We start from the raw sequence: 115,343 nt of genomic DNA on the forward strand, positions 1-115,343 counted from the left end.
CAAGGTGTATATGAAGGCATTATGCAGTTTGATGAGAACGGTCAATTCATTGGTTATGTAGGAACTAACAAGGTTGAACGGGATTATGGCGAATATATCTGGCGTATGTTTTCAACTAAAGCTCAGCGGGCTCAGATGGTTCTCTTTGTACCTACCGAGTTCTCGAATGCAGATATCGACCATAAAGGCTTCGTATACGCCACCAACATTGATCCAGGTTCGAACGAGCCGATCAAGCGGTTGAATCCGTCGGGCGAGGATGTACTTAAACGATTCGGTTACTACGATGTCAAAGGGGACATCCGCTTCCGAAATAGTACCGGGCCATCCAAGTTAATTGATGTGAAGGTGTTAGGCAACGGCATGTACAGTGTGTTGGACGCCACGCAGAACCGAGTATTCACTTATGATGATGAAGGTCATCTGCTGTATATCTACGGGGGCAAGGGTAACCAGGTCGGTACACTCAAGACTCCTGTTGCCATTGAGCAATCCGGTGATCATTCGTTAGTGCTGGATCGAGGCAAAAGCAATTTAGTGGTCTATGAGCCTACACGATTCGGTTCAACGGTGAATCAGGCTGTTGCCCTGCACTATCAGGGCGAGGACACGGAGGCGGTGCATCTCTGGAAAGAGGTTCTTAAGCTGAACGCTAACTATGATATTGCTTATATCGGCATTGGTAAGTCATTGCTGATGGAGAAGAAAAACGAAGAGGCTCTTGGTTACTTTGAGCTGGGCATGGATCGCAAGAGTTATTCTGTCGCATTCAAACGACATCGGAGAGAGGTCATGAAAGAGAATTTTGGCACATTTCTAACGGTTGCTATTGTGGCGGTCTTTGTTCTGATCCTTGTTCGATTGGCGGTTAAATGGAAACGGAGGAGGCAGATCGATCGTGAAGCAGGATTACATTAAGTTTCCGTTGCACCTCATTTTTCACCCCATTGATGCATTTTGGGATCTGAAGTCAGATAACCGGGGTAGGTTAGCTGTTGCTTTTAGTGCACTTGTGCTGACGATTATCATTATGATTTTGCAAAAACAGTACGCAGGTTTTCTGGTCAACTATTCGGATCCGCGGACACTGAATAGCATTCAGGAGATCTTAACGATTGTTGTACCGTTCTTTCTCTGGTGTACAGCCAATTGGGCCATCACAACCCTGATGGAGGGTGAAGGTAAGTTCAAGGAAATTGTGCTGGCGACAGGTTACTCGCTTATCCCACTTATTTTGATTTATGCACCGATGATTGTGATTAGTCGGTTTATGGTTCAGGAAGAAACGGCTTTTTATTATCTAGCAACGACGATAGCTTTTATCTGGTTTGTGCTCTTGTTGTTCATTGGTACAATGACGGTTCATCAGTACACTGTTATCAAAACCGTTATTACGATGGTGCTGACCGTTATTGTTATGGGGATCATCATTTTCCTTGGAGCGCTAGTGTTTAGCATGCTTCAGCAATTATTCGAATTTGGCTACAACATCTATCGTGAATTGATCTTTCGGACATAAAGGAGGCGGCATCGGTGAACAAAAAGCAACGACTATACACGGTGCTGGCCGGCGGTGTAGCTGTGGTGATCATTGCAGCCGGGCTGTTGTATATCAATAACCGGGGCATTCCTGCTGTTGAAGTTGCAGCTTATGCCCAAACAACAACAGAAGCGCAGCCAACCGAGGTGGATGCACTTCGTTTCTTGACAGACGCATCTGAGGGTGTGCCGGGTATGAAGCTGGTGGCCGAGGATACGGGGCTTGCGCTCTACTACAATGAAGAGACGACCGAAATAGCGGTTCGTGACGGAAACAGCGGACAGATCTGGTATAGCAATCCGGAAGCGCGGAATGAGGATGGTCTGGCTTCGGGATATGAGAAAGAGGTGTTGTCCTCTCAGCTCAACGTTTCCTTCCGAGACGCAATCGGTACGTTGGAGAATTACCCCAATTTTAGTTCCAGTATTAGTAACAAACAATTTGTCGCATCTAATATTGAACAGGGAGTTCGTGTGAACTATACCCTTGGGGATACTTCGCTTGGCATTAATGCGTTGCCTAAACTGATCAGTAAACAGCGGCTGGAAGAAAAGGTCCTCTCTAAGCTGGATGAAACCGCAGCCCGGTATACATCTGCTCGTTATTATCCGAGTAAAGCGAATCCGGATGTGTTGGAAAGACTAGATGGACAGATATCTAAACAGCTTGTTCTGAACAAGATGTTGGATGCATTTGAGACCGCAGGATACAGTGAAGAAGATCTAGCCTATGACAATCAGGAGAATGGTGTCGAGGGTGGAGGCGCATCGGAGAAGCCTAGTTTCGAAATTCCTGTGGAGTATCGGTTAGAGGAAGGAACACTTCTTGTAACTGTACCGCTGAGTCAGGTAAAAGAGAGTGGGCAATACCGTATTCGTAATATTGATCTGCTTGCTTATTTTGGAGCTGCCGATGCTGAAGAAGAGGGATATATGTTTGTACCTGATGGTTCGGGCAGCCTGATTCATCTGAATAATGGAAAGATTAAGGAAGAGCAGTATGTACAACGTGTCTATGGTATGGACCCCAACGATAATTCTCTTAATCGGCCGCAAGTGAGTGAGTCTGCTCATATGCCTGTCTTTGGACTGAAGAGCGGTGATCGTGCTTGGTTTGCCATCATTGAGAAGGGTGATGCAATGGCTAGCATTGCCGCAGATATCGGTGGCAGACAGAATAGCTACAACCATGTATATAGCAGCTTCTCCTTGCGCGGTGAGGATGAATTGGAGATGTATACGTCGCAGAAAATGCAGGAGATCCAGTTACTTAGTGAAGAACCGTTTCGCGGAGATATTCAAGTGCGCTATCAATTCCTTCAGGGGAATGATGCCAGTTATTCCGGGATGGCTAGGTTATATCAGCAGCAGCTAATGAATCAAGATGTATTGAAACCATTGGTTGATCAAGAGGATATTCCTTTCTATGTGAACGTGCTTGGTGCGGTGGACAAAAGGGCTTCTTTCCTAGGGGTGCCTTATCGTACTACATTAGCGATGACCACTTACGAGCAAGCGGGCACCATTGCAGAAGAACTTCAGCAAAAGGGTCTGAAGCACGTGCAAATGCGATATCAGGGATGGTTTGGTGGGGGATTCAGTCATCATACGCCAACACGAGTGAAGCTGGATTCGGAAGTGGGGAGTTCATCGGAGTTGAAGCAGCTCTCTGAGCAATTGCGTGAATCAGGTGGCGCGTTGTTCCCGGATGTAGCCTTCCAGCATATCTATCACAACGATTCTCGTTTTGCACCTTCCGCAGATGCAGCGCGTTTCGTTACCAAGGAGACCGCTCAGCTGTATCCTTACAATCCTGCCTTGAACCGAATGGATCAGAGTAGAAACGACTACTATCTGCTCTCCGCAGCCAAACTCCCATATGTAGTCAGTGAGTTCGCTGAGAAGGTAGGCAAGTTAGAGCTACAAGGGTTATCCCTGCGTGATCTCGGTCAGGTGCTAAGCTCGGATTATCGGGATAGTCGTGTCATTCATAGGGAGACGGCGAAGAACATTGTGCAAGAACAGCTTGAAAAGTTACAGCAGACTTACCCGAATATGATGCTTTCATCAGCTAATGCATATGCCTGGGGTTACGCGCAGCATATTGTGGATGTGCCAGGAAGCTCAAGCCGGTTTAATATCACCGATGAGGAAGTACCGTTTTACGAGATGGTCATTCATGGATACAAAGACTACGCAGGTTCACCTATGAATACCTCAGGAGATCAAGATTTGCGCAAACAATTGCTGCGTAGTCTGGAGCTCGGAGCAGCACCTCAATTTCAATGGACCTATGAGCCATCATCGCTCCTGAAGCTGACGAACTACGATTCGGCGTATGCTACGGACTATGCGTACTGGGTGGATGAAGCTGTAGAGCTATATCAGGAAGCCAATGAAGTACTCCGTGGTTTGAGAACCCAAACAATCGTAGATCATAAGCGGATACAGGACGGGGTTGTGCAGGTCAATTACAGTGGTGGTGCACAGATCCTCGTTAACTATACCTCAGAGCCGGTTACGGTGGATAACATCGTTGTGGGTGCGGCGGACTACGCACTGAAAGGAGTTAACCGATGAGAACGATTCGATTATCGCTAAAATCACGGAGAGCGTTGCTTGGCCTTGCATTTATCTCACCATGGCTGCTAGGCTTCATCTTTCTCTTCGTAACACCGTTGCTGCAATCGATTCGGTTCAGTTTCAGTAATTTATCGGTTGCTCCTGGCGGATATGTACTGGATTTTGTTGGGTTGAAGAACTTCAAGGACGCGATCCTAGTCGATGCAACCTTTAACCGTATTTTGTTAGATTCAGTCGGCGCGATGCTGCTGAATGTCCCGATGATCCTGTTTTTTAGTTTGTTCACGGCGACATTATTGAACCAGAAGTTTAAGGGAAGAACGATGGCACGTGCAATTTTCTTTCTTCCCGTCATTCTGGCTTCAAGTGCAGTAGCAGCGGCTGAGTCTGCGGGGTTGATCAATATGATGGGAGATGTCTCTGCTGTCGATTCGTCCGTGGACGGAGGCGCGTCCTTTAACGTTGTATCTATTGTGCGCATGCTCTCTGACGTGGGATTGCCTATGGCTTATGTTGACTATATTGTGGAAGCTATTATGCGTATTTACGAGATCGTCAGCAGTTCAGGTGTGCAGATTCTGATCTTTCTTGCCGCACTGCAGTCTGTGCCTGGTTCAATGTACGAGGTAGCCAAGATTGAAGGCGCGACAGCTTATGAGTCGTTCTGGAAAATTACATTCCCCATGGTCAGCCCGCTGATTCTGACGAATGTCATCTATACCATTATCGATTCATTTGCTGGAAGTCCGGTCACGGAGGCTATTTATCAGACGGCATTCAAAACCCAAAACTTCGGTCTCAGCTCGGCGATGTCCTGGCTATACACGATCGTCATTGGACTCGTGCTTGTTGTTGTCGGCTGGGTGTTGTCCCGGCGCGTTCATTATAACTAACAGACCATTTAGATTACGCCTGAAGGAGGCATTAGACTATGGCTGCGTCCGGAACAGATCGCATGGTAGTCGTCCCCAAAGAAAATGTTCATATGCACAGGGTGCGAAACAAAACATCGGACCTGCTCTATTCCATCTTCCGATATGCACTGGTCATTGGGATATCGTTTATTATCCTATATCCATTGTTTCTCAAAATTTCGGTTACCTTCAAGGATAAGCAGGATATTTATAATCCAACGATCTATATGATTCCGCAACATTTCACGTTGGATAATATTAAGCTTGCGGCGCAGGTGATGGATTACCTGCCTTTGCTTGCAAATACACTCTTATTTGTAACCATCACCACCATACTCACGGCAATATCTTGTGCTCTTGCTGGATATGGGTTTGCACGTTTTTCTTTTCCGGGTAGTAATGTGCTATTTGTACTTGTCATTCTTACGATTTTGGTGCCGACCAGCACCTTGATGGTGCCGATGTATCTGCACTTCCGTAGCTTTGACTTTATGGGTATTATTCAATTGTTTACCGGGCGAGACGGGATTAATTTGCTCAATACGTACTGGCCGTCCATTATTACAGCAGCAACGGCGGGCGGGCTAAAGGCAGGTTTGTTCATTTATATTTTCCGTCAGTTCTTCAAAGGCATGCCTAAAGAGATCGAAGAAGCCGCATTGATCGACGGTGCGGGTGGATTTCGAACATTTGCTAGAATTATGTTACCCAATGCCATATCACCGCTGATTACAGTTATTCTGTTTTCATTTGTATGGCAGTATAACGATACATTCTACTCGGCATTGTTCATGAGTGAGAGCCCACTTATCTCACTTAAGGTCGCTTCATTACCTGCACAGGCGAACCAATTGATTCCGCAACTCATGGGCTTTGGTTCCAACTCGGGTATGAAGGCAGACCCGAACTATGTTGCGATGATTGTAGACACAGGCATTTTGCTCGCTATTGCCCCGTTAATTATTTTGTATTTGTTTGTACAGCGGTATTTCGTTGAGAGTATCGAGCGTTCTGGAATCGTTGGTTAAATCAGCAGGACTCAAGTTCTTCATTAAGAACTTGGGTCTGTTGTTTGTTATGCTGGTATCTAACCTAGGGAACACGTACTATATAGTGTCGTAGGGAATCAATGTAAAATAAATCGTTCTTTCGTTCAACTCCTATACAGGATAAGTCCCGTTGTTTAACGAATACAATAGAGAAACGAGCTTTCCTAATCCAATGACTAGAGGGGTTAAAATTCATGAATCTATTTGAGCAATGTTCAGGTCAAACGTTATCCTCCAATTTGCAATGGTTAAATGAGCCAGCAGAGTGGTTCATTCAGGATGGAAATGTCACGATTACCGTTCCACCGGTAAGTGATTTTTTCATTGATCCAGCAGGTGCGGCGGTAAAGGCTTCTGCACCATACCTACATACAGTGATTAAGGGTGATTTCAGTATTGTTGCAAGAATAGAGGTGGATATGAGAGAGCAGTATGATTCGGGTTGTCTGATGATTATGGCAGATGATGTACACTGGGCTAAAGTATGTTTCGAATTTTTCGAAGGTCAGCCTTCTATTCTGAGTGTTGTGACACGGGGGAATTCCGATGATTGCGTATCATCCCCTGTAGACGTGAACAGGCCATATTTGCGCATTGCTCGCGCGGGTAACAGCTTTGCGTTTCATTACTCACAGGATGGCGAGAAGTGGAAGCTGGTTCGATATTTTGGCATGGAATGTCCTGAAGAGATTAAGGTGGGTATTGTCGCCCAATCTCCTGTCGGACAGGGAAGCAAGTCAACATTTACAGAGGTACAGCTTCAGTATGGGGTAGACACAGATATTCGCCGCGTGAAGTGACGGAGATCTGTGTCTACAAGCTATTTCACGCGAATCAATAATCCGCACAAGCCCAGTACAGCAAAAGTCAGAAACGCAATCGTATTGGAGAACGTTTCAATGGTGTATCCTGCCATGGAAGAGCCTAAGAATTGTCCAACGCCGAGCGCGAGGAAGGCAAGGCTAATCCCAATGGATACATTTGGAGTGAAGAGTCTTGTCGCCCAAACGATAAATACACTAGTTAGGAATATATATGTGCTGCCAAACATGATCGCTGAAGTCAGACTAGCAGTCATTGAAGGCAGTAGGATAACTCCAAGTGAGAGGGATAATAACAGAATACCTAGACGGTAAGACCGGCGAATTTCAATGCGTTCAATAATACGTCCGGCACATCCACCGAGTATGCCCATTACCCCCATAACGATCCAGAAAAGGACGGCTTCCGAATCGGAGGCTCCTTTTTCGTCTGTAAGGAAGTTTCGGGCAAACGTCCAATAGATTGCAGAACTAAAACCTGTTAACAGACAAGCCATCAGTAACGCAGCACCAGGCCGGGTTGGCTTCATACATGCCCAGATCGATTTGGTACATGGGAGTGTTTTGGTCGCTGGGATGACACGTCTATTCCATAACAGAACGACAATGCCGATCGCGGCAAATATGATGTAGGTTAAACGCCAGTAATCGGTCAACAGCCAATAGAGCGGGCCAGAGACAACGATTCCGAAGCTGGTTCCTGTATTGATCCAACTGTTGCCTCTCGCTTGCAAATGAGGTGCAAGTTCGGCATTAATGGTATTACCGAGAGCAGGGGAAGCCCAGCCTGTGCTTAGACCAGCGAGAAAGACGCTGAATGCAAGCACCCACGCATTCTGAGATAGAGCTATGCCTAGTAATCCAAGCACAGCACTGATTCCAGCCAATTGAAGCACATAATGATGCCCTTTGTGATTAATGATCAATGGAGCAGTCAGAAGGGACAGACAGTATGCAATGTAGGTTCCTGAGTTAATCGCACCCGAAGCAGCCTCGTTTAATTGCAGCGCTTCTGAAATTTCCGGCATAAACAGCCCATAACTGAAACGCCCAAAGGCGTAACATACAGCGATAAGTGCAATGCCTGGAAAGATAATTTTTTTCATTTGCTTCACCGCCTTTTAGATAGAACGATCATTATATTTCTTGCGAAATAAAAAAGTGAGTTGAATTACTAACTCACCCTGTGTACTAGGATTTGAAACTTTTTTCCGTCATGTGAATCAGTTCTCTGCAGACGTTATGTACATCTTCTGTTTCGGCAAGTGCAGTCGAGCCCTCCAGTAGCAGGATAAACTGTAACAGCTCTCGGTCGCTCAGCGAGGGATTTAATTTTTTGATCAGGGTCATTACATGTTTTTTATGTGCATTTACCGTTTGTACGATGATATGATTGGCATCCCCTCCGAACTCCTCCTTAGCACGCAAAAACAAACATCCTCTGTTCTCATGTTCCATGAGCCAGCGTGCATGACCTTCAGCTAAATTAAGGAAGATGGGTTTCGATTGGTTGTCCGCATATTGCCGCAGTTGTTCGAGATAGCGCTGCTCCCGTCGCAGTAGGACTTCGACAATGAGATCATCCTTGGATTCGAAGTGGTTGTATAATGTCATAATCGCGATTTCTGCATCTGTAATAATACGCTTTAAGCCGATGGCATGAAATCCATGGAGATAGAACAACTTTTCAGCTACATTTAACAGCATTTCCTTTTTGCTGCTCATCATCAATCATACTCCTTTCACTAGAAGATAGAACGATCATTATATCTAGTATGTTATATCCGTTCAATTAAATTGTCAATTTATGTGAATGTATCAGGATATCTTTATTCTCCGCTGTAGTTACTACTATTGAGTCACCTAATTTTAAAAATATTATAAATAGCGGTATATGAGATCTTACGTATGAAATTGAATTTTGGATCAATGCATTGAGAAACTCGTCTATTTTATTGAGCCTATATAAACATGGTATAGTGAAAATGAATGTTTTTGAGTGAAGTGATTGTGTAGTCAAATAAAAAGAGTCAGGGAAGCAAGGAGAGGATTCATATCCTGCACGAAGAGAGATGCATTCAGACCATTAAACATCATAAGATAATGTTGCAAGATTTACAGCATGTCCGCAGTCTTCATCTGCCACAGTGCTACATCGGAGCAGGATATGTCCGTAACTATATTTGGGATGAACTGCATGGATACGAACATCGTGAACTACATGACGATATTGATGTGGTCTATTATGATGCAGAAGATATAAGCGAGGATCGGGATACGATGCTGGAAAAAGAGCTTCAACAGGTTACTGGGAATCCCAAATGGTCTGTGAAAAATCAGGCAAGGATGCATCTGCGTAATCATACCAAGCCTTATAAGTCGACAGAGGATGCCCTTCGGTATTGGCCTGAGATCGTAACGGCTATAGCTGTACAGCTTGATGAGCAAGATAACATTCGCATCTGTGCCCCACATGGGCTGGAGGATCTGTATCGGTTGATCGTACGTAAAAGCCCGTTCTTCATGGATGCAGATTATTATAATCAGCGGGTGGAGAAGAAGTGCTGGCAACAACGGTGGCCTAAGCTCAACATAATCATTGCACAGGGAGGGAAAGCATGAGGAAGATCACGACATTTTTACGAGAGAAAGGCCTCATCATTGATATTATTTTACTCGTATGTTTAGTTATTTTTCTAATGATCTGGGGTAGGGATTTTGCAGTCACGTTTTTTGGTGCGATCAGTGTGGCATTTATGGTATTACGGCGTATCGATTACGAGAAGCATGTTGTGCTGAAACGTATTATCCTGACTGGATTGGGCATTGTGGCGGTTTCGTTTATCATTATTGAAGCTCTTGTATTTACCCAATTGGGAGCAAATGATCAGGAAGAAGCGGATTATGTCATCATATTAGGATCGGGCATTAAAGGTACAGAGCTGTCGCTTACGCTCAAACAACGATTGGATGCCAGCCTGGATTATATTCAAGCCCATCCGCAGATTCCCGTCATCGTTTCCGGAGGGCAGGGGCCAGGAGAAGACATCACAGAAGCCCTTGCCATGAAAACATATCTGTTGACTCAGGGGATTAACGCTAACCGAATTATCATGGAGGATCGCTCCACATCGACAAAAGAGAACTTAGTTTTCTCCAAGAAAATAATAGATCAAGCTGGGGTGATGAACCCTGAGATCATGATTGTAACGAGTGATTTTCATATGTTCCGTGCGAAGTATTTGGCGGTTAAAAGTGGATACTCTGCCGATTATGGTATCTCAGCTTCATCGCCAGTACACCTCAAACCGATCTATATGATTCGTGAATATCTAGCCGTGATCAAGGCGTTGATTTAGATTTACAGCCATGGAGTGCCAAATGCGCTCTGTGGCTGTTTTTATTAGAAGAACAGAAATATGTAGTACAATAGGATATAGTTGGAAGAACGTGGAGGAAGGAAGGAATCGGATACGATGAAGACACACATCTTGTTGTTTGAAGGTTATGTTTCGTTTGAAATTATGTTAGCAAGTTATTTCATGAAAACCCAAGGTGACGTGATTACAGTGGCTTTGGATGAAGGAGCTCTTCGTTCATATGAGGGGTTATCCGTTAATCCAGATCTAATGATGAATCAGATTGATCCGTCTACGGTGGAACTGTTAATCATCCCAGGAGGGGATGTGACCTCACTGCTTAAGCGAGAAGAATTGATGGACTGGCTGCGCATACTGAATGGACAAATGACTCCAATTGCAGCCATCTGTTCAGGAACCTTATTGCTTGGTCAAGCGCAAATTCTGGAGGATAAATCCTTTACGACTAACGCAGAGGCACAGATGAGAGACATCACTACCCAAGGGGTGTATATGAATACCAATGTTGTCGTTGATGGGCATATTATAACAGCTAAGGCCAATGCGTATGTCGATTTTGGTATTGAGGTTGGTAAGGTCATGAATATCTATTCGAGCACGGAGGATCTGGAAGAAACGATTGAAGTGTTCAAATATTTCAAAGCTAAACCATGATATAATATGTGGCGTTAATATAGAAGAACGAGATATAGGAGTGAATGATCATTACTGCATTTAAATTAGCTTCTTTATACGAACAGAAGCAGATCACAACAAACGATATGGAAGAGATTGTACGGATACTGGCACAGGCGCCATTATTATATGATGACGGACAGACCATTCAAGTTCAGGATTTCGTAAATAGCTTGGAGATTACGCTGCAACCGAGTGCTCGTCCTGCAGTAATTGAGCTGTATGAACTCGCTGTACAGGCTTGCCGCCAATATGCGGATAACTCGACATATGAACAGTTTCAGGATGCATTAGGGTTACAGGCTGAGTTGTGGCAGGAAGAAGTGCTGACACTGGCGATGTGGATGAACTGGTTGAAGCAGATCGCTGAGGGACATCGAACTTTACCAGAGTATCATTTTGAAGCTATGCTCGGGGCGTTACCGGATGGGTTCATGATCCATGATTTTTATGATGAGCTACGATATCAATTGGAGCAGAATCCTTCCAATGATTGGGCGATGCAAGAGCGTGATCGATTGTATGCTGCTATGGGAGCAAAATAAAGGTTCATTCGATTATGAAACTAGCTGATGCTGTGTTATGCCGTATGTAAAAGGTTGCTTGTTAAGTCCGTTGTGAACGTACCCTACGTTAATCGTCTTATACCCAAATGGAAATGAGGGGATGGAATGAATAAGGTCGTTTTGGCAGGTGGAACTGGATTTGTAGGTCAGGATTTTGCTAGGCGGTTTAAGCAGCTAGGTTATGAGGTGGGTATTATCTCACGCCAATCTGGTCATATAGCCTGGGAGGATCGAGAAGGCATCATTCAAGCGCTGGAAGGTGCCGAGTTATTAATTAATCTGGCTGGCAAATCTGTGAACTGTAGATACACAGAAGAAAACCGCAGGATCATTCTGGAGTCCCGCACACAAACCACGCGTATTCTTGGGGAGAGTGTCTTGTCCTGTAAAAACCCTCCTAAACTATGGATTAACTCAAGCACAGCTACCATATATCGACATGCTGAGGATCGACCTATGACGGAACAGGACGGGGAGATCGGTACAGGCTTCTCGGTAGATGTAGCTACAGCATGGGAGCAAGCTTTTTTTGAATTCAGTTTGCCTTCTACCCGGCAGATTGCACTACGAATTGCCATTGTGCTGGGGAACGGCGGGGTCATGGAGCCTTTAACGAATTTGGTTCGTTTTAGGTTAGGTGGTTCTCAGGGTTCTGGAAGGCAGCAGTTCAGTTGGATTCATATCGAGGATCTGTTTCGGATGGTGATCTATTTACAGGAGCATCCTCAGTTGGAAGGTGTATTCAACGCCTCCTCACCTCATCCTGTTACCAATCGTCATTTGATGGCAGCGCTGAGACAACAAATGGGTGTGGGATGGGGACTCTCTTCACCGCGCTGGATGTTAGAATTCGGTGCTCGTATCATTCGAACGGAGACAGAACTCGTGCTGAAGAGTCGTTGGGTCATTCCCGCGAGATTAGAGCATGAAGGCTTCGTATTCACATATAATACACTGGATACAGCGCTCGCTGAGATCCTCAAGCAGAAGAATTAATCTATACGGCTATTCAGCCTCAGAAAGAAAGGTTGTTCTGAAGAAGATGTAACTTACCTATATAGCAACACGATGAGAAGGGCAGCGGCGACTGTCCTTCTGTTATTCTCTTTGCACGTCTTGGCATGAGGTATAGAGAACGTAGAGATTGCTTGGCAAACGCAGTGAGGAAGAAGGTGAATTTATTGACGAATGGAAAAAAGAAGACGGACAATGCACCGGTGGTCTTAATAACCGGCACATCTAGTGGATTTGGGATGCTGACAGCGATTAGTTTGGCGAAACGAGGTTATCTGGTTGTAGCAACGATGCGTGATCTCAGTCGTAAGGAAGCGCTGGTGAGGCTAGCCGCAGAAGCGGGAATCTCGGATCAGATACGATACATACGCTTGGACGTCACTGATCCCCATTCCGTTACGGAGGCGATGGATGAGATCCTGCGGCATTATCACCGTATTGATATGTTGGTGAATAATGCAGGCTTTGCGGTCGGAGGATTTATTGAGGAAGTACCCATGGCGGATTGGCGTAGGCAAATGGAGACCAATCTGTTTGGACTAATTGAGGTAACACGTGCTGTTCTGCCAGTGATGCGTAAGCAACGAAGTGGATTCATTATTAATCTTTCTAGTGTTAGTGGACTATCGGGCTTTCCGGGATATGCACCTTATGCTACCTCTAAGTTTGCGGTGGAAGGTTTCACAGAAAGCTTACGCCATGAGATGGCTCCATTTGGTATAAAGGCTGTATTGATAGAGCCCGGTGCGTATCGTACCCCTATATGGAACAAGGGCTTAGGTGAGATTCGTGAACGGGAGCAGTCGCCTTACAATAAGCAGCTGGATGCAGTGCTCCGGTATTCACGTCGTACAGGCGAAACCGCGCCTGATCCGCAAGAAGTGGCCGACCTAATTGTTCGGATCGGACAGATGCGCTACCCACGACTTCGTTATGCGCTCGGCAAAGGCTCTCGTTTACTGATTATCGGTAAGGCTCTCTTGCCTTGGAAGTGGTTCGAGTGGATTATTGCCCGTGGATTGAAATGAAAGTAAAGGATGGACAGCTAGCTGAGCAAATGTGAAGTAGATTTTCAGGGGAGGTGCTTGAGCTGTTTGAATTCATTGTAATCGTTCTATTGCTGATGATTGTTACTCTTCTTCTACGAATCAATAGTAAATTGCCTAAACGAGATCCAGTGAAAGAAGCGATGGAGCGTGACGCTGCTTGCAAGCAGAAGTTAACCCATCTCCAGTCCACTATAGAGCAGGAAGAGTAGTCTATCCATGAATCTCTATAGTATTAACTGTTGTGCGATATATGTCATGCGAGGTTATTAATATATGAGCCTATGAAACTGCAAGGAGTGAAAAGGTATGCGCAATGATTCCCTCAACGAGTCTATTTCGATTCGTAATATTGTACGTGATGATGCAGAGCACTACTGGCCTTTTCGGTTAGAAGCGCTCAAAAATCATCCTGAAGCGTTCGGTGCTTCGTTTGAAATTTCAGTACAGCTCCCCATGATTGAGGTGCAAGACCGCATACATAATGAGCCGGATGATTACATTCTTGGAGCATACGCACAGGATGGTTCTCTTGCAGGGATGATGGGGTTTAAGCGAGAATATGGGCTGAAGTTAAGGCACAAAGGCATGATCTGGGGAGTCTATGTGTCTCCTGTCTATCGTGGGTGTGGAGTGGCTTCTCGTCTACTTCAGGAAGTGCTGGATCGAGGAAGACAGCTAGAGGGATTGAAACAAATTAATCTATGCGTTGTTACAACGAACGAATCAGCAAAGCGTTTATATGAGCAAGCGGGCTTTGAGACATACGGAATCGAAAAAAATGCTTTGGAAGTGTACGGTCAGGGATATGATGAAGCTCATATGACTTACTTTTATCCGAATCAATAGCAGGTAGTCGAGTTGGTTGCTACAGAATGCTCATTCGTAATTACGCAATCTCAATTCGTATCTCGTATGAATATACCGTATAATGGAAAATGATTGGGAGAATAGATGGATATGCAGGTATGCTCGATCTGGGTCTTATACATGTCTTATGTGAACAGAACAGAGGTGTGTCATCAGCAATGATCCGAACTTTTGAACAAAAGGACTTACAATATGTCATTGAAGCTCATATCCGTATCTATCGAAATGAGTATAATTATGATCATAGCTTTGCTATTTTCATAGAGGAATCTGTTCAAGAGTTCAGTCGTACTTGTCGTCCCGAGAAGGAAATGATCTGGATTGTTGATCTGGACGGAGTTGCCTCAGGTTGCATTGGGCTCGTTGAATTGAATGAACACACCGCTCAATTGCGTTGGTTTCTCATTGAACCTGAAGCTCGCAACGAAGGCTGGGGTCGTCAGCTTGTTGAGCGTGCTATCCAGTTTGCTAGAGAACAAGACTATGCCTTGATCCTATTATGGACTAATCAAGATTTAACAGGAGCACGCAGACTATATCAATCCTTTGGTTTTCATGTGGCGGAAACGAAGCGGCAGTTCTTATCGGGGCAGGAGCTTACGGAGGAGAAGTGGGTGCTTCCCCTGACCTAGGTTGTTAGGGTGAGGACAATGCTCTGAAGGAATGAAGCGCAGCATAGGCAAGTAATGAGTAGCATAGGAAGAACATATGGCGGAGCATTGGAACAGTGGCAAAGACTAGCTCATGCAGTATAAAATGAAGGAAGAATCAACATACCTCACCTCCAGTCATCATGAGCAGGCATACCGGGTTCCATGGAACCTGAAAGAATACGTTATAGAGGTGAAACCTTTGAACAAGAAAATTGCATTTTTTGACTCAGGCATTGGTGGTTTAACCGTGTTACATCGAGCATTGCAGCAATTTCCTGAAGAACAGTTTATATATTACGCAGATACATTACATGTTCCCTACGGACCCAAAACAGCGGATGAGGTAAGAGGACATATTTTTGACGCTGTAGAAGCGATCCTGCGCGAAAATGTAAAAGCCATCGTCATTGCTTGCAATACAGCAACCAGTCTGTCAGTGAAGGAGTTGCGTTCCCGAATCGACATTCCAGTCATCGGCATGGAGCCGGCGGTAAAGCCAGCAGTGGAGATGAATCGTGAGAGTGGAAAAAGAGTGCTTGTTTTTGCCACGGCATTGACCCTGAGCCAAGCTAAATATAATGAGTTGGTATCTCGCGTAGATGACCATAACACGGTGGATTCCATCCCACTTCCTGAACTTGTGGAGTGGTGCGAGCAATTGGATTTTGATGAGGATAAGATCACCGATTATTTCCGGATGAAAATGGCGGATCTAGATCTGAACAAGTATGGAACCGTGGTGCTTGGTTGCACGCATTATCCATATTACACTGCCATGCTTCGCAAGGTTCTCCCAGCACATGTGCGAATCATTGATGGAAGTACGGGTACTGTTAATCATCTGCAACAACTCCTTGGATTGTCAGAGCAACATGGGATGTGGACAGAGGATCAGATTACTTTTCTCAGTTCCTCTGGGAAATCGGAAGATCAGGACAATATGAAACACGCCTTACAATACCTTCAAATGAGCAACTTGTGATCTCGTATAACAGGAGGATCAGATATGAAGTCCATTTATCTCATTCGACATGCCCAAGCGACGGGGCAGGAACCCGAGTCTGAACTTACAGTAGAAGGATTGCAACAAGCTGAGAAGCTTGCAAGGGTGCTTGCACAACACTCAATAACCTATATTGTTTCAAGTCCTTGGAAACGGGCGCTGCAGACGGTGGTGCCGCTTAGCGTAGCCTTATCCCAGCAGGTACATACGGATGAACGTCTTCAGGAAAGGGTGTTAAGCACCCTGCATCTGGAACACTGGATGGATTCGCTAAGACGCACATACACGGATGAAGACTGGACGGAAGAAGGGGGAGAGTCTTCTCGCACGGCAACGGCACGTGGCATGAGTGTGTTGGAAGAGTTATGGAACCGATCTGAATCAAGCGCTGCAGTGGTGACCCACGGGAATTTGTTATCCTTGATCATCCGCCAGTACGATGCATCCTTCGGATTCGAAGCGTGGAGATCCCTCACGAATCCAGATGTATATGTGCTAGAGCGCACAGCGGATGGGTTAACTCCTTCGATTCGTCGATTCTGGACGGATTGAACAGCAAAAAAAGAGTGCTTTAGCTAACCTCTAGAACACTCTTTTTCTTGTATTGAATTTTTTATCGTGAGAATTACAGAGCTGCGATCAGTAATGTTACCCATCCAGCGAGAAATGCAACCCCGCCTAATGGGGTGATGGCACCAAGCTTACGTACACCTGTAATACTAAGTACATAAAGGCTGCCTGAGAACAGGATAATGCCAGCGAATAAAAGCCATCCTGCGAGTAATACTAGCGAAGTTTGCTCTAAGCGATCCGCCAACAGTCCCATGATAATGAGTCCAAGTCCATGAATGAGGTGATATTGTACACCCGTCTCATAAATTTTGATCATATCAGCGGACAATTTGCGTTTCAGTGCATGTGCTCCAAATGCACCCAAAGCTACGGCCAGAAACATCATAATGCTGCCTAATATGATTAACGTTTGCATAGGGATATCTCCTTCAAATAGTAGTATTCGGAAATGTGGAGTCTCCGAACCCGTCCACTACAGTTTGCGCAATTGAATACGTTGGATGGAGTGATCGGCTTCCTTTTTCAGAATAAGTCTAGCTCTTCCCTTCGTTGGCAAAATGTTCTCGTGCAGATTTTTGGCATTAATATCTTGCCAAATCTGACTAGCCGTTTGCACAGCTTCTTCCTCGCCAATATTGGCAAAGCGGCTGTGGAAGAAGGATTCTGTATTCTGAAAAGCGGTGTTACGTAGAAGCTTGAATCGCTCAATGTACCAGTGGCGTATATGTTGTTCTTCTGCATCAATGTAGATGGAGAAATCAAAAAAGTCGCTCACGAGTAACGGTGTTTCTTTCTTAATTTGAAGTACGTTAATGCCTTCAATGATCAAGATGTCAGGCTGGCTGATCGTTTTTTCCTCGCCTGGAATCACATCATAGGCAAGATGGGAATAGACTGGAGCTTTGACTTCGGGCTTACCGGATTTCACATCACCCATGAATTGAATGAGTGACTTGATATCGTAGCTCTCAGGGAAACCCTTTCGATTCATTATGCCCTTTTCTTCCAGTACGGCGTTGGGATATAAGAATCCATCTGTCGTAACGAGATCGACTTTGGGATTGTTTTTGCCTCTGGCTAGCAGAGCTTGTAGCAGGCGAGCAGCAGTACTTTTGCCTACGGCAACACTGCCTCCAATCCCGATAATGTAGGGCACAGGGCCAGCTTCTTTTTTTAAGTAGGAAGCGGTTAATCGATTTAATTCTCTTGAGACACTTGCATATAAGTCAATAAAGTGGGTAAGAGGTAAATAAATATCTTTTACTTCCTGTATAGATACCTCTTCATTTAATCCCTTGAGTTGTTCTAATTCCATTTCCGTCAGCGGAATTGTGGTCTGATGCTCTTGCAGTTCAGCCCATTCCTTGCGGTTGAACTCGATGTAAGGAGAATATAAATTCATGAGATCCCGCTTTCTATATGTAATGTAATCTGTGACACAATCTTTAGTGTACCAAATTTCAGGAAACTGACAACACCTTTACATTTAAAATAGAGTGTTGAGTCGAATTATACCATGCGGAAGGGTGACAGCAAATGATCGTCTATGAGAGAGAGCATGATTTTGTATTGACCGCACAACAAGAACATGGGCAAGTGGCTGGAGAGATGGCTTCTTATTGGAAACAAGAATTGCTCGCTGATGCCAGTCACTTTGAAGAGCTTGTTCTTGCGGCAAGAGAGCATGATCGTGGATGGATTGAACTGGATGCTGCTCCGTTCTGGAATGATTATAGTCAGTCACCGTACTCGTTCCGTGACTTTCCGCTACGTCCGCGCTTTGTATTTTACCAGAAGGGAATCGCTGAAGTCTGTGCAAAAAGCATGTATGCGGGATTGCTATGCAGCATGATGTATACGGAGTTGTTCCAGAATACGCTGGGTGCTAATGCCCATGATGATGAAGATATCAGGGAATATCTGAATACCGAGCGCAAGCAACAATCGGAATGGATTGCACAGCTCGGAGGTGGAGAAGAGTTACAACGTAGATTACAAAGTGATGTGGACATTATGCTTTTTTGTGATCAATTGAGTCTATTTCTCTGTATGGAGGAACCAGGCACACCTGCAGCACGTTATGAGTTTTTTGCTGAAGGGTTAGGCTGTACATTCGATGCTTGTGGGAGACAACCGATTCGGGCGGAGTGGATCTCCAAAGAGAAGGTAGGCTTATCTTATGTACCCTTTACAGAAGAGTTTACGGTAGTTATGCCTTATAAATCTGTGCCAAAAGCCAGCATTCGCAAATTCGGTCTATTACAGGCCTATCGTCGTGCGGAGTGGAAAGAACGTAAAGTTTTAATTACTGCATTGAATCAAGATAGTCATTAATCATGAACGACGAATAGGTTTAACTAAACAGACTCCGAGACTCTTCGGGGTCTTTCTTGTGCATGGCTTTTTCTAATCATTATGCATTGATTAGATATTGCTAGAAATTAAGATCAGTCGAAGCAGGAGAAACCAGTGGATTACCAGAACTGTTAATGTACAACGTAGGATTACAGGAGGACATGTATGAGTACACGAATTGAGATTCTAACCATGTGCATGGTGTGGGATAAGTTACATAGCAAGGTGTTACTGATAAATCGTCCGAATCGTAAAGGATTTCCGGGATATATCGCACCTGGAGGCAAGGTAGACTATCCAGAGAGTATTGTAGATGGAGCCATGCGAGAGGTAGAGGAGGAAACTGGGCTTAAGGTTACTGAAATCACGTATAAAGGACTGGATGAGTTCTGTGATCCGGAGCAGGGATTACGTTATATGGTGTTTAACTATCTGGCAACAGCATTTGAGGGAGAACTATTACAGAATCCGCCCGAAGGTGAATTGATATGGATTCCGTTAGAACAGGCACTTGATCTGCCGATGCAGGACTGGTTCGCAGAACGGTTTCCGCGATTTTTCCATGAGGGTACATTCGAACGAAGTGTGATCTGGGATAAATCCACAGGGCAGACGTTGAAGGAAACATTTAAAGTCTATTCCGATAAAGTTCTTCAATAGCTGAGATCATCCATATCTATATAGTAATATCCATATATTATGATACAATGAAATTTACTTTGTTTTGAGATGAGGGTTGGTTGTATGAATGTAACGTTTCGATCCTCCATAGAGGAAATCGATGTGGAGCAGCTATCAGGACATTTTTTCGACGGTTGGCCGAATCCGCCATCTCCCACTACTTTTATGAGGTTATTGGAACAGTCCTATGCTGTAGAACTAGCTATTGATGAAGAGACTAACCAAGTGGTTGGCTTCATCCAAGCCATTTCAGATGGCGTACTTAGTGCATATATCCCGTTATTAGAAGTAGTGCCTTCGCATCAAGGAAAAGGGATTGGGGCTACTCTGTTAGAAAGAATGATTCATCGACTTCAGCACCTCTACATGATTGATCTGTTATGCGATGGAGAAATGCAGAATTTCTATGAAAAGCAAGGAATGATGAAAGCGTCAGGAATGCTGATTCGTAATTATTCCAATCAATCAGGTGCAACAGCTAGTTCATAGTTTGAGTAAAAAGGGTTATTTGGAGCGTGGCTACTATGGTGACATTATATGAAGATTTAGCCGATACATAGGCTTCTGCAAACGGACGTAAATGAATACTGTTTACAAAAAAAAGGTGGGATTATCATGAAATTGTCGTTCCGAATTTTGGATTGGGAAGAAGAAAAGCCTTATGAGCTTCTATTGATGGCTGATCCTTCGAAAGCGATGGTTGACGAATACTTGAGCCGGGGTGTTTGTTTTATCGCTGAGTATGAAGGAGAGATGGTCGGAGAGTTCGTCTTGCTGAAGACCCGGCCGGAAACGGTGGAGATTGTTAACATTGCGGTACAGGAAGAGTTGCAAGGACAAGGTGTAGGCAGACATATGATCAAAGAAGCGATTGAAGCTGCACGTAGATTGGGATGTAAGACGGTGGAGATTGGCACAGGGAATTCAAGTTTTCACCAATTGAAGCTATATCAGCGTTGTGGATTCCGTATTGTTGGAGTGGATCGGGATTTCTTTGTAAGACACTACGAGGAAGAGATTATTGAGGGTGGCATTCGTTGTGTGGATATGATTCGTCTGTCATTGGATCTGGACACCGTTCCGAGGCAGGATGAGAAGTGAACATGTATCGAATGGACTGGGCAGATGGTCGATTAATTACGGCTTTTGACAGTAAGGCAGCTATGATTGCACCTATTCTTCGCAATACTGCGGGGTGCCATGTGGCATTTTTGAAGCTGAATGCTGGTGGAAATGTTGGGCTTCATCCGGCCGTAGGTGAGCAATTGTTCTTCGTGCTGGAAGGGGAAGGCTGGGTAGAAGGTGGCGATGGAAAACGAGTGATGATTACGTCAGGAGAAGCTGCCTTCTGGTCTAATGGTGAGAATCATCAAACTGGCTCAGACCATGGTCTGACCGCTTTAGTGATTGAAGGAGAAGATTTGGTTGTGCGTATGTCTTTGACCACAGATGAAGCCGAATAAAAGGGAGTGATTCATTTGGAATATATGTGGGTTGCTGTGATCATCGCTGGTTTGGTGGTTACGCCATCACTTTATCAGATGAACAAACGAATACGAAGGTTGGAAGAACAGGTTAGACAGATGTCCGACGATAGGAGGATTCTATAATGGAGCGTTATACACATCTAGGCGTTTACGGTCTAATGGTTTGGGAACAGGAGGTACTGCTGATTCAGAAGGCGCGTGGGCCTTATCAGGGGACATGGGATCTGCCAGGAGGTAGGCTGGAGTTTGGAGAAACACCGGAACTAGCGCTCCATCGCGAGATCGAAGAAGAGACGGGGCTCACAGATGTTCGACTGTCTCTTCGATCCGCGCAATCCAATCTGGTGCAGTGGATGCATGAAGGTAGTCTTGAGGAAGTTCATCACATTGGTATTCTATATGATGTCTATTTGGGATCAGATGGGCAAGCCTATGGTATCAAAAAAGAGGCGGATGGCGAAGATTCACTAGGTGCAGCATGGTTTACCATGGAACAACTTGATTCGCTCGCATTAACGCCGTTTGCGCTGCATATGATTCAGGATAGGATGGAGCTATAAGGAATGACTAACATCGGGGTATAGCGCAGCCTGGTAGCGCGCACCCTTGGGGTGGGTGAGGTCGTGGGTTCAAATCCCGCTACTCCGATTCTAAGCAATCATATGCTAGGTTTAAAGATAAGGTCATAAATCTTCGGATTTATGGCCTTTATTTGTATTCCCGCAAATTTATTAGGTTTACGTAGAACGTAGAAGAAATGCGGATCGGAATGGATGGACATTAATGCGCATGTTGCAGGAATAACGAGTTTCTCACGATCAATGTGTTGTACTTCCGTATACGAATCAAAAATGGCACCTATATTCACCGCATTTTAGTGTAAAACACGTACCATTGGTTAATGTTTAAAGTAACCGTTTGTTTTTTTGCTTTATCGACCACAATTAAAAAGGGGGGAATTCATAACTTTTAGACGCAAGGATTGCACCATTTATTCGATTCATCTAATTTATGCATCAATCGAACTAAAAATAGGAAATGCTCCTGAGCGCAAAAGTTTATAGAATAGATATTAGAACACAGAACTTCAGTTGAAAATATTGGAGAATGTGTAACCTTCGAACGGATCAGGACAGTATTCGACATCTGTGCGACGGTATATACAATCATTCTTTTTCTATGATTTTGAAAACGCAGACAAACCTTGACGGGAGCGTCGGAACAACGTTATTACCACCAACAGCACGATTATTGGACTTCATGAAAAATTTCGCTTAAAATGTTGAACGAACGCAAATTACAGCTTAGTCAATGATTTCCGTCAAAAATACGACTAAATCAAGACGGAGGGAACGTCGATGACGATCGTGGAAGGCAACAAGAAACCCTGGGAAAGTTACTATGGACCCAATTTGGGATATGTACAAGAACAATATGAATTATTTTCCGAAGACCCTGGTGCAGTGACACCAGCTTATCGGGAGTTGTTTGAACAATGGGGTGCACCGCCAATGCCTGGCCGAGATGCACATACAACCACTTTTTCGGGTAATGCTCAAAATAACTCGGGAAGCGTGGATATTCAACTTTTACAGAAAGCGGTTACAGCCGGGAAACTGGTCTGGAATATCCGCACGTATGGTCATCTTGCTGCAGATATTGATCCACTTGGGATTAGTGAAGAAGCAGATACCTCTTTGCTCGAACCGAAGAATTTTGAATTAAATGAAGAAGACCTCAAAGCATTGCCGGCTTCCTTGATCTGGGAGGGCGCTGATGGTCAGACGGCAAATGGTTGGGACGCAATCCAACGTCTACGCCAGATTTACACAGGGCCAATCGCGTATGAGTTCAGCCACGTACACGAAGTGCAAGAACGTGAATGGCTCAATCGTCGTGCGGAATCTCGCACTTCCCCGGCACCACTTAATCAGGAAGAACGCACTGCTCTATTGGAGCGTTTGGTCGAAGTGGAGCAATTCGAAGATTTCCTGCATAAAACTTTTGTGGGACAAAAGCGCTTCTCTATTGAAGGAAACGATGTGCTTGTGCCAATGCTGGATGAAGCTGTGCGGATTATGTCGCATTCGGGCTCAAGCCATATCCTGATGGGGATGGCTCACCGTGGACGCTTAAACGTACTGGCACATGTACTAGGTAAACCATATAGCAAAATATTCTCTGAATTCCATCATGCCCCGAACAAGGATTTGGTTCCATCTGAGGGTTCTACAGGAATCAATTATGGATGGACGGGGGATGTAAAATATCACCTAGGTGCTAATCGCTTTGTAAAAGAAGGCGAAACGGTACAGGCTCGCTTGACATTAGCCAACAACCCAAGTCATCTAGAGTACGTAAACCCTGTTGTACAGGGATTCGCGCGTGCAGCTCAGGATGATCGCCGTGAACCGGGTTACCCGAAACAGGACGTTTCCAAAGCAGCAACGATTCTTATGCATGGTGACGCAGCATTCCCTGGTGAAGGAATTGTAGCCGAAACACTGAATTTCAAAGCTCTGCCTGGTTACCAGAATGGCGGAACGATTCATATTATTGTAAACAATCGCTTGGGCTTCACAACCGATAGTAGTGACTCACGCTCAACGCATTATGCGAGTGACCTTGCGAAGGGGTATGAGATTCCGATTATACACGTTAATGCGGATAATCCGGATGCTTGTATCGCAGCAATTCGGATGGCCGCAGAGTACCGGAATCGGTTTAAAAAAGATTTCTTGATTGACCTCATCGGGTACCGTCGTTACGGTCATAACGAAACGGATGATCCAGAAACAACACAACCGAAAGTGTATGACAAAGTTAAGAATCATCCGACAGTGAGTCATCTGTATCAAGATCAGTTGAAACAGGAATCTATTATTGACGAAGCGGCTATTAATAGCATTCGTGAGGCTGTGACGAACCGGCTAAAAGAAGCCTATGAGCATATGAAGAAAAATGAAGTACATGAATACTATCAACGGAAGACAGATGAGCCTGAAGCAGTGAAGGTGATTCCAACTGCGGTACCGCTTGAGAATCTACGGAGTATCAACGCAGATCTACTGAAATGGCCGGAGAATTTCAATGTGTATCCGAAGTTGCAGCGGATTCTACAGCGCCGTAGCACGTCACTGAATGAAGGCGAAAAAGTTGATTGGAGCCTTGCTGAGACACTTGCATTTGCAACTATTCTTGCAGATGGTAAGCCAATCCGGATCAGTGGTCAGGATGCAGAGCGTGCAACATTTGCTCACCGGAACCTGGTGTTGCATGATTCAGAGAATGGAAGCAAATTCTGCCCTCTGCATCATTTGCCACAGGCACGAGCTTCGTTTGCAATCTACAACAGCCCGTTGTCTGAAGAATCGGTGGTTGGATTCGAATATGGATACAACGTGTATTCGCCAGAGACTCTTGTCATCTGGGAAGCTCAGTTCGGTGATTTTGCTAACTGTGCACAGGTTATTTTTGACCAGTTCGTATCGGCAGGTCGCGCGAAGTGGTCGCAAAAATCAAGTCTGGTTATGCTGCTTCCACACGGTAATGAAGGTCAAGGGCCTGAGCACACAAGTGCACGTCTCGAACGTTTCCTGCAGCTTGCTGCAGAAGACAATATGACCGTTGCTAACTTGACAAGTGCTTCTCAATATTTCCATCTTCTTCGTCGTCAGGCTTCCCTGACTGAAACCGAAGATGCACGTCCACTTGTAATGATGTCACCGAAGAGTCTAATTCGTAATCCACGTGTTGCTTCTCCGGCGATTCAGTTCAGTGAAGGCAAGTTTGAGCCAGTGCTGGAACAAGCTGGGCTTGGCACGAAGCCTGACCGTGTTGAACGGATCATCTTGTGCAGTGGTAAAATTGCAATTGATCTTGAGGATGCTTTTGAAAAAGAAGGCGGAGACTGGTCATGGCTTCACATTATCCGTGTTGAACAATTGTATCCATTCCCTGCAGAAGAGATCCAGCGTGTACTCGCACGTTTCAGCAAGTTGAAAGAGCTGGTATGGGTACAGGAAGAAAACAAAAACATGGGTGCATGGACGTATATGGAACCACGTCTTCGTGAAATTGCACCTAAGGGTACAATCGTTAAGTATGAAGGCCGTCCGGAGCATGCAAGTCCTTCCAGCGGTTATCAGCTTGTGCATAGCATGGAGCAACAACAGATTATTACATCCGCGTTGAAACAAACGACGAAGAATAATATTCCACTTGGGAGGTAACAACTGTGAGCGAAATTAAAGTACCTGCAATGGGTGAGTCGATAACCGAAGGAACGGTATCCAAATGGCTTGTCAAAGAAGGAGATACGGTTAACCAAGGTGATGTCCTTCTAGAACTGGAAACGGATAAAGTTAATATTGAGATCAGTGCTGAAGAAAGTGGCGTATTGGAGAAAATTATCCGTCAAGAAGGGGATACCGTTGAAATCGGTGAGACGATTGGTACCCTTTCCGCGGGTGCAGGGGGAGGAAGTAGCGCGGCTGCTTCCGAGCCGGCTGCATCGGAACAAAAACAAGCGGCTACACCAGCGCCTGAAGCACCAACACCGCCGCCAGCACCTGCTGCTGCAGGTTCTGAATCTTCTGATAATGGAAACAAGACAGCTTCCCCTTCTGCGCGTAAACTAGCGCGTGAGCGGGGCATCGAGCTGGATCAGGTTCAAGGGAAGGATCCGATTGGACGGGTATATCAGGATGATGTGAAGGCTCATAACACACAGGCCACTGCTCCAGCAGCACCTTCTGCGAATAAAGCACCAGCTGCATCCAGTGCTCCAACCGGAGGTTCTACGTATACTAAGCCAGTTGAACGTCAACGTATGTCTCGCCGTCGTGCGACCATTGCCAAGCGTCTGGTTGAAGCTCAACAAACAGCAGCAATGTTGACTACGTTTAATGAAGTTGATATGACTGCCATTATGGATGTTCGTAAACGTCGTAAGGACAAGTTCAAGGAGAAGCATGAGATCAATCTGGGCTTTATGTCCTTCTTCACTAAGGCTGTCGTTGGCGCGTTGAAAAAGTTCCCAACCATTAACGCAGAGATTGATGGCGAAGATGTTGTACTGAAGAAATATTATGATATCGGTATCGCGGTATCTGCCAAAGAAGGTCTGGTTGTACCCGTCGTTCGTGATGCAGATCGTCTAGGCTTTGCTGAGATCGAGAGAAGTATTGCCGATCTGGCTTCAAAAGCTCGTTCCAACACGTTGGCTCTTTCGGATCTGCAAGGTGGAACATTCACGATCACCAATGGTGGAACATTCGGCTCGCTCTTGTCCACGCCAATTCTGAATACACCTCAAGTAGGTATTCTCGGTATGCACAAGATCCAACTTCGTCCTGTAGCCATTGATGCAGAGCGGATGGAGAATCGTCCAATGATGTATATCGCTCTGTCTTATGATCACCGTATCATTGATGGTAGTGAAGCAGTACGTTTCCTCGTAACTGTAAAAGAACTGCTTGAAGATCCAGAATCCTTACTCATCGAAGGATAAGAAGGATTAAGGTATCATTTGATATACTATTCATAAAAATGATCATAAAGAAGCCCCTGAATTATAATGCAGCTCTGGCTAGCATCTTGATTCCGAGGCTTCTTTTTTTGTTGGTGTTGAACGCTCCCAGTTACAATTCATGCGCTAGCCCTAGAAATAGCTACGGAATAACTCCAAAGTAGATAAACAAAGCGCCGCCCCAGTTTTATGGAGCGGCGCTTTGTTTGGGGCAACTACTACTTGCCTAAGCTTAGTAATCGTACACTGATTAGAATCATACCGAATCAGCGATATCTGCATTGACAGTGGTGGGAGCTGTACTAGATAGAACCAGATGGCGATCCAGCCAATCCAACACATCCAGAGCTACGTCTGCCCGATTCGTCTCATGCAGCATCTCATGACGACCACCAGCATACAGACGATACTCAATATGTTGAAGCTGAAGCTGACGATATTGAGTGACTAGGTTATGAACGCCTTTGCCATGTAAACCAACAGGATCTTGCTCCCCTGAGAAGAGGTATACGGGCTTATCCTTTGGAATACGTTTCATGTTGTCTGGCAGATGTATTTCAATTAACAGCTTGAAGAAGTCGCGGAAAAACCCTGCTGTACATATCGCTCCGCACAATGGATCATCAATGAACCGTTTAACTTCATCGGGATCACGAGATAACCAATCAAAAGGGGTGCTCGCCGGGCGGAACGAACGATTGAATCCACCGAACACCAATGCGTTAAGCAGCATACTCGGATGAGTTGCCCCCTGAATCCCACACTGAAGGAAGGCGAGCTTCTCACCAAAACGCAGAAGACCACGCTTGCCGTTCGTTCCAGACAATATAAAGGCGTGATAGCGTTCATGTCCCGCATACATTAGGTGCTGGACAAGGAAAGAGCCCATACTGTGTCCCATTAGAAATAAGGGGATATCAGGATACTCCCTAGATGCCACTTCTCCCAGATTGATCATATCGCTGGCCATCCAGCGAAAGGCATCTGTCCCGGCATTACCTAACAAATTGGGATCTTCGACCGATTTGCCATGACCGCGATGATCATTAGCATAGACCGCATAGCCATGACGGGTAAGGCACTCTGCAAACTCTGCATACCTAGCTGCCGTTTCTCCCATTCCATGTGCAATCTGCACCACACCCCGGACGTTAGTTCCAGGATCAGGAAGCCAGCGGTACACATGAATACGGGTACCTTCATTGCCCACAAGGCCAAAGGTAGATTCCTGCATCTTGTGCCAATCCTCCTTCATTGGTCATTCAAGCCTATTCAAGATAAGACGAAGCTGTTCATTCCATACACCTCAGAAAAGTTAAGGCAGGTAAGAGCGAAGAACAGTGGTATTCCCGTCTAATGTATATGTACCCAGGTTGGCAGGCAATAGATAGCATTGACCTGCTTTTAATTCAATTTTTTCGGACGAGCCGTTGTCCCATGCTAAAGTTCCGTTACCTTCACACACAACTAGAATGGTAAAACTTTCAGCGTTTGTAGTGAGCTGCCAAGGCTTAGATACGACTCCTTTTTCAACGACGAAATATGGGCATTCCGCCAGCTTCAGCCATTCACCTGAGATTGCGTTGTTCGTTTTCATCGTTGTGGCACCAGCGCCTTCATAGGCAGTGACATTAAGGGAGTCCTCAACATGCAACTCGCGAGGTTTACCATCCAGACCTGGGCGGTTATAGTCATAAATTCGGTAAGTTGTATCTGAATTCTGCTGTATTTCAGCCACAACAACACCTGCACACAGCGCGTGAACCGTTCCGGCAGGGATAAAGAAAGTATCTCCTGCTTCTACAGGTACTTGGCGCAATGTGTCCATCACCGTTCCATTTTCAAGCGCTTCTTTAAGGACGTTACGATCAACGCCTTCATTTAATCCATAAATGATATGTGCGCCTGGTTTCGCATCAAGTACATACCACATTTCCGTTTTGCCGAGTTCACCGGGAGGGAGTGCCTCGTAATCATCCGTAGGGTGAACCTGTACAGAGAGATCATCATTACAGTCTAGAAGCTTAATAAGGAGAGGGAAGCGTCCTCCCTTTTCAGATACACCTTTTGTTCCTAACCAAGACGTACCGAGCTGTTCACGCACTTCATCCAGACCTTTGCCAGCAAGTGCACCATTCAATACTTTTGTTGTTCCGTTAGGGTGATCTGCAATCATCCAGCCTTCTCCGATATGACCTTCAGGTGGCGTGAGGCCAAAATTCTCAAGTGCACGGCCGCCCCAGACACGTTCTTTGAATTCAGGTTGAAATTGCAGTGGATATGGATTAGTCATTGTAGTCTCTCCTTTAGTATATGAAATGGTGGAATGAATTAATCAACCTATAACCGGTTCGACACCTACATGTATACGGTTGCAGGTTATGTAGTATAAGCGACCAATGCGAACAGATAACAACGTATTAGTGGGTTTTGAACTCGCACTGATATTGTTGAATTGTGTTCAGCAGATGGTGCTTACAGTATGTCTATCGTAACGTATTTGGACAAGTAAGGAAATTACTTCTTCTCGATTCCGATTAAGAAGGGAGAGGTATCACGTTGTAATTGCCGGTAGAGCATGACTTGTGCTTCCGTGACAGGTAAAGCAGAAGCCCATTTCGTTACAGCCTCAGCCTCTTGGGAGCCACCTTCATGTCCAGGGTACAGCACAACGGTAATAATCCCCTTTGGACGCAGTAATGCTAGAGCAGCCTCTAATGCATTAAGCGTACTCTCGGTTGCCGTAATAATGGAAGCATCTGCACCTTCCGCAGGCAAGTATCCAAGGTTGAACATAACGGCTCCAACTGCACCTTGCCAGTCTTCCGGAACAGCTTCAACCATGCGGTCATGGCTTAGCTGTAATAGTGAAATAGAGCCGAGTTTGGCACCGTCCTCTTGTTTACGAATCCGAGCTTGGGCAAGAGTGAGAGCTTCACTCTGGATGTCGAAACCAATAACTTGACCACGTCTGCCCACCTGTTGTGCGAGGAATAACGTATCTGCGCCTGTCCCTACGGTTGCATCGATGGCGAGGTCTCCAGGTTGCACACGTGCTGTAATCCATTGATGCGCACAGCTTAGAACCGATAGAAACCCCATCTTATGCTCCCCTCCAATACTTGCCTTGCCACGTATCACGTTGTCTCAATTCACGATCAATGGAGTTCAGCACTTCCCATTTATTCAGCGACCACATTGGACCGATGAGCAGGTCTCGCGGTGCATCACCAGTAAGGCGATGAACGATCATTTCTGGCGGTAGAAACTCAAGTGTATCTACAATCAGCTTAATGTACTCATCTTGTTCAAGGAAGCGGAGTAAACCAGCTTCATATTGCTTCACCATCGGTGTTTTGCGCATGAGGTGCAGTAAATGGATCTTGATCCCCTGAACGTCCATATTCGCTACGGCACGACCGGTATCCAGCATCATCTCGTGTGTTTCTTGAGGCAAGCCATAGATGATATGAGTACAGACCCGAATGTTGTGTTTACGCAGCTTCGCCACGGCATCCTCATAACACTTCGTATCATGTGCGCGATTAATAAGAGTAGAAGTGGATTCATGAACTGTTTGCAGCCCCATTTCAATCCACAGGTAGGTTCGTTCATTTAGCTCAGCCAGATACTCAATAACGTCATCTGGTAAGCAATCAGGTCTTGTCGCAATGGACAAACCCACAACACCAGGTTGTTTTAGAATCTCTTCGTAGTACTCCCGAAGTTCTTCAACGGGTGCATATGTGTTGGTATACGCCTGAAAATAACCAATATAATGGGCAGTGGGCCACTTCAAATGCTGTTTATCACGAATGGTATTAAATTGTGTAACCAAGTCGTGGCGACGACTGCCCGCAAAATCGCCAGATCCTCGAGCACTGCAAAATGTGCAGCCACCTTTGGCTATTGAGCCATCACGGTTCGGGCAAGTAAATCCCGCATCCAGCATGACTTTGAACACCTTGTTATCAAATTCATTTCTCATCTCATAATTCCAGGTATGGAATCGTTTATCTCCCCAGGAAAGAGGGCTGGGTAGGGCAGGTGCATTCATCTCTTCAGGAACTCCTTCGGTTGTTCGTTTATTAATGAAACGCATGCCGTAATGCATTCGTGAAAAAGAACAAAAAACGGCAAAATTTGCGTTCTCATGGACTTTTACCATTGTATCAAAAAACGCAAAAAAAAGGGAATGCAGATGCAAAAATAGGCCGGAAAATCGCGGTTTTCTTCTTGCTATAGTTAACACCTTATGTTATATTTAAATCAACGTCAGACACCATCTAATGGGCAGTATTCATCATAGCATTTGAATTAATGTTGACGTCATGGATCATACTATACCGTGAGGTGATATGAATGAATTCCCAAGTTAAAAACAATGATCTTCATCATGTTTCTGTAGAACTGACGGCTGAAGAGGCACTGGCTTTGACAGGTGTTCGTTTTAATGGAAATCCGAAAGTGAAAGCGGCTGCAAGACAAAAAGTTCGCGACGCTTTTGAAAAGACATTTGATTTTTCGCACCAAGATAAGGTAGACTATGAACTATTAAAGTAGTTGGACCCCAATTCCAAATAAATCGAAGAGGGAATCTTTGAAAATTGCCACTAGTGGCAATTCCGAAGATTCCTTTTTCATTGCTCTTTACAATTGGTCCGTTCTTCGGCAAAATGAAGCTGAGACAAGTATGGATAAACGGAGGAATAAAATGCGTTTACGTGGTAGAAAAGGAATCCGAGAAAATCTGGAGGAGCAGGTTGATCTTGTAGTTCTGGAACCCAACCAGCACAAAGGAAAATGGTCTGAACTGTTTGGTAATGACCATCCGATCTTTGTAGAATTCGGTATGGGCAAAGGGCAATTTATTAGCCAAATGAGCTATAAATATCCGGAGTTTAACTTTATCGGAATTGATATGTACGATGAGCTCGTTCGTCGTGCTAGTGAGAAAGCTCGCAATGCGTGGAGCCAGGCAGAAGTGGAGACACCACCTAACCTGAAGCTAGCGCTCGCCAATATTGAACAAATTGAGGATGTATTTGAACCAGAGGAACTGGAACGTATTTATCTAAACTTCAGTGATCCTTGGCCAAAAGCGAAGCATGCACGTCGTCGTTTGACACATCCACGTTTCTTGAAAAAATATAAAGAACTGCTTAATACTAAAGGACAAATTCACTTCAAGACAGATTCGGAGACGTTGTTTGATTTCTCACTCAATGCCATTGCTGACTTTGGCCTGCAAATGACAAATATCTCTTTGAACTTGCACCGTGATGGATTGAATGAGGAACATGTGATGACCGAGTATGAGCAGAAGTTCATGGGCAAAGGTATGAATATTCACCGGGTTGAAGTCGTTGTTGGTGAAGAGGCTTTGCGTGAATATCAGCAAATGCGTTTGGACAAGTATAAAGTTCGTGAAGTTTCAGAAGAGACTGGCGAATCGCAGGAATAATAGATCTGCATCTATCTATAAGTAGCAAAGCGACACAGAGAGCGTTAAAGCCTCAGGTGTCGCTTTTTTGCTTCTTCAGGGCTCCGAATGTAATTCTTTGCGGCGATAATCATTAGGCGTGACTCCATTAAACTTCTTGAACATACGATAAAAATAGGAGCTGTTCGTGAAGCCTGTTTTCTCGGCAATATCAGCAATGGAGTTCTCAGTCTCCATTAATAGAGTTTGAGCTTTCACAATCCGAGTTTCATTAATGACATCAGTTAACCCTTTAAGCGTTAGTTGCTTATAGAGCCTACTTATATAGATTGGAGACATGGTCAGCTCTTCTGCAATAGAAGTCACGCAGAGGTTGGTGTCCGCGTAATCCCGTTCAATAATTCTGTTTATTCGGCGGATCAGCTCATCATGTTTAAGGGTACGTTTCTCCTCCACCTTGGAGCCTAATTCATCGAACAGTTGATAGAAGTGAGCATGTACTTCACTGAGATCCTCGGCCTCATGAAGAGGCAGCATCGTCCCATCCGAGATAGAGTTAAGCGTCAGTTGATTGTTCTTTTTGAGTGTGTTGCGAACGTGGTTTAGTGTCATCGTAAGATGTGAGAGAGCTAGCTGAAAGACATTGAACGGATACGTCACCGTTTCATTTACGATCGTGGTGTACACCTGTTTGGCTTCCTCTGTTTTGCCTGTCATCAAATAATCAATGAGCTGTTTTTCCTTGCCAACAGGGAAGGCATACTCCTTAGCATGATAGGCCATGATGTCTGACGTGTACAATAGACAGCCAGAACCATGAAATAGTCGATGCAGTGAAGCCTCTGCGGATCTTGCATAAGATGCGATGCAATCCTCAAGAGACTTTTCTTCTGGCCCGATGGTGAATGATATGGAGCATTTGAGATGTAGCATGACCGCATCCTGTAGCATTAGCAGCAATTCCTCGATCTTTTGCTCTCCAGCAGTCGTTGAGTGATCCCCCGAATCTTTCTCGTTAAAAATTAGAGTAATCAGATCCCCGCCCATATCTATGGCTTCGGAATGATGGGTAGTTTCAATCGTTTCTGTACATATGTTCATCATCGCGTATTTAACTAACTTAACCTCGTCCCGATAGGTATCACAGAAATCGACAAAGTGATCGATTCGAAGCAAAACAAGTCGAGAGCTACGCTTTACGTCTAAGGATGAACCATAGAATTTCAATCGCTCGGCAAGTACACCACCCGTAAAGGTCTCGCGTCTCTGGAGAGCTCCCCGCAAATAATCTTGTCTGAGAATGTGCAGGCTTCCTCGCCGCTCTGCTTCCATCACACGCATACGCACCAGAACCTTATCAATAGGATGATACAATTTGCGCGATACAAGGTAAGACAAGAGCACACCAGCAACCAATAGACCAAGACAGAATAGGACGGTATGGGTTCTCATCTTCCGGATGTCTGTAGTGATCAGATCGTAAGGTGTGATTCGCACATATCGCCAGCCTAGATTGTCAGGAGAGGTGTAGGTAATTAGTGATTTCTCTCCATCCACTTCTGCGGTAAAGAATGCGGGCTGGGCTTCATTTTGCATAATAGGCTGTATAAACGACTCATTAGAGAGATCCTTCATTAATGCACGTTCACCAAAATCAGACAATAGTTGTCCTTTTTCATTAATAATGAATGTATTGCCAGGCTGATCCTCCGAATTGATGTTGGGACTGAGCCAGTCATCCTTAATGTTTACAATGACAGCATAATTCAGCTTGGCATTGTCGTTGATGGTGTCATAGCACAAATAGGTATAACTGTTAACCTCGGTTTCTTCCGTTGTGCCAACCTGATATGTACGTGGGATGGGGACAAAGGGTTTATAGTCATGGAATTGCCGGAGAATCTCCGTGATTCCGTGATCGTCAATGTCAGAGATGGATTGTTGTCCAGTACGAACGCCATCTGAACTGATGAAGAACTCATTACTTTTGGAGTTGTATACATAGATGGATTCAATAAAAGGAAGGGACATGCGGTAGTTATCGAGCTGCTCCATGGCTGGAGTTATCTCATAAATGCTCGGTTTGGAGTATAAGAGTAGAGCAGAAATCGTGTAATCCTGATAAATCTGATAAGACAATGATTTGGCAGTCTCTGTCATTTTGGAAACTTCACGACTCGCCTGTGTGAGACTATCCATATCGGTACGATAGACTTGGCGAAGAGCAATGCGGTTATAGTTGGCGTATAAAATGACAGAAGCAACTAGCAAGGTAGCGACCGTGCTGATGATAATGCCAACCAGAATTCGTGTAAACACTTTTTGGCTGTCTTCCGACCGTTTACGCACTACTTTTCCCCTCCATTTCTTCTGTATATATGATAGGTGAAGCGTAGTTTTGAACGAGTGAAGTTCCTTCACAGATGTCCATAGTCAGCCAGAGCTGGCAAAATAAATTATATATTATGTATGCGTTTACATCAATGCTATACAAGGAGTTTGACTGTCAATCTAAAACGTAAAGTTCAACTTTCGCTTGATTGTTCACTACGGCTAGCGTATGTACGATATCAACATTTGTGAACGTTCAGCTGTTCATTTCACTGTTCGTTCGAATTGTTCATATTCACTTTAGCAAGATCGTTCATTTTCCGGACAGATGATTCAGTATTCAAGAGCGATAGGGCCCCCTACAATAAAAACCAGAGCTCCACAGCGCACCAGCGCCGTCAAGAAATTCGGGAGGGATCGAGCCATGCTCAAAGAATTGAATAAAAACAAAATGATGTTTCTCATGCTGCTGCCTACACTGATCTTTTTTCTGATTAACTCGTATTTTCCGATGGTCGGCATCTACTATGCGTTTACGAGGTATGACTTTGAAGGTGGTTTGTTTGGTAGCCCATTTGTAGGTTTGGAGAACTTCAAGTTTCTCTGGCAATCAGGAATGCTTCTGAAGCTGACCACTAATACCGTGGGTTACAATCTAGCTTTCATTATATTAGGGAACGGACTCGCTATCTTTTGCGCAATCATGCTCAGTGAGATCAGGGGCAAAGTGTTCAAAAAAGTGACCCAATCCGTTATGTTTTTACCGTATTTCATTTCATTTGTATTATTGAGCGTAATCGCTTACAACATGTTTAACTATGAATCCGGTTTTGTGAATACGGTGCTGAAGCGCTTCGAGGCAGGGCCGGTTGATATCTATAATACGCCATGGATCTGGGTGTTCCTGATCATCATCTTCTATCTATGGAAGAACCTCGGATACAGCATGGTTATCTATTTGGCTGCGATTACAGGCATCAGTGATGAATACTACGAAGCGGCCCGAATGGATGGAGCGAATATCTTTCAACGGATCTGGTACATTACGGTTCCGATGTTGAAACCAACGTTTGTTATTCTGCTGCTCTTCTCATTAGGAAGCATTATGAAGGGGCAATTTGATCTCTTTTACCAACTGATTGGAAACAACGGGGTGCTGTATAATGCCACCGATATTATTGACACTTACGTATATCGCTCGTTGAAGGTGACTTTTGATATTGGCATGGCGACGGCTGCGGGCCTCTATCAATCCCTGTTCGGTTTTATTCTCATCATGACAGTCAATTACATCATCCGCAAAGTGAATGAGGATTACGCATTGTTCTAGAACGCCCAATAGGCAGAAGGGAGACCTACTATGCATACTCGTTCCAGAGATTCGGAATTTACGATGCTCTTTCAAGTGATCGCGTACACCTTTATTTTGTTTCTTTCCATCATCTGTTTGGTGCCATTTCTACTCATTCTGTCTGGTTCATTCAGCAGTAATGAATCCATCGTGAGGGAGGGATACCATCTATTTCCCACTGATTTCTCACTTGAAGGTTACAAAATGGTATTCAAATTCCCTACACAAGTACTCAAAGCCTATGGCGTCACTGTATTTACGACCGTTGTAGGAACAGCGCTTGGACTATTCTTCATCACCATGGCGGGGTTTGTATTACAACGCAAAGATTTTAAATACCGGAATACCTTCTCCTTCTTCATTTATTTTACGACCTTATTCGGTGGAGGACTTGTACCTTGGTACATCATGCTGGCGAATTACTTTAACTTGACCGATACGTACACCGTATTGATCTTCCCCGGGCTCATGACACCGTTTCTCATCATTTTAATGAAAAATTTCATTCGATCCGCTGTTCCTGACGAGCTCATTGAGTCTGCCAAAATTGATGGCGCGAATGACTTCCGCATTTACTTCAGTGTTGTATTGAATTTGGCGATGCCCGGCATTGCCACAGTGGGGCTTTTCCTCGCACTCGGATACTGGAACGACTGGTTTACATCATCGCTATTTATTAACAATCCGGATATGTATCAATTGCAATTCTATCTATACAACACGATGAACACGATTACGTTTATAGATCAGATGGCGATTGGAACAGGGATTACACTGAGTCAGGATGTGCCCACTGAATCAACCAAGATGGCGATGGCGATTATCGTAACTGGACCGATCTTGTTCCTGTATCCGTTTGTTCAACGTTATTTTGTCAGAGGACTGACGATTGGTGCGGTTAAAGGTTAGAACGCGAAACCGATATGGCTTCAGGGTGGTTGCAGTCCGAACTTCCCTGTACTACATCGGATCTGCGCTAACATATACGTTTCAACACAAAAAGGGAGGATGCATATGCGAAACAAAACATTTCTTCGGCACCTGTCTCTAATTATTGCCTTAATGATGTTTGCTGGGGTGCTGGCCGCATGTAACACAGGTTCGGGGGGATCGACACAAGGTAGTCCAGAGGGAGGCTCTTCAACTTCCAAAGGAGACAAAGTAACCTTGCAATTCTACATGCTTGGAGATGCACCGAAAGACCTACCGACCATTGAATCAGAAATTAATAAATTGGCTGAGGCTGAACTGAACGTCAACGTCAAATTCAATTACACCTCCTGGACAGACTGGGATCAAAAATATAAATTGTTGCTCTCCTCGGGGCAACCGATAGACCTTATATTTACGGCGGATTGGACATTCTACCAGTCCTATGCGAAAAAAGGTGCGTTCCTTGCGCTAGATGAAATGCTGCCTAAGGTTGCACCGGCTCTGCAAGCTCATGTACCAGAGGATATGTGGAATGCAGTCAAAATCAATGACAAAATCTATACGGTTCCTTCCACATGGATTGAATATGTAACGGAAGGTATTGCGTACCGTGAAGATTTACGTGAGAAGTATCATTTGCCTAAGCCTGAATCTATGGAGACACTTGAAGCGTATCTTGAGGGAATCAAAGCGAATGAACCGGATATGATACCGATCGCAGACAGCAATGCAAATCATACGCATGGCATTCGTCAATTGAACGCTAAGCTTGTTAATACAGCTGGTCAGCTACCTTATGGTCTGGATATCATGTATGATTCACCGTCCAATGTTGCTTCCTATTGGGGTTCAGCGCAGCACCTGGAAGATCTGAAAACCTACAAGCGCTGGATGGACAAAGGATTTTTCCCGAAAAATGTACTGAATGTGAAAGACACTTCTAATTCATTGCTGCAAAATGGCAAAGCGGCTGTGATTCTCTCAGGAGAGAATCCGAACAAATTCAACGCTGACGTAATTAAGATCCAGTCAACACACCCTGATTGGAAGTTGGGTTATTTCCCATACCCGAATGCGAAAGGGTTTGCACAACCAGTTCATCCGATTCATAACGGTTTCGCAATTCCGCGTAGCAGTAAAAATCCAGAAAGAGCACTCGCATTTTATGAGAAGCTGGTTACGGATAAACGATACAACTGGCTTACTGAGTATGGCGTAGAGGGGAAAAACTTTGAAGTACAGGATGGTTACTACAAAATGATTGGCGATGCTCAGACCAATGGCTTCCCGCGCGAGGGTATGAACGGCTGGGCATGGCGGAATCCAGAATTCATGCTGTATGACAAGTCATTTGACGATGTCCTGAGCATGTTCGAGGAACTCGACAAAATGAAGAAGCCAGATATTTTCACTGGATTTGCAGAGGATTGGACACCTTATCAGGCTGAAAAGGCAGCATTGGAGCAAGTGGAGAAACAGTATCTCTATCCGCTAAACGTAGGCTTAGTAGCCGATGTCGAGACAGGACTGAATACATTTATGGAGAAGGCGCAGCAGGCTGGACTTGAAAAAATCCAAAGTGAATATACGAAGCAGTGGCAAGAATATCTGAAATCGGCTGGGATTCAATGATCAAGTGTTTGATATGGGAATCGTTGGCTCTGCTCCTTTAAACTCATACAAGAAAGGGTACCTTCATAACGAAGATACCCTTTTTCGTATATGAGTTGTTAGAAGCGTTAAACGCTTGACTGATCGGATGGATAAGAACGGATTTCTAATAGATCAATGATGCTCTGCGCACTCTGTGTTGGATGATACTTGGCAATCTGAGCCAAATGGCGTTTACGTTTTCGGACAATATCCGGGTATTTATGTAACAGCCGATTCATCCAGTTCACCACAACATCTAGGGAAGTGATCGCTTCTCCAAGCCCTCTAGAAGTAAAATAATGAACGTTCTCTTCTTCCTGACCTGGAATCGGATTATGAAATAACATCGGAATACCCTTGGCAAGACCCTCACTGCATGTCATTCCACCAGGCTTGGTGATGAGCAGATCGGAAACCTCCATTAGTTTGTCTACCTCATTAGTGTATCCAATGATATGAATGTTTTCTTTTTGATATATAGGATTCTGTTCCATGCTGATTCTTACTTTGTCATTCCGCCCCAAGCAGAAAATGAGCTGAATATCCTTGTGCCAACGGGTAAGCATCTGATTCACAACTTCATCACTGAGCATTCCCCAACCACCACCCATGACTAATACGGTAGGCATATTTTTCAAATTGAACCTGCTCTGGATCTCTTCACGTTCGGGGTGTTCCCAAAAGTTAGGGTGAACGGGTATGCCTGTTACTCGAATTTTGTCTACAGATACACCTCTCAGCATCAGTTTGGACTTTACCTCATCTGTAGAGACGAGGTATAAGTCCACCTCAGGGCTGATCCAGGTACCATGAGCATCATAATCGGTAATTACAGTACACAGTGGCACTTGCACGCCCAATCGTTTCAACCTGGATATCACAGCACTTGGAATGGGATGTGTACAAACGATGACATTTGGACGAAGCTGACGAACAATACTGCGTGTATGAGTATAGAACAGCTTATGTAGTGCCAAAGTAGTCAATCGATTTAGAGACTTTTTATATTGATGTTTGTATACATAGCCGACTAGCTTGGGTTGGTTGGTAACGGTTTTTTTATATGCGGTAATGATCAATGGTGCAACCCGGGGGTTAAGGAAGCTTCCGAGTTCAAGGACTTTGGTCTGCACATCGGTAGAAAGTTTGCGCAAACTGCTGGAAAGGGCGTAAGCCGCTTGAGTGTGTCCTGCACCAAAACCTTCTGATAATAGTAATACTCGTTTTTTCTCCACGCTTGATTCACCTGTTCCTGCTAGGTTTTCCTACGTCTAACATATCGACTTTAAGTCCAGAATGCAACTGTCGCGAGTGCGACCAAAGTACCGATTGTAGCACCAGCAAGGACATCGGAAGGATAATGCAACCCCAAGTATATTCGGGAGAATCCGACAACAAGCGCTACAGGCAATAATACGCTCAGAAGAAATGGATCCATCGTCATAAATGGCACGGTAACCGAAAAGATCGCGGTGGTGTGTCCAGATGGGAATGAATGATCCGTCAAAGGATTACGAAACGTAATCGTGTCTGGTAATGCAAGGTAAGGCCGTATACGAGGATACAGCTTCTTGGCGATCGCCACGGGAATATGGCTAACTGCTAGAGCTACACAGGCTTGAAGTCCTGTTGTATTCCATGGAGCCGGTGCGAGCAACCATATCAACAGTGAAATGGCGATAGATGATGTCGCCCCGCCCAGATGGGTGAAATAATAGAGCCAAAAATTCATAAAACGATTATGAAGTCGACCATTAATCCACATAAACACATTTCGATCATACTCTTGAAACTTAACAAATAAACGGCTCATATTGGCCTCCTGCCAGTCAGGCCGCCCCAGAACGTGTCTCAAAACATGCTGAAGTGCATCTTTTACCGCCCTTTCGCTCCCTGCTGCGTCAATTTCTCTTGACGTGCCTAGGCAAGTCAGCGGAAAACTTCCTTGCTTAGAACGAAAATTCGCCAATATCTGCTTCCTTCGGAGTTCAGACACGCCCTAATCGGCGGCAGTATTTCCGGGTAAGTTCTGGTTCCGGTTTTTGTCCTGATTACTATATAACCGTTTTTAGAGGTAGTTCAAAAAGTCCACTTTTGATTACGAAGGATGCCTAATGGCATCGCAGCATCGAATATGGAATTCAGCCGAAATAAGCGGGATGCTTACGAAGCTTGTTTCCTTCGGAAACATGTAGTTGCTCACGTAGTTTTCCTACGCTCCGCTACTCCATTTCTATCTTCGTCCCATCTTCTCGGTACTGAAAAGCGTCCTTTTTGAACACACACTTTAAGAAACCTAGGTTATTTCAGGGATATGTTTATCATATTTTTAAATGTTGTCCTTTTCAAGAAGAAGACATGTGAAGAAAGTAAAATTCATGTTAAAGAGTGGATGGAAACCCAACTTAACATTTTGACTTGGACGAGCCAAAAAAGATACAATGATTCAATGCTGCTGAAATGAGGTAAGGAATTGTGTGATTTATATTAAACTTTTGTTGAACTTTTTGGGCTTGGTTTGCGTTAATTAGATAAGTAGACTCTGGAGCTATATAGGTATCCTAGAAAAAAAGCAGGGACTATAGAAATAAAAAACAAGCAAACGGCTGAAAATAAGACATAACTGGCATGAATGCAAGTGTACAGTATCGCGGAGTGCCAATTTAGCGTTTAATGTTCACATTTCTGCTTCAGGAAGTGAAATTGCGGTTTTGACAAATGGCTAAAAAGAATCCAAAATCGATAAAGCAGCCATTTAGGTTCTAGCCAAGTTTGAAACATTGTTCAAAGCACTCACGTAGTACTCAAAAGAACAGGGTCATATTCTGCACAACAAAAAAAATAAAGATGCAGAAGCAGGAAGAGAAACGCTTGTAAGTTAGTAAAGGGTTTGAATAAAAGGGGGTAACAGAGAACGATGTTGGACGCTATATTCGTCACGCTGCAGGTGCTACTTGCACTGCTAGCTGTGTACCAATTCACGTTTTCGCTGTTCGGTCTGTATAAAAAAAAGAAAAAGAAAAATTATCCAGCGACAAAGTCATTTGCTGTACTGGTCGCTGCGCACAATGAGGAACAGGTCATTGGTGCATTGATGGAAAACTTGAAAGAACTTGATTATCCAGAAGATCTGTACGATGTATTTGTTATCTGTGACAACTGTACAGATGGAACAGCTCAAATTGTTAGAGACCATGGATTGAACGCATGTGTTCGTACAAATGCGGATCTCAGAGGTAAAGGGTATGCCATTGAGTGGATGCTCAAATATCTGTGGAAATTGCCACGTCAGTACGATGCGGTTGTTATGTTTGACGCGGATAACCTGGTAGATCGTAATTTTTTGCTTGAGATGAACAATGACCTTTGCAACGGAGCGCGCGTGATCCAAGGTTACATTGATACGAAGAATCCAGAAGATTCTTGGATTACAGCAGCTTATGGTGTATCGTACTGGTACATTAACCGTCTGTGGCAGTTGTCTCGTTACAACCTGAACATGGCGAATTTCCTTGGAGGTACAGGGATGTGCTTCGAGACGAATTTGCTAAAAGAAATTGGTTGGGGTGCAACGAGTTTGGTAGAGGATCTAGAGTTTACGATGCGTAGTGTGCAACGTAATGTCTATCCGGTCTTCAACTATGACGCTAAGGTGTTTGATGAGAAACCGTTGACGTTCAAAGCTTCAGCTAGACAACGTCTTCGTTGGATGCAAGGTCACTTTACTGTTGCGCGGAGATATTTCTTCCCGTTGCTGTGGCAAAGTATCAAAGAAAGAAGCTTGGTCAAATTCGACCTTGCTGTATATGGTGCCAACGTATACGTAGTATTGCTAACCTTCTTGCTAACAGCAGTAATGTGGGTAGATACAGCGGTGTTTAATGGCCCGAATATCGCCAATGTCTATGGGTACTTCCCATTATGGGTAGGATTTGTAGCAATCGGTTTGAACATTTTGACGTTCTTGCTGTCCATGGCGCTGGAGAAGGTTACTTTTGCCAAAGTATATCTATACCTGGTGTTGTTCCCGATCTACCTGCTCTCTTGGTACCCAATTACGTTCTATGCGTTCTTTACACAGAACAACAAACAATGGAGCCACACTCAACATACACGTGTTGTACGTTTGGATGAGGTGCAGAGCAAACAAGGGTAATGCATATATCTTATACTTGAGTAGTTAGTGACGGGTTTACAATGGTTTTAAATTAAAATTGTAAAGTTGTTGACAATGACTACGTCAGGTGGTATAGTATTCAAGTGCGTTAAACAAATAGTGATATGGAATCACAAGAAGAAGTCCGACTTCTCACCTGACCAACAATTGTTGGCTGGTCAACGATCCCAATAATTTATGAAGTTGTATACTCATGAAGAATTGTGTTGATTACAGGGATGTCGGTAGTTTAACCGGCATCCCTTTTAATTTTGTATTACAGTATTGAAAATGACCTGGAGGTGGACGGTTATTAGTAAAGATCACATGATTAATGATGAGATTCGGGCGAAGGAAGTACGCCTTGTCGGAGCTGAAGGAGAACAAATTGGGATCAAGCCGATTCGTGAAGCACTACAAATGGCGATTGATCTGAACTTGGATCTGGTCAATGTGGCACCACAGGCTAAACCGCCGGTGTGTCGCATCATGGACTATGGCAAATTCCGCTATGAGCAACAAAAGAAAGACAAAGAAGCCCGTAAGAACCAGAAAATTGTTGACATTAAAGAAGTATGGTTCCGTTCCAATATTGAGGAGCATGATTATCAAACGAAGCTTCGTAATGTAGTTAAGTTTTTGAAAGAGGGCGACAAAGTGAAATGTTCTGTTCGTTATCGCGGACGTGAAATTGCACATGCCGCCATTGGTCAGCGGATTTTGGAGCGTGTTAAGGTGGAAGTTGAAGAACTTTGCACTATTGAACGTCAACCGAAATTGGAAGGCCGCAGTATGATCATGATTCTGGCTCCAAAAGCCTGATAACATTGAAGGAGGAAACACAAAATGCCTAAAATGAAAACACACAGCAGTTTGAAAGGACGCTTCAAAATTACCGGTTCCGGTAAAGTCCTTCGTTACAAAGCTCACAAAAACCACTTGCTTTCCCACAAATCAAAACGTGCTAAGCGCGTTCTGAATGGTAACCCCGTTATGGCTGCAGGTGACGTAAGACGTTTGAAACAAGGTTTGGCTAACCTCAAAGGCTAATTCAGTACAATACATTCCGTATGGGGGATCGGCTACGGCCGTACACATACCACGGATACATTTAATATTTATTTGGGAGGTTCTTTAATATGGCAAGAGTCAAAGGCGGTTTTGTAGTACGTCGTCGTCATAAAAAGGTTTTGAAACTGGCAAGAGGTTATTTCGGTTCCAAACACCGCATTTTTAAAACAGCTAACGAGCAAGTAATGAAATCCCTGGTATACGCATACCGTGACCGTCGCAACACGAAACGTAACTTCCGCAGACTGTGGATCGTTCGTATCAATGCTGCAGCACGTATGAATGGTTTGTCTTACAACAAACTGATCCATGGTTTGAAACTTGCTGGTGTAGATATGAACCGCAAAATGTTGGCTGATCTGGCCGTTAACGACATCAATGCGTTCAACTCTTTGGCTACTGTAGCTAAAGGTAAAATCAACGCCTAAATTATATTTATACAAGCCGCCGTACCTATGGCGGCTTTTTTTACGCCAGATTCTGCGTGAAGAATAGACAACTGTCAGGAAGGGTACACTGAAAATGGCAGTAAAGGGTATGAGAGCATTATGGTAGTACATAAAACCCGAATCATTAAATAATGCAAATAAAAATGACTTATTATTAGCTGATGATCCTCAATATGGAATATATTTGTTATATAACATCACATCGTTGTAACGTTAGCGTGTTAAACTGCTAAATTTTTAAGCGCTTTCAGCAATAAAAGTGCAAAAATAAGTGCTTTTTGGTTATGAAACATCTAGATTTTAACACTGGTTAAATGTATAATCACCTCTAGTAGGCAAGTCCTAAATTTTTCTCTCTAGTCATAATGTTCGGTTTTTCGACAGATGATCCGGTAAAGTTAAGGGTGGAATGTGTTTAATATGTCGAATTAAGCATACATTCCATAACTAAACCGTGCTTGGCATCTGTTCTTCCGAGCAATATGGAACGGAGTAGAAATTAGGTATATATCATTAAGGGGGAACTAAAGAAAATGAAGAAGATGCTCAGCTTGTCTTTGGTCATGTTGCTGGCAGTATCCGTAATGCTCGCAGGTTGCGGAAGCAAACCAAAAGAAGAAACAAATGCCGGAGGAACTACGGGTGGCGAAGCTACTGAAGCGAAATCCGATTTGCAAATTGGTATGGTAACTGACGTAGGTGGCGTTAACGATAAGTCCTTTAACCAATCCGCTTGGGAAGCTCTGCAAGCAACTGAAACTGAAACAGGTGTAGCTGTTAAATACCTGCAAAGTAAATCCGATGAAGAGTACATTCCTAACTTGAACGAATTCGTTAAAGGTGGATATGACCTGACTTGGGGTATCGGTTTCCAATTGGCTGATGCAATCAAAACCGTTGCTGATCAAAACCCAGATTCCAAACTCGCGATCATTGACAGCGTAGTGGATTCTCCGAATGTTAAGTCTGTAACTTTTGCTGAAGAAGAAGGATCTTTCTTGGTTGGTGTTGTTGCAGGTCTGACAACGAAAACAAATAAAATTGGTTTTGTAGGCGGTATGGAGAGCCCACTGATCAAAAAGTTTGAAGTAGGATTCAGAGAAGGCGTAAAAGCAGTTAACCCTGACGCTCAATTCATTTCTAACTACACAGGTGCATTTGATAAACCTGACCTTGGTAAAGCAGCAGCAGCAACACTTTACAACGAAGGCGTAGACATCATTTTCCACGCTTCTGGCGCAACTGGTAACGGTGTGTTTAACGAAGCAAGCGCTCGTAAGAAACAAGGTCAAGAAGTATGGGTTATCGGTGTTGACAAAGACCAATCTCTTGAGTTTGGCGATGAAATCACTTTGACTTCTATGATCAAAAAAGTTGACGAAGCGGTTAAACGCGTAAACCAAGAAGTTGTTGATGGTACATTCGCTGGTGGTTCTGAAAACCTGACACTGAAAGAAAACGGTGTAGGTATCGCGGACACTTCTACTGCTAACGTATCGGCTGATACACTTGCTAAAGTTGAAGAGTACAAAGAAAAAATCATCAACGGCGAAATCAAAGTACCTACTGAGTAATTGATTCAAGCCTAAATAAATGCATAGTCATCGAGGCCGGTCTTGACCGGCCTTATGATTGTCATGAGACATGTACTATATCTAAAATCATCTGGTTTACACGCTCAGTGAAGTAAGTTTATCAAGTAAAAAACGCAGTTTGAATGGCAGCTATTATTCCTTAATTAACGTCGTTGGACGTTTTTCTTACGTTTGTGGAACCACACTATATCAGGTATAAGGGTGATTACATGGGTGCAGCAACCCCCGTCGTTGAGTTAAAACAAATCACGAAGCGTTTTCCAGGCATTGTTGCCAACGACGCCATCAGCCTTCAGCTTCGTAAAGGCGAGATTCATGCTCTACTGGGCGAAAACGGCGCTGGTAAATCAACATTAATGAATATTGTATTTGGTCTCTATCAGCCGGATGAAGGTTCCATTGAGGTGAATGGCAAGCCGGTTATCATCGATAGCCCGAATAAGGCCATCGATCTGGGAATCGGTATGGTGCATCAGCACTTTAAGCTCGTACAGCCGTTCACGGTAACAGAGAACATTATTTTGGGATCTGAGCCAACAAAAGGTCTCAACATTAATTATAAAAAAGCTGCTGCAGAAGTGCAGCGCCTATCTGAGCAATATGGCTTGAAAGTAAATCCACATGCCAAAATACATGATATTTCGGTCGGAATGCAGCAACGGGTAGAAATTGTGAAAACATTGTACCGCGGTGCTGATATTCTGATTTTTGACGAGCCTACGGCTGTCTTGACGCCTCAAGAGATCAAAGAATTAATGATCATTATGAAAAAGCTCGTAGCTGAAGGTAAGTCCATTATTTTGATCACGCACAAGCTGAAAGAAATTATGGAAATCTCCGATACCGTAACGATTATTCGTCGTGGTAAAGTCATTGATTCAGTGAAGACTGCGGAGACCAATCCGAATGAACTAGCTGAAAAAATGGTAGGACGTAATGTCACGTTTAAAGTCGATAAGAAACCGGCTACACCAGGTGCTAACATTCTGGAAGTTAGCCAGTTGACTGCTAGAAATAAAGAGGACATGCCTGTTCTTAATAAGCTCAACCTCAATGTGCGTGCAGGAGAGATTGTGGGTATCGCTGGGGTAGATGGTAACGGACAGAGTGAGTTGATTGAAGCACTTACGGGACTACGCAAAATAGAGAGTGGCTCGATTAAATTGCAAGGTAAGGAACTTGCTAATCTGTCTCCACGACGGATCTCGGAATCAGGAGTAGCTCATATCCCTGAGGATCGGCACAAACACGGACTTGTTCTTGATTTTTCAGTCAGCGAGAATATCGTTCTGGAATCGTATTATAAATCGCCATACACACGTAGAGGCTTCTTGAACTTCGATGCGATTAAAAAGCAAGCGAAGCGACTCGTCGAGGCTTTTGACGTACGTACACCGAGTATCGAGACCAAAGCACGTTCCCTGTCTGGAGGGAATCAACAAAAGGCCATTATTGCCCGTGAGGTGGATAAAAACCCAGAACTGCTGATTGCTGCTCAGCCTACTCGTGGTTTGGATGTAGGTGCGATTGAGTTTGTACAGAAGCAGTTGATTGCACAGCGTGATCAGGGGAAAGCAGTGCTGCTGATTTCATTCGAATTGGACGAAATTATTAATGTCTCCGATCGTATTGCTGTCATTTATGAGGGAGAGATCGTAGGCGAGGTGCTGCCAGAAGAAACCAATGACAGGGAGCTCGGCTTGATGATGGCGGGCAGCACCCAAAAGAGAGGTACAGTGCATGAATAACGTATTAAAATGGTTTACCCGTGATTCATTTATTTTACCTGTTGTAGCGATTATTATGGGTCTGATCCTGGGCGGTATCGTAATGCTGATTGGTGGATATAACCCAGTTGAGGCTTATGGTGCGTTGTTTAAAAAGGTGTTCGGAGACATGTACAACTTTGGTGAAGCTGTACGTGAGATGACTCCGCTCATTATGACTGGACTTGCCTTTGCCTTCGCATCACGTGCTGGTTTGTTTAATATCGGGGGAGAAGGACAATTCCTTGTTGGTATGACAGCAGCAACATTTGTAGGTGTGAAATTCACAGGACTTCCGATCTACATTCATGCTCCACTGGCTCTGATCGCAGGTGCAGTATTTGGTGGACTGTGGGCAGCTATTGCAGGTTATTTGAAGGCTAAGCGTGGCGTAAATGAAGTCATCAGTAGTATCATGTTGAACTGGATTGGTCTGTATTTGGCCAACTTAATTGTACGTCAGTTCTTGTTGCAACCAGGAGAGAACCGCTCACAAAATATCGGTGAATCGGCTTCCATCAGTATCGCGTGGTTGTCCGAGTTAATGGGGAACTCTCGTGTACACATGGGAACGTTAATTGCCATTGTTCTGGCTGTGCTCTTCTATATTTATATGTGGAAAACGAAACAAGGATATGAAATTCGTGCTGTAGGATACAACCCGAATGCAGCTGAATATGCAGGTATGCATGTAAACCGTAACATTGTCAAAGCAATGTTCATTAGTGGTATGCTGGCCGGTTTAGGTGGCGCATTCCAAGTGCTAGGTGTATTCCAATACCAAACCGTTATGTCGGGTTCACCAGGAACAGGTTTTGATGGGATCGCGGTTGCTTTGATTGGTTTGAATCATCCATTTGGTGTACTTCTAGGTGCGTTGCTGTTCGGTACGCTCACTTACGGTTCTGCGGGAATGAGCTTTGCCGCGGATGTACCACCCGAGATTATTCGGATTGTTATCGGTTCGATTATCTTCTTCATTGCGGCACAAGGCATCGTGCGCTGGGTACTTAAACCGTTCTATTCCAAGCGCAAGAAAGAGAAGGTGTTGTAGATGGACTTGTTGACAATCGGGCAAATTATCAATACGACGCTTGTCTTTGCCACGGCTTTGATTTTTGCATCCTTGGGCGGTATTTTCTCAGAGAAATCAGGTGTAACAAACCTGGGTCTTGAAGGTTTCATGGTATTTGGAGCGTTCGCAGCGGGGATTGGTGCGCACTATGCTCAAGAAGCAGGTATGGATGGAACAACATCAGCTTGGATGGGTGTTCTCCTTGCCATTGTACTTGGTGTAGTTGTATCGCTTATCCATGCGGTTGCTTCAATCACGTTTAAGGCTGACCAAATTATTAGTGGTATCGTAATTAACTTTTTGGCGGCAGGTAGCACACTGTATTTGGTAAAATTGTTGTTCGAAGGTTCAGGGGATTCCCCGCTCGTACAAGGATTTAGCAAATTCAATGTGCCTCTGTTGCAAGATATTCCTTTGCTTGGAGAAGCTCTGTTCAAGAACGTATATCCAACGACGTACCTGGCGATTGCGTTTGTATTTGTGACGTATTACATCATGTACAAAACGCCATTTGGTCTGCGTCTGCGTTCGGTAGGGGAACATCCAAGTGCTGCAGATACAGTAGGTGTTAAGGTATTAAGATATCGTTATGTCGGCGTAATGATCAGTGGTGCGCTCGCAGCAATTGGTGGAGCTGCCATTACACTAACGACGACAGGAACATTCTCACATAACACAGTTTCTGGACAAGGCTTTATCGCAATTGCGGCAATGATCTTTGGTAAGTGGAACCCGATTGGTGCGTTCATCGCAGCGTTGTTCTTCGGATTCTCACAAGCGATTCGGAACTATGTGCAATTGTTCGATTGGTCTCAAAGTATTCCCCAGGAAATTATTTTCATGTTGCCTTATCTACTCACGATCATTGTGCTTGTTGTAGCGGTTGGGCGTTCTTCTGCTCCGTCTGCACTCGGAGAGGCATACGATCCAGGGAAAAGGTAAAGAATTACAATGTGTTAAACAACTTCAAATTGCATTGCAAGAAAAGATCCGCTTTTGCGGGTCTTTTTTTGTAACAGAACATGTTCTCCAATACTCTAGATTAGGCTTCGAAATCATATTTCCTGGTAGGGACAAAGAAACAAGCGAAGTGAGTCATGGACGAATACACTGTTCTGAACGATGCGAGGAGGAGGGAAAAGTATGAAACAACATGTTACGCGTCATGCGGCGATGAAATTCATAGGCAAAAATATTGTTGCCGTTAAAAAGGATGGTACCCGAGTTACTGGGAAGCTGTTGAAAGTGTCGGGAAATAAATTGGTTTTGAAGCGAATGGATGGGAAAAAGGTACGTACAAAGGCGATCCTGCCACTTGTTTTATTTGATCTGCTCGCTATCGCGACTTTACCTTATGCTTACGGGCCAGGCCCAGGTTTCGGAGGCGGTTATGGTCCTGGGTACGGCCCTGGCTACGGACCAGGCCCGAAACCGGGTCCAGGATATGGTGGTGGTCCAGGCTACGGACCAGGTTCTGGATTTGGACCATATGGACCAGGACCACGTCCACCAGGTTTTTTCTAGAGACTACACATTTTAGAGGTTGTTCAAAAAGTCCGCTTTTGATTACGAAGGATGCGCGAGCGGCATCTCAGCATCGAATATGGGATTCAGCCGAAATGTCCATTGCTCACGTAGTTTTGCCTACGCTCCGCTACTCCATTTCTATCTTCATCCCATTTTCTTGGTACTGAAAACCGACCTTTTTGAACACACATTTTTAGTGTAATCCAATCCTTTTTTCCATTTCGTAGCAACGGCTAATCATAATATAGCGAATCGTACTATAGCCATTTTTTTGATAAAATTGTAGACCTTTGATGTTTCCTTCATCGACCATGACCTTGGATCTTTTGCAGCCTCTTGATGCAGCGAATTGCTCAGCTTTGAGTAACAAGCTCTGTCCGTAACGCTTTCGCTGCTCTTTCGTGGTAACGGCCATCATATCTACGTATAGAAGTTCACCATGCATGAGAAAATGAATGAATGCGACCGCTTCTTGGTCAGGCTCTGATGAGACAACAAAGGTCATGCCCCTGTTCATTCGCAGGGGTATTTCTTTGCGAATTTTATTGATTTCACTTTCACTCATATGAGAAAGGGGAACAAGTTGAGAATCAATCAGTCTCATAATGGCAGTGTCATCCAGCTTAGATTTGCGTTGCCGAATTACCATAGGGAGCCTCCTCTCGTAAACCAGTCATGCTGCTTGTGTATCCTATGCCTGGAGTAAGATAAAAGGTGACTGAATGAGAGTAGTAGGTTTGGGTTACATTAGTCATTGATGATGAAAAGTGAATGCGTTTAAAATTTTTATCAAAAACAGGTATTGACTTATCGCTCAGTAGAATCATATAATGTTCCTAACATTTAACGAGAATATTTCATCGGCTATGAAGAGGACGAAGTTTTAAGGGCTCTTTTGCTCAGAGAGTGGCTGGATCTGCTGAAACCACCACCATTATCCCTTATATACGAGCTCACCTCGGAGCTGTTTTCCTGAAAAGCATTGGATGTCACTCCAACTGGTTATTAGGGAAAATCGTATGTCTGCGTTACAGACAACAGGTATAGATAACGGATATGTCCGTTAGGACTATTGTTTTTTGTACCTAGTAAGGTCCGTTATTGCGAAATTTCGGACAAAGTTGGGTGGTACCACGGAAGCGACAACCTTTCGTCCCTCGCAAGCATGAACTTGTTTGCAGGGGATGGAAGGTTTTTTTTGTAACTTCTAATGTCAGAATGGTGTGAATTTCGAGAGGAGGATGACTAATGGGTGCTCAAATTCCAGAAGTACGGTCAACAGATGAATTACGTGAAAAATGGATGAAGCCGGAGGTCATTAGCGGTTCCGAGATTTTGCTGAGAAGCTTGTTGCTGGAAGGTGTAGATTGTGTCTTCGGTTACCCTGGGGGTGCAGTACTTTATATCTATGACGCAATGTATGGTTTCGAGGATTTCAAGCATGTATTAACTCGTCACGAACAAGGTGCCATTCATGCGGCTGACGGATATGCACGTGCGAGTGGTAAGGTAGGCGTATGTATCGCCACTTCCGGACCAGGAGCAACCAATCTGGTTACTGGAATCGCGACAGCGTATATGGACTCCGTTCCTCTCGTTGTGATTACAGGTAACGTTGTCTCCAGCCTGATCGGCTCGGATGCTTTCCAAGAAGCAGACATCACGGGTATTACAATGCCAATTACGAAACACAGTTACCTGGTAAAAGATGTTAAGGATCTACCACGTGTCATTCACGAGGCATTCCACATCGCGAATACAGGTCGTAAAGGCCCGGTTCTGATCGACATTCCGAAAGATGTATCTGCTAACAAAACATTGTTCGAGCCAAGTACTGAGCCAGTTGTGCTTAGAGGGTATAATCCTCGTACTGTACCGAACAAACTGCAGGTTGATCGCTTGGCACAAGCCATTCAAGAGGCAGAGCGTCCAATGATTCTCGCAGGTGGTGGTGTTGTTTACTCTGGTGGACACGAAGCACTCTTCGAATTCGTTGAGAAGACAGGTATTCCGATTACAACAACTTTACTTGGCTTAGGCGCATTCCCAAGTGGACACGAATTGTGGACAGGGATGCCAGGTATGCATGGTACGTATACTTCGAATCTGGCTATTCAACAATCCGATTTGTTAATCAATATCGGAGCTCGTTTCGATGACCGGGTAACGGGTAAACTAGACGGTTTTGCGCCACACGCCAAAATTGTACACATCGATATCGATCCAGCCGAAATTGGTAAAAATATTGCAACGGATATTCCAATTGTTGGTGATGTGAAGACCGTGCTGGAAATTGCGAATAAAGAAGTGCAGCGTGCAGAGCGTGCCGATGCATGGAGAGATCAGATCAAGCAATGGAAACAAGAGAAGCCTTACAGCTATACTGATTCCGATGAAGAATTGAAACCGCAATGGGTTGTAGAGTTGTTAAACGATACAACGAAAGGCGAGGCAATTGTAACGACGGATGTTGGACAGCACCAGATGTGGGCAGCTCAATATTACAAATTCAATCAGCCGCGTTCTTGGGTAACTTCAGGTGGTTTGGGAACAATGGGCTTCGGATTCCCTTCAGCAATCGGTGCTCAAATGGCGAATCCAGACAGACTGGTTATCTCCATTAACGGTGATGGTGGTATGCAGATGTGTTCTCAAGAGCTTGCAATCTGTGCAATTAACAACATTCCAGTGAAAATTGTTATTATTAACAACCAAGTACTTGGAATGGTACGTCAGTGGCAAGAGATCATCTATGAGAATCGTTATAGTCACATTGATTTGGCGGGTAGCCCTGATTTTGTTAAATTGGCAGAAGCCTATGGTGTTAAAGGATTGCGCGCTACGAACAAGGAAGAAGCGGAGCGAGCTTGGCAAGAAGCACTGGACACACCGGGACCAGTCGTTGTAGAGTTTGTTGTACGTAAGGAAGAAAACGTATATCCAATGGTTCCACAAGGAGCGACAATCGATCAAATGCTGATGGGGGATGCTGAGAAATGATTAGACATACAATTTCGATTTTGGTCAACGATCAGCCGGGCGTCCTTCAGCGGGTATCGGGTTTGTTCGGTCGACGCGGTTACAACATTGAGAGTATTACGGTGGGTCAATCGGAAGAGCCGGGTTTGTCCCGGATGGTCATTGTCACCATCGGTGATGATAAAACATTGGAACAAATTGAGAAACAATTGTACAAAATCATTGATGTCATCAAAGTTGTCGATTTCAGTTTAAAACCTATGGTTGCTCGTGAACTTGCCCTAATTAAGGTAAAAGCAGAACCTTCCGAACGACCTGAAATTATGGGTGTTGTCGAGACCTTTAGAGCAGCTGTTGTCGATATCGGGCCTGGTAGCCTGATGGTACAGGTTGTAGGAGATACTGACAAAATTGATGCTATGATAGAGTTACTCAAACCATACGGTATTCGTGAACTCTCTCGCACAGGTGTAACGGCATTGGTAAGAGGAAACGCATAAATCATTATGAATTTCTTTGAAAATGTAGAGCAACACGAAATTTGGCACTGCCTGCAATTTAACATTTTAGTGATGTAACGCTTGAAAAGAGAAATACACACCCGCATTAACGAGCGGGTGTCTGAACGGATCGCAGCAGACCAACCCCCGTTAAATTAACTTAACGTGTCGGTCCCTTGAGACACCCGCTCATTAATGAAGGGTTCTTTACAATACAAAGGAGGACTTATAAACATGCCAGTAACTACTTATTATGAACAGGATGCAGAGCTTAGCGTATTGAAAGGAAAAACGATTGCCGTAATTGGTTACGGTAGCCAGGGCCATGCCCAAGCTCAAAACTTGCGTGATAGCGGATTGAACGTAGTCATCGGACTTCGTGAAGGTAAATCCTTCGATTCTGCAAAAAACGATGGATTTGAAGTTCTTTCCCCGGCTGAAGCAACTAGCCGTGCTGATGTCGTTCAAATCTTGTTGCCGGATGAAACGCAAGCTTCTGTTTACAAAAACGAAATCGAACCAAACCTCAAAGAAGGCGCTGCATTGCTCTTCTCCCACGGTTTCAACGTTCATTTCGGTCAAATCGTTGCTCCAAAAAACAGCGATGTATTGCTGGTAGCTCCTAAGTCCCCTGGCCACATGGTACGTCGTACTTATGTAGAAGGATTCGGTGTACCTGGTCTGATCGCGATTGAGCAAGATGCAACAGGTAATGCAAAAGCGATCGGTTTGGCTTATGCAAAAGGTATCGGTTGCACACGCGCAGGCGTTATCGAAACTTCCTTCCGTGAAGAAACAGAAACTGACCTGTTCGGTGAGCAAGCGGTTCTGTGTGGTGGTGTAAGTGCCCTCGTAAAAGCTGGATTCGAAACGTTGACAGAAGCAGGCTATGCTCCTGAAATGGCATATTTCGAGTGTCTGCACGAGTTGAAATTGATCGTTGACATGATGTATGAAGGTGGACTTGCAAGTATGCGTGATTCCATCAGTAATACAGCAGAATACGGTGACTATGTAACTGGACCTCGCGTTGTAACTGAAGATACGAAGAAAGCAATGAAAGAAGTACTGACGGATATCCAACAAGGTAAATTCGCACGCGACTTCATCTTGGAGAACCAATCCGGACGCGCATTCTTGACAGCAACTCGTCGCAACGAAGCTGAACACCCAATCGAAGTGGTTGGCGGACAATTGCGTGAGATGATGCACTGGATCAAGAAATAAGCATCTCGTTTAAGGAATTATAGCAATTCACAGTTTCAACTGGAGATAGCGGCCGTGCTTATGCGTGAGCCGCTATTACTGGTTTAAAGAGGTAAGAGGTAATTGTTGTCGTCTATTAACGACGGTAATGAAATGAACCCAATTGCCTGAATAATAATCAAGTCAAGGAGGTGCGAAGCGTGCGTAAAATCTATGTATTTGACACAACGCTGCGTGATGGAGAACAATCTCCGGGAGTTAACCTGAACACTCGTGAAAAGGTAGAGATTGCACACCAGTTGGAACGGCTTGGTATTGATCGGATGGAAGCAGGTTTTCCAGCGGCTTCTCCAGGGGATCTGGCAGCAGTGAACGCGGTAGCCAAAGCGGTGAAAAATATTACAGTAATTGGCCTTTCTCGTTCAAGAGAACAAGATATTGATGCTGTAAAAGAAGCATTGAAAGGTGCACAGGATCCGTGTATTCACGTCTTTTTGGCGACGTCACCGATTCACCGTCAACATAAACTGCGTATGGACAAAGCGCAGGTGCTTGATACAGCTCGTTCTGCCATTCGTTATGCGAAGAAAACGTTCTCTAAAATTGAGTTCTCTCTGGAGGATGCAGGACGTACAGAGTACGATTTCCTAGTAGAAATGGTAAATATGGCAGTTGAGGAAGGCGCATCCGTTGTTAATATTCCAGATACAGTGGGTTATCTGAGCCCTTATGAGTACGGTAACATTTTCAAACATCTCAAAGAGAATGTACATGGAATCGAAAAAGTACAGCTAAGTGCTCATTGCCACAATGACCTGGGAATGGCTACAGCAAATACGCTTGCCGCGATCCTGAATGGTGCTGACCAGATTGAAGGTACGATTAACGGAATCGGTGAACGTGCGGGCAATACCGCAATCGAAGAGATTGCGATGGCACTGGAGACTCGCCAAGAGTTTTTCCAAGCCAAAACATCACTTCAACTGTCTGAAATTGCACGGACGAGTCGTCTCGTGAGCCGCTTGACGGGTATGGTTGTGCCTGGAAACAAAGCGATTGTTGGTGCTAATGCATTCGCACATGAATCCGGAATCCACCAGGATGGCATGTTGAAAGAGAAAACTACGTATGAGATTATGACACCAGAGACCATTGGTCTGAAGGAAAGTAAACTTGTACTAGGTAAACATTCCGGACGTCACGCATTCCGTGAACGTTTGATCGAGCTGGGCTATGAGTTGGAGGAAGAAGCGCTGAATCGTGCATTTGGCCAATTCAAAGATCTGGCAGATAAGAAAAAAGAAGTTACAGATGAAGATCTGCTCGCTCTGATTGAAGAGAAATTGCAGGATGCACCTGAGGTGTATAAACTGGAATCCATCTTTGTAACATACGGGGATGAATCTGTTCCGACAGCGAAAGTTCGCATCACAACCCTCGACGGTAAGACGATCGAACAGCAGGCTGAAGGAAATGGATCTGTGGATGCGATCTACAATGCCATTGACCTGGTTAGTGGGGAAGAGGTAACTTTATCCGATTATTCGATCAAATCCGTTACACATGGTAAGGATGCATTGGGTGAAGTTCATGTTGTTCTTACCCAAAATGAAGTGTCTGTACAGGGACGTGGGGTAAGCACTGACATTTTGGGTGCAAGTGCGCGTGCCTATGTCGATGGTGTGAACCAATTGATCGAGAAACGAAAAACATACACGAACCGAGTAAATGTGAATCTGTAATATACTTGTGTAGCCAGCATTGAGTGAAATCGCTATGTAATATCTTGGCTAAAGTGCAGTCACAGAGAATCATAGGTTGGTGAAACCAGAAAAGTCTGACCTCCTTACTGTTACAAGGGTCAGACTTTTTGGCTATCCTATGATTCTATCTCACAGCATGAATAAGAAGGTATAACTGCTGGTTCATTCAGGTATGAAGTACGATATCAGGTTCATTCAAATATTACCACGCATAAGCGTTCGGGGCATGTCCGCCAGGGCCTGGGAAAATCTCATCTAAGCGCTTAAGAACTTCCTCATCTAACGTAACTTCCAGACATTTGAGCGAAGTCTCAAACTGCTCTAGTGTACGTGGGCCGATAATAGGTGCTGTAACTGCTGGATTCGCAGCTACCCAAGCAAGGGCTACTGTATCCTGTGGCTCACCAAGTTCACGACATAAAGCCGCAAATTGCTCAAGTTGGGATTGCTGACGTTCGATCCGTTCAGAGATTCCGCCACTACGCGTTCCTTCAAGCTTCTGGAGCGCATTACGTCCGAGCAGTCCACCATCCAGCGGACTCCATGGAATGACGCCTAAGCCTAATTCTTTGGCGGCTGGAAGAACCTCGAGCTCAGGTAAACGACAATTGAGGCTATACTTATGCTGTTCAGAAACGAGACCAAGGAAATGGCGGTTTTTAGCTTCACTCTGTGCAATAGCAATCTGCCAAGCCGCAAAGTTACTTGAACCTACATAGCCAATTTTCCCCTGATGCACGGCGTTCTCAAACGCATGCCATAGCTCGTCCCAGGTAACAACAGGATCAACATGGTGCATTTGATACAGTTCAATGTGATCTGTTTGCAGGCGGCGCAGGGAACCTTCCAGATGACGTCTAATTTTATATGCGGATAGCCCAGCCTCATTGTTGGGACCATCGTTCTCATCATGCATGGAGCCGTAGACTTTGGTTGCAAGTACAACCTTCTCACGTCTGCCGCCACCTTGGCTGAACCAACGGCCAATAATCTCTTCTGTCAGACCCGAATTCTCACGCCAGCCATAAATGTTAGCGGTATCAAAAAAATTCACTCCTGCATCCAGCGCAGCATCCATAATGCGAAAGGCTTCTTTCTCGTCTGTGATGGGTCCAAAATTCATGGTACCGAGACAAATGCGACTAACCTTGAGACCGGATTTACCCATATACGAATATTGCATGGTGATTATCCCTCCTGCGTACCTGATTTGAATTCAGCTATATTTTACCTTATGGAGAGAAGCGGAACAACTTATATACGTTAAGATTGAACTGCTTATAGGTAAAATCTATTAAAGTCATAGAATGTATATCTTGGTCAAATGACCTCCAAATATGATACAAAAGAGAGAGTTAATATGAGAGCGTTACTTCGTGAATAGTTATTATGAATCGATATAAGGAGTGGACAACCCATGGCAGAAGTGAAAAAAATTGCAGTCATTGCTGGAGATGGAATCGGACCAGAAGTCGTAGCTGAGGCTGAAAAAGTACTTAAACGCACAGAGGAAGTATTCGGTTATCGTTTTGAAACAGAACATGCTTTATTTGGCGGAATTGCCATCGATGAGAAGGGTACACCGCTTCCTGAAGAAACGTTGACGGTATGTAAAAGTGCTGACGCAGTACTGCTTGGAGCTGTAGGCGGTCCTAAATGGGACAATAATAGCAAGGAGTTGCGTCCTGAAACTGGCTTGCTTGGTATTCGTAAAGCACTTGGACTTTTCTCCAATCTACGCCCGGCAGTTGTATTTGATTGCTTGAAAGACGCATCCACACTGAAACCGGAAGTGCTGGAAGGTACGGATCTCATGGTTGTACGTGAGTTGACTGGTGGAATTTACTTCGGCGAGAAATTCAGACGTGAAGGCTCACAAGGTGAAGAAGCTGTAGATACTTGCGTATATAATGTAACGGAAGTGGAACGCATCGTTCGTCAAGCATTTGAAATTGCTCAAGGCCGTCGCAAAAAACTTGCTTCCGTAGACAAAGCGAACGTACTGGAAACGTCCCGCCTCTGGCGTGAGGTCGTTAACCGGGTAGCACCGGATTATCCAGACGTTGAAGTGGAACATGTACTTGTCGACAACTGTGCAATGCAGTTGCTTCGTCGCCCAGCTAGCTTTGACGTGATCGTAACGGAAAATATGTTTGGCGATATTTTGAGTGATGAAGCAGCAATGCTGACAGGCTCTATCGGTATGCTCGCATCTGCATCTCTTGGAGAAGGCAGCTTTGGTCTGTATGAGCCGGTACACGGTTCTGCACCAGATATCGCGGGTCAAGGTTTGGCGAATCCAATTGCAACAATTCTATCGCTTGCTCTGATGTTCCGTACAACCTTTGGTTATGCTGAAGGAGCAGACGCAATTGAAGCAGCTGTATCGAATGTGCTGAACGCAGGACATCGTACTAGCGATATTGCTGTAGATAAGAGCACAGCGATCAGTACAACGGAGATGGGCGACTTGATCGTCGCAGCGATCCAGAAACAGGCGTAATTATACGAGCAACAAGACAGCCCTTTGTCTCCTATTATGGAAGATACAGAGGGCTGTTCCTTTATGATTTTGGCACGAAAAATCCTTATTTATAATAATTATAAAAAAATAACGTTTATAATCTTGACTTTGAGAAGTCCGGATGATAACATTTTACTTGTACTTGTTATCAAGTATCAAATTCATTTAATGACAGGAGAGACGCTTGCGTTTCTACCTGATGATGAGCAATCCATATGGATGCTTACATAATCCCAAAGGAGGAATTTTTAGTTATGGCAGAACGTTTGGTTGGTAGACCAGCACCAGATTTCGCAATGGAAACAGTATCAGGAGACGGACAAGATTTCGGTTCCGTGAAGCTGTCCGATTACCGTGGCAAATGGCTCGTATTCTTCTTTTATCCTTTGGACTTCACATTTGTGTGCCCAACTGAAATTACAGCTTTGAGCGTTGCTGCAGAGCAATTCAAAGCTTTGGATACTGAAATCCTTGGCGTGAGCGTGGACTCTGTACACAGCCACAAAGCTTGGATCAACACACCTGTAGACAGCAATGGTCTGGGTCAATTGAACTTCCCGCTCGCTTCTGATATCACGAAGCAAGTGGCTAAAGATTACGGCGTTCTGATCGAAGAAGAAGGCGTTGCATTGCGCGGCTTGTTCATCATCGATCCAGAAGGCGAATTGAAATACCAAGTAGTTAACCACAATGATGTAGGCCGTAGTGTTGAAGAAACACTTCGTGTACTGCAAGCACTGCAATCCGGTGGATTGTGTGCAATGAACTGGAAACCAGGCGACAACAACCTGTAAGCCAGAATTAACTTGAACGCATCAGGTTCAAGCCCTCATCCCACAAGGGATTGAGGGCTTTTTGCACCCTTTTTCCCGGATCGAAAAAGGAGTTGTCCAAAGATGTTTAGATTCGCATGGAAACGTGTTAATGATGTATTATAAGAATGATCATATTTTATCCTCATCAAAGAGGAATTGAAGGACATAAAGGCGAATAGGGTATGGAAACCCGGTAAATTATCCGGTATGATTGCTCTCATATAATGAAGCATAAAAAATACGTTGGAACTATTCCCTTTTCGGTAAGTGCTACAGGTGTACGGGATGTGATTTTCACACTATTGAATCCCGACACGTAATAAGGAGGGTGAACAAAAATGAGTTACTGTTGTGGGGCAAGTATGGTGGGAACAAAGGGCACGCTGAAGCATTACCGCACCCAGGTTCATAATGTTCCCCTGCTGTTTTGTCCGGTATGCCACCGGGTCGAGGTTCATTACAAAGTCGAAAATGAATATGAAATTCTTGCTGAGTATGCACATGGAGATGGTGCTTCAGAGATTGACTTTCAAGACTATGTCACAGAAGACGAAGATGCGATCTTTGAAAATTGTGTAAACCGCGAAAGCGAAGATGCCATGGTCATTGTGCAACGCCAGATTGATATGTCACTCGATCTGCTTCGACTTGCGAAGGAAATGAAGGATGAGAAATGGGAAAGTGAGCTCAAGCGTCGATTAGCCGTGATGAGCCAGCGCAGACTCAAAATCCAACATAATAAAAGTGGCTTATAGATCTTTTTGACGCAAATGCTATCGCTTGAAATCCATGACAAGTTGGATCAGATGGATGCCAAGAAGCCGCTATGAACCCAATAAGCAATTTCTCGAACGACGTCTATAAGAAATATAAGAAAAAAGTCTATCGTCGTACCTCACAGATGAAAGACCGCATATAATTGTAGTTTTTCTTGCGATAATTGAATGGTTCAGCTCCGCTGAAAACTTATAAATTTCTTTTATCTTAAAATAAACGAAGCTTTTTCGCTATGCTTGCGAATGAGCTTCGTTTTTGTGTATTCAAACTTAGCAATTTCGAGGTTTTTCTTAAAAAAATTTCCATTCGACACTTTCTCCGATTGACTCCATTCTATAAACTTGTCTATGATAAAAACAGGCTTGCAAAAGAGGCGGAGCAAAAAGTGTTCGTGAATGGGAATAGGACAAGGTCAGAATGGAACATACGTATATCGTTTTCCGGATCGATTGTTGGTTACGGAGATAAACCAGCTTGAGTTCCGGACGCACCATCCATATTTTCGGCTCAGCCCCCTAACGAAAGGGCTCCGGTAAAGAGAATTTAAATCGGCCCTTCCTGTTTCTGTGATGATATGATGTCCGAATGGCAAGTTTATCATTTACGTGAAAAGGAGGAACCTGACGTGATTAGTGAAATTCAGGATACAGTCCCTCAATTAACGAATGGTTTTCCGCCTGTACCCTTGGATAACAACAAGTATGAGAATGTCCTGGAGCATCTGGATAGCGGTATTATGTTGTTTGACAGCAATGGTGTGTTGACGTTTATTAACGTACAGATGGCAAAATTGTTGGAGCTCCCGCGGAGCTTGCTTAACGGATGCACCCTCATGCAAATGATGCATCTTCCCCAGATGAGTCGATTCAAGAAAAAGAAAATTTTACGTATTTATCGGGAAACCATCTTCCATCGTAAGCGATATCATGAACTCATTGATGAGTATGGCAGGCACTGGTTGGTCACGGTTACCTATGGAGATCAGATGGATGGAGATTTTCTGTTCAGTGTTAAGGATGTATCCGACTACAAACAAATTGAACAGACGGCCTATCAAAATGACAAGCTTGCGATGTTGGGGAGAATCTCCGCATCGATCGCTCATGAGATTCGCAACCCACTGACAGCCATTCGGGGATTCATCCAGTTGCTACGCCCGCACTTGTTGCAATTAGGGAAGGACGAATACGCCAGAATCATTCTAACTGAAATCGATCGAGCCAACGATATTATCTACGAATTCCTAAATTCCTCCAAACCGTCGGCGCCCCAGAAAACCATCATGTCTGTGGACTCTTTGCTCAAAGAGGTGGTCTTGCTGACCGAAAGTGAAGGCTTAATGAAGGGGTGCGAGATTACCCTGGATGAAGCAGAATTGCCACTGAATGTTTCGATCGATGTGAAACAGATTAAACAGGTTATTTTAAATATGGTCAAAAATGCAATGGATGCAATTGAAGATGTAGGCGAAGAACATGCTGGCTTAATTCGAATATCCACCAGCACAGAAAATAGATTTGTTCAGATCTCTATCATGGATAACGGTCATGGGATGGATCACAATACGCTTGTACGTTTGTTCGATCCATTCTTTACCACAAAAGAAAGCGGCACAGGACTTGGGCTGTCTGTTAGTTATCGCATTATTAAGAATCATGGAGGCACGATCTCTGTGGATAGCAAAAAAGGGGAAGGCACCCAATTTCGAATTATGCTCCCCCTTGTGTAACTTCAAAGGTGTAAACAACGAACAGGAATTGGTCAATTAGCCGATTCCTGTTGTTTTTTGTTAAACTAAATAGGGTTATAGTTAAAATGAATGCGAATACATAAATGTAGTTTATGGAAGGAAAGGTGAATTGCGAATGGATATTCAAGGGATGGAGCAGATGAACAAACAACTGTTGAATCATGTGGGTCGGGTGATTGTAGGGAAAGAGAATACGATGGAGCTGGTGTTAACAGCCATTATTGCCTCAGGTCATGTCTTACTTGAAGATGTACCAGGTACAGGTAAAACAATGCTAGCCAAGTCAGTAGCCGCTTCACTCGATTGTACGTTCCAACGCATCCAGTTCACACCGGACTTGCTACCGTCAGATCTCACAGGTATTCATTTCTTCAACCAGAAAACAGGAGATTTCGAGTTCAGACCAGGTCCACTGTTTGCCAACCTTGTTCTTGCGGATGAGATCAATCGTGCTACGCCGCGAACCCAGTCCAGCTTATTGGAGTGTATGGAGGAACGTCAGATCAGCATTGATGGTTCCACAAGGCAGCTTGAACACCCGTTTATCGTCATTGCGACGCAAAATCCGATTGATAACCAAGGAACGTTTCCTCTGCCAGAAGCGCAGATGGATCGATTTATGATGAAGATTCGTATGGGCTACCCAACTGAAGGTGAAAGTGTAGAGATTTTGAGACGTACTGTGGCAAGCCGATCCGTGGCTGATCTATCGAGTATTATCACGCGAGAGCAGCTACTTGAAGCTCAACAGACCTATAAGTCTGTACAGATCGATGAGGATTTGCTGACATATATCATTCAGCTCACAGAAGAAACTCGCAAGCATCCTGAGCTGTCTCTAGGCGTTAGTCCTCGAGGAGCGCAGGCTCTACTTAAGGCGAGCCAAGCATGGGCTGCTTTGCATGGCAGAGATTACGTTCTACCAGACGATATCAAAGAGTTGGCAGAGCCAGTACTTGCACATCGCTTGGTGTTCCGTAATCGAATGCGTCAGCAGGAAGGAATGGCAGAACGAATCATTCAGGATATTCTGAATAACGTTCAAGTACCGACGGAGAACATGACTGCTGGCAGTGGGCGATAATTATGAATTTGCTATGGTTAGTCGTTGTTGGCGGCATTGTTATAGCTATACATGGCTTGTGGTTTGGGCGCTCTGCATTACGTAAGCTCACGTATTCAAGACAGTTTAGTAAGTCACGCTGTTATGCTGGCGATGAGCTGGAGATGGTAGAGACCATAGCTAATGAAAAGCGTGTATCTGTACCTTGGCTTCGACTTGAAGCCATGCTACCAGGATCATTTGTTTTCCGCACAGGTTCAGGTATGGCGATTAGTCAAGGTGAGATCTATCAGAATCATAAAAGTATTTTTACTTTGAAACCGTTTACTCGTATTACACGCAAGCATCCTGTGGTATGCAGTCGCCGCGGGATATATACGATACAGAGCGTTACAATGACAGGTGGGGATCTATTTGGAGTATGGCGTACCTCCAAGCTTATTCCCATGCAGCTGTCCATGATTGTGTACCCCTCCTTGATTCGACCCGAGGATCTACCGGCCATTTATCAAGTCTGGCAGGGAGAGGTAGAAGTGTCCCGCTGGATTGTGGAGGATCCTTTTCTGATCCTAGGTGTACGTCCGTATGGTGCGGGTGACCCCATGAATCGAATACACTGGAAAGCTAGTGCGCGTACAGGGGAATTGCAGGTGTATAAGCAGGGCTGGACAGCAGATCCGCAATCATGGATTATAGTCAATATTCAGGAATCCGCAGACATGTGGAGTGTGGTGACTAAGCCTGAGACGATCGAGCAAGCTCTTCGTTATGCTGCAACCGCAGTTGTGGATGCCATTGGGCGTGGCCTACCTGCAGGTTTTGCCCATAATGGCTATCGAATAGGCGGCGGACATGAGCCATTAAGGATCGAACCAGACTATGGTACCCCTCATTTGGAGTTACTGTTGGAAGCAATGGCGGAGATCGAATTGAAGTGTATGGTACCCATGGAGCAGTTCTTACGCGATGAGGTGTTGCGTAATGAAGAAGCGCAGCAGGCGAGAAGTTATCTATTGATTACAACATATGTGTCTCCTGCCATGGAGAATGAAATTGCACGTTTGCATGAACAAGGACATCGTGTAACTATTCTTCCTGTAGAGCAAGTGACAACGAGTAACAAGGCGGTGAGTGCATGAATGATTCCATCTCATCGAAGGTTAAGTTAGGGCTTTCGTGTGTTGCAGTTTTGTTAATCGGTATCTATATCTATCCCGTCTTAACACTCACCTCGCTTTACGCGTCGGGATCGTTACCTTATACGCTATTGTTCTACTATATTATTGCTGCAGGATTAGCGGTACTCGTTCAGCATCGACTTCCTCGCTTGGGGAGTCATGCATTCTACCGTTTGGGCGTAGCTATTGTACTAGGTGCAGTTGTATTTCTAATGACTCACCTTACGTTATCTCTCCCATGGCTTGAACTATACACAGTTGGCGTGTGGGGGATAATCTCTGCTTATATCGGACTTACCTCGGATCCCTATCTCCGTTCGACTGCAACGTTGAGATTGCAGCTTGTTGGGGTGTCTAGTTCAATTCTGCTGAGTGTGGCTTCGAGTTGGGGTGAACCGTTTCATTTGTTGCAGCCGTATGTGACAAGTCTATATGTATCAGGTGTAATTTGCTTCGCCGGTTGGATGATAACCTTGTATAGTTCACAAATGGATCGAGCCATACTAAATGATAACAATAGAAGATTGGTTCTACGGGAATTTGCGAGTGCTAATCGTCAGCGATTAGTATGGATTTTAATTACAATCGGGCTTATTGGAGCATTTCCCAGCCTTGCTGCCTGGTTAGCGCCTTTGCGTGATCGCTTGCTGGCCTGGATAAGAGGGTTATTGAACACTTCTGGGCAGGAAACACCTATACCGCCAGCGGAGCCCATGAATACACCTATGTTGCCTGAACAGACGACAGAAGGAAACGCAGAGCCCTCTATACTGTGGGATATTCTTGGCTGGGTAGTTCTCATTGCCGTGACCTTGGTCATTCTATGGTTTACGATGAGATGGGGTCAAGGCGCACTACGCAGGCTTATGGAGCGTTTGAAGGGCATGATGAATGCCAAAGACAAGAAGATGCCCCCACCGACGGAATATATGGATATTAGTGAGACTCTTGCAGCTCCGACTAGAGTTCGAAAGCCTTGGTTCCGTAAGAAAGAACCTCTCCCCACGAAGGACAGAGATCGAATCCGTTTTTACTACCGAAAATGGATTAACAGCGCTACGCGTAGTGGGGTTCATATTGAGGGTTCACAGACACCTTTAGAAACAGGTGAGATTGTTCAACGAGAGGGATCGAAACAAGAGGATAAAAGGTTATCTACGATATTGCCGGATGCGTATAATGCTGTACGTTATGGAAAGAAAGCGCCGGATGCTGATAAAATGAATGAATTGGATCAAATATGGAAGTCCTAGTTACAGAATAGCACGTTTATCCCTTTACTTTTCTTGTCACGTTCAAGTATCATGAGAGGAATACACAAGTTGGTCAGAAAAGGAGCAGACAAATGAAGACAAATCATTGCAAAATTGTAGATTGTACGATCCGGGATGGCGGGTTGGTTAATAACTGGGACTTTAGCGTGGACTTTGTTCAACAGCTCTATGCTGGATTGAATGAAGCAGGCGTTGATTATATGGAAATTGGATATAAAAACTCTCCTAAACTGCTGAAGGGTGCCGAAGATGCAGGCCCTTGGCGTTTTCTGAATGATGACTTCCTACGTAAGGTTATTCCGCAAAAAGGGAACACCAAACTGTCTGCACTCGTAGACGTTGGCCGTGTGGACGAAAATGACATTTTGCCACGCAGCGAAAGCATGCTGGATCTGATCCGTGTGGCTTGCTACAGCAAAGATGTGGACAAAGCGCTTGCGCTGGTTCAAACGTTCCATGAGCGTGGTTACGAAACAACACTTAACATTATGGCGTTGTCCAATGTGATGGAAAATGAACTGCTAGAAGCATTCGAAATGATCAAAGACAGCTCTGTAGACGTTGTTTACATTGTAGACTCCTACGGTAGCTTGGATCATAATGACGTGAAGTACCTTGTAGAGAAATTCAAAACACACCTTCCAAACAAACGTCTTGGCGTGCACACTCACAATAACATGCAACTTGCATTCTCCAATTCACTTGTAGCTGCTGAGCTTGGTGTGGAATTGTTGGATGCTTCCGTGTACGGTATGGGTCGTGCTGCGGGTAACTGCCCAACGGAATTGCTGGTTGCTCACCTGAAGGGAACTAAATACAACTTGCGTCCTGTACTGGGTGTATTGGAGCAATTGATGGTACCTCTTCGTGAAAAAGAAGAATGGGGCTACATCTTGCCATACATGATTACAGGCACATTGGACGAGCATCCTCGCTCTGCAATGGCACTTCGGTCTTCCGAGAATAAAGATAAGGTTGTTGATTTCTATGACAAACTGACAACACCAGAAGTGAATTTTGATAAGTAAGCATAAACATGCATAAATGCATAAAAAACAGTCCAATGGACTGTTGCTAAACTCACTAAAACACGTTCTCTCTATAGAGAGCGTGTTTTTTTAGTTCTAAGTACCTTGTTTCTCGAGGAGTCATGAATAATTATTCCTATATACGATTATTTTTTTGTTCACGTCTGCGGATATAAATGTTATTATGTACCAGACAGCATGTTGAAGCATGTAATTTGAACGTTGGTAAAATAAATAAATGTCGAATGATGTAACTTTTTGAAAATTTCAGAAAGACCATCACGGATGAGGAAACGTTATTCAGGATAGGTGAACCCGGGAAGGACAAGTATGCATGAAGGTTAAACTGCAAGATCAGAGAAAAGTAGTTATTTTGGCCCTAGTATGTGGCTTATTGCTTTACATTGTTAGTCAATGGTTTCGTTCCTCTACAAGCTCTGATCTGATCATATCAGGATATCCGGTTTTGATGCTTTTGAGTGGTTTTGCTGCAGCGGCAGCATGTATTGGGATTTACAATCAAAGCCTCTTGTTCCAAACGCCCAAATTAACCCTACGCAGGGTTTTACTGACCACCTTATTTATGTTAGTGGGTTTGTTTCAATTGGTTCATATCGTTCTATTTGCCGAAGAAATTCCGAATGGTGCGATGATTGAATCGGAGCTTTCGTTGAGAATGTTGACACTCGGATCAGTAATCTGTGCGGTAGGTTTGTTGTTCATTTATACAGTGAGCGAAAAGGAAATTGCATTACCACGCAAATTCTTGCTGTTTAGTGGAACACTTGGTGGATTTGTTATTTTGTACACTTTGGGAATTCAAAATTGGAGCGGGTTACCTAAACTGCTTGAAGGCGATGTGCTCAGCCCTACATTTACGCAATTTCACTTTTTGGTAGGTGTCTTATACGGCATATCTGCTATCGTTTTATTTTATAAGTGGAAGAAAAATAAAGATGGAGACCTTCCTTACATACTGTATGGTACACTAAGCTTCCTATTTGCGGAATGTTACTGGGTCTCTGCAACAATGGTGAATGATATCAACCTGTTAATGGGGTTATTGAGCAATTGTATCGGTTACTATTTTGTTCAAAAAGGGTTATACACCTCGGTGGTCGACACACCTTTCCTTAAACAGCAGGCCGCTGAAGCTCGGATGAATTACATTGCCCATCATGAAGATGTGACTGGACTTCCTAACCGCCGCCGTCTTTCACAGAGACTGAAATCAATGATGGACGAAGCGGTAGTCCAGGAACAGCTTGTAGGGGTATTGGTGCTTAATATTAATCGCTTCAAAACCATTAATGATTCACTTGGTCAACAGGCAGCCAATCGAGTTCTACATCAGGTAGGACAACGTTTGAAGCATTCCTCTCTGCCTTGTGAAGAAGTATTTGGTCTGGGAAGAGATGAATTCGTCATTGCTATGACAGATTTCTATACGACGGATACGGCTTTGCGCCGTACAAGATCCATTTTGCAACTTTTTGAAAAACCGATCATAGTTGATGGCAATGAATATCATCTTACATTAGGAATTGGTATGGCTATCTTTCCTCATGATGGTGAGTCACCTGAGGAGATCATCCAGAATGCGGACACAGCCCTGCATAATGCGAAGGAACAGGGGCTTGAGTTGAACCGTTACGCTCATGCCATGCAGATGAAGGCTCAAGAGCGTCTTCAACTGGAGAACGACCTGCGTAAAGCGCTAGATCGTGGACAGTTCTATCTGATGTACCAACCACAAGTAAACCTTGCGAGTGGACTTGTTGTAGGTATGGAAGCACTCGTACGCTGGCAGCACCCGCAGAGAGGATCGATATCCCCTGCAGAATTTATCCCACTTGCGGAAGAGAGCGGATTAATTGTTCCGTTGGGTGAATGGGTGCTACGTCAGGCATGTAAACAAAATAAAATCTGGCAAGAAGCGGGTTATCGTAAATTATGTGTATCTGTGAATCTGTCGATGAGACAGTTTAGACACTCCCATTTGCTGGACAATATCAGTGGCATACTTAATGAAACGGGTCTGGAGCCAGCGTGGCTTGAACTTGAAATTACAGAAAGTATGACATTCGATAAAGATCGTGCGTTTGAGCAGTTACGCAAAATTAAAGAGATTGGTGTTCATATCAGTATTGATGACTTTGGCACAGGATATAGCTCTCTTCACTATCTGAAGGATTTGCCGATTGACCGACTCAAAATCGATCGTTCATTCGTGAATGAAGTGATGGAGGATCGCAACAATGCAGCGATTGTATCCACAATCACATCGATGGCGCACCATCTACAGTTGAAGGTTACAGCTGAAGGCGTAGAGAATGAGGAACAGCTCGTATTTCTACGTGATCAGCATTGTCATGAAGCACAGGGATACTTTTTCAGCAAACCAATCTTGCCATCCGATTTCGAGACGAAGTTTCTACGAGATGTTGATAAACCAGCAGGATAAAATAAAGAGAAGACAGGAGCGTTCAAGCGCTTCTGTCTTTTTTTGGATGTAAATAATTCGTTGAACGGAAATAAAAGTTGCACATCATTGTTGCTCATGCTATATTATTATTGTGAAATTAATGTTAACAACTATTCATCATGCGGGTGTAGTTCAATGGTAGAACTTTAGCCTTCCAAGCTAATAGCGTGGGTTCGATTCCCATCACCCGCTTAACGGTATGCTTAAAATCCTTTGCTGTATACAGCAAAGGATTTTTTGCGTGTTCAGTTCCGATTAGGATCTGGAGAATGATCTTGATGCTACCTTTGCTTTTTTACCAACATCTGCTACAATAACAGAGAAATTGATACTACACATGAATGAGAGGTAACCATACGTCCCATGAAGTAAGACACATGAACTGAACCCAAGTTAACTGCAGACGTTTTTTGATGACGCAGTCAGCCAGTCCGGCTGAGCAATGAGGGGATTCGTGTGTCCAAATTCAGCAATGGGATCAAGTGTAGAGCGAGTAGGCTAGATGGCCATACCCGATGTTTGGGTTTATTTGCTTATGCTTGGGGATATCTTTTGCCTGTTTTGTGATGCTTTTTCCAATCCTGAATTGCCCAACCGCCGGCTGATGCCAGCGGTTTTTTTGTTAGGAATAAAAGCGAGATGTATTTCCTGCAATGACCGCACAACCTACTTTGGAAGCGGGAAGGATGAGGCCTCATGATGACATTGGTGCGCTTACATGAAGTATCTAAAGAATGGAACGGAATAGAATTATTTACAGGATTGCAGCTGGAAATTAATGAAGGGGAGAGATTGGCAGTTCTGGGACCTAACGGTTGTGGCAAAACGACTTTGCTGTGCATGATTCTAGGGGAAGAAGAGGGCGGAGGAAGGATCGAGCGTGCTGTGCCACAGCAGAACTGGGGATTTATGCGCCAACGATCTCAGATCGAACCTGAAATGAAGGTGCTGGATGCAGTCCGTCAGGAGAGTGGGCAAATTTACGAGGTCAAGCGTAAGCTCACGGAATTGGAAGAACGTTTAAGCACGTGCGGTGCCGGAGAAGAACGGCAATGGATGGAAGCCTACACGGTAGCGATGGAAGAATACGAGCAATTGAACGGTTATATGTGGGAGACTGAGGTTGAGAAGGTCTTAACGCGGCTTGGATTAACGTCTGAGCATTGGAGCAGACCCTATGATTCTTTGAGTGGCGGACAAAAGACAAAAGCTAGGCTTGCTGGATTATTGGTCAGTAAACCGAAGTTTCTCATTCTGGATGAGCCAACGAACCACTTGGACGAGGAAAGTATGCGCTGGTTAGAGGGCTGGTTATCCGCTTATACAGGCACACTCTTGTTTGTGTCACATGACCGAACGTTTATTGATGAAGTGGCAACAGGGGTCATTGAGTTTAACTCAGACAAACTCGTCAAGTACAAGGGTGGGTATACCGCATACAAAGGCCACAAAGAACGGGAACTACGGGAACAGGAGGCTCTGTATCGTAAACAAGAGTTAGAGAAGAAGGCATTAGAAGAGACGATTCGTAACTACCAGCAGTGGTTTCATAAAGCGCATAATTCAGCAACCGACGTTGAGGTCAAAATCACCCAGAGCTTTTACAAAGCCAAGGCAAACAAAAACATCTCTCGTTACCATGCCAAGCAAAAGCAGCTTGAACGGTTGGAGAACGAGCGCGTGGATAGACCACGAGAGGCTACTCGGTTAAACATGGAACTTAATATGAAGTCTCTCGGTGCACGCCAGCTCCTGAGATTGAATCAGGTTGAATTTGCTTATCCTGGGGGGAATCCTCTCTTTCATGGATTGAACGTTGCAGTGGAACGAGGAGATCGTCTGGCTGTACGTGGCTCCAATGGTACGGGGAAGACGACATTGCTTAAACTGATGATCGGAGAGCTTGAACCTGTACAAGGGGATGTGACAAGGAATCCCGGGCTGAAGATCGGTTACTTTTCACAAGAACTCGAAGGACTTCCAGAAGAGCAGACATTGCTGGACAGCTTGCTTAGTCTGCCTTCCATGACCCAGAGTGCAGCACGTACGATTTTGGGATGTTTCCTCTTTTCTAGAGAAGATGTATTCAAGCGAATTGGGGATTTGAGTATGGGAGAGAAGTGTAGAGTGGCTTTCTTGCGGCTGTATTTCGGAGGAGCTAACCTGCTTGTGCTAGACGAACCAACCAACTATCTTGACATTGATACCCAGGAAGTTATGGAAAATGTATTAAAACAGGCTTCCGGTGCATTCGTTTTAGTCTCACATGATCGAATGTTAACCAAATTGCTTGCCAATCGGTTGCTTGACCTTAAAACAGATGGTACGGCGATTTACTTCGAAGGTGGGGTAGAAGACTGGGAACAATCTCATGTTCTAAGAGAATCGGCATTACAGAACAGAGATTCTGATGATGAACGATTGCGTCTGGAGATGCGACTGTCGGAGTTGTTATCTCCAATGAATAGTGCCACAAGAGATAGCGAAGATCAGCCGAAGCTAGAAGCGGAAGAGGAACGAGCGAAGGAAGCTGCGGAAATTCAGCGTATTAAGCAGCGGCTGGGGCAACTGTATCAATCGAATTGACCTGTACGAAGCATAACGGTTGCTATTTCATTAGATATTGAATATAATAATGAACGATCATCAACAGCTTGCCTCGAAGAGAGGCTGTACGTACTTGAAGGTTGTTGATATAGGTTTTGCTAACATGTAAACGCAATGATGGAGATAAGTAAGCAGTGCCTCTGTACAGGGAGGAAGCGCCGTAGATTGAGAGCGTTTCTGTAGAACAAGGCTGCCGAAATTCACTCCGAAGCGGTTCCCTGAACTTGATGATGCACATTGTGCTGCGACAGTAGGGGTAAACGGTTAACGGTCGTTATTCCGTACAAAGTGAGACAGACGTATTGCAAGCTAGTAGTTTCAAGCAATATCGTTGTCTAACAAGGGTGGTACCACGGTCTTTTCGTCCCTTTTGGGGAGAAAAGGCCTTTTTTTGTTGCAAATTACACCATAAAAAGGGGGCATTTACACATGAAAGAACGTTTAGAGGCATTGAAGATCGAAGCGTTGGAACAGTTGTCTGGCGTGAACGATCCACAGACGCTGGGTGATCTGCGTGTAAAGTATTTAGGGAAAAAGGGTGCATTGACTGAGATTTTGCGCGGTATGGGTGCATTAAGTGCAGAGGAACGTCCAGTCATTGGGCAGGTTGCGAATGATGTACGTAGTGCGATTGAGGAAGTCATCGACAGCAAGCAAATTCAGTTCCAGAAGGAAGAGACAGCGAAGCGTCTGCAATCAGAGAAAATTGATGTCACTCTTCCAGGACGTCGCGGACGTCAGGGTGGATTACACCCTCTGACTAAAGTGGTGCAGGAGATTGAAGATATTTTCATCGGAATGGGTTACCGTGTAGCAGAAGGACCCGAGGTAGAGATGGACTATTACAACTTCGAGGCTCTGAATCTGCCTAAGAACCACCCAGCACGTGATATGCAAGACTCCTTCTACGTTACAGAAGACTTGCTGATGCGTACGCATACATCGCCTGTTCAGGTGCGTACGATGCAGAGCATGAAGGGTGAGGTTCCTGTCAAAGTCATCTGCCCAGGTAAGGTTTACCGCCGAGATGATGATGATGCAACGCATTCCTTCCAATTCAATCAAGTCGAAGGTCTCGTCATTAGCGAGAACATTCGTATGAGCGATTTGAAGGGAACGCTGCTGCAATTTGTACGTGAAATGTTCGGTGCTCACACCGAAATTCGTTTGCGCCCAAGCTTTTTCCCATTCACTGAGCCAAGTGCTGAGGTAGATGTAACGTGTGTACAATGCGGCGGCAGCGGCTGTCGTGTATGTAAACAAACAGGATGGCTTGAAATTCTTGGCGGTGGTATGGTTCACCCGAAAGTATTAGAAATGGGTGGTTACGATCCTGAGAAGTATAGTGGATTCGCGTTTGGTATGGGTGTTGAGCGTATTGCCATGCTGAAGTATGGCATCGACGATATCCGTCATTTCTATAACAGTGATATGGCATTCCTCAAGCAATTCGGACGGCTATAATCTTAAAAGTATATGCGGCATATGAAGAATTCAATGAAGATAGGCGTACCGAGCATTGAGCGCCGAACACTAATCTATAGACAAAGGAAGTGAACGTCCATGAGAGTATCGACAGATTGGCTGTCTGATTATATTTCCCTAGAAGGTGCGACGCCACAGGAATTGGCGGAGAAGATTACCCGGGCGGGTATTGAGATTGATGTAGTAGAGAACCGGAATCAGGGCGTAAATAAAGTTGTTGTAGGTTACGTAAAGAGCAAGGAAAAGCACCCGGATGCGGACAAACTAAACGTATGTATTATTGATGCAGGACAAGAAGAAGACCTACAGATCGTATGTGGAGCGAAAAATGTGGATGCAGGCCAAAAGGTAGCTGTAGCTCTTGTTGGCGCGAAGCTTCCTGGTGGGTTGGATATCAAAAAGGCGAAGCTGCGCGGCGTAGTTTCGCTTGGTATGATCTGCTCCGCAAAAGAGCTGGGCATGAACGACAAGTTGCTTCCTAAGGATCAGCAGGAAGGTATTCTCGTGTTACCAGAGCAAACGGAAATCGGAACACCCATCAGCCAGGTACTTGGATTGGATGATCATGTGCTTGAATTGGATCTGACCCCGAACCGTTCTGACTGTCTGAGTATGCGTGGGGCAGCTTATGAAGTAGGCGCGATTCTGGGACGTGAAGTCAACTTACCAGATCCGAAGCAACAGCTCGTTGAGATTAGCGATGCTGCTGCCAATCATATCTCCGTTGAAATTACAGCTACAGAGCAATGCGCTCATTACGCTGCTCGTTATATTACAGGTATTAAGCTCGGTGCTTCCCCGCTCTGGATGCAGAACCGCCTGATGGCAGCGGGTGTTCGACCAATCAACAATATCGTAGATATCACGAACTACGTCATGCTGGAATATGGTCAACCGCTGCATGCCTTCGATGCGGATAAGTTAGAGCAGGGGCATATTGACGTGCGGATGGCGAAGGAAGGCGAAAGCATCGTGACGCTTGATGGTCAAGAGCGTAAGCTTGAGCCGCATATGTTGATCATTACGGATGGTGTGAAACCTGTAGCCATTGCTGGGGTAATGGGTGGCGAGAATTCCGAAGTGTCGGAAGGAACGGTTAATCTGTTGCTGGAGTCCGCTAAGTTCGACGGCGGATCAGTTCGGAAAACGTCGCGCCAACTGGGGCTGCGTTCCGAAGCAAGCATGCGTTTTGAAAAAGAAGTTGATCCAGGTGCAGTCATTACAGCCCTAGACCGTGCTGCTGAGCTAATCCAGCGTTATGCTGAAGGTGAGGTTCATCAAGGAACGGTAGAAGCTGGTGCAGTAGCAGCAGAGAAACGGATCGTACAATTGTCTCTCGATAGACTTAATCGTTATCTAGGAACAGATCTGTCCTTGCTTGAAGTTAAAACGATCTTTGCTCGGTTGCATTTTGCTTGTGGCGACGCTGAACAGGGTTTACTTGATGTTGAGGTTCCAACGCGTAGAGGGGACATCACACTAGATGTTGATTTGTTCGAGGAAGTTGCTCGTCTGTATGGATATGACAACATTCCTACGACACTTATTGAAGGACCAACGACACCAGGTGCATACACTCGTTCGCAAGCAATGCGCCGCACCATTCGTGGCGTGCTAGCAGGTAGCGGCTGGCAGGAAATGATCAGTTATTCCTTCGTACACCCAGATAAAACGTCACTATTCCCTGCACTTACAGGTGATAGTAAGTATGTGAAGCTGGCGATGCCGATGAGTGAAGACCGTAGCGTGCTTCGCACAAGCATTTTGCCACAGATGCTAGATGCAACAGTATATAATATGAATCGGAAACAGGATTCACTTGCAGTCTTTGAAGTTGGTAGTGTTTTCTTCACTGAGGAAGAGCAGTTGACTAAGCAGCCTCATGAAATTCCAGTTCTTAGCTTGCTGATCACTGGAAATCGTGCAGCCACGCAGTGGAATGTAGGGGCAGAGAAAGTGGACTTCTTCGACCTGAAGGGTGCACTTGAGAACCTGTTTGCTTACCTCGGTCTAGAGCAACGTATTCGCTTGGTAGCGAACAGCCCTGAAGGATTCCACCCAGGTCGTTCTGCTTCAGTATACTTGGATGGAAAAAATGGAGAAGAAGGCAAGCTGATCGGTACGATGGGTCAATTGCATCCAGAACTGCAACAACAATATGATCTGAATGATGTATACATCGCTGAGATCGGACTTGAAGCGATCTACAGTGAAGCTGATGCGGATATCCGTTACCGTGAGCTTCCGCGTTTCCCGGCAGTGGAGCGTGACATTGCTGTCGTGGTAAACAAAGATATTGAAGCTGGTGACATGATAAAAGCCATTCGTGAATCAGCAGGTGAACTGCTACAGACGGTACAGGTATTCGATGTGTTCACAGGCAGCAAGTTGGGTGAAGATAAGAAGAGTGTAGCCATGGCTCTGGTCTATCGCAATCGTGAGCGCACGCTTACTGATGAGGAAATTACCGAGGTGCATGCCCGCGTAGTTGCTCGTCTAGAGGAGCAATTCGCAGCTGAATTGCGTAAATAGAACAGAAGTCAATTTTTTGAACAAAGATTAGCAGGAATTGCTTGAAGTCACATCGAATCCTTAGCATATAGAGGATCGATGTGACTTTTTTGGTTATACAGCTTAGAATCAACATACAGACTTGAAGGAGGGCACAACTGTGACTACACCTGATCGTACACGCGTCACCGTAGATATCTACGGGACTTCCTATAAACTGGTTGGCAGCAGTGCCGACTATATGAAACAAGTAGCTAATTTGGTGGATGAGCGTATGAACGCTATCTCCAAACATCACTCTCGCTTAGATACACCGCGCATTGCGGTGTTAGCAGCAGTACATATGGCTGAGCAATCTCTTCAGACCCAGGAAATTCGGAATGAATTGAAAATGCTAACAGGTGAACGTACTGAACTTCGAAATGAAGTTAATCGTTTGAGCAAGATACAGAGTGAACATCAACAGGAGCTGGATCGCCGTGATCAAGCATTGGCTGAAGCGACCAAACTCAAAACTGAGGCTGAACAGGCCATGGCGAAGCTACGTGAGGAACAACGAGCTGAGATAGCCAAATTGAATTCCACTCTGGAGAATGAGCGCGCACAAGCAGCGGTGAAAGAGCAGAAACTCCAAGCTCAAACTTCAGCGCAATTGAAAGAGAAGGAAGAGAAGACGTTAGCTCGCCTGAAAGAAGCGGAAGACAAGGCAGCGAGTCAGCTTAAGGCTGTTCAGGCACAGGCTGCAACTCAACTGAAAGAGGCACAGGCTAGTGCCAGAGCACAATTAGAGCAAGCAGAAGCTAAAGCAGCTGCCCAATATAAGGAACTGCAAAATAAAGTGGCTGCTCAACTAAAAGAAGCAGAGAGCCGGGCTGTTGCTGAACGGCAGCAGCTAGAAGTGCAAGCAGCACAGCAAGTTCAGGCTGCTAAAGAACAAGCAGAAGCTGCGATCTTGTCAGAATTAGAGCAAGCGGAGACTCAGTTGAAACAAGCGAAGGACGAAGCTGAACTGAAGTACAACGCGTTGAAGTCTGAATTGGAGCAGCGTATTCAGGAAGCAGAACAATCTGCTACAGATCAGGTGCTACAGCTTACTGAGAAGGCGAAGCAAGATCGGATATTGTTGCAGCAACAGGCTGACGAGAAGCGTCTTGCAGAGATTGAGGAGCTGCAGGCTTCGTTCCAAGAGTCATCGGAACAGGCTGAATTGGAATGGATGGAGAAAGAGGCGGCTTATGAAGAGCAGCTGCAGCAAGAGAAGCAAGCTGCGACAGCTCAACTTGCGGAGGCTCGTGCAATTGCCGAGTCTAGATTACATGAAGAACAAGAGAAGCTACATCAGCAATTGGAAGCTGAACGTGAACTCGCTGAATCTCGTCTGAAGGACGTGAGCACACAGCTTAGTAATGTGGCAGAGCAACTCAAACAAGCTCAAGAAGTCGTCGTGGATCAAGAACAACAACTTCACAGTGAGCGAGAGCAACTACGAACTTTACGCGAGGAACAAGATGTGCGTAAGCAGCAACAAGAAGCACACACACGGCGTATTACGGAGCTTGAGCATCAACTTGAGCAATTGAAGAACGATCGTACCGAGCTTCAGGAACAGTTGCGCGAAACAGAATCGCTGCTGCAACAAACCCTTGAAACCGAACAACAATGGAAAGAACAATATAATGAAACGATTGAACGTGAATCTTCCCTTACAGCACAGCTTCGCAAAGTTCAGGAACAACAGGGCACGTTGGAACAGGAGGTTCAGAAGCTTCGTGAATCCGAAGCAAAGTCGGAAGATGAGCAGCGCAGACTGCAAAAAGTGCTGGAGCAGGCTCATGCGGCTGTACGTACATTGCAGCATGAGATTAGCATATTGACGCAGAATGAACAGTCATGGAAAGACCTTGCCGAGCAGCGTCGACTCGAAATGGAAGAGTTGGAAACGCAGGTTCTTGAAGCTGTTGAACAGAATGAGACGCTGGAAGCAGGTGTTCAGTCTCTACATGATGAGTTATCTGTAGTGAAAGATGAAGCAGAGCGTCATAAAGTAGCAGCAGAACGTTTCCAAAGCCAAGCTGATGAATGGGAACAAGAGCGTCTTCTGCTTGATCGCGAGATGGGTGCACTTCGAGAGGAACTGAATAAGCTGCAAGAGAGTTATAAGCAGATCCGCCATGATTATGGAGATGCTCTCCAGCGCGAAGAGGACTACACGCGCAAGCTTGATAAGCTGGCTGTGGATAAGGATACGCTTGAGAAGCAGTTGTCTGCGACCCGCAATGAAGTAGAGCAGTTATCTGCACGAATAGATGAGCAGGCAAGTTTACTTGCACAGACGGAGGAAGAAGCATTGGAATGGCAGATCAAGCACGAAGAACTAACTGCCAAGCAAGCAGACCTGTCTTCACGTTTGCAGGCGCTAACCGATAGAGAAGAGCAGCTTCAAGAGCAGCTCCGTTCAAAAGCAGCAGAGTCGGAGCAAAATGATCAAGTTTGGCAGCGACGTGCCGACGAGTGGGCAGCACAGGAGCAATCCTGGCAAGAGCGCTGGACTGCATTGGAGAATGAGATGAATGTCTGGCAGAAGGAAAGTGCTGCAAGTGCTGAGAAGGTTGAAGAGCTAGAACAAGAGCGTCAGCAATTAGATCAGCTACGTGCAGAGGCTACCTCTGAGAAACAAGCTCTGGAGCATGAACTGCTTGAGATCAGTGACCGTTATGAGCTTGCTGCGAATCAGCTTCGCTTGTTACAAGTCGAACGTGAAATGGAGCAAGAGAAGGCGGAGCAACTGAACACAGAGCATCGACAGTTGAAAGATGAATATACGAAATTACAGACGGAGTATAACGAATGGATTGAATTGATTGAACAGGATCAGAATTAATCTCTGTGGATTTGGATATCATCCTGGCATTGAATTCTTATAGTGCATGCTCAAAAGCGGGCTTTTTGAACAACCTATTGTACAATTTGTTATAATGAAAGAAAGAGCTCCCAATGTTACGGGGGCTCCTTGTCTTGGTTATCTATTCTTCAACAATAATTTTGGAGATCATGCTACTGTGCCCGCTACCACAGAATACAGAACATGACATCTCGAATTCGCCGACTTGGTCAGGGATGATTACTTTTGAAGAGTTTTGGATGTCTAGTTGCAGTTTAAGTTCAGGCACAAGCAAGCCGTGATTGCCATTTGTGTTTTCGTAAATAATGTTAACAGGAACCCCTTTTTTGAGGTGATACTCGGGCTTGTCGAACTCATAGTTGCTTGCCTTGATCACGAGTTCCTCACTTGCAGTAATTCCAGGATCAGCATCGCTGCCATTACTTGAGTTTCCTGATCCGCAAGCTGCAAGAACCATAATCAACATACAAGCTACGAGCCATGCTAAACTTTTTTTCATCATGTGCCCCCTTATTGTAATAGATGAAATTTGAATGATTTCTTCAGTCATCATACCGCAAATTGGCAACGCCTGTACATGTGGGCTATGTCGTTTTATTGAAAATTATTCAGATTATGATGTGGTGTAGGGGACGGCTTCATAATAAATAAACCTCATCAGGCTGTGAAGCCATCAGAGGTCTACGGATGAGCTATGTTACTGATCTAACGTGTTTAGCCAGGGTATAGCCTTGATCTTACGATCGTTTGTTGGATTCACGCCCTGCTTCAAACGGTGTGGATACAGGGATGAATAAATCGATAATCCCGATAACCAGTGCGGCTAAAATGGCTCCAAGCAGGCTGACTTCAACGTGATCGACAACGTATTGACCTAACCAGATCACAAGTGCACTGACAATGAAGCCAACGATTCCACGGCCGAAGGGAGAAACCCTTTTACCAAAGACACCTTCAATGATCCAACCAAGAAGGGCAATGACCAGAGCTAGCATAAGGGCGCTCAAGAAACCACCAACGGCAAAACCAGGTACAATCCAACTGACGACCATTAGTACAATGGCTGCGATAATGAATCGTACAACATGTCCCAAGAAGTTCAACGTGTTTACCTCCTTATATTTCAGATCGGATTATGCATTGAGCATCCTGTTCGCTTGGGGACGTTGCAAAATCCTGACACCTGTAGTTTGTGGCTTAATGTCATAACTTATGTGTGGAAGGATTCGTTAAATAGCGTTAGAAAGTTTCTTTCGCTATAATACAGTTATAGTTTGGAAGGAGTTGTACACTTGGATACGAAAATTTTACACACATTGGAATACCGCAAAATTTTAAATACATTGCAAGGCTTTGCTCAAACGACAATGGGCAAGAAGAAAGCGGATACTCTGGAGCCGATTGGTGACCTAGAAGAAGTGAAAAGATTACTGCAGCAAACGGACGAAGCCTTTAAGTTTGATCGATTGAAGGGTTCGCCATCTTTCGGTGGCATTGTTGACATTACAGCCTCCATTAAACGTTCAGAAATTGGGGGCACCTTGAACCCACATGAACTTCTCGGAATTTCGAACACTACTCTTGCTTCACGTAGACTCAAGCGGCAAATTGCTACACTTCATGAAGATGAAAAAGTGGAGTCACTGTTCTTCATTAGTGACCAGTTGTCCGAGCAAAAAGCACTAGAAGATGAAATTCGTAGCTGTATTGAAGATAATGCTGAAGTTGCTGATAGTGCGAGCGTCACGCTTGCACAGATTCGTCGCGAACTTCGGGGCGGCGAAGCTCGGATCAGGGAGAAGCTGGATTCCATGATTCGCTCTTCAACGGTATCTAAAATGTTACAGGATCAGTTGATTACCATTCGTGGAGATCGCTTTGTAATCCCAGTAAAAGCAGAGTATCGTTCTTACTTCGGAGGAATTGTACACGATCAGTCGGGTTCAGGTGCGACTCTGTTTATTGAGCCGGAATCAATTGTTGCGATGAATAACAAATTACGTGAGACTCGAATTCGGGAAGAGCGCGAAATTGAAGTTATTTTGCAAAAATTGACCGCCCTTGTCAGCGAGCAGGCAGAATGGCTGTTGGATGATGTCGATCTATTGGGGACGCTTGATTTCATATTTGCGAAGTCACGTTTAGCTCGCGAACTGAAGGCAACCTTACCACGGATGAATGATCGCGGCTTCATTAAGCTGAAGAAGGGGCGTCACCCCCTAATTGCCATTGAAAATGTTGTACCTACGGATATTGAATTAGGCAATGATTATACATCGATTATTGTCACAGGGCCGAATACAGGTGGTAAAACAGTCACGCTAAAAACGATTGGACTGCTCAGTCTGATGGCGATGTCTGGATTGTTTGTCCCTGCTGAAGATGGCAGTCAACTCTGTGTATTTGATGCGATCTATGCCGATATTGGAGACGAACAGAGCATTGAACAGAACCTAAGTACATTCTCTAGCCATATGACAAACATTATTCGGATTTTGAAAAACATGACGACGAAAAGCCTTGTTCTACTGGATGAGCTTGGAGCGGGAACAGATCCGGCCGAAGGTTCGGCACTAGCGATTTCCATTCTGGAACATATGCACCAGACCGGTTGTCGTATGGTAGCTACAACGCATTATAGTGAGCTGAAGGCTTATGCTTATGAACGCAAGGGCGTTATCAATGCGAGTATGGAATTTGATGTGAATACGTTAAGTCCAACGTATCGTTTGCTTGTTGGTGTTCCTGGTCGGAGTAATGCCTTTGCCATTGCGGAACGTCTTGGGCTTCCAAGCAACATTCTGGATTATGCTCGTGGTGAGGTGAAGGAAGAGGATCAGCGAGTGGAGAATATGATTGCTTCACTGGAGGAAAATCGACTGACAGCTGAGCAAGAGCGTGAGAAGGCGGAGCATTTACGTGCAGACATGGAGAAGCTGCGTAGCCGACATCAATCCGAACTGGAGAAGCTGGAACAGCAGCGTGACCGCCGGATTGAGAAGGCAGAAGAAGATGCGCGCCTGATTGTGGACAAAGCTAGAGCAGAAGCAGAGAAAATTATTGCTGATCTGCGTCAGCTCGCTATGGAAGAAGGTGCATCGGTTAAGGAGCACAAGCTAATTGCTGCTCGTAAACAATTGGATGAAGCTGAACCGGAGAAACGGAAGAAGACCGTTAAACGCACGGCATCCGCTCCGAAGGCTCGTGCTATTGGCCCAGGTGATGAGGTATTAGTGTATAGCTTGAATCAGAAAGGCCATGTTGTTGAGATGTCTGGAAGCAAGGAAGCCGTGGTACAGCTTGGTATTATGAAAATGAAAGTATCACTGAATGATCTTGAGCTGAAGCAGTCTGCTTCAACTGTAGTGACACCCAAACAAAAACCTGTGACCGGAATGAAACGAACTCGTGATGATAATGTCAAGAGCGAGCTGGATCTGCGCGGTTCCAATCTGGAGGAAGCTCTGATGGAAACGGATCGTTTTATCGACGAAGCGTTCCTTGCGAATCTGGGTCAGGTATACATTATCCATGGTAAAGGAACAGGAATTTTACGTTCCGGTATTCAGGATTATCTGCGTAAGCATAGACATATTAAAAGTTATCGGCTGGGTAATTATGGGGAAGGCGGAAACGGTGTTACCGTAGCAGAACTGGAGTAGCTAGCCCATGCCATGAATCATTGAATTTCCGCATTCTTAGTCAGCTTTGAATGCGGAAGCGGGAAGGGGAACCGTGCGTGAAAGGGACGATTGACCAATTGCTGTCCCATCCCTTGGGGATGGTGCTCGGTTTTTTTTCGGTAGCCATTATGGAGCTTCTCATTTTTCTCGCTTGCTTCGAACTGGTTACCAAGTACAAGTGCTGGGATGAGATTAAGAAGGGAAATATTGCGGTTGCTATGGCAACAGGTGGCAAAATTTTTGGCATATGTAACGTGCTTCGTTTCTGTATACAAGCCAAATCTTCAGTCTATGAAGCCATGACGTGGTCATTTCTAGGGTTTATTCTCCTGCTTGTTGCCTACTTTTTATTTGAATTTTTGACCCCAGTGTTCTCCATTGATAAAGAAATTGAAGCGGATAACCGGGCGGTTGGACTGATTTCCATGATTATCTCGGTCTCGCTATCCTTTGTTATTGGCGCGAGCATCATGTAGGAGGTCTTGCGGCATGAAACTGTTAATTCGAATTTTGTTTGCTGCATCCATTGTATTTTTCACTATTGGTGTCATTTATGTTATGAATACTTGATGGTTATACAGAAAGAGAAAGGTTGATTAGATATGGAAACAACAATTTGCCCTTGGTGTCACACGGAGATTGTATGGGATGAGGAGCTGGGACCTGAAGAAGAGTGCCCACATTGTCACAATGAACTAAACGGATATCGTACACTTAACATTAACATCGGAGACGAAGAGGAGATTGACAACGAAACGGATGTCTACGAGGATGATGAGGTGCACGATAATCAAGGGACGGATATTTCTGATTTATGGGGCGATGAGGTAGAACTGAAACTACCTGAATTGCGCACACTAACTAAGTATGCGGATGAAGGGAATGATCTGATCCAATACGAAGAAGGTGTTGAGAAGCAACTCGATCATCAGGAAGAAGTCCCAGAATGCCCACACTGTCGTGAGTTCATGCTGTTAGCAGGTACTCAACAAGCAGACCAGGCGAACTTCACGTCTGTTCCGAATGGTGCTAAGGGAACAGGTGATTTGTTGTCACCTCCGTTCACAGTGCAGATGTATGTCTGCTCAGGATGTTTCCAGGTTCAATACAGTCTCTCAGAGGATGATCGTCTTCGTCTGATTCAGAATTTGAGTGCGAAGAAATAAATCATTTTCTAAAGCTCGATCAAAATAAAATTTTATAGCACGCCAAAGATTCATCATGTTTTCCTAGCGCTTGGGGTACGTTAAACCTGAGACCTACCTGTAAAGTGCTCACTTCAGGTGGATAAAGGAGGGAGCAGATGAAGATCTCTTTGGGTCGACAATCCATTCTGCTTTTGGGCGTGAATGGATTGTTTGTGTTAGCGGGTGCTCTATCGGGAACGTTTCTGAATGTGTACTTGTGGAAGAGCCGGCCAGACTACGCTATGTTGGGTTGGTTTACTGTCAGTCAGCAACTTGCCATCGGGCTCACATTTTGGATTGCTGGTAAATGGGTCAAGGAACATAACAAAATGAGTGCTTTACGACTAGGAACAGCATTATCAGGGCTCTTTTATATGACAGTTCTCTGGGTTGGTTCTAGCGCTGTAGACTGGATTTGGCCTCTGGGCATACTTTTAGGATGTGCATTAGGTCTATTCTGGATTGCATTTAACGTTGTATATTTTGAGATAACGGATCGCGATAACCGGGATTTATTTAATGGCTGGGTTGGCCTGTTAGGATCGATGACAGGTATTATCGGGCCATGGTTCTCTGGTCTGGTTATTTCTCGAATGACGGATAATACGGGATACCGCCTTATTTTTACGGTGTCTCTGGTTATTTATGTGATTGCAGTTGTATTCAGTTTCTTTCTCAAAAAAAGAAAGGTGAGCGGTACATACCGCTGGTCGGAGCCTTGGCTCCAGCTATCTAAACCGCATAGTCCTTGGAGGCCGCTTGCTTTAGGTTTATTTGCTCAGGGGGTGCGTGAGGGTGTATTCGCATTCTTAATCGCTTTGCTGGTCTATGTAGCAACTGCTCAGGAGTACAAACTAGGGCAGTTTTCTCTCATCACTTCTGCAGTAGCACTTGTAAGTTATTGGGCAGCAGGCAAATGGTTTAAGCCACAGTATAGAGCTAAGGGAATGCTCATTGGAGCCATATTGCTGTTCATTGTTTTGATGCCACTTCTCTGGAAAGTGACCTATGGTACGCTGTTGATTATGGGAATCGGGAGTGCCTTTGCGATGCCATTGTACATTTTGCCGATGATCTCAGCGGGTTTTGATATGATGGGCACGAGTGATGAAAATGTCGAGAAAAGAGTAGAACTTGTCGTATTAAGAGAACTTTCCCTGATGATTGGTCGGCTGTTTGGATTGGGGGTCTTTATTCTAACCGTCATGAATGAGCCTTCACTGCGAACGCTAACTTGGTTAATTATCATCTTAGGAGCTTTTCCGCTAATCGGTTGGGTCTTTATGCGTAAGATGTTAAGACATACTGAAGGAAAAGGTACAACATCGTCATAAATCTAAGGCCATGGAGTAGACATAGATTATGCCTCTCCATAGTGTGGTGCTGACAGTATGAGAACGCCATTGCTTTCTGTATTTATGGTAAAGATGGTAAAAACAGAAAAGGTACGTTCAAGGATGTAACTCCTATGAATGTACCTTTTTTGTATCAGTTTTATATGTAGCTGCTTCAAATGCAACTATTGTCTAGCCTAATTTCCATTACTATCTTTGAATGTTTACTCCTGTTAGACGGGAGAAGGTTTGCTGGTTCTTGTGAGTGAAAATAGATCCAAGTCGGGGTTCTTCACACCCGTAGCAATGAGCTCCGTAATTAGCCTTGCGCCAATCATGCTGTACACTGTCCCGTTGCCACCATACCCTTCTACAAAATATGAATGTGGGTAATCTGGATGCGCTCCAATTAGGGGGAGCCCATCATGCGTGCTACCAAAGACCGCTTCCCAAGCATAATCTACTTCAAGGTCGGATAAAGGGAAATATTCCGCAATCTGTTGCAGTAAAATGTCACCTTTATGAGCTGCTTTGATCGCTCGTTGATCCTCACGCGGGCGTTCCTCATCAAGTCCACCTGCAATAATTCGTCCATCTGGTGTTGTGCGCATGTATAGATAAGGTCTGGCAGTTTCCCATATCATGCATTGTTCATGCCAGCTACTGAGATCCTTCAGTGGTTTGGTGGCAATGGCGTAAGTGCTCTTCAGATATGCCCCGCGATCATTCTTGATCTCTTGCGTTTCATATCCTGTAGAGAAAATAACATGATTGGCACGAATTGTTCCTTGTGGCGTATAACATACCACTCCATCCTCATTGTAATCACAATGGGTCATGGGGGTATGAGCGAAGACTTTGGCTCCCTGATTTGAGGCCCAGTCAATGAGTGAGTGAACCAAGCGATACGGATTAACCTCCGCATCACCACTCGTATACAATGCAGCTCGTTTGCTGAAAGGGAACACGGAACGAATCTTGTCTTCATTCCAGAACTCTACATCGAATCCGTAATGCTTCAGATTGCGATATTCCTCCTCAAGCATAGCTACATCTTCCTCATCAGTTGCACAATATAGACTTGTGCGAGGCGCAAACCAAGGATCAATTTCAAGCTTTTGTGCAATTTCGGCTAACTGCTTCATTGCATCTCGACACAACTCATAAAATCGTACTCCTGTCTGTTCTCCAAATGTCTGGATACAGGAGGTCAGCGTCTTATCATTTGTATATTGGAGTAAGCCCGTATTCGCCATACTACTGCCATGCCCGATCTCTCTCTTGTCAATGAGGATGGTTTGAATTCCACGATCGGTCAGAAGCTTGGCCGATAATGCTCCAGCCATTCCACCGCCAACAATGAGGCAATCACAGGTAAGGTTCTCTTCTAGAGCTGGATAATTACGTGTCGATTGGAACGTGGTTGGCCAGTACGTTGTTCCGTTAATGAGTTCCACAATAGACCACCTCGGTTCATTTAATGAAGTATACTTTTTCAGGACAAGGTAACAATAAATTCGCATAAACTTTAGGTTAAGGAGGTCAGACATACATGCAATATTCACAAATGCAAGCACTGAGCCCAAAAGAACTGAACTATATTGCGGATTCAATCTCCAATGAAGAAATGTTGATTAAACAGTGTGCTGCTACAGCATCCATCTCACACCAACCACAGATTGGGCAAGCATTGAACCAATATGTTCGCGCCCATGAACAACATTTGAACACGCTGATCCAGGCTCTGCACCAACATCAATCTCTTGCACCTTCCCAGTCGCAATAAACCTCAAACCGTTAGCAAGTGATTTTAATGCTTAGGAGGAAAATACGTGTACACACAATCTTTGTCATCCAGTGGGAATTTTATGCAAGAACAAGACTTGTTGAAGTCGATTCTTGCAGATTTGAGACGAACTTCACGGGAATATACGACAGCAACTACGGAAGCTTCCTGTCCTACAGTTCGTAAAATGTTCAATGATCTGACGAATGATACTTTGCGTTTACAGGGTGAATTGTTCAATCTGATGCAACAAAACAACATGTATTCTGCATCGTCCAAAGCCCTACGTTCAGATGTTGATAAGCAGCTCCAATCTGCACAGCAGACACAGCAGAAATGTCAGCAATTCATTCAGGAGAAGAACACGCAAAGCAGTCCATACAGCCAGGCACCTAATGTGCCTCAGCATCAGCCTAGTTACAGTAATCCTTATTACATGTAACCTCTGGAAAAGGGGTTTGAAGCACAAGCCTGTATAAAGACCATACCACCGCTTGCCTGAATTCAAGGCAGGCGGTTTTTGTCTTTGCATCAACGTTAAATTCATGTAATATAAGTATTAATTCATTGAAGAGATAGCTCGAACACGTACGTTAAGGAACTTGGATGACGCTGGAGGGAAACACATGAAGGATTTGAACGACCTGCAATTGAAAGTTCTGAATCTGTTGAAGGAAGACGCGAGAAGGACTCCCGCGCTGCTGTCTACGCTGCTCGGAGAGTCGGAAGATAAGATTAAGAATGTCGTCGCACAGCTGGAGCAAGAGCACGTCATCGTCAAATACGCAACGGTCGTTAACTGGAGCAAAATTGATGATGAGAAAGTCACAGCACTGATCGAAGTACAGATTACGCCAGAGCGTGGTCGGGGATTCGAAGGTATTGCTGAACGAATCTACTTGTATCCTCAAGTAAAATCGGTTTATCTCATGTCGGGAGCATATGATTTGCTCGTTGAAGTTGAAGGTGGCAACCTTCGTGAAGTTGCTAATTTTGTATCCGAGAAACTGTCTCCAATTGATTCAGTACTCTCCACCAAAACGAATTTTATTCTTAAAAAATATAAGCAGGACGGGATTATTTTTGAAGACCATCAGGAAGACAACCGTCTCATGATCTCGCCGTAAAGGAAGATGTGTCATGATAGTGAATGAACAGACAACAGGGAATAACAAGAAAATGACTTCGTATCTGGCACCTTTGGTTCAGCAGATACCGCCATCCGGAATTCGTAAGTTTTTTGATCTGGTTGGTGATAATAAAGACATCATTACACTTGGCGTAGGGGAACCGGACTTTGTTACGCCATGGCACATGAGAGAAGCTTGTGTGTATTCATTGGAAAGAGGCATGACCAGTTATACGTCAAATGCCGGTATGCCGAAGCTGAGAGAAGCCATCAGCGATTATTTGCATACCCAATTCGATACAAAGTATGATCCGAAGGACGAAATTATCGTAACGGTTGGCGGCAGTGAAGCGATTGACCTCGCATTGCGGGCCTTGATCGTACCTGGAGACGAAATTCTGATTCCAGAACCATCTTATGTAGCATATTCACCCATTGCTTCAATTGGTGGGGGTGTGCCTGTTGGCGTTGAGACCTATGCCAAAGATCAATTCAAAGTGACAGCGGAAGCACTTGAGGCAAGCATTACGCCCAAATCCAAAGTTGTGATTTTGTGTTATCCAAGTAATCCAACCGGAGCAATTATGACGTATGAAGAATGGCTTCCGATTGCTGAAGTGATCAAGAAGCATGATCTTATCGTCATTGCTGACGAGATATATGCTGAGTTGACATATACGCAAAAACACGTTAGCTTCGCTTCAATCCCTGATATGAAGGAACGTACAATTCTAGTCAGTGGATTCTCCAAAGCATTTGCTATGACTGGCTGGCGGATCGGATACATGTGCGGACACCCAGAGCTTATTGCGGCAATGCTCAAAATCCATCAGTATACGGTTATGTGTGCTCCTGCGATGGGCCAAGTGGCTGCACTTGAAGCTTTAACGAACGGATTAGGTGAGAAGGACAGAATGGTGGAGTCCTATAATCAGCGCAGAAGGCTGATCGTACAGGGGTTCCGCGATATTGGATTAGACTGTCATGAACCACAGGGTGCGTTTTATGCATTCCCGAGTATTCAAAAGACAGGCCTAACTTCTGATGTTTTTGCTGAACGATTGCTCACAGAAAATAAGGTTGCTGCTGTACCTGGTAATGTGTTTGGCCCACAAGGTGAAGGTTTCCTTCGTTGTTCCTATGCAACTTCAGTGACTCAATTGAACGAAGCACTGGAACGAATCGGAAATTTTGTTTACAAGATACAAAAAGAGGGTTAATAAGTAAGAGGATTCTTTTATATGGTTAGAAAAGGATACCCGAATGATACAATTTGTTATATTAGAAAAAATGACTTTCTTTTACAAATTATTGTGATATAATTTCAATTTGAAATAACTTTTTCTAGCATTTAACATTCGGAAGAACATTTTCCAAGGAGGGGTTAGCTTGTTTTGTGTTGAATATGAGTTACCGACTAATCGTGGACAATATCTGGCTGAAGGCGATCATGGCGACCGATGGTCGGTGAAACGAGATCACGCATCATTGCATGACATTTCCTTGGAAGATGAAATTCATCTGCTGCGTCTGAAGATGGAGCAGATCTTCCTTGAAGAAAAATCATTCACTTCTGACATCGTTATTGAGATCAGCAGTTTGCTTGATCTGAAGATTAACGAGTACATGAAAGCTAATCCGATCAAAAGCAAATGATATCTTGCCGGGTATATGCAATATAGATTGTTGTTGCATTCTATCGAAACGTTACGTAATTGGCTGTAGAGAGACCCGAAGGGGTCTCTTTTTTGTGGCATGAGTCGAATCATAGCCTTAGAAGGCGTACTTATTTTTTTGCGTGGAACAATTGTGATATATTGGACATAGGAGACAAAAGGGGGAGCTGGAATGAAAAGAGTTTGGGGTCTAATGGCAATCATCTCCATAATTTTGGTGCTTACTGGTTGTGGAGGAAAGAGTGGATTCACGATTTTTATTATTGATAACCAGGGGGATCCGTCCGTTATTTCAGAACAACTACAGGCGAATTTGCAGCAAAAACTAGGTGAAGAGCCTAAAGTAGAGGTTGTCACTAGTGCGATGTATGATGTACAGAAAATCCTGGTAGAATATGCCGCAGGTGGGCATGATATTTTTATACTGCCTGAAGCAGACATGAAGCAATACGGCAACAATGGCTCAAACGTGTCTTTAGATGATACATTCGATCAAGAGAAATACGAGCGAGGAGTATTTGAAGGTGGAGTTTTTGTTGAAAATGACACAGGAGATGATGGATCTGATATCAAAAAAGAAACACATCTCTATGGAATTCCGCTTGAAGATATGAAGATGTTCCAAGAAGTGCAGTATGCTGCGAAAAATTTATTTGCAACCATTCCAGTGTCGGCTTCAAATATTGAAGAATCGAAGAAAGTACTGAAGGCATTAACAGAGTAATAGGTGTGAAGCCTAGCTATGGAAGGAGGGGAGCGGATTGTTGATTACGGTCACTGGGGGTATAGGTAGTGGTAAAACGAAGTTTGCCCTTGGTTATGCGGCGGAGATCAGCCGGGAAGGCATCTATTTATCCACTGGCGATCATGAAGCGATCATTCCGGAATTTCCATCCGCTCACTATCGTGTCATTGAAGCTGGGAATGGTCAACATCTGACGGAAGTTATTCATCAGATTAATCGAGAATCTAATTTATTTCTGGCAGATCGTCGGATTATAATCGTGGATAGTTTAACCTCGTGGATGGTTGCTGGTTTTAGAACGAATGACGATTTGGATGAACAACGTGTAGAAACGCAGCGATTGCTGGATGCCATGTTGTCTTATCAAGGGAAGATGCTTGTTATCACCAATGAAATGCATGGTTCACTGAACCCAACGGAAGAAGAGCGTATCTTTGCTGCAAGAATGGCATCTGTGAATCGTGCACTTCAAGCGCACTCTGAACAAGTCTACATGCTCGTATCTGGTCTAGCGATGGAGCTTAAGGCACGTTCAGTACGTTATGAATAAGTCGTCTTATAACATACGAGTCATGGCAAAGGCTACATAATGGACGTTTAATAAAGAAAGACGTGCCGTCTATAGGAGATGGCACGTCTTTCTTGATAGGGGCACTAGTGAGAGTAAACGAGGAAAGAGTTAATCAGCCCCATCCCTCAAGTAACTTACATTAGAGCGTATCTTAAATAAACACAGGGTTCTAGGAGTTCTAAAACACAGCTTAATTCCGAGCTCTACTCCGTTTGATCCACCAAATTATGTATCCTACAATAAGGATTGCCAGAATGATGTAAATCACAAGGGAGTACACATCCATAAAGCTCAGAATACTTTCCCATGATGCTCCAAGTGCGGCTCCAACAGAAACAAGAATAATATTCCATACGAATGTACCGATTGTGGTAAAAAGCACGAATAATCCAAACTTCATATTGGACATACCGGCAGGGATGGAGATTAAGCTGCGAACAAGAGGAATCATACGACAGAACAAGACAGTCCACATCCCGTATTTATCGAACCATGCGTCTACACGATGAATGTCCTCTTTTTTGATACGTAGAATATGACCCCAGCGGTCTACAATTTTCTCCAATCGATTCACATCAATTAACAGTCCAATGGCATATAAAATGATAGCTCCAAGTACAGATCCGATCGTTGCAGCAATAATAACGCCAGGCAGTGTGAGGCTAGTATACGTAGTCATAAATCCGCCGAATGGCAAAATAATCTCAGAAGGAATGGGCGGAAATACATTCTCAAGGGCAATTATCAGCGCGATTCCTATGTATCCATACTGTTCCATGAAATCGGTTATCCAGTTTTGCATCATCGTCTCCTTTTTTATAGGGGTTTATCAATTTCATGTATACTCAGCATTACAACTCAATTCAATATACGTGGCAAGCTTCCAAGCGGTTTCTGAAAAAAATGCATTTCCGTATCTTATGGTGGTCAAGTATACTGGTTAAGTTGAAGTTAAGGAATATTCGCATTACTAATAACCCGAATATTCTACCGCGCGAATCAATAACAATTGGAGGGATTAGCATGGGCATATACACACGAACAGGTGACGAAGGTCAAACATCAGTGATTGGTGGACGGGTCATCAAGGATGATGATCGAGTAGAGGCATATGGAACAATTGATGAACTGAATTGTTTTGTGGGACAGGCAATCAGTTTAATTGATCATGCAACAGGACAATTCGAGGATCTCCGTGAGCATTTGCTTGAAGTACAACAGGAGTTGTTTGACTGTGGATCAGATCTCGCTTTTGTAAGAATTAGTGAGACAAAATATAAAGTGCGGGATGAGATGGTTACTAGATTGGAACAATGGATTGACATGTATGATGCGGAGAATCCAAAGGTAGAACGTTTCATTTTGCCGGGGGGAAGTCAGCTATCGTCTGCACTGCATGTATGCCGTACTGTATGTCGTCGTGCGGAACGCCGCGCAGTTACCCTTGGCCAACATACCGATATTAATCCATCGGTAAGACGTTATTTAAACCGTTTATCAGATTATTTCTTCGTGGTTGCACGGACAGCCAATGCGAGACAACAGGTCGCTGATATTGAATATGTGCGGAGCAAAAAAGTGTTCCGCCGCAAAGAATGAGCCTGTATTATTCGCCGCTTGTTTATACGATTCCTGAGCAGGAGGATGGCTGGCTACTGAAGACCGTGCTACAGCGGCGGCTGCAAATATCCCGTAAACTTTTGTCGAGATTGAAGCTCACGGAACAAGGAATCATGTTAAACGGAGAGCGTGTGTATATCAGCGTGAAGGTATCCGCGGGGGATCGACTCGAAGTGCGAATGGAGCAAGAAGAATCGGATGACATTTTGCCAGAAGAGCTACCCTTTAACATTTTATATGAAGATGAGCATCTGCTTATTGTCAACAAGGATTCGGGCATTATCGTACATCCCACGCATGGGCATTATACAGGCACGCTAGCCAATGGCGTTGTCCATTATTGGAAGTCCAAAGCAGAGCGCTTCCGCTTCCGTCCGATTCATCGTCTGGATCAGGAGACATCAGGTGTGCTGGCGATAGCCAAAAACCCTTATGTGCACCAGCACGTGTCGGAGCAGATGATTGCGGGAACGGTTGATAAAAAGTATATGGCTATTATGCATGGTTGCCCCAGTGAGGCGCAAGGTGAAGTAGATGGACCGATTGATCGCGATCCAGAAGAGCCTCACCGCCGAATTGTCACACCTGATGGATATGCCGCAAGAACCCTGTACAAAGTGGTAACCACATGGGGAAATGGCAGCGCTAGTGTTGTGAATCTGAAACTGGAGAGTGGCCGAACCCATCAAATTCGTGTGCATATGACATCCATTGGTTGTCCGCTAATTGGCGATCGGATGTATAAGACATTGCCAAGCGATAGAATCGATGCTGAGACAGAGGCGATGCGAAACGAGCGAGATGGGTGGATTGATCGTCAAGCGTTACATGCCTACGAATTATCGTTCGACCATCCTATTCTGAAGCAGCGGATGACATTCCAGGCACCATTGCCCCCAGATCTGGCAGCGTTGGAGAAACGACTTGATGCTGAAGCGCAACCCAGAGAGGATCGGATTTAAAAAATGGATCACTTATGAAGTAAAAACTGCAATGCGATGGTATCGATTTCGAGCGACTTTTGGATTTGCAAAGCAAACCAAGGGAAGCGAGAAAACGATACCGGAGCATAGGAGGAACAGCAATGAGTCAATTAAAAGTATATCAGTACGCCAAATGCGGGACATGCCGCAAAGCAGTGAAGTGGCTGGAGGCACAAGAGCATCAGCTAGAGTTAATTCCTATTTTTGATAACCCACCTACTGAAGCTGAGCTTACAGATTTGATCCAGAAGAGCGGACTTGAGGTTAAGAAATTTTTCAATACCAGCGGAGAGGTCTACAAAGAGCAGCAGCTGAAGGATAAGTTGCCGGGCATGTCGGCCGAAGAGCAGATTCGTCTGCTAGCTTCGAATGGTCGTCTCATCAAACGTCCCATTGTAACGGATGGAGACAAGGTCACCGTGGGCTTCAAGGAAGATACGTATGAGCAGGGGTGGAATAACCGCTAAGAACTGCGGATAACTTGGATTCTACCGTAACTGTAAAGGTGGTAAAATCGCGGCCCTGAATGTTAAGAATTCAGGGCTTTTTTGGCTGACCGATAAGTGGTAGAACTATGATATAATGATAGAGTTCTTTTTGCATTTTATTTTATTGGTTACACACAAGATAGGAGAGAGTAAACACAAGTGAATCAACGTAATGAACCTACTTTGTTGCTAGTAGACGGTATGGCAGTGTTGTTCCGGGCATTTTACGCAACATCTGCAAGCGGATATATTAGACGTACAAAGGCAGGCTTGCCCACCAATGCAGTTTACGGATTTATCCGTTATTTCTGGGATGCGGTTCAGACCTTTGGGCCAAGTCACGTCATCTGTTGTTGGGATATGGGTGGAAAGACGTTTCGTGGCGAAGAGTACGCCGCTTACAAAGGCAATCGTCCCGAAGCTCCAAATGATCTAATTCCGCAGTTTGAGTTAATTCGCGAAGTCATGGATAGTCTGAATATTCCGAACATTGGAGCAGCTGGATATGAGGCTGACGATTGCATTGGCACGTTAGCGAAATATTACACAGAGCAGACAGACATGAATGTAATGGTACTGACGGGTGATCATGACATGTTGCAACTGATTAATGATCGTACAAGCATTATTATTATGAAAAAAGGTCATGGCAACTACATGGTGTACACACCAGAGTCGCTAATGGCGGAGAAACAACTTACACCTCGCCAGGTCATTGATATGAAGGGCTTGATGGGGGATGCAAGTGACAATTATCCAGGGGTTCGAGGCATTGGTGAGAAGACGGCACTGAAGCTTGTTCAGGAGTATGATTCAATCGAAGGGATTCTGGACAACTTGGATAAGCTTACACCTTCGGTACGCAAAAAAATTGAGAATGATCTGGACATGCTTCATCTGTCCCGCAAATTAGCAGAGATTCACTGCGCGGTTCCAGTTGCATGTGCACTGGATATGTGTGAATTACGTCTGGATCCGGATATGGTGATGGACAAGTTTGAACAACTTGAGATGAAGAGCCTTGGCTCTTGGATGGGAGTGGCAATAGGGTGAGCAGTATTCAAACACGAAGATCAAGTAAGAGATGGTGGACAGGAGCTATGGCTCTTGTCCTGGCTTTACCGGTATTATTGTCAGGGGCAGTAAGTGCTCCACAGACAGTCGAAGCCAAAGCAGCAATCAGTACAAAAGTGCAGAAAGTAAAAGCAGCAGGACGAAGTTTCACCGTGCAAACGGTTAGTATTCCAAAAGGCACACCAGTGACAGTAGGATTAGCGAAAAAGCAGGTAGGACAGACCGCAACATTGCCTTCCATTGTCAAAGCGTATGGGGCGCAAGCCGCGATTAACGGAGCTTTCTTTGAGGCTTATAATGGTGCTCCAGATCCATATGGCATGTTAATAGCGAATGGTAAAGTAATACATATAGGAAGATACGGTACAAGCATTGGTTTTAAAGAAGATGGCACAGCTATTATGGATTCACTTCGTGTGAACTTAACAGGCATGGTAACGACGCCAGAAGGCAAATCCCGCAGTTGGTACGCTACCTTTATTAACAGAACCCCTTCAGCAAATGCAAGCATTACGATGCTGTATACGCCCGAGCGTGGTTCAAAGGTTGGGTTCAAAGGTGGTACAGCAGTAGTGATCGAGAAAGGGATCGTGACGAAAAAAGTACCGAATACCAATATTGCCATTCCGAAGAATGGCTCAGTTCTGGTCTTCACAGGTAGCCACAAATCGAACGCCGATCGTTTCGTAGTTGGCTCCACCGTTGAGATGAATTACAAGTACACGAATGCAGCAGGCAAGGAAATTCCTTGGGATGAAGTTGTTACTGCTGTTGGTGCCGGTCCGCGTCTCGTCAAGGATGGGAAGATTTCGATTAATCCAGCAAGTGAGGGCTTCAAGGATCCGAAAATTCTCAACGCCTCTGGTGCAAGAAGTGGAATTGCCATTATGGGCGATGGTTCGGTTCTTCTGGCAACCGTTTCCGGTGCAACAATGAAGGAATGGGCTGCTGTGATGCAGAAGCTTGGAGCGAAGCAAGCGATGAATCTGGATGGTGGTGCATCTTCAGGTATGTATGCTGGTGGTAAAATGCTCACTTCGCCTGGTCGCTTGTTAAGCAACACACTCGTTTTTGGTGGCTCCGTTAAATAATCCGTGAACAATGAAAGGGAGGAATGCACAAATGAAACTCACACAACCATCCGAATTGGGCGATAGCCCTACAGCTGTCCTTTCTCTAAATGTGGGTCAGCCTAAACCTTTGCCTGGTCAAAAACGTGAAGTGCTGAGCGGAATTGTGAAGACTCCCGTTTCTAGTCCAGTTTTCTTGTCATTCACGGGCATGACTGGGGATGCTCAGGCTGATCTAGAGCACCACGGGGGACCCGACAAGGCGGTTTGTGTGTATGACCATAGCCGTTATCCATTGCTGGAGCAATTGATGGATCGAAAGCTGGAGTGGGGAGCTTGTGGCGAAAATTTGACGGTCGAGGGCTGTGCAGAGGATCTGGTGCGGATTGGCGATGTGTATCAATTAGGTGATGCTCTGGTTCAAGTTAGTCAGCCCAGACAACCTTGCTTCAAGTTGGCAGCTCGATATGACTACAAGGGTTTGCCCGTATATTTTCAGGAAAGTGGACATACCGGCTTTTATTTCCGTGTGTTACAAGAAGGAGAAGTGAAGCCAGAGTCTGTGTTCAAACGAATCAGCACGGATTTAACTTCCATGACAATTCTGGAAGCGAACCGGGTGATGCATCAGGGTAAACAGGACGCGGAAGGCATTCGTGCCTTGCTAGCCATTACAACCCTCTCGGACAGCTGGAGACAAACGTTGGTAAACCGTTTGAACAAGCTGGAAGGCGAGTCGTTGGATTGAACGAGTAGAGTGATCGATGACAGAATGAAATTCCTTTTACATTAATTGAGGAGTGTGACGAACATGACGATCTTAGGCGCGATTGAAGCTGGAGGCACGAAGTTTGTATGTGGTATTGGAAATGAAAAGGGAGAAGTGTTGGAACGAGCTAGCTTCCCTACAACAACCCCCGAAGAAACGATGGCACAAGTCATTGCTTTCTTTGAAGGCAAAAATATTGAAGCATTAGGTGTGGGTTCTTTTGGTCCAATCGATCCGATTGAAGGTAGTCCAACGTACGGATACATTACAACTACACCCAAACCGCATTGGGGGCAATATAACCTTATTGGCAAATTGAAGGAACATTATGATGTGCCAATGACGTTTGATACCGATGTCAATGGGGCTGCACTTGGTGAAGCGACTTGGGGTGCAGCCAAAGGCTTAGACAGTTGCCTGTATATTACGGTGGGTACAGGAATTGGTGCAGGTGCTGTAGTTTCTGGTCAAATGGTACATGGATTGTCTCATCCAGAGATGGGACATATCATCGTACGTAGACATCCGGAGGATACTTTTGAAGGGTTCTGTCCTTATCATAACGATTGCTTAGAAGGACTTGCTGCAGGTCCAGCGATTAACAAACGATGGGAACAACCAGCTTATGAGTTATCACCGGATCACAAAGCATGGGAGATCGAAGCTCATTACTTGGCGCACGCACTTATGAACTATGTTCTGATTCTCTCCCCACAGAAAATTGTGATGGGCGGCGGTGTGATGAAGCAGGAACAACTCTTCCCGCTTGTACGCAAAAAATTACAGGAATTGCTTAACGGCTATGTACAGCACCCAGCACTTCAGGCCGATATTGATCAATATGTGGTTTCACCGGGTCTTGGAGATAATGCAGGATTGTGCGGCTCCTTGGCGCTTGCGAAGCTTGCACTAGATAAGTAAGGTATACTGCACGGAATGATTGACGAATTTTTCCAATATGGTATGATATAAGCAACAGCATAGCACGGTTTGTTGAGGAAGCACCTCTCTTGCATTCATTTTGCAGGAGGGGTGTTTTTTTATGCCTTTTTTAAGGTGATGGAAGGTAAGCCTTACAAGCGGTGTCGCTGAAACTCGAAGGAGGGATTGACCAATGGAAGTCATTTTTATGAACAGATTAGCAAGAATTACAGATCAGAATGAAGAGCTCGCACAGGTGTGGATTGGCGAAGAAGAAGGAGCATGGCATCTGGGTTGGAGTTTGTATGAGGAAGGGGATCGAGAGGATACGGTTTGGTATGAGGGCAGTTCGTGGGAAGAGCTTATGCATATTTATCGGCATCAACTAGCACTACAGATGAGTGCAGGGTTCCGACCGTTACTGCAAGGGTTATTTCATGAAATTGAAGAGCTGCGATCACGAAATTATGGCGGACAACGGCTCCAATGTTACAGTGAATTGTATGCCAATGAGACATTGTACGAAGACTTATGCGCATGGCGTAGAAAGAGAGCGGCATCTGACCGAAAAGCACCTTATTTTATTGCCACGAACCGGTTGCTTCGCATGATTAGTTCGTATGTGCCACTGACAATGGATGAACTGATGCAATTGCCGGGTGTTGGAGAGAGCAAGGCCTCCGAGTATGGTCAAGCATGGCTGGAGCTAACGAACGGAGTGGAGCGTTCCACCGTATTTCCACTCGACTGGGTATACTCTGCATTGAAAGAAGAGGAGTATGAGAACTGGTTGTATCGACAGAAAGAGCAGAAGTATAAGCAGGAACTAGATAAGTTCAAGACTCGCAAGCAAGTACTGGAAGGTATGAAGGAAGGACATACGTTAGAGGAGATTGTTAACCGTTCGGGATTGTCACGTCGAGAGCTAATCGAATTACTGGAGATCTTGGATTTAGAGGGATATGATACGGATTGTCTTCTTGATGCAGAACTTGCGATTATGCCTGAACAAGAACAGGAGGCCGTTTGGAACGCCTATGAGGAACTAGGAGACGCGTTTCTGAAGCCTGTGCTACATAAAGTATATGGGGAAGAGAAACCAGGTGGAAGTAGCCTGGAGCAAGTATATGAGAAACTTCGTATGATCCGGATTCGTTATCGTCGTCATGTGGAGACGGAGCAGAACGTCAGTTAATGTGCAAATAGACCAAAAAAAAGACGAGGCCGTAATCCCAATAGGGAGGCTTCGTCTTCTATTTTCTTTGATATGTTCATTCCGAGTCTAATCAGATCCAGTCTTTTTTGCGGAAAATGAAGAACATACTCAGGCCAAGTGTTACCATAAGCCCAATCACGACAAAGTATGAATACTTCCAGTGCAATTCTGGCATAAATTCGAAGTTCATCCCATAGATACCGGTAATAACGGTCAAGGGCATGAACACTGTCGTGATGGCGGTAAACACACGCATGATCTCATTCGCTCGGTTAGCGATACTGGATTGATAAGCTTCACGTAAGTTGCCCATCAGATCCCGATAAGTTTCGAATGTCTCGGATATTTTCACTGCATTCTCATAAATGTCGCTGAAGTATTTCTGCAATTGATCATCAATGAGACGAAGGTCTTTTTTGTTGAGTGTATTAATGACCTCTTTTTGAGGGCCAAGCACTTTTTTGAGCCATAGAATCTCACTACGAAGCCCGATTATTTCGTTTAGGTGAGATTTTTTGGTGTGCATCAGAATATCTTCCTCAAGCTTTTCGATCCGTGCCTCAATCCGATCACCGACAGTAAAATAATTATCGACAATTAAGTCGACCAGCAAATATAACAGACGATCCGGAGTGCTGACTTCCTGCTCCCATAGAATAGGTTTTAACGTTCGCAGCTCACTAACTTTCTGTTTGGTCACACTGATAATGAAATGTCTGCCCAAGAACAGGTTGACGGCACGTAAAAATATCTCTTCATCATCAAAACGAATGCTATTAATGACAATAAAATAATGACTTTCATAAATTTCGATCTTCGGACGTTGTTCCTCGTCACTTAAGCAGTCTTCCACCGCTAGGTCATGCATCATAAATAGCGGCTGAAGCACGGCCAGATCATCCACATCTGCATCAATCCAGTAAAAGCCCTCCGCTGGTGGAGTCAGCGCTTGCTGAATATCATCCACTGGGATAAATACACCGTTGTTTACCAACCGGATTTTCATCGTTATCGACTCCTTCTGCACCCGCCAGGTTGGCGGTTCTTCATCATTATGGGCGCAAAAAGAAGAGATCAGCCGGTCGGCAGCGGAGCCTGGTGATCAGGTCTGCGTTCGCTCTATATGCAAACGGAAGTAACGTCCCGCTGCCGGCATGCTGATGTCAATTCTCTATGCTGTTTGTCGGAATTCGGATGCCAGTCAGGCCTCGGGTCGCCATCCATTGATTATGTCACCTCTCACATAAGGGTTTACAACACCTGTTTAGTATACCGCTGGTCCAAGGTGCTTTCAAGCGCAAAAATGTGTCTATTTCGCGCCCTGAGGCAGTGTATGATAGGAGGTGAAAAACGGTTCCGAGAAGTAGAAACTTAGGATGAACTGTAGCTTGACGTGAACGAATTAATGTTTTAAAGTAAACGGAAAGCAATTAAATTTCAAAAATTAAATACAGCGAAATCTTATCAAGAGTAGGTGGAGGGACTGGCCCGATGAAACCCGGCAACCGGCGGTATACCGCACGGTGCTAATTCTTGCAGCGACTATGTACCCAAGAGGTACTGTTGTAACTGAGAGATGAGAGAGGCGCATATCTATTTACATATGACCTTTCTCGGAATCCGAGGAAGGTCTTTGTTATATGCCCCGACTTCTCAGCAATGATTTTCGCTAAGGAACTTGAGCCTGTCTCACGGCATTAGACCTAGGATTCTATGCTTGTAGAGCAAGCCCATGGCAGCGTATGCTGCAATCTATTTATGCTCAAGGAGGAGTTAGACACCATGCCAATCAAAATACCGGACACTTTACCTGCAAAGGAAGTGCTTGCAGGAGAAAACATCTTTGTCATGGACGAGACATCCGCATATCAACAGGATATTCGTCCGCTTCGTATCGCTATATTAAACCTTATGCCAACGAAAGAAACGACAGAGACCCAGCTCTTACGTTTGGTGGGAAATACACCTATTCAGGTCGACATCGTTCTGGTGCATCCGAAATCTCACACATCTAAGAACACTTCCCAAGAGTACCTGGATGAATTCTACAAAACATTTGATGAAATCGAGCATCGCCGCTTCGATGGTATGATCATTACAGGTGCACCTGTGGAACAGATGGATTTCGAGGACGTGAACTATTGGAAGGAAATCCAAGAAATTTTTGAATGGACTAAAACCAATGTAACTTCAACCATGCATATATGTTGGGCCTCACAAGCAGGCTTATACCATCACTTCGGCGTTCCTAAAGTCTCACTGGACGAAAAGTGCTTTGGCGTATTTCCACATACGATTAACAAATCTCATGTCCCACTCCTGCGTGGTTTCGATGAAGTCTTTAATGTTCCTCATTCACGTCACACGGAAGTGCGTCATGAAGATATTGAGAAGGACGAGCGTCTTGAGATTTTGGCTGAATCCGAGGATGCAGGTATTTTCCTAGTTGCTACCAAAGACGGTAAACAGATTTTCGTTACCGGACATGCTGAGTACGATCCGCTATCCCTCAAGTGGGAATATGATCGTGATGTAGCCAAAGGATTAAATGTAGCGCTACCTAAAAATTATTTCCCGAAAGATGATCCTTCCCGTGTTCCTCCGGCGACATGGCGGGCGCATGCTAACTTATTATTCTCTAATTGGCTCAATTACTATGTGTATCAAGAAACACCTTACGATATTGGTCCGCAAATTTAATCGAGATAACAGGGGGATTTCTGCAATGGAAGATAACAAGTTGAAAATCGAAAGCCGCTTAGCTCAAATTGGTTCTATTAGTGAACCGGTCACAGGTGCAATTAACTTTCCAATCTATCAAGCAACCGCGTTTCGTCATCCGAAGCTCGGACAGAGCACGGGCTTTGACTATATTCGTACAACGAATCCAACACGTAAAGTGTTGGAGGAAGCGGCTGCTGCACTGGAGTCTGGTGATGCAGGTTTTGCCTGTAGCTCAGGTATGGCCGCACTGCAAACGATTTTTGCACTGTTCAGTCAAGGAGATCATCTGATTGTATCACTCGATCTGTATGGGGGCACATATCGTTTGCTGGAACGTATTTTATCTCGTTTCGGAGTAACAGCAAGCTATGTCGATACGAATGATCTGGCTGCATTAGAGAAAGTTCTCCAGCCGAATACCAAAGCGGTCTTTATTGAGACACCAACGAACCCGCTGATGATGATTACAGATGTCGAAGAGGTAACCACATGGGCGAAGAGCCATAACCTGTTGACTATTGTGGATAACACGTTATTGACTCCATTCTTTCAACGTCCAATCGAGCTGGGTGCGGATATCGTCATTCATAGTGCAACGAAGTACCTTGGTGGACATAACGATGTCCTTGCTGGATTGATTGTGACCAAAGGAGAGGAACTGTCAGCGGAAATGGCATTTCTACACAACTCCATTGGTGCAGTGTTATCTCCAACGGATTCCTACCAGTTGATGAAGGGGATGAAAACATTGGCTCTTCGGATGGAGCGCCATGAATATAATGCATTGACAATCGCTAAATATCTTTTGGAGCATCCAGCTGTTGGTGAAGTTTATCACCCAGGATTGTCGGATCATCCCGGATATGAGGTGCAGAACAAGCAATCCAGCGGTAACACGGGTATCTTCTCTTTCAAAGTGAAGGATGCTCGTTACGTAGAGCCATTGCTGCGTCATATTAAACTCATCGCATTTGCTGAAAGCTTAGGCGGCGTTGAATCATTAATGACATATCCAGCAGTACAAACTCATGCCGATATCCCGATTGAGATCCGTGATGCTGTCGGTGTGGATGATCGTTTGTTGCGCTTCTCCGTAGGTATTGAGCACGCAGAGGATCTTATCGCAGATCTGGACAATGCCCTTGCAGCAGCAAAACTCGAAATTGAAGGAGGAGCACATCATGAGTGAACAAAACAAAAATTCCGGTTCTTCTGATTCTGCTGAATTGAAATTCGATACAAAACTGCTGCATTTCGGGGATGAGATAGACAAAACGACGGGAGCTTCCAGTGTGCCGATCTATCAGGCGTCCACCTTCCATCATTTTGATATCTTTAATCCACCACAACATGATTACAGTCGTTCAGGGAATCCTACGCGTCAGGCTTTGGAGGATTACATCACCCTGCTAGAAGGCGGGGTACGTGGTTTTGCGTATTCTTCAGGGATGGCAGCAATCTCCAGTGTCTTCATGATGTTCTCGGCGGGGGATCATATCATCGTGACAGAGGACGTGTACGGCGGAACATATCGCTTGCTGACCTCGATTTTAAACCGGATGCAGATTGAAACGACATTTGTCGATATGACAGATATTGAAGAAGTGAAAGCAGCGATTCAACCAAATACGAAGGCCGTTTATATGGAGACACCCTCCAATCCAACGCTGAAGATTACGGATATTGCTGCAGTAGCATCATGGGCTCAGGAGCATGAGCTCGTTACAATTCTGGATAACACATTTATGACACCTTACTACCAGCGTCCAATCGAGCTAGGTGTAGATATCGTTGTACATAGTGCTACTAAGTTCCTTGGTGGTCACAGCGATGTGTTAGCAGGGCTTGCTGTAGCTCGTACAGAAGCTCTGGGTAGACAGCTCAAGCAGTTGCAGAACGGGTTGGGTACTGTGCTTGGAGCACAAGAGTCCTGGCTACTCATGCGTGGAATGAAGACACTTGGTGCTCGTATGGCACACAGTGAACAGAGCACAGCCAAGCTCGCGGCATGGTTGAATGAACGAAGTGATGTTTCAGCTGTTTATTATCCAGGGTTAGAGGATCATCCAGGTCGCGAAGTGCACGAACGCCAGTCGACGGGCTATGGTGCTGTTGTATCCTTTGATGTAGGTTCTGGTGATCGTGCCAAAGCGGTGCTTAATCGTGTGAAGCTACCAATCGTTGCTGTGAGCTTGGGAGCAGTAGAGAGTATATTGTCTTACCCTGCAATGATGTCTCATGCCGCAATGCCCGCAGCGGTTCGTCGTGATCGTGGAATCACAGATGGATTGCTTCGCTTCTCGGTCGGTCTGGAGGACATTGATGATTTGATCGCAGATTTGGAGCAAGCACTGCAGGAATCCTAGGAAGAACCTGCTAAATCTTCTCTGACAGCAGGCATCCTTCGTAATCAAAAGCGGATTTTTTGAACAACCTCTATATGTCTACATTTTCATTTATTTTTAAAGCACCTGCTCATAAGGTGCTTTTTTTCACATGTAACCTGTGTTACGATAGTTGGAGTACAGAAATGCGATGTTTTCACCGGAACTTGTGTATCTAATCCACAAGCTAGGATGATCGTTATCATATTTTCACTTCATGAGGGAGGCTTTTTTATAATGAGTACGGTAGACCGTATCTTAGATAAAGCCCTTCGGGGCGAGCGTTTAGATTTAGAAGATACGATTCAACTATTTGAGTCGGACGAAGTGGACAAAATTGGTGCGGCAGCTAATGTTATCATGAAACGCATGCACCCTGAACCATACAGAACATTCGTAATTGGGCGTAACATCAACTACACAAACGTATGCGATGTATACTGCCGTTTTTGTGCTTTCTATCGCAGACCTGGTTCCGATGAAGGCTACGTATTGCCAGATGAACTGATCTTCCAGAAGATTCAGGAGACGGAAGACGTTAACGGTACCGAGATTCTTATGCAAGGCGGTACGAACCCGAATTTGCCATTCAGCTATTACACAGACATCCTCAGAGAGATTAAAGTGCGTTTCCCGAATATTACAATGCACTCCTTCTCTCCAGCTGAAATTATGAAAATGGTTGAAGTTTCGGATGGTCTTACACTGGAAGAGGTTGTACGTGCGATTCATGAAGCAGGATTGGATTCCCTCCCAGGTGGTGGTGCTGAGATTCTAGACGACCGTACACGTCGCAAAATCAGCCGTCTAAAAGGCTCATGGCGCGATTGGATGGACGTTATGCAAACAGCTCACCGGATTGGTATGAACACGACAGCAACGATGGTCATTGGTCTTGGTGAATCCATGGAAGAGCGTGCATTGCATCTGATGCGTGTTCGTGAAGCTCAGGACGAATGTATCGCTAATAAATATGACTCTGAAGGGTTCTTGGCATTTATTCCATGGACATTCCAGCCGGATAATACGAACCTCAAATTAGAGCGTCAGACACCTCAAGAGTATCTAAAAACGGTGGCAATCAGCCGTCTGGTATTGGATAACATCAAAAACATTCAATCCTCATGGGTTACAATGGGGCCTGAGATTGGTAAGAAATCTCTTGAGTTTGGTTGCAATGACTTCGGTAGCACAATGATCGAGGAGAATGTCGTATCCGCGGCAGGTGCAACTTATAAAGTAAACATTGGTTCAATTCTTCAACTGATTCGTGAAGCAGGTTACATTCCAGCTCAACGTAATACGAGATACGAAATTCTGCGTATGTTTGATGAGGAAGAGAACACCCTTGAGCAAGACTTCGTTATGCAGAACTAGTAATTAATTAAACATAAGCTTATTGATTCTTCAAAAAGCCATAAAGCCGCGATGTTCCTTCATGTAGAAGGACTTGGCGGCTTTTTGTATAATCGACTAATATTTTCTATTTAGAGAAATGGAGAGCTTAATCAGATCATGAAACAGTATATAATCCACATATGAAGGTATTTTATATTCTTTTTGAACTGGTACAATGAAAAAGCAATGTATTTTACATGACCTCAGCTGTTCTCAAGTGATATATAGGGAAAGGGGTAGGATGATGAAGCAAAGAATACTTGGAAGGACAGGACTAAATGTCCCCGTACTAAGCTTCGGTGCATCTTCCTTGGGTTCGGTATTTCGTAATATTGATCCTAACGAAGGTATTCGTACTGTACATGCTGCACTTGATGCAGGCATGAATTACATTGATGTGTCTCCTTATTATGGATTAACGAAAGCCGAGACCGTGCTAGGTCATGCGATTCGTACTGTGCCACGTCAATCCTATACGTTATCTACGAAGGTAGGTCGATATGGTGAGCATGAGTTTGATTTTTCACGTAAGCGCATTCAAGAAAGTGTGCAGCAGAGCTTAACAAGGCTTCACACAGACTATATTGATATGTTGTTTCTTCATGATATTGAGTTTGTACCAGCTGATATCATTATTGAAGAAGCTTTCCCAACCTTGTTAGACCTCAAAGAGCAAGGAGTCATTCGATTCGCGGGCATATGTGGACTGCCGTTAACCTTGTTCGAGAACGTATTGCCACAGATCGAAGCCGATACGATCATCTCGTATTGTCATTACACTTTAAATGATACATCGTTATTATCTCTGCTGCCGCTATTGGAAAAAAACAATGTTGGTCTGGTGAATGCTTCGCCACTCGCCATGGGTTTGTTAAGTACTAGAGGTGCGCCAGCTTGGCACCCTGCGACTGAACGAGTGAAGCAGGTTTGCCTGGAAGCTGCGCAATTCTGTGCAGAGCAAGGCAGTAACATCGCGAAGCTTGCTGTGCAGTATGCAACTGCCAATGAGCAGATCCCAACTACTTTGGTGAGTAGTGCGAGTGTTGAGAATATCCGCAATAATGCTGACTGGCTAGATGAGGAGTTAGATGAGGAATTGCTCTCAGCAGTGCTCCGTATACTTGCATCCATTCATAATGAGACCTGGCCAAGTGGTCTTTCAGAATATAATTAAAATCATCTAGGAAGCATCTAAGGGGGATTAGAGATGAGAGCTGTTGTATGTGAAGAAGTTGAACATCTAACTTTACAGGACGTACCTGAGCCTGAACGAACCGAGCATGAGGCGATCGTTTCAATTAAACGCATTGGTATCTGTGGTACAGACCTTCATGCGTATAAGGGCAATCAGCCATTTTTTACGTATCCTCGTGTGTTAGGACATGAATTAGCAGGGGTCATAGAAGATATCGGGCAGAATGAAGCAGGTCTACAAATCGGGGATACGGTCAGCATTATTCCATATTTGCACTGTGGACGATGTATCGCTTGTCGTTCTGGTAAAACCAACTGCTGTGTCTCCATGCAGGTGATGGGTGTACATGTAGATGGGGGCATGCGAGAAAGAATAGCGATACCTGTATCTCATCTATTGCGAGCGGAAGGGCTGACGTTGGATGAAGCTGCGATGGTGGAACCCCTGAGTATTGGAGCTCATGCCGTAAGAAGAGCTAGAATACAACCAGGAGAACAGGTTGTTGTCATCGGTGCAGGCCCAATTGGTCTTGGGGTAATGGCATTCGCCAAACAAGCAGGAGCTAGAATTATTGCCGTGGATCGAAATCAGGAACGATTGGAACTTAGCCGCTCTTTGGCAGGGGCAGACATCCTGGTACAAGCAACAGGACAAGCAGTGGAACAAGTTAGAGAAGTTACAGAGGGAGATTACGCTACCGCGGTCTTCGATGCAACAGGTAACGTAAATTCGATGAATGAAGCCATTCGTTATGTTGCTCATGGTGGGCAGCTAGTATATGTAGGTTTGGTCAAAGCGGATATTACCTTTCATGACCCCGAGTTCCATAAACGGGAGATGAGTATACTGGGAAGTCGAAACGCGACGCGAGAGGACTTTGAACAGGTCATGCAGGTTTTGCGTGCGAAGAAGCTGGATTTGGATACCTATATTACGCATCGAACGCCATTTGACCTGTTACCTTCGGCTATCGAGCAGTGGCTACTTCCAGAGTCTAAGGTCGTTAAAGCGATCGTTGAATTATAAGGGTCAATCAGGTCTTTAACAACATAAACACCAAAAACTCTCTCAGATCCTCAGGATAACAAGTATCTAGAAGGTAGAGAGAGTTTTTGGTGTATTTCGCTATATCATAATGACCGTGTATAGAAGTCAAGATCACTTCTCTGGATTCGTGACAAGACCCGCATGTGGATCAATGTGTCGCACGATTGATTTGAGCCAGATCATTTCAAGAAAGTGAACTTCGTAATAGAGTGCGCCTGGAAAATGTTGAACCCATCCATCGCTTACAGCGGATTGGAGAGAATGACTTGATGGGTTAGGTGTTACCGGTTCTCGGCGTAATCGTTTCCGCAAAGCCTGCATGACTTGATCCCTTTGCGCGGTTAAAATATACACCTTGCGTTTCGCTGAGAATCCACGGAAAGCAACGTATACCATTTCATAAGCAATCAGATATGCGATAACAGAATACATGGCCTGATCCCAACCAAATACAACACCTGCAGCTGTTAGAATCAGCAAGTTAAGCAGCATGATTATTTTTTCGATAAGCATCCGTTTCCCGCTAAATAAACGTTCAGGTGGCCGAGAAGACGGATCACCGATTTCCAGCGTATCCAGTGTCCCGCCATAACGCACCACTAGCCCAATTCCTATTCCCAGACATAACCCGCCGAACATCGCTGCGGCAAGTGGATGTTCTACTAGTGGTGGCATGGGATGAAGCACGATGGCACCGATCGAAAAGACAACCAGGCCCAACACAGTAACGAGTACAAACTTTTTCTGCACGATCTTGTAGGATAGAAATATAAATGGAACGTTGAATAAGAAGAGGAATAATCCGATTCTCATCTCAGTCCAATGGGCAAATAATGATGAGATGCCCGTGATTCCACCAATAATGATCTTATTGGGGTGAAGGAACAGTTCAAGTCCCACGGAGGCCAGAATACCACCTGCTATCACAAGTAAAAGGTTTAACAGGCGACGACTTGATGAGATTCTGGTCTTGGCGGTGTGTGGCGCCGGATTAGCCGATATCAGAGGTGCTTTCATACGTCATCCTCCTTTGTGCGGTTCCGAGCCATTCTCCCTGGGTGATTCACAGAAAGATCGGCGTAGAGCCGCGAGTTGCTATTTAATGTCTACTCCACATAGACATGTCATCCTTCTTTTTGCAAAACTTTAGGTTCTTCTTTTTTCTTGCGTGTGTCCTTGAACTTAAATATTTTATCCAAAATTCTAAACACATGTTTGGACTCTTTGGTCAACAATGGTCCGAGGATTGCCAGAATGAGTACATACAACGCAGCAAACGGTTGAATCATTGCCATCAGTCCCCCGGCTTTACCCATGTTGGCCAAGATAATGGAAAATTCACCACGTGACACAATGGTTAATCCAATATTAGCCGATGCTTTTGGAGATAAGCCTGCGCTCCGGCCAGCCAGCATGCCTGCAAGGAAATTACCAAACAATGTAAGAGCTACTGCAACCAGAGCTAGCCAAACGGCATCGCCACCCAAAGACAACGGATCAATGGAGAGCCCGAAGCTGAAGAAGAAAATGGCTCCAAAGAAGTCACGGAACGGTAGAATCAAGTGCTCAATACGTTTAGCGTGTTCCGTTTCAGCAAGAACGAGTCCGACTAACAAGGCTCCAATGGCTTCAGCAACATGAATGGTTTCAGAGAAACCGGCCACGAGGAACAAGGCACCGAATACAACGAGTGAGAATATCTCGTTAGATCGTATTTTAAGCAATTTGTTCAATAATGGCGTAGCTTTGCGTCCAATAATAATCACAATTAACATGAACCCAAGGGCAATAAGCGCGGACATAATGACGCCTCCGACGGAGGATGAATCACTGAGTACCAGTCCTGACAAGATTGAGATGTACACAGCGAGAAACACATCTTCAAACATGATGATTCCCAGTATCATTTCAGTCTCCGGATTAGCTGTACGCTTCAGATCGACGAGTACCTTCGCTACAATCGCACTTGATGAAATGGTGGTGATACCCGCAATAACCAATGCTTCTGCAACTGGGAAACCGGAAACAAAACCGAATATTAATCCCAGCGTAAAGTTAATGGCGATGTAGATCGAGCCACCTACTGCAATAGAGCGACCCGATTTCACCAACCGTCCTACCGAAAATTCAAGTCCGAGATAGAAGAGCAAGAATAGAATACCAATTCGACCCATGAAGTCGATAAAAGGCTGACTCTCGATGAATCGGAAGTCTAGATGCCAGATTTTCATGGCATGCGGACCAACGGCCATACCGATCAAAATATAAAAAGGAACAACGGAAAAACGTAGTTTAGCAGATAGGAGTCCGGCTGCTGCAATGAGCACCAGCGCCAGACCCACTTCGAATATCAAATGATCCATTCACTCACCCCCTCCCGCTCAGGAGGAGGGATTTGAACAGTTTCTGCTGGTTACGTTCGCCGACAGCGACAACCGTCGATTCTGCAGTGATCACGACCTCCGGACCGGGGCTAATATGTTTTTTGTGGTTTTTCTCAACAACGGCAATAACCGTTGCTCCAGAGTTTTGACGTACGTCTAGTTCACCAATGGATTTACCGATACATCCGTAGGAAGCCTCAATTTTATACCATTCAATGATCAGGTCATCAAAAGTAACTTCAATATTCTCAAGCTGTTTTGGCTTATAGGTCAAGCCGCCGACAATAGCAGCAATCTGTCTTGCTTCATAATCATCCAGTGTAATCATGGAGATACTTTGGTCTGGATCATCATACTCAAAGTGATACATTTCACGACGTCCATCATCGTGAATAATAATTACAATTTTATCGCCACTACTCGTTTCAATCTGAAATTTCTTACCGATACCTGGTAGATCCGTTTCGCGTACATCCATGGATAGTTGCCTCCTTAAAATGAGAGCTGGCCACAGAAGACAGGCTTATTTCCCGTAAATCGAATGATCTAATGATGGGAAGAAACATTAAATATGCGGGGAAACAGAGCCAGGAACTCCTGACACACAGCCGTAATGTTTTGAATTCAATTCTTAAATATGGGTATGACAAAAGAGTGCTACAAAGATTGGCATCCAAGCCAATAGGGTATTAATATTTAACTTAGCTAAAAGGGTAATGAGTTATGCACAAGTATTCCGTCTTTTCATCAATGAACAAAGAGGAGCCTCTATGCAAAGCAACCTTAAATACGCTGCAACGACTAGCGAAGAGTGTACACGTATTTTGGTGCTATAGGAGTGGGGGAAACATACATACTGGTGTATTTAATAGGTAGCAGAATTAATCTGCGTTTAAACAGACAAATCAACGGTTTAAAGGGCAGACGTGGTGTTGGAATCCGCAAAATCAATAGTAATGCAAGCACAAGAAAGACAGGTTTCTTATGCACAACCGCAAGGAGTTTGGCCATCACTTGTGGGTATCTGCGGATGACGGGCTTCTGTTGAGACTCTGGAATCTGAACCATTATTTCCTTGTTAGAGTTCGAATCAACAGATACTCCGACAGCGGATTCTGTCTGCATCGGAATAGGGAAACACAGGGCTTGGAATACGCACAAAATGATAATCAAAACGCTGCGAACAATTCTTGGTTGTGTTCTCATTCTGGCTTCCCCCCTTTTCCGTGAAACATACTGTTATAAAAATAATAACACATTTTTGGCTGATCTCCAAACCACTTTCGAAAATAGAATGCAATTTTTTGTGAATAAAGCCCCGTATGATCAGCAACATGTAGTACACAACTAGGAAAAAAGCCGCTAGATCTTGTACTTGAGAACGATTAAGAGTGAATGTGGCAAAATGCTGAAATATACTGAGAAATCATGACATGCTTTCCATCAATCCGCTTCGTATATCCCCATACACCTTGCCATATACTTTGAACAGGACGGAAAGGAGTGATTCTTGTGGAACTGTTTACCGTATGGACAGATGTATCCGGGCAAGAGGAAGCGGATCAATTTCATCACTGTATCAAGGAAAAAACCAAAGGTTTACATATAAGTAAAAGAGGCTTCAGGCTTACCTTCAAACATAATGATGGTAGAGCAGTCTGGGTATGCAGAGGTAATGAGAATCACAATGACTTCCAGCAATGGCTACCACAAATTAGTGAATTATTTGCTAATGGCTTGGCTGATTTTATTATGCTTACTCGCGAACGACATATGGTGGAAGATATGATCTCCAAAGCATGCTCCGTCATGGATGAGCACGAAGTAGAGAAGGTAAACCGAATTTGTATGCCTCTTTTGATCAATGGTGATCTGGATCAGCCAGGACTCCGTGATCGTCGACGCTCAACACTCGCAAGTGGATTGAAGAGGGATTTGGAGGATGTTCATTTTTTTCATCTAGATGGCATTGTGAACTTCCGAATGAAGCAATACAAACAAGAGCTGCATGAGCTGGTGGAGTATGCTCTAGATGAGTTTTGGATGGATCGACAATACGAAGAATTTATGGGATTGCTGAAATATTTTGTTTTCTTCCAGGAAGCTAAAGTGCCTCTAATTCATCTCGTTCATAAAGGAAAGCATGAATTCCAAGTGTATGATGCTGCGCTTAAGCTATTGCCTGTGCAAAAAGATGAACAGGTTGTGGTGGAGATGCCTGGACTGGAACTGGAAATGGATATAGAAGATATGATCGTGAGTACGCTTATATCGATCTCGCCTGAGAAAGTGATGCTGCATACTAGCACAGTGGATATGCCCATTATTACTACCATTCGTCAGATATTTGAGGACAAGGTGCAGTTATGCCATCATTGCCCGGAGTGCGAGGTACTGCGTGCGGGTTTATTGACTGGTCTTGACGCAAGCGATCTCGGCAATTATAATAACTGTTGATCCACGAATTATGGGTCGAGTTACTTATAATGATTAATGAACTAAAAGCGTTGACAAAGATATGAGCCACTCGAATGGTCGGTGCAGAGAGAGGGAACTTTGGCTGAAATTTCCTCCAGATTCCACGTTTGGTTTACCCCTTTGTAGTTGCGGTTTTGAAAGCGGAATGTAGAGAGCCAATGGAACGATCAAATGGAACTTAGCCGTGAGTAAGGATCTGCCGGGTCATGCCCGTTATCGCCATGCCAATGAGGGCTGTATATCCAGATCAGATCGGATAAATCAGCTGAATTAGGGTGGAACCACGAGTATATTACACTCGTCCCTTTACCGGGACGGGTGTTTTTTGCGTTTTTTTGCCTTCGTGCGAAAGGTCGCAATAGATCATCAGTCCATTATTTAATGGACAAAGGTTACATTTACAGGAGGAATGAGACAAATGGCAGTTAACATTAAACTCCCTGACGGTTCCGTACGTGAGTACGCTGAGGGAAGCACCATTGAAGATGTAGCGGCTTCGATTAGTAGCGGCCTGCGCAAAAATGCTGTAGCGGGTAAATTGGATGGCATCGTGGTGGACTTGTCCACAACGCTTCATGAAGGTGCGCTGGTAGAGATCGTAACGTTGGATTCTCCGGAAGGCCTCGAAGTGATGCGTCATAGTACAGCTCACTTGATGGCTCAAGCAGTGAAGCGTCTATACGGTAACAAAGAGGTTCATCTCGGTGTAGGTCCTGTTATTGAAGATGGCTTCTATTATGATATGGATCTGGAACAACCACTCAATCCTGAAGATCTGCAGAAGATTGAGAAGGAAATGGAACGTATCGTTAATGAGAATCTGCCGATTGTTCGTAAGGAAGTTAGCCGCGCTGATGCAATCAAAACGTTTGAAGAAGTGGGCGATCCTTACAAACTAGAATTGATTCGTGATCTACCCGAAGATAGCGTAATTACGATCTACGAGCAAGGTGAATTTTTCGACTTGTGCCGTGGACCACACGTACCATCTACAAGCAAAATTAAAGTGTTTAAGCTGATGAATGTTGCTGGTGCATACTGGCGCGGAGACAGCAAAAACAAAATGTTGCAACGGATCTACGGTACTGCGTTTGTGAAGAAAGCACAATTAGATGAACATCTGCACTTGCTTGAAGAAGCTCGTAAACGTGACCACCGCAAATTGGGTAAAGAGCTGGAAATGTTCACATTCTCTCAATTAGTGGGACAAGGTCTGCCAATCTGGTTGCCTAACGGTGCCAAATTGCGTCGTACTTTGGAACGTTATATTGTAGATTTGGAAGAAAGTCTGGGATACCAGCATGTATACACTCCTGTTCTCGGTAACGTAGAACTGTATAAAACGTCGGGTCACTGGGAGCACTACCAAGACGATATGTTCCCGAAAATGGTTATGGATAATGAGGAACTGGTTCTTCGTCCAATGAACTGTCCTCACCATATGATGGTGTACAAGTCCAGTATGCATAGCTACCGTGATCTTCCGATCCGGATTGCTGAGCTTGGTATGATGCACCGTTATGAAATGTCAGGAGCACTCACAGGGCTGCACCGTGTACGTGCGATGACATTGAATGACTCTCACATCTTTGCACGTCCAGACCAAATTAAAGAAGAGTTCGCTCGTGTAATCGAGTTGATTCAAACCGTGTATAAAGACTTTGGTATTCATGAATACCGCTTCCGTTTGTCATATCGTGATCCACAAGATACAGAGAAGTACTTCCAAAATGATGAAATGTGGGAAATGTCCCAACGTATGTTGCGTGAAGTTGTGGAAGAACTGGATTTACCATTCTACGAGGCTGAAGGCGAAGCGGCATTCTATGGTCCGAAGTTGGATGTTCAGATCAAAACGGCACTGGGCAAAGAAGAAACGCTCTCTACCGTACAACTGGACTTCCTGTTGCCAGAGCGCTTTGAGCTTGAATATGTTGGAGATGACGGACAGAAGCATCGTCCAGTCGTTATTCACCGCGGCGTAATCAGCACAATGGAGCGCTTCACAGCGTTCTTGCTCGAGAACTTTGCTGGAGCATTCCCACTGTGGCTCTCTCCAGTACAAGCAAAAGTAATTCCGGTATCGGGCAACTTCGAAGATTATGCGCGTGAGGTTGAAGAGAAGCTGAAACGTGCAGGGATCTCGGCAGAAGCAGACTTGCGGAATGAGAAGTTAGGATACAAAATCCGTGAAGCCCAGCTTGAGAAACTTCCTTACATGTTTGTCGTTGGGGAAAATGAGCGTAATGCGGCTAGTGTCTCTGTGCGTAAGCGTGGAGAAGGCGATCTCGGCATGAAGCCACTTGACGAAATTATAGCTCAGCTTAAAGAAGAAATTACAACACGTCTCGTGTAATGTTCTAAAACATATGGTTATCACCGTCTGGTACAGTGGATTCGTCTGCTGTGCCGGACTTTTTTTTATTTTGTAAGATACCTGTATAACGTGTTTGCTTTTTGGAAAACCTTTGCAGTGAGGGGAGGTTTTATAATGAAAAAGCAATTTATATTACAACAGAGCAGGTTAAGATTACTGATCTCATGG

Annotated in this window: 105 protein-coding genes, 2 tRNA genes, 1 riboswitch and 1 other annotated feature (1 of these 109 running past the window's edge); of the genes, 85 read left to right on the forward strand and 22 right to left on the reverse strand. The window is 44.6% G+C overall.

Annotated features, from left to right (window positions below):
* The 6 genes from J2T19_RS10580 to J2T19_RS10605 form a co-directional block, all read left to right on the forward strand.
* On the forward strand, positions 1 to 918 hold the 3' portion of the coding sequence (locus J2T19_RS10580; protein ID WP_307215466.1) for an NHL repeat-containing protein. Its footprint begins 549 nt before the window's first position; 918 of the gene's 1,467 nt are visible here — the last part of the coding sequence; its start codon lies beyond the left edge, outside the window; its stop codon occupies positions 916 to 918.
* A complete protein-coding gene (locus J2T19_RS10585; RefSeq protein ID WP_307215468.1) occupies positions 899 to 1,519 on the forward strand; it encodes a Yip1 family protein in 621 nt (206 codons plus the stop codon). The genes J2T19_RS10580 and J2T19_RS10585 overlap by 20 nt, the downstream gene beginning before the upstream one ends.
* 14 nt (positions 1,520 to 1,533) lie before the next feature.
* Complete coding sequence (locus J2T19_RS10590) at positions 1,534 to 4,119, forward strand: DUF5696 domain-containing protein (RefSeq protein WP_307215470.1); 2,586 nt, start codon at positions 1,534 to 1,536, stop codon at positions 4,117 to 4,119.
* A complete protein-coding gene (locus J2T19_RS10595; RefSeq protein ID WP_307215472.1) occupies positions 4,116 to 5,015 on the forward strand; it encodes a carbohydrate ABC transporter permease in 900 nt (299 codons plus the stop codon). The genes J2T19_RS10590 and J2T19_RS10595 overlap by 4 nt, the downstream gene beginning before the upstream one ends.
* Before the next feature lie 38 nt (positions 5,016 to 5,053).
* Positions 5,054 to 6,064 carry a carbohydrate ABC transporter permease gene (locus tag J2T19_RS10600; protein ID WP_307215474.1) on the forward strand — a complete coding sequence of 337 codons (1,011 nt, stop codon included), beginning with the start codon at positions 5,054 to 5,056 and terminating at the stop codon, positions 6,062 to 6,064.
* 215 nt (positions 6,065 to 6,279) lie between these two features.
* Entirely contained in the window at positions 6,280 to 6,885 is a 606-nt protein-coding gene (locus J2T19_RS10605; RefSeq protein ID WP_307215475.1) for a DUF1349 domain-containing protein, read from the forward strand.
* Positions 6,886 to 6,905: 20 nt separating this feature from the next.
* Here J2T19_RS10605 and J2T19_RS10610 read toward each other — a convergent pair whose 3' ends face one another.
* The gene (locus J2T19_RS10610) at positions 6,906 to 8,012 is read right to left on the reverse strand and encodes an MFS transporter (RefSeq protein ID WP_307215477.1); all 1,107 of its coding nucleotides are present in this window, start codon (positions 8,010 to 8,012) and stop codon (positions 6,906 to 6,908) included.
* An 85-nt stretch (positions 8,013 to 8,097) separates the two neighbouring features.
* Positions 8,098 to 8,631: a TetR/AcrR family transcriptional regulator gene (locus J2T19_RS10615; protein WP_307215479.1), complete on the reverse strand. Its 534-nt coding sequence runs from the start codon at positions 8,629 to 8,631 to the stop codon at positions 8,098 to 8,100.
* A 378-nt stretch (positions 8,632 to 9,009) separates the two neighbouring features.
* Between J2T19_RS10615 and J2T19_RS10620 the strand changes: the two genes are divergently transcribed.
* The 11 genes from J2T19_RS10620 to J2T19_RS10670 all read left to right on the forward strand — a co-directional run bounded on the left by J2T19_RS10620 (position 9,010) and on the right by J2T19_RS10670 (position 16,665).
* Positions 9,010 to 9,528 (forward strand): nucleotidyltransferase family protein, encoded by a 519-nt coding sequence (locus J2T19_RS10620; protein WP_307215481.1) that lies wholly within the window; start codon positions 9,010 to 9,012, stop codon positions 9,526 to 9,528.
* Positions 9,525 to 10,265 (forward strand): YdcF family protein, encoded by a 741-nt coding sequence (locus J2T19_RS10625; protein WP_307215483.1) that lies wholly within the window; start codon positions 9,525 to 9,527, stop codon positions 10,263 to 10,265. Before J2T19_RS10620 ends, J2T19_RS10625 begins: the two co-directional genes overlap by 4 nt.
* Positions 10,266 to 10,382: 117 nt before the next feature.
* A complete protein-coding gene (locus tag J2T19_RS10630; protein WP_307215485.1) occupies positions 10,383 to 10,940 on the forward strand; it encodes a DJ-1/PfpI family protein in 558 nt (185 codons plus the stop codon).
* A gap of 44 nt (positions 10,941 to 10,984) precedes the next feature.
* Positions 10,985 to 11,506 (forward strand): hypothetical protein, encoded by a 522-nt coding sequence (locus tag J2T19_RS10635; RefSeq protein ID WP_307215487.1) that lies wholly within the window; start codon positions 10,985 to 10,987, stop codon positions 11,504 to 11,506.
* Positions 11,507 to 11,632: 126 nt separating this feature from the next.
* A complete protein-coding gene (locus tag J2T19_RS10640) occupies positions 11,633 to 12,523 on the forward strand; it encodes a TIGR01777 family oxidoreductase (RefSeq protein ID WP_307215488.1) in 891 nt (296 codons plus the stop codon).
* A gap of 185 nt (positions 12,524 to 12,708) precedes the next feature.
* Positions 12,709 to 13,569: an SDR family oxidoreductase gene (locus J2T19_RS10645; protein WP_370874860.1), complete on the forward strand. Its 861-nt coding sequence runs from the start codon at positions 12,709 to 12,711 to the stop codon at positions 13,567 to 13,569.
* Between the two features lie 53 nt (positions 13,570 to 13,622).
* Positions 13,623 to 13,799, forward strand: coding sequence for a hypothetical protein (locus J2T19_RS10650; RefSeq protein ID WP_307215492.1), 177 nt, complete (start codon positions 13,623 to 13,625; stop codon positions 13,797 to 13,799).
* 97 nt (positions 13,800 to 13,896) lie between these two features.
* Positions 13,897 to 14,436, forward strand: coding sequence for a GNAT family N-acetyltransferase (locus J2T19_RS10655; RefSeq protein ID WP_307215494.1), 540 nt, complete (start codon positions 13,897 to 13,899; stop codon positions 14,434 to 14,436).
* Between the two features lie 179 nt (positions 14,437 to 14,615).
* The gene (locus tag J2T19_RS10660; protein WP_307215496.1) at positions 14,616 to 15,089 is read left to right on the forward strand and encodes a GNAT family N-acetyltransferase; all 474 of its coding nucleotides are present in this window, start codon (positions 14,616 to 14,618) and stop codon (positions 15,087 to 15,089) included.
* A 112-nt stretch (positions 15,090 to 15,201) separates the two neighbouring features.
* Positions 15,202 to 16,092: a glutamate racemase gene (gene murI / locus J2T19_RS10665; RefSeq protein WP_307215498.1), complete on the forward strand. Its 891-nt coding sequence runs from the start codon at positions 15,202 to 15,204 to the stop codon at positions 16,090 to 16,092.
* 24 nt (positions 16,093 to 16,116) lie between these two features.
* Complete coding sequence (locus J2T19_RS10670; protein WP_307215500.1) at positions 16,117 to 16,665, forward strand: histidine phosphatase family protein; 549 nt, start codon at positions 16,117 to 16,119, stop codon at positions 16,663 to 16,665.
* Between the two features lie 73 nt (positions 16,666 to 16,738).
* Here the strand turns inward: J2T19_RS10670 and J2T19_RS10675 are convergent, their stop codons facing one another.
* A complete protein-coding gene (locus J2T19_RS10675) occupies positions 16,739 to 17,101 on the reverse strand; it encodes a DUF423 domain-containing protein (RefSeq protein WP_056698751.1) in 363 nt (120 codons plus the stop codon).
* 57 nt (positions 17,102 to 17,158) lie between these two features.
* The gene (gene coaA / locus J2T19_RS10680; RefSeq protein ID WP_307215502.1) at positions 17,159 to 18,088 is read right to left on the reverse strand and encodes a type I pantothenate kinase; all 930 of its coding nucleotides are present in this window, start codon (positions 18,086 to 18,088) and stop codon (positions 17,159 to 17,161) included.
* A 134-nt stretch (positions 18,089 to 18,222) separates the two neighbouring features.
* Between coaA and J2T19_RS10685 the strand changes: the two genes are divergently transcribed.
* The 9 genes from J2T19_RS10685 to odhB all read left to right on the forward strand — a co-directional run bounded on the left by J2T19_RS10685 (position 18,223) and on the right by odhB (position 26,721).
* A complete protein-coding gene (locus tag J2T19_RS10685) occupies positions 18,223 to 19,020 on the forward strand; it encodes a DUF3891 family protein (RefSeq protein WP_307215504.1) in 798 nt (265 codons plus the stop codon).
* A 186-nt stretch (positions 19,021 to 19,206) separates the two neighbouring features.
* Positions 19,207 to 19,701 (forward strand): 8-oxo-dGTP diphosphatase, encoded by a 495-nt coding sequence (locus tag J2T19_RS10690; protein WP_307215506.1) that lies wholly within the window; start codon positions 19,207 to 19,209, stop codon positions 19,699 to 19,701.
* Between the two features lie 84 nt (positions 19,702 to 19,785).
* On the forward strand, positions 19,786 to 20,211 hold the full coding sequence (locus tag J2T19_RS10695) for a GNAT family N-acetyltransferase (protein WP_307215508.1): 426 nt from the start codon (positions 19,786 to 19,788) through the stop codon (positions 20,209 to 20,211).
* Positions 20,212 to 20,337: 126 nt separating this feature from the next.
* The gene (locus J2T19_RS10700) at positions 20,338 to 20,823 is read left to right on the forward strand and encodes a GNAT family N-acetyltransferase (protein WP_307215510.1); all 486 of its coding nucleotides are present in this window, start codon (positions 20,338 to 20,340) and stop codon (positions 20,821 to 20,823) included.
* A gap of 2 nt (positions 20,824 to 20,825) precedes the next feature.
* Positions 20,826 to 21,185 carry a cupin domain-containing protein gene (locus J2T19_RS10705; protein WP_307215512.1) on the forward strand — a complete coding sequence of 120 codons (360 nt, stop codon included), beginning with the start codon at positions 20,826 to 20,828 and terminating at the stop codon, positions 21,183 to 21,185.
* 146 nt (positions 21,186 to 21,331) lie between these two features.
* On the forward strand, positions 21,332 to 21,769 hold the full coding sequence (locus J2T19_RS10710) for an NUDIX domain-containing protein (protein ID WP_307215514.1): 438 nt from the start codon (positions 21,332 to 21,334) through the stop codon (positions 21,767 to 21,769).
* Positions 21,770 to 21,783: 14 nt separating this feature from the next.
* Positions 21,784 to 21,857: transfer RNA gene (locus J2T19_RS10715), tRNA-Pro, on the forward strand.
* 710 nt (positions 21,858 to 22,567) lie between these two features.
* Positions 22,568 to 25,441: a 2-oxoglutarate dehydrogenase E1 component gene (locus J2T19_RS10720; protein ID WP_307215516.1), complete on the forward strand. Its 2,874-nt coding sequence runs from the start codon at positions 22,568 to 22,570 to the stop codon at positions 25,439 to 25,441.
* A 5-nt stretch (positions 25,442 to 25,446) separates the two neighbouring features.
* The gene (odhB, locus tag J2T19_RS10725) at positions 25,447 to 26,721 is read left to right on the forward strand and encodes a 2-oxoglutarate dehydrogenase complex dihydrolipoyllysine-residue succinyltransferase (protein ID WP_307215519.1); all 1,275 of its coding nucleotides are present in this window, start codon (positions 25,447 to 25,449) and stop codon (positions 26,719 to 26,721) included.
* A gap of 274 nt (positions 26,722 to 26,995) precedes the next feature.
* On the opposite strand, the gene J2T19_RS10730 is transcribed toward odhB, so the two are convergent.
* From J2T19_RS10730 to mnmL, 4 genes are all read right to left on the reverse strand, one after another.
* Positions 26,996 to 27,973, reverse strand: a complete 978-nt coding sequence (locus J2T19_RS10730) for an alpha/beta fold hydrolase (protein WP_307215521.1) — start codon at positions 27,971 to 27,973, stop codon at positions 26,996 to 26,998.
* 81 nt (positions 27,974 to 28,054) lie between these two features.
* Positions 28,055 to 29,032, reverse strand: coding sequence for a type I phosphomannose isomerase catalytic subunit (locus J2T19_RS10735; protein ID WP_307215523.1), 978 nt, complete (start codon positions 29,030 to 29,032; stop codon positions 28,055 to 28,057).
* Positions 29,033 to 29,256: 224 nt separating this feature from the next.
* Positions 29,257 to 29,841, reverse strand: coding sequence for a tRNA 5-(aminomethyl)-2-thiouridylate-methyltransferase MnmM (gene mnmM, locus J2T19_RS10740; RefSeq protein WP_307215525.1), 585 nt, complete (start codon positions 29,839 to 29,841; stop codon positions 29,257 to 29,259).
* 1 nt (position 29,842) lies between these two features.
* Entirely contained in the window at positions 29,843 to 30,796 is a 954-nt protein-coding gene (mnmL, locus tag J2T19_RS10745) for a tRNA modification radical SAM protein MnmL/YtqA (RefSeq protein ID WP_056698715.1), read from the reverse strand.
* A gap of 305 nt (positions 30,797 to 31,101) precedes the next feature.
* Between mnmL and J2T19_RS10750 the strand changes: the two genes are divergently transcribed.
* Positions 31,102 to 31,302, forward strand: a complete 201-nt coding sequence (locus J2T19_RS10750) for a hypothetical protein (protein ID WP_062320234.1) — start codon at positions 31,102 to 31,104, stop codon at positions 31,300 to 31,302.
* 151 nt (positions 31,303 to 31,453) lie between these two features.
* A complete protein-coding gene (gene trmB / locus J2T19_RS10755; protein ID WP_307215945.1) occupies positions 31,454 to 32,203 on the forward strand; it encodes a tRNA (guanosine(46)-N7)-methyltransferase TrmB in 750 nt (249 codons plus the stop codon).
* 75 nt (positions 32,204 to 32,278) lie between these two features.
* Here the strand turns inward: trmB and J2T19_RS10760 are convergent, their stop codons facing one another.
* Complete coding sequence (locus J2T19_RS10760) at positions 32,279 to 34,531, reverse strand: AraC family transcriptional regulator (RefSeq protein ID WP_307215529.1); 2,253 nt, start codon at positions 34,529 to 34,531, stop codon at positions 32,279 to 32,281.
* A 406-nt stretch (positions 34,532 to 34,937) separates the two neighbouring features.
* Here J2T19_RS10760 and J2T19_RS10765 point away from each other — a divergent pair, with 406 nt between their 5' ends.
* The 3 genes from J2T19_RS10765 (at position 34,938) to J2T19_RS10775 (ending at position 38,429) form a co-directional block, all read left to right on the forward strand.
* The gene (locus J2T19_RS10765) at positions 34,938 to 35,843 is read left to right on the forward strand and encodes an ABC transporter permease (RefSeq protein ID WP_307215531.1); all 906 of its coding nucleotides are present in this window, start codon (positions 34,938 to 34,940) and stop codon (positions 35,841 to 35,843) included.
* Between the two features lie 30 nt (positions 35,844 to 35,873).
* Complete coding sequence (locus tag J2T19_RS10770; RefSeq protein ID WP_307215534.1) at positions 35,874 to 36,773, forward strand: carbohydrate ABC transporter permease; 900 nt, start codon at positions 35,874 to 35,876, stop codon at positions 36,771 to 36,773.
* A 99-nt stretch (positions 36,774 to 36,872) separates the two neighbouring features.
* Positions 36,873 to 38,429, forward strand: a complete 1,557-nt coding sequence (locus J2T19_RS10775) for an ABC transporter substrate-binding protein (protein WP_370874858.1) — start codon at positions 36,873 to 36,875, stop codon at positions 38,427 to 38,429.
* Positions 38,430 to 38,536: 107 nt separating this feature from the next.
* Here J2T19_RS10775 and J2T19_RS10780 read toward each other — a convergent pair whose 3' ends face one another.
* Together J2T19_RS10780 and J2T19_RS10785 are read right to left on the reverse strand one after the other, a co-directional pair.
* Positions 38,537 to 39,685, reverse strand: coding sequence for an MGDG synthase family glycosyltransferase (locus J2T19_RS10780; protein ID WP_307215538.1), 1,149 nt, complete (start codon positions 39,683 to 39,685; stop codon positions 38,537 to 38,539).
* Between the two features lie 50 nt (positions 39,686 to 39,735).
* Complete coding sequence (locus tag J2T19_RS10785) at positions 39,736 to 40,263, reverse strand: phosphatase PAP2 family protein (RefSeq protein ID WP_056698698.1); 528 nt, start codon at positions 40,261 to 40,263, stop codon at positions 39,736 to 39,738.
* 1,104 nt (positions 40,264 to 41,367) lie between these two features.
* Between J2T19_RS10785 and J2T19_RS10790 the strand changes: the two genes are divergently transcribed.
* From J2T19_RS10790 to J2T19_RS10830, 9 genes are all read left to right on the forward strand, one after another.
* A complete protein-coding gene (locus J2T19_RS10790) occupies positions 41,368 to 42,606 on the forward strand; it encodes a glycosyltransferase family 2 protein (RefSeq protein WP_307215541.1) in 1,239 nt (412 codons plus the stop codon).
* Between the two features lie 327 nt (positions 42,607 to 42,933).
* Positions 42,934 to 43,428: a translation initiation factor IF-3 gene (gene infC, locus J2T19_RS10795; protein ID WP_145048133.1), complete on the forward strand. Its 495-nt coding sequence runs from the start codon at positions 42,934 to 42,936 to the stop codon at positions 43,426 to 43,428.
* Positions 43,429 to 43,452: 24 nt separating this feature from the next.
* The gene (rpmI, locus tag J2T19_RS10800; RefSeq protein ID WP_017689665.1) at positions 43,453 to 43,656 is read left to right on the forward strand and encodes a 50S ribosomal protein L35; all 204 of its coding nucleotides are present in this window, start codon (positions 43,453 to 43,455) and stop codon (positions 43,654 to 43,656) included.
* Between the two features lie 89 nt (positions 43,657 to 43,745).
* Positions 43,746 to 44,105 (forward strand): 50S ribosomal protein L20, encoded by a 360-nt coding sequence (gene rplT / locus J2T19_RS10805; RefSeq protein ID WP_017689664.1) that lies wholly within the window; start codon positions 43,746 to 43,748, stop codon positions 44,103 to 44,105.
* A 554-nt stretch (positions 44,106 to 44,659) separates the two neighbouring features.
* Complete coding sequence (locus tag J2T19_RS10810) at positions 44,660 to 45,700, forward strand: BMP family lipoprotein (RefSeq protein ID WP_307215543.1); 1,041 nt, start codon at positions 44,660 to 44,662, stop codon at positions 45,698 to 45,700.
* A 230-nt stretch (positions 45,701 to 45,930) separates the two neighbouring features.
* Entirely contained in the window at positions 45,931 to 47,469 is a 1,539-nt protein-coding gene (locus J2T19_RS10815; protein ID WP_128101056.1) for an ABC transporter ATP-binding protein, read from the forward strand.
* Positions 47,462 to 48,541 carry an ABC transporter permease gene (locus tag J2T19_RS10820; protein ID WP_307215546.1) on the forward strand — a complete coding sequence of 360 codons (1,080 nt, stop codon included), beginning with the start codon at positions 47,462 to 47,464 and terminating at the stop codon, positions 48,539 to 48,541. Before J2T19_RS10815 ends, J2T19_RS10820 begins: the two co-directional genes overlap by 8 nt.
* Entirely contained in the window at positions 48,542 to 49,504 is a 963-nt protein-coding gene (locus J2T19_RS10825; protein ID WP_128101057.1) for an ABC transporter permease, read from the forward strand.
* Positions 49,505 to 49,705: 201 nt separating this feature from the next.
* Positions 49,706 to 50,086 (forward strand): hypothetical protein, encoded by a 381-nt coding sequence (locus J2T19_RS10830; protein WP_307215548.1) that lies wholly within the window; start codon positions 49,706 to 49,708, stop codon positions 50,084 to 50,086.
* Between the two features lie 196 nt (positions 50,087 to 50,282).
* Here J2T19_RS10830 and J2T19_RS10835 read toward each other — a convergent pair whose 3' ends face one another.
* Complete coding sequence (locus J2T19_RS10835) at positions 50,283 to 50,738, reverse strand: GNAT family N-acetyltransferase (protein WP_145047993.1); 456 nt, start codon at positions 50,736 to 50,738, stop codon at positions 50,283 to 50,285.
* A 599-nt stretch (positions 50,739 to 51,337) separates the two neighbouring features.
* Here J2T19_RS10835 and ilvB point away from each other — a divergent pair.
* The 4 genes from ilvB to J2T19_RS10855 all read left to right on the forward strand — a co-directional run bounded on the left by ilvB (position 51,338) and on the right by J2T19_RS10855 (position 56,516).
* Positions 51,338 to 53,089, forward strand: a complete 1,752-nt coding sequence (ilvB, locus tag J2T19_RS10840; protein WP_056698665.1) for a biosynthetic-type acetolactate synthase large subunit — start codon at positions 51,338 to 51,340, stop codon at positions 53,087 to 53,089.
* On the forward strand, positions 53,086 to 53,568 hold the full coding sequence (gene ilvN, locus J2T19_RS10845; RefSeq protein WP_128101061.1) for an acetolactate synthase small subunit: 483 nt from the start codon (positions 53,086 to 53,088) through the stop codon (positions 53,566 to 53,568). Before ilvB ends, ilvN begins: the two co-directional genes overlap by 4 nt.
* Before the next feature lie 234 nt (positions 53,569 to 53,802).
* Complete coding sequence (gene ilvC / locus J2T19_RS10850) at positions 53,803 to 54,795, forward strand: ketol-acid reductoisomerase (RefSeq protein WP_145047992.1); 993 nt, start codon at positions 53,803 to 53,805, stop codon at positions 54,793 to 54,795.
* A 179-nt stretch (positions 54,796 to 54,974) separates the two neighbouring features.
* Positions 54,975 to 56,516, forward strand: a complete 1,542-nt coding sequence (locus J2T19_RS10855; RefSeq protein ID WP_307215555.1) for a 2-isopropylmalate synthase — start codon at positions 54,975 to 54,977, stop codon at positions 56,514 to 56,516.
* Between the two features lie 223 nt (positions 56,517 to 56,739).
* Here the strand turns inward: J2T19_RS10855 and J2T19_RS10860 are convergent, their stop codons facing one another.
* A complete protein-coding gene (locus J2T19_RS10860) occupies positions 56,740 to 57,720 on the reverse strand; it encodes an aldo/keto reductase (protein ID WP_307215557.1) in 981 nt (326 codons plus the stop codon).
* 234 nt (positions 57,721 to 57,954) lie between these two features.
* Between J2T19_RS10860 and leuB the strand changes: the two genes are divergently transcribed.
* The 14 genes from leuB to zapA all read left to right on the forward strand — a co-directional run bounded on the left by leuB (position 57,955) and on the right by zapA (position 78,915).
* Positions 57,955 to 59,040: a 3-isopropylmalate dehydrogenase gene (gene leuB / locus J2T19_RS10865; RefSeq protein ID WP_056698648.1), complete on the forward strand. Its 1,086-nt coding sequence runs from the start codon at positions 57,955 to 57,957 to the stop codon at positions 59,038 to 59,040.
* Between the two features lie 275 nt (positions 59,041 to 59,315).
* Positions 59,316 to 59,855 (forward strand): peroxiredoxin, encoded by a 540-nt coding sequence (locus J2T19_RS10870; protein WP_128101064.1) that lies wholly within the window; start codon positions 59,316 to 59,318, stop codon positions 59,853 to 59,855.
* A 359-nt stretch (positions 59,856 to 60,214) separates the two neighbouring features.
* Positions 60,215 to 60,631, forward strand: a complete 417-nt coding sequence (locus tag J2T19_RS10875; RefSeq protein ID WP_024628323.1) for a hypothetical protein — start codon at positions 60,215 to 60,217, stop codon at positions 60,629 to 60,631.
* Between the two features lie 647 nt (positions 60,632 to 61,278).
* Positions 61,279 to 62,382: an ATP-binding protein gene (locus tag J2T19_RS10880; RefSeq protein WP_307215562.1), complete on the forward strand. Its 1,104-nt coding sequence runs from the start codon at positions 61,279 to 61,281 to the stop codon at positions 62,380 to 62,382.
* Positions 62,383 to 62,518: 136 nt separating this feature from the next.
* Positions 62,519 to 63,487, forward strand: coding sequence for an AAA family ATPase (locus tag J2T19_RS10885; RefSeq protein WP_307215564.1), 969 nt, complete (start codon positions 62,519 to 62,521; stop codon positions 63,485 to 63,487).
* A 2-nt stretch (positions 63,488 to 63,489) separates the two neighbouring features.
* Entirely contained in the window at positions 63,490 to 64,605 is a 1,116-nt protein-coding gene (locus J2T19_RS10890) for a DUF58 domain-containing protein (RefSeq protein ID WP_307215566.1), read from the forward strand.
* Positions 64,602 to 65,897, forward strand: a complete 1,296-nt coding sequence (locus tag J2T19_RS10895) for a hypothetical protein (RefSeq protein ID WP_307215568.1) — start codon at positions 64,602 to 64,604, stop codon at positions 65,895 to 65,897. Before J2T19_RS10890 ends, J2T19_RS10895 begins: the two co-directional genes overlap by 4 nt.
* Positions 65,898 to 65,989: 92 nt before the next feature.
* Positions 65,990 to 66,946, forward strand: coding sequence for an aldolase catalytic domain-containing protein (locus J2T19_RS10900; protein ID WP_307215569.1), 957 nt, complete (start codon positions 65,990 to 65,992; stop codon positions 66,944 to 66,946).
* 469 nt (positions 66,947 to 67,415) lie between these two features.
* On the forward strand, positions 67,416 to 69,410 hold the full coding sequence (locus tag J2T19_RS10905; RefSeq protein WP_307215948.1) for a bifunctional diguanylate cyclase/phosphodiesterase: 1,995 nt from the start codon (positions 67,416 to 67,418) through the stop codon (positions 69,408 to 69,410).
* A 142-nt stretch (positions 69,411 to 69,552) separates the two neighbouring features.
* Positions 69,553 to 69,623 (forward strand) — tRNA-Gly (locus tag J2T19_RS10910).
* Positions 69,624 to 70,127: 504 nt separating this feature from the next.
* Positions 70,128 to 72,017, forward strand: coding sequence for a ribosomal protection-like ABC-F family protein (abc-f, locus tag J2T19_RS10915; RefSeq protein WP_307215571.1), 1,890 nt, complete (start codon positions 70,128 to 70,130; stop codon positions 72,015 to 72,017).
* A 126-nt stretch (positions 72,018 to 72,143) separates the two neighbouring features.
* Positions 72,144 to 72,410, forward strand: a binding site (T-box leader).
* 57 nt (positions 72,411 to 72,467) lie between these two features.
* A complete protein-coding gene (pheS, locus tag J2T19_RS10920; RefSeq protein ID WP_056698620.1) occupies positions 72,468 to 73,502 on the forward strand; it encodes a phenylalanine--tRNA ligase subunit alpha in 1,035 nt (344 codons plus the stop codon).
* 99 nt (positions 73,503 to 73,601) lie between these two features.
* Positions 73,602 to 76,055 (forward strand): phenylalanine--tRNA ligase subunit beta, encoded by a 2,454-nt coding sequence (gene pheT / locus J2T19_RS10925; protein WP_307215574.1) that lies wholly within the window; start codon positions 73,602 to 73,604, stop codon positions 76,053 to 76,055.
* 139 nt (positions 76,056 to 76,194) lie between these two features.
* A complete protein-coding gene (zapA, locus tag J2T19_RS10930) occupies positions 76,195 to 78,915 on the forward strand; it encodes a cell division protein ZapA (RefSeq protein WP_307215576.1) in 2,721 nt (906 codons plus the stop codon).
* A gap of 142 nt (positions 78,916 to 79,057) precedes the next feature.
* Here zapA and J2T19_RS10935 read toward each other — a convergent pair whose 3' ends face one another.
* Positions 79,058 to 79,435, reverse strand: coding sequence for a cytochrome c oxidase subunit II (locus tag J2T19_RS10935; protein WP_307215578.1), 378 nt, complete (start codon positions 79,433 to 79,435; stop codon positions 79,058 to 79,060).
* Between the two features lie 238 nt (positions 79,436 to 79,673).
* Positions 79,674 to 80,039: a phage holin family protein gene (locus tag J2T19_RS10940; RefSeq protein ID WP_056698612.1), complete on the reverse strand. Its 366-nt coding sequence runs from the start codon at positions 80,037 to 80,039 to the stop codon at positions 79,674 to 79,676.
* A 189-nt stretch (positions 80,040 to 80,228) separates the two neighbouring features.
* On the opposite strand from J2T19_RS10940, the gene J2T19_RS10945 reads away from it, so the two are divergent.
* From J2T19_RS10945 to J2T19_RS10960, 4 genes are all read left to right on the forward strand, one after another.
* A complete protein-coding gene (locus J2T19_RS10945) occupies positions 80,229 to 82,598 on the forward strand; it encodes an endonuclease MutS2 (protein WP_307215581.1) in 2,370 nt (789 codons plus the stop codon).
* Positions 82,599 to 82,648: 50 nt separating this feature from the next.
* Positions 82,649 to 83,095, forward strand: a complete 447-nt coding sequence (locus tag J2T19_RS10950; protein ID WP_128101076.1) for a DUF350 domain-containing protein — start codon at positions 82,649 to 82,651, stop codon at positions 83,093 to 83,095.
* Positions 83,096 to 83,221: 126 nt separating this feature from the next.
* Positions 83,222 to 83,785, forward strand: coding sequence for a hypothetical protein (locus J2T19_RS10955; protein ID WP_307215585.1), 564 nt, complete (start codon positions 83,222 to 83,224; stop codon positions 83,783 to 83,785).
* A gap of 137 nt (positions 83,786 to 83,922) precedes the next feature.
* Positions 83,923 to 85,140, forward strand: a complete 1,218-nt coding sequence (locus J2T19_RS10960) for an MFS transporter (protein ID WP_307215587.1) — start codon at positions 83,923 to 83,925, stop codon at positions 85,138 to 85,140.
* Between the two features lie 233 nt (positions 85,141 to 85,373).
* Here the strand turns inward: J2T19_RS10960 and J2T19_RS10965 are convergent, their stop codons facing one another.
* Positions 85,374 to 86,597 (reverse strand): NAD(P)/FAD-dependent oxidoreductase, encoded by a 1,224-nt coding sequence (locus tag J2T19_RS10965; protein WP_307215589.1) that lies wholly within the window; start codon positions 86,595 to 86,597, stop codon positions 85,374 to 85,376.
* Between the two features lie 95 nt (positions 86,598 to 86,692).
* Between J2T19_RS10965 and J2T19_RS10970 the strand changes: the two genes are divergently transcribed.
* The 7 genes from J2T19_RS10970 to J2T19_RS11000 all read left to right on the forward strand — a co-directional run bounded on the left by J2T19_RS10970 (position 86,693) and on the right by J2T19_RS11000 (position 91,026).
* Positions 86,693 to 86,926 carry a hypothetical protein gene (locus tag J2T19_RS10970; protein WP_056698596.1) on the forward strand — a complete coding sequence of 78 codons (234 nt, stop codon included), beginning with the start codon at positions 86,693 to 86,695 and terminating at the stop codon, positions 86,924 to 86,926.
* A gap of 46 nt (positions 86,927 to 86,972) precedes the next feature.
* Complete coding sequence (locus J2T19_RS10975) at positions 86,973 to 87,368, forward strand: spore coat protein (protein WP_307215592.1); 396 nt, start codon at positions 86,973 to 86,975, stop codon at positions 87,366 to 87,368.
* 184 nt (positions 87,369 to 87,552) lie between these two features.
* Entirely contained in the window at positions 87,553 to 88,053 is a 501-nt protein-coding gene (locus tag J2T19_RS10980; RefSeq protein ID WP_056698588.1) for an Lrp/AsnC family transcriptional regulator, read from the forward strand.
* 13 nt (positions 88,054 to 88,066) lie between these two features.
* Entirely contained in the window at positions 88,067 to 89,275 is a 1,209-nt protein-coding gene (locus tag J2T19_RS10985) for an aminotransferase class I/II-fold pyridoxal phosphate-dependent enzyme (protein WP_128101082.1), read from the forward strand.
* A gap of 214 nt (positions 89,276 to 89,489) precedes the next feature.
* Positions 89,490 to 89,711, forward strand: a complete 222-nt coding sequence (locus tag J2T19_RS10990) for an aspartyl-phosphate phosphatase Spo0E family protein (protein ID WP_186380932.1) — start codon at positions 89,490 to 89,492, stop codon at positions 89,709 to 89,711.
* A 192-nt stretch (positions 89,712 to 89,903) separates the two neighbouring features.
* On the forward strand, positions 89,904 to 90,455 hold the full coding sequence (locus J2T19_RS10995; protein WP_307215595.1) for a type 2 periplasmic-binding domain-containing protein: 552 nt from the start codon (positions 89,904 to 89,906) through the stop codon (positions 90,453 to 90,455).
* Between the two features lie 37 nt (positions 90,456 to 90,492).
* Complete coding sequence (locus J2T19_RS11000) at positions 90,493 to 91,026, forward strand: bifunctional adenosylcobinamide kinase/adenosylcobinamide-phosphate guanylyltransferase (protein WP_307215597.1); 534 nt, start codon at positions 90,493 to 90,495, stop codon at positions 91,024 to 91,026.
* A gap of 211 nt (positions 91,027 to 91,237) precedes the next feature.
* Here the strand turns inward: J2T19_RS11000 and J2T19_RS11005 are convergent, their stop codons facing one another.
* A complete protein-coding gene (locus J2T19_RS11005; RefSeq protein ID WP_307215598.1) occupies positions 91,238 to 91,849 on the reverse strand; it encodes a DedA family protein in 612 nt (203 codons plus the stop codon).
* Positions 91,850 to 92,070: 221 nt separating this feature from the next.
* Between J2T19_RS11005 and J2T19_RS11010 the strand changes: the two genes are divergently transcribed.
* From J2T19_RS11010 to J2T19_RS11045, 8 genes are all read left to right on the forward strand, one after another.
* Entirely contained in the window at positions 92,071 to 92,646 is a 576-nt protein-coding gene (locus J2T19_RS11010) for a cob(I)yrinic acid a,c-diamide adenosyltransferase (protein ID WP_145047973.1), read from the forward strand.
* Positions 92,643 to 93,629: an RluA family pseudouridine synthase gene (locus J2T19_RS11015; protein ID WP_307215601.1), complete on the forward strand. Its 987-nt coding sequence runs from the start codon at positions 92,643 to 92,645 to the stop codon at positions 93,627 to 93,629. Before J2T19_RS11010 ends, J2T19_RS11015 begins: the two co-directional genes overlap by 4 nt.
* Before the next feature lie 122 nt (positions 93,630 to 93,751).
* Positions 93,752 to 94,117 carry an arsenate reductase family protein gene (locus tag J2T19_RS11020; protein ID WP_307215603.1) on the forward strand — a complete coding sequence of 122 codons (366 nt, stop codon included), beginning with the start codon at positions 93,752 to 93,754 and terminating at the stop codon, positions 94,115 to 94,117.
* 180 nt (positions 94,118 to 94,297) lie between these two features.
* On the forward strand, positions 94,298 to 95,191 hold the full coding sequence (locus tag J2T19_RS11025; RefSeq protein ID WP_307215605.1) for a 5'-3' exonuclease: 894 nt from the start codon (positions 94,298 to 94,300) through the stop codon (positions 95,189 to 95,191).
* Positions 95,188 to 96,303, forward strand: coding sequence for a phosphodiester glycosidase family protein (locus J2T19_RS11030; protein WP_307215607.1), 1,116 nt, complete (start codon positions 95,188 to 95,190; stop codon positions 96,301 to 96,303). The genes J2T19_RS11025 and J2T19_RS11030 overlap by 4 nt, the downstream gene beginning before the upstream one ends.
* Before the next feature lie 31 nt (positions 96,304 to 96,334).
* Positions 96,335 to 97,030 (forward strand): MOSC domain-containing protein, encoded by a 696-nt coding sequence (locus J2T19_RS11035; RefSeq protein ID WP_307215609.1) that lies wholly within the window; start codon positions 96,335 to 96,337, stop codon positions 97,028 to 97,030.
* A gap of 63 nt (positions 97,031 to 97,093) precedes the next feature.
* Positions 97,094 to 97,972, forward strand: a complete 879-nt coding sequence (locus J2T19_RS11040; RefSeq protein WP_307215612.1) for an ROK family protein — start codon at positions 97,094 to 97,096, stop codon at positions 97,970 to 97,972.
* Between the two features lie 193 nt (positions 97,973 to 98,165).
* A complete protein-coding gene (locus J2T19_RS11045) occupies positions 98,166 to 99,167 on the forward strand; it encodes an HRDC domain-containing protein (RefSeq protein ID WP_307215614.1) in 1,002 nt (333 codons plus the stop codon).
* Positions 99,168 to 99,258: 91 nt separating this feature from the next.
* Here the strand turns inward: J2T19_RS11045 and corA are convergent, their stop codons facing one another.
* Positions 99,259 to 100,194 (reverse strand): magnesium/cobalt transporter CorA, encoded by a 936-nt coding sequence (corA, locus tag J2T19_RS11050; RefSeq protein ID WP_145047966.1) that lies wholly within the window; start codon positions 100,192 to 100,194, stop codon positions 99,259 to 99,261.
* 452 nt (positions 100,195 to 100,646) lie between these two features.
* Positions 100,647 to 100,771, forward strand: a riboswitch (SAM riboswitch).
* A gap of 199 nt (positions 100,772 to 100,970) precedes the next feature.
* On the opposite strand from corA, the gene metA reads away from it, so the two are divergent.
* From metA to J2T19_RS11080, 6 genes are all read left to right on the forward strand, one after another.
* Complete coding sequence (metA, locus tag J2T19_RS11055; RefSeq protein WP_307215617.1) at positions 100,971 to 101,888, forward strand: homoserine O-acetyltransferase MetA; 918 nt, start codon at positions 100,971 to 100,973, stop codon at positions 101,886 to 101,888.
* A gap of 25 nt (positions 101,889 to 101,913) precedes the next feature.
* Positions 101,914 to 103,101 carry an aminotransferase class I/II-fold pyridoxal phosphate-dependent enzyme gene (locus tag J2T19_RS11060; RefSeq protein WP_307215619.1) on the forward strand — a complete coding sequence of 396 codons (1,188 nt, stop codon included), beginning with the start codon at positions 101,914 to 101,916 and terminating at the stop codon, positions 103,099 to 103,101.
* On the forward strand, positions 103,094 to 104,278 hold the full coding sequence (locus tag J2T19_RS11065) for a trans-sulfuration enzyme family protein (RefSeq protein WP_307215621.1): 1,185 nt from the start codon (positions 103,094 to 103,096) through the stop codon (positions 104,276 to 104,278). The genes J2T19_RS11060 and J2T19_RS11065 overlap by 8 nt, the downstream gene beginning before the upstream one ends.
* Before the next feature lie 255 nt (positions 104,279 to 104,533).
* Entirely contained in the window at positions 104,534 to 105,673 is a 1,140-nt protein-coding gene (gene mqnC, locus J2T19_RS11070; protein ID WP_145409562.1) for a cyclic dehypoxanthinyl futalosine synthase, read from the forward strand.
* 265 nt (positions 105,674 to 105,938) lie between these two features.
* The gene (locus tag J2T19_RS11075) at positions 105,939 to 106,868 is read left to right on the forward strand and encodes an aldo/keto reductase (RefSeq protein WP_307215624.1); all 930 of its coding nucleotides are present in this window, start codon (positions 105,939 to 105,941) and stop codon (positions 106,866 to 106,868) included.
* 33 nt (positions 106,869 to 106,901) lie between these two features.
* The gene (locus J2T19_RS11080; RefSeq protein WP_307215626.1) at positions 106,902 to 107,915 is read left to right on the forward strand and encodes a zinc-binding alcohol dehydrogenase family protein; all 1,014 of its coding nucleotides are present in this window, start codon (positions 106,902 to 106,904) and stop codon (positions 107,913 to 107,915) included.
* A 132-nt stretch (positions 107,916 to 108,047) separates the two neighbouring features.
* Here the strand turns inward: J2T19_RS11080 and J2T19_RS11085 are convergent, their stop codons facing one another.
* The 4 genes from J2T19_RS11085 to J2T19_RS11100 all read right to left on the reverse strand — a co-directional run bounded on the left by J2T19_RS11085 (position 108,048) and on the right by J2T19_RS11100 (position 111,526).
* Positions 108,048 to 108,953, reverse strand: coding sequence for a YitT family protein (locus J2T19_RS11085; protein ID WP_307215628.1), 906 nt, complete (start codon positions 108,951 to 108,953; stop codon positions 108,048 to 108,050).
* A gap of 107 nt (positions 108,954 to 109,060) precedes the next feature.
* Entirely contained in the window at positions 109,061 to 110,299 is a 1,239-nt protein-coding gene (locus tag J2T19_RS11090; protein ID WP_307215630.1) for a cation:proton antiporter, read from the reverse strand.
* A 4-nt stretch (positions 110,300 to 110,303) separates the two neighbouring features.
* Entirely contained in the window at positions 110,304 to 110,798 is a 495-nt protein-coding gene (locus J2T19_RS11095; protein WP_056698525.1) for a cation:proton antiporter regulatory subunit, read from the reverse strand.
* Between the two features lie 323 nt (positions 110,799 to 111,121).
* Positions 111,122 to 111,526, reverse strand: a complete 405-nt coding sequence (locus J2T19_RS11100; RefSeq protein WP_307215633.1) for a hypothetical protein — start codon at positions 111,524 to 111,526, stop codon at positions 111,122 to 111,124.
* Between the two features lie 306 nt (positions 111,527 to 111,832).
* Between J2T19_RS11100 and J2T19_RS11105 the strand changes: the two genes are divergently transcribed.
* Together J2T19_RS11105 and thrS are read left to right on the forward strand one after the other, a co-directional pair.
* The gene (locus tag J2T19_RS11105) at positions 111,833 to 112,777 is read left to right on the forward strand and encodes a putative sporulation protein YtxC (RefSeq protein ID WP_307215635.1); all 945 of its coding nucleotides are present in this window, start codon (positions 111,833 to 111,835) and stop codon (positions 112,775 to 112,777) included.
* A gap of 439 nt (positions 112,778 to 113,216) precedes the next feature.
* On the forward strand, positions 113,217 to 115,154 hold the full coding sequence (thrS, locus tag J2T19_RS11110; RefSeq protein ID WP_307215637.1) for a threonine--tRNA ligase: 1,938 nt from the start codon (positions 113,217 to 113,219) through the stop codon (positions 115,152 to 115,154).
* Positions 115,155 to 115,343: the final 189 nt, after the last annotated feature.

This window comes from Paenibacillus tundrae (assembly GCF_030812775.1).
Lineage (GTDB): Bacteria > Bacillota > Bacilli > Paenibacillales > Paenibacillaceae > Paenibacillus > Paenibacillus tundrae_A.

What these genes read in the sequence shown, in the direction of transcription:
- J2T19_RS10595 (WP_307215472.1), top strand. Translation starts at nt 4,116, where the DNA reads ATGAGAACGATTCGATTATCGCTAAAATCACGGAGAGCGTTGCTTGGC.
- J2T19_RS10600 (WP_307215474.1), top strand. Translation starts at nt 5,054, where the DNA reads ATGGCTGCGTCCGGAACAGATCGCATGGTAGTCGTCCCCAAAGAAAAT.
- J2T19_RS10605 (WP_307215475.1), top strand. Translation starts at nt 6,280, where the DNA reads ATGAATCTATTTGAGCAATGTTCAGGTCAAACGTTATCCTCCAATTTG.
- J2T19_RS10610 (WP_307215477.1), bottom strand. Translation starts at nt 8,012, where the DNA reads ATGAAAAAAATTATCTTTCCAGGCATTGCACTTATCGCTGTATGTTAC.
- J2T19_RS10615 (WP_307215479.1), bottom strand. Translation starts at nt 8,631, where the DNA reads ATGAGCAGCAAAAAGGAAATGCTGTTAAATGTAGCTGAAAAGTTGTTC.
- J2T19_RS10620 (WP_307215481.1), top strand. Translation starts at nt 9,010, where the DNA reads ATGTTGCAAGATTTACAGCATGTCCGCAGTCTTCATCTGCCACAGTGC.
- J2T19_RS10625 (WP_307215483.1), top strand. Translation starts at nt 9,525, where the DNA reads ATGAGGAAGATCACGACATTTTTACGAGAGAAAGGCCTCATCATTGAT.
- J2T19_RS10630 (WP_307215485.1), top strand. Translation starts at nt 10,383, where the DNA reads ATGAAGACACACATCTTGTTGTTTGAAGGTTATGTTTCGTTTGAAATT.
- J2T19_RS10635 (WP_307215487.1), top strand. Translation starts at nt 10,985, where the DNA reads ATGATCATTACTGCATTTAAATTAGCTTCTTTATACGAACAGAAGCAG.
- J2T19_RS10640 (WP_307215488.1), top strand. Translation starts at nt 11,633, where the DNA reads ATGAATAAGGTCGTTTTGGCAGGTGGAACTGGATTTGTAGGTCAGGAT.
- J2T19_RS10655 (WP_307215494.1), top strand. Translation starts at nt 13,897, where the DNA reads ATGCGCAATGATTCCCTCAACGAGTCTATTTCGATTCGTAATATTGTA.
- J2T19_RS10660 (WP_307215496.1), top strand. Translation starts at nt 14,616, where the DNA reads ATGATCCGAACTTTTGAACAAAAGGACTTACAATATGTCATTGAAGCT.
- murI (WP_307215498.1), top strand. Translation starts at nt 15,202, where the DNA reads ATGCAGTATAAAATGAAGGAAGAATCAACATACCTCACCTCCAGTCAT.
- J2T19_RS10670 (WP_307215500.1), top strand. Translation starts at nt 16,117, where the DNA reads ATGAAGTCCATTTATCTCATTCGACATGCCCAAGCGACGGGGCAGGAA.
- J2T19_RS10675 (WP_056698751.1), bottom strand. Translation starts at nt 17,101, where the DNA reads ATGCAAACGTTAATCATATTAGGCAGCATTATGATGTTTCTGGCCGTA.
- coaA (WP_307215502.1), bottom strand. Translation starts at nt 18,088, where the DNA reads ATGAATTTATATTCTCCTTACATCGAGTTCAACCGCAAGGAATGGGCT.
- J2T19_RS10685 (WP_307215504.1), top strand. Translation starts at nt 18,223, where the DNA reads ATGATCGTCTATGAGAGAGAGCATGATTTTGTATTGACCGCACAACAA.
- J2T19_RS10690 (WP_307215506.1), top strand. Translation starts at nt 19,207, where the DNA reads ATGAGTACACGAATTGAGATTCTAACCATGTGCATGGTGTGGGATAAG.
- J2T19_RS10695 (WP_307215508.1), top strand. Translation starts at nt 19,786, where the DNA reads ATGAATGTAACGTTTCGATCCTCCATAGAGGAAATCGATGTGGAGCAG.
- J2T19_RS10700 (WP_307215510.1), top strand. Translation starts at nt 20,338, where the DNA reads ATGAAATTGTCGTTCCGAATTTTGGATTGGGAAGAAGAAAAGCCTTAT.
- J2T19_RS10705 (WP_307215512.1), top strand. Translation starts at nt 20,826, where the DNA reads ATGTATCGAATGGACTGGGCAGATGGTCGATTAATTACGGCTTTTGAC.
- J2T19_RS10710 (WP_307215514.1), top strand. Translation starts at nt 21,332, where the DNA reads ATGGAGCGTTATACACATCTAGGCGTTTACGGTCTAATGGTTTGGGAA.
- J2T19_RS10720 (WP_307215516.1), top strand. Translation starts at nt 22,568, where the DNA reads ATGACGATCGTGGAAGGCAACAAGAAACCCTGGGAAAGTTACTATGGA.
- J2T19_RS10730 (WP_307215521.1), bottom strand. Translation starts at nt 27,973, where the DNA reads ATGCAGGAATCTACCTTTGGCCTTGTGGGCAATGAAGGTACCCGTATT.
- J2T19_RS10735 (WP_307215523.1), bottom strand. Translation starts at nt 29,032, where the DNA reads ATGACTAATCCATATCCACTGCAATTTCAACCTGAATTCAAAGAACGT.
- mnmM (WP_307215525.1), bottom strand. Translation starts at nt 29,841, where the DNA reads ATGGGGTTTCTATCGGTTCTAAGCTGTGCGCATCAATGGATTACAGCA.
- mnmL (WP_056698715.1), bottom strand. Translation starts at nt 30,796, where the DNA reads ATGAATGCACCTGCCCTACCCAGCCCTCTTTCCTGGGGAGATAAACGA.
- J2T19_RS10750 (WP_062320234.1), top strand. Translation starts at nt 31,102, where the DNA reads ATGAATTCCCAAGTTAAAAACAATGATCTTCATCATGTTTCTGTAGAA.
- trmB (WP_307215945.1), top strand. Translation starts at nt 31,454, where the DNA reads ATGCGTTTACGTGGTAGAAAAGGAATCCGAGAAAATCTGGAGGAGCAG.
- J2T19_RS10765 (WP_307215531.1), top strand. Translation starts at nt 34,938, where the DNA reads ATGCTCAAAGAATTGAATAAAAACAAAATGATGTTTCTCATGCTGCTG.
- J2T19_RS10770 (WP_307215534.1), top strand. Translation starts at nt 35,874, where the DNA reads ATGCATACTCGTTCCAGAGATTCGGAATTTACGATGCTCTTTCAAGTG.
- J2T19_RS10775 (WP_370874858.1), top strand. Translation starts at nt 36,873, where the DNA reads ATGCATATGCGAAACAAAACATTTCTTCGGCACCTGTCTCTAATTATT.
- J2T19_RS10785 (WP_056698698.1), bottom strand. Translation starts at nt 40,263, where the DNA reads ATGAGCCGTTTATTTGTTAAGTTTCAAGAGTATGATCGAAATGTGTTT.
- J2T19_RS10790 (WP_307215541.1), top strand. Translation starts at nt 41,368, where the DNA reads ATGTTGGACGCTATATTCGTCACGCTGCAGGTGCTACTTGCACTGCTA.
- infC (WP_145048133.1), top strand. Translation starts at nt 42,934, where the DNA reads ATGATTAATGATGAGATTCGGGCGAAGGAAGTACGCCTTGTCGGAGCT.
- rpmI (WP_017689665.1), top strand. Translation starts at nt 43,453, where the DNA reads ATGCCTAAAATGAAAACACACAGCAGTTTGAAAGGACGCTTCAAAATT.
- rplT (WP_017689664.1), top strand. Translation starts at nt 43,746, where the DNA reads ATGGCAAGAGTCAAAGGCGGTTTTGTAGTACGTCGTCGTCATAAAAAG.
- J2T19_RS10810 (WP_307215543.1), top strand. Translation starts at nt 44,660, where the DNA reads ATGAAGAAGATGCTCAGCTTGTCTTTGGTCATGTTGCTGGCAGTATCC.
- J2T19_RS10815 (WP_128101056.1), top strand. Translation starts at nt 45,931, where the DNA reads ATGGGTGCAGCAACCCCCGTCGTTGAGTTAAAACAAATCACGAAGCGT.
- J2T19_RS10820 (WP_307215546.1), top strand. Translation starts at nt 47,462, where the DNA reads ATGAATAACGTATTAAAATGGTTTACCCGTGATTCATTTATTTTACCT.
- J2T19_RS10825 (WP_128101057.1), top strand. Translation starts at nt 48,542, where the DNA reads ATGGACTTGTTGACAATCGGGCAAATTATCAATACGACGCTTGTCTTT.
- J2T19_RS10830 (WP_307215548.1), top strand. Translation starts at nt 49,706, where the DNA reads ATGAAACAACATGTTACGCGTCATGCGGCGATGAAATTCATAGGCAAA.
- J2T19_RS10835 (WP_145047993.1), bottom strand. Translation starts at nt 50,738, where the DNA reads ATGGTAATTCGGCAACGCAAATCTAAGCTGGATGACACTGCCATTATG.
- ilvB (WP_056698665.1), top strand. Translation starts at nt 51,338, where the DNA reads ATGGGTGCTCAAATTCCAGAAGTACGGTCAACAGATGAATTACGTGAA.
- ilvN (WP_128101061.1), top strand. Translation starts at nt 53,086, where the DNA reads ATGATTAGACATACAATTTCGATTTTGGTCAACGATCAGCCGGGCGTC.
- ilvC (WP_145047992.1), top strand. Translation starts at nt 53,803, where the DNA reads ATGCCAGTAACTACTTATTATGAACAGGATGCAGAGCTTAGCGTATTG.
- J2T19_RS10860 (WP_307215557.1), bottom strand. Translation starts at nt 57,720, where the DNA reads ATGCAATATTCGTATATGGGTAAATCCGGTCTCAAGGTTAGTCGCATT.
- leuB (WP_056698648.1), top strand. Translation starts at nt 57,955, where the DNA reads ATGGCAGAAGTGAAAAAAATTGCAGTCATTGCTGGAGATGGAATCGGA.
- J2T19_RS10870 (WP_128101064.1), top strand. Translation starts at nt 59,316, where the DNA reads ATGGCAGAACGTTTGGTTGGTAGACCAGCACCAGATTTCGCAATGGAA.
- J2T19_RS10875 (WP_024628323.1), top strand. Translation starts at nt 60,215, where the DNA reads ATGAGTTACTGTTGTGGGGCAAGTATGGTGGGAACAAAGGGCACGCTG.
- J2T19_RS10885 (WP_307215564.1), top strand. Translation starts at nt 62,519, where the DNA reads ATGGATATTCAAGGGATGGAGCAGATGAACAAACAACTGTTGAATCAT.
- J2T19_RS10890 (WP_307215566.1), top strand. Translation starts at nt 63,490, where the DNA reads ATGAATTTGCTATGGTTAGTCGTTGTTGGCGGCATTGTTATAGCTATA.
- J2T19_RS10895 (WP_307215568.1), top strand. Translation starts at nt 64,602, where the DNA reads ATGAATGATTCCATCTCATCGAAGGTTAAGTTAGGGCTTTCGTGTGTT.
- J2T19_RS10900 (WP_307215569.1), top strand. Translation starts at nt 65,990, where the DNA reads ATGAAGACAAATCATTGCAAAATTGTAGATTGTACGATCCGGGATGGC.
- J2T19_RS10905 (WP_307215948.1), top strand. Translation starts at nt 67,416, where the DNA reads ATGCTTTTGAGTGGTTTTGCTGCAGCGGCAGCATGTATTGGGATTTAC.
- abc-f (WP_307215571.1), top strand. Translation starts at nt 70,128, where the DNA reads ATGATGACATTGGTGCGCTTACATGAAGTATCTAAAGAATGGAACGGA.
- pheS (WP_056698620.1), top strand. Translation starts at nt 72,468, where the DNA reads ATGAAAGAACGTTTAGAGGCATTGAAGATCGAAGCGTTGGAACAGTTG.
- pheT (WP_307215574.1), top strand. Translation starts at nt 73,602, where the DNA reads ATGAGAGTATCGACAGATTGGCTGTCTGATTATATTTCCCTAGAAGGT.
- J2T19_RS10935 (WP_307215578.1), bottom strand. Translation starts at nt 79,435, where the DNA reads ATGAAAAAAAGTTTAGCATGGCTCGTAGCTTGTATGTTGATTATGGTT.
- J2T19_RS10950 (WP_128101076.1), top strand. Translation starts at nt 82,649, where the DNA reads ATGCGGAAGCGGGAAGGGGAACCGTGCGTGAAAGGGACGATTGACCAA.
- J2T19_RS10955 (WP_307215585.1), top strand. Translation starts at nt 83,222, where the DNA reads ATGGAAACAACAATTTGCCCTTGGTGTCACACGGAGATTGTATGGGAT.
- J2T19_RS10960 (WP_307215587.1), top strand. Translation starts at nt 83,923, where the DNA reads ATGAAGATCTCTTTGGGTCGACAATCCATTCTGCTTTTGGGCGTGAAT.
- J2T19_RS10970 (WP_056698596.1), top strand. Translation starts at nt 86,693, where the DNA reads ATGCAATATTCACAAATGCAAGCACTGAGCCCAAAAGAACTGAACTAT.
- J2T19_RS10980 (WP_056698588.1), top strand. Translation starts at nt 87,553, where the DNA reads ATGAAGGATTTGAACGACCTGCAATTGAAAGTTCTGAATCTGTTGAAG.
- J2T19_RS10985 (WP_128101082.1), top strand. Translation starts at nt 88,067, where the DNA reads ATGATAGTGAATGAACAGACAACAGGGAATAACAAGAAAATGACTTCG.
- J2T19_RS10995 (WP_307215595.1), top strand. Translation starts at nt 89,904, where the DNA reads ATGAAAAGAGTTTGGGGTCTAATGGCAATCATCTCCATAATTTTGGTG.
- J2T19_RS11005 (WP_307215598.1), bottom strand. Translation starts at nt 91,849, where the DNA reads ATGCAAAACTGGATAACCGATTTCATGGAACAGTATGGATACATAGGA.
- J2T19_RS11010 (WP_145047973.1), top strand. Translation starts at nt 92,071, where the DNA reads ATGGGCATATACACACGAACAGGTGACGAAGGTCAAACATCAGTGATT.
- J2T19_RS11015 (WP_307215601.1), top strand. Translation starts at nt 92,643, where the DNA reads ATGAGCCTGTATTATTCGCCGCTTGTTTATACGATTCCTGAGCAGGAG.
- J2T19_RS11020 (WP_307215603.1), top strand. Translation starts at nt 93,752, where the DNA reads ATGAGTCAATTAAAAGTATATCAGTACGCCAAATGCGGGACATGCCGC.
- J2T19_RS11035 (WP_307215609.1), top strand. Translation starts at nt 96,335, where the DNA reads ATGAAACTCACACAACCATCCGAATTGGGCGATAGCCCTACAGCTGTC.
- J2T19_RS11040 (WP_307215612.1), top strand. Translation starts at nt 97,094, where the DNA reads ATGACGATCTTAGGCGCGATTGAAGCTGGAGGCACGAAGTTTGTATGT.
- J2T19_RS11045 (WP_307215614.1), top strand. Translation starts at nt 98,166, where the DNA reads ATGGAAGTCATTTTTATGAACAGATTAGCAAGAATTACAGATCAGAAT.
- corA (WP_145047966.1), bottom strand. Translation starts at nt 100,194, where the DNA reads ATGAAAATCCGGTTGGTAAACAACGGTGTATTTATCCCAGTGGATGAT.
- metA (WP_307215617.1), top strand. Translation starts at nt 100,971, where the DNA reads ATGCCAATCAAAATACCGGACACTTTACCTGCAAAGGAAGTGCTTGCA.
- J2T19_RS11060 (WP_307215619.1), top strand. Translation starts at nt 101,914, where the DNA reads ATGGAAGATAACAAGTTGAAAATCGAAAGCCGCTTAGCTCAAATTGGT.
- J2T19_RS11065 (WP_307215621.1), top strand. Translation starts at nt 103,094, where the DNA reads ATGAGTGAACAAAACAAAAATTCCGGTTCTTCTGATTCTGCTGAATTG.
- mqnC (WP_145409562.1), top strand. Translation starts at nt 104,534, where the DNA reads ATGAGTACGGTAGACCGTATCTTAGATAAAGCCCTTCGGGGCGAGCGT.
- J2T19_RS11075 (WP_307215624.1), top strand. Translation starts at nt 105,939, where the DNA reads ATGAAGCAAAGAATACTTGGAAGGACAGGACTAAATGTCCCCGTACTA.
- J2T19_RS11080 (WP_307215626.1), top strand. Translation starts at nt 106,902, where the DNA reads ATGAGAGCTGTTGTATGTGAAGAAGTTGAACATCTAACTTTACAGGAC.
- J2T19_RS11085 (WP_307215628.1), bottom strand. Translation starts at nt 108,953, where the DNA reads ATGAAAGCACCTCTGATATCGGCTAATCCGGCGCCACACACCGCCAAG.
- J2T19_RS11090 (WP_307215630.1), bottom strand. Translation starts at nt 110,299, where the DNA reads ATGGATCATTTGATATTCGAAGTGGGTCTGGCGCTGGTGCTCATTGCA.
- J2T19_RS11095 (WP_056698525.1), bottom strand. Translation starts at nt 110,798, where the DNA reads ATGGATGTACGCGAAACGGATCTACCAGGTATCGGTAAGAAATTTCAG.
- J2T19_RS11100 (WP_307215633.1), bottom strand. Translation starts at nt 111,526, where the DNA reads ATGAGAACACAACCAAGAATTGTTCGCAGCGTTTTGATTATCATTTTG.
- thrS (WP_307215637.1), top strand. Translation starts at nt 113,217, where the DNA reads ATGGCAGTTAACATTAAACTCCCTGACGGTTCCGTACGTGAGTACGCT.